Origin of the sequence: Streptococcus lutetiensis, assembly GCF_900475675.1 — a bacterium.
Classification (GTDB): domain Bacteria; phylum Bacillota; class Bacilli; order Lactobacillales; family Streptococcaceae; genus Streptococcus; species Streptococcus lutetiensis.
On record NZ_LS483403.1, the window covers coordinates 749730 to 865072 of the forward strand.

Annotated in this window: 108 protein-coding genes, 14 pseudogenes and 1 riboswitch (2 of these 123 cut by a window edge); of the genes and pseudogenes, 75 read left to right on the top strand and 47 right to left on the bottom strand. The window is 37.3% G+C overall.

What is annotated here, in order from left to right; translation table 11 throughout:
- Positions 1-592 carry the 5' portion of an ABC transporter ATP-binding protein gene (locus tag DQN23_RS03895; protein ID WP_111712771.1) on the bottom strand. 107 nt of this gene lie to the left of the window's left edge, so the window shows 592 of its 699 coding nt (coding positions 1-592); the start codon lies at positions 590-592; its stop codon lies beyond the left edge, outside the window.
- Between the two features lies 1 nt (position 593).
- Positions 594-962, bottom strand: a complete 369-nt coding sequence (locus DQN23_RS03900; protein WP_006532025.1) for a GntR family transcriptional regulator — start codon at positions 960-962, stop codon at positions 594-596.
- 215 nt (positions 963-1177) lie between these two features.
- Here DQN23_RS03900 and DQN23_RS03905 point away from each other — a divergent pair, with 215 nt between their 5' ends.
- The 9 genes from DQN23_RS03905 (at position 1178) to DQN23_RS03945 (ending at position 12561) form a co-directional block, all read left to right on the top strand.
- The gene (locus DQN23_RS03905; protein ID WP_111712772.1) at positions 1178-4285 is read left to right on the top strand and encodes a DNA polymerase III subunit alpha; all 3108 of its coding nucleotides are present in this window, start codon (positions 1178-1180) and stop codon (positions 4283-4285) included.
- A 90-nt stretch (positions 4286-4375) separates the two neighbouring features.
- Positions 4376-5392 (top strand): 6-phosphofructokinase, encoded by a 1017-nt coding sequence (gene pfkA, locus DQN23_RS03910; RefSeq protein ID WP_020916607.1) that lies wholly within the window; start codon positions 4376-4378, stop codon positions 5390-5392.
- Positions 5393-5473: 81 nt separating this feature from the next.
- The gene (pyk, locus tag DQN23_RS03915; RefSeq protein ID WP_020916608.1) at positions 5474-6976 is read left to right on the top strand and encodes a pyruvate kinase; all 1503 of its coding nucleotides are present in this window, start codon (positions 5474-5476) and stop codon (positions 6974-6976) included.
- Between the two features lie 225 nt (positions 6977-7201).
- Positions 7202-7759 carry a signal peptidase I gene (lepB, locus tag DQN23_RS03920; RefSeq protein ID WP_043895016.1) on the top strand — a complete coding sequence of 186 codons (558 nt, stop codon included), beginning with the start codon at positions 7202-7204 and terminating at the stop codon, positions 7757-7759.
- A 208-nt stretch (positions 7760-7967) separates the two neighbouring features.
- On the top strand, positions 7968-9782 hold the full coding sequence (glmS, locus tag DQN23_RS03925) for a glutamine--fructose-6-phosphate transaminase (isomerizing) (RefSeq protein ID WP_020916610.1): 1815 nt from the start codon (positions 7968-7970) through the stop codon (positions 9780-9782).
- Positions 9783-9880: 98 nt separating this feature from the next.
- Positions 9881-10213 (top strand): zinc ribbon domain-containing protein YjdM, encoded by a 333-nt coding sequence (locus DQN23_RS03930; protein ID WP_058813865.1) that lies wholly within the window; start codon positions 9881-9883, stop codon positions 10211-10213.
- 198 nt (positions 10214-10411) lie between these two features.
- On the top strand, positions 10412-11053 hold the full coding sequence (locus DQN23_RS03935) for an amino acid ABC transporter permease (RefSeq protein WP_020916612.1): 642 nt from the start codon (positions 10412-10414) through the stop codon (positions 11051-11053).
- Positions 11054-11064: 11 nt separating this feature from the next.
- Positions 11065-11694: an amino acid ABC transporter ATP-binding protein gene (locus tag DQN23_RS03940; protein ID WP_020916613.1), complete on the top strand. Its 630-nt coding sequence runs from the start codon at positions 11065-11067 to the stop codon at positions 11692-11694.
- A gap of 24 nt (positions 11695-11718) precedes the next feature.
- On the top strand, positions 11719-12561 hold the full coding sequence (locus DQN23_RS03945) for an amino acid ABC transporter substrate-binding protein (RefSeq protein WP_058813866.1): 843 nt from the start codon (positions 11719-11721) through the stop codon (positions 12559-12561).
- A 168-nt stretch (positions 12562-12729) separates the two neighbouring features.
- Here DQN23_RS03945 and DQN23_RS03950 read toward each other — a convergent pair whose 3' ends face one another.
- The gene (locus tag DQN23_RS03950; protein ID WP_111712773.1) at positions 12730-13935 is read right to left on the bottom strand and encodes a cation diffusion facilitator family transporter; all 1206 of its coding nucleotides are present in this window, start codon (positions 13933-13935) and stop codon (positions 12730-12732) included.
- 175 nt (positions 13936-14110) lie between these two features.
- The gene (locus DQN23_RS03955; RefSeq protein ID WP_020916616.1) at positions 14111-15439 is read right to left on the bottom strand and encodes an alanine/glycine:cation symporter family protein; all 1329 of its coding nucleotides are present in this window, start codon (positions 15437-15439) and stop codon (positions 14111-14113) included.
- A 373-nt stretch (positions 15440-15812) separates the two neighbouring features.
- Here DQN23_RS03955 and DQN23_RS03960 point away from each other — a divergent pair.
- The 4 genes and pseudogenes from DQN23_RS03960 to radC all read left to right on the top strand — a co-directional run bounded on the left by DQN23_RS03960 (position 15813) and on the right by radC (position 19900).
- A pseudogene (locus DQN23_RS03960) lies at positions 15813-17275 on the top strand (glycoside hydrolase family 1 protein).
- 66 nt (positions 17276-17341) lie between these two features.
- Positions 17342-17956: pseudogene (locus DQN23_RS03965) on the top strand (histidine phosphatase family protein).
- Positions 17957-18048: 92 nt separating this feature from the next.
- Complete coding sequence (locus DQN23_RS03970; protein WP_111712774.1) at positions 18049-19164, top strand: AI-2E family transporter; 1116 nt, start codon at positions 18049-18051, stop codon at positions 19162-19164.
- Positions 19165-19219: 55 nt separating this feature from the next.
- Positions 19220-19900 carry a RadC family protein gene (radC, locus tag DQN23_RS03975; protein ID WP_061407639.1) on the top strand — a complete coding sequence of 227 codons (681 nt, stop codon included), beginning with the start codon at positions 19220-19222 and terminating at the stop codon, positions 19898-19900.
- 96 nt (positions 19901-19996) lie between these two features.
- Here radC and DQN23_RS03980 read toward each other — a convergent pair whose 3' ends face one another.
- The 5 genes from DQN23_RS03980 to DQN23_RS04000 all read right to left on the bottom strand — a co-directional run bounded on the left by DQN23_RS03980 (position 19997) and on the right by DQN23_RS04000 (position 23871).
- Positions 19997-20638, bottom strand: a complete 642-nt coding sequence (locus DQN23_RS03980) for a redox-sensing transcriptional repressor Rex (RefSeq protein ID WP_020916620.1) — start codon at positions 20636-20638, stop codon at positions 19997-19999.
- A 126-nt stretch (positions 20639-20764) separates the two neighbouring features.
- A complete protein-coding gene (locus tag DQN23_RS03985; RefSeq protein ID WP_020916621.1) occupies positions 20765-21118 on the bottom strand; it encodes a DUF1831 domain-containing protein in 354 nt (117 codons plus the stop codon).
- A 1-nt stretch (position 21119) separates the two neighbouring features.
- Positions 21120-22235: a cysteine desulfurase family protein gene (locus DQN23_RS03990; RefSeq protein ID WP_111712775.1), complete on the bottom strand. Its 1116-nt coding sequence runs from the start codon at positions 22233-22235 to the stop codon at positions 21120-21122.
- A gap of 8 nt (positions 22236-22243) precedes the next feature.
- Positions 22244-23215, bottom strand: coding sequence for a ribose-phosphate diphosphokinase (locus DQN23_RS03995; RefSeq protein ID WP_020916623.1), 972 nt, complete (start codon positions 23213-23215; stop codon positions 22244-22246).
- Between the two features lie 86 nt (positions 23216-23301).
- Positions 23302-23871, bottom strand: coding sequence for a CYTH domain-containing protein (locus DQN23_RS04000; RefSeq protein WP_014334666.1), 570 nt, complete (start codon positions 23869-23871; stop codon positions 23302-23304).
- Positions 23872-24008: 137 nt separating this feature from the next.
- Here DQN23_RS04000 and DQN23_RS04005 point away from each other — a divergent pair, with 137 nt between their 5' ends.
- The 5 genes from DQN23_RS04005 to DQN23_RS04025 all read left to right on the top strand — a co-directional run bounded on the left by DQN23_RS04005 (position 24009) and on the right by DQN23_RS04025 (position 28214).
- Positions 24009-24674 (top strand): GTP pyrophosphokinase, encoded by a 666-nt coding sequence (locus DQN23_RS04005; RefSeq protein WP_020916624.1) that lies wholly within the window; start codon positions 24009-24011, stop codon positions 24672-24674.
- Positions 24649-25485 carry an NAD kinase gene (locus DQN23_RS04010; RefSeq protein ID WP_043895019.1) on the top strand — a complete coding sequence of 279 codons (837 nt, stop codon included), beginning with the start codon at positions 24649-24651 and terminating at the stop codon, positions 25483-25485. The genes DQN23_RS04005 and DQN23_RS04010 overlap by 26 nt, the downstream gene beginning before the upstream one ends.
- Positions 25482-26372, top strand: coding sequence for an RluA family pseudouridine synthase (locus DQN23_RS04015; RefSeq protein WP_111712776.1), 891 nt, complete (start codon positions 25482-25484; stop codon positions 26370-26372). The genes DQN23_RS04010 and DQN23_RS04015 overlap by 4 nt, the downstream gene beginning before the upstream one ends.
- Before the next feature lie 17 nt (positions 26373-26389).
- Positions 26390-27388, top strand: coding sequence for a phosphate acetyltransferase (gene pta / locus DQN23_RS04020; RefSeq protein ID WP_111712777.1), 999 nt, complete (start codon positions 26390-26392; stop codon positions 27386-27388).
- 70 nt (positions 27389-27458) lie between these two features.
- Positions 27459-28214 carry an SDR family oxidoreductase gene (locus tag DQN23_RS04025; RefSeq protein ID WP_061407650.1) on the top strand — a complete coding sequence of 252 codons (756 nt, stop codon included), beginning with the start codon at positions 27459-27461 and terminating at the stop codon, positions 28212-28214.
- Positions 28215-28245: 31 nt separating this feature from the next.
- Here the strand turns inward: DQN23_RS04025 and DQN23_RS04030 are convergent, their stop codons facing one another.
- Positions 28246-28641 carry a sodium transporter gene (locus DQN23_RS04030; protein WP_043895223.1) on the bottom strand — a complete coding sequence of 132 codons (396 nt, stop codon included), beginning with the start codon at positions 28639-28641 and terminating at the stop codon, positions 28246-28248.
- A gap of 174 nt (positions 28642-28815) precedes the next feature.
- Between DQN23_RS04030 and DQN23_RS04035 the strand changes: the two genes are divergently transcribed.
- Positions 28816-29658: a Cof-type HAD-IIB family hydrolase gene (locus DQN23_RS04035; RefSeq protein ID WP_043895020.1), complete on the top strand. Its 843-nt coding sequence runs from the start codon at positions 28816-28818 to the stop codon at positions 29656-29658.
- 168 nt (positions 29659-29826) lie between these two features.
- Positions 29827-31245 (top strand): glycoside hydrolase family 1 protein, encoded by a 1419-nt coding sequence (locus DQN23_RS04040; RefSeq protein WP_111712778.1) that lies wholly within the window; start codon positions 29827-29829, stop codon positions 31243-31245.
- A 49-nt stretch (positions 31246-31294) separates the two neighbouring features.
- On the opposite strand, the gene DQN23_RS04045 is transcribed toward DQN23_RS04040, so the two are convergent.
- Both DQN23_RS04045 and DQN23_RS04050 read right to left on the bottom strand, forming a co-directional pair.
- On the bottom strand, positions 31295-31951 hold the full coding sequence (locus DQN23_RS04045; RefSeq protein ID WP_058813877.1) for an ABC transporter ATP-binding protein: 657 nt from the start codon (positions 31949-31951) through the stop codon (positions 31295-31297).
- Between the two features lie 13 nt (positions 31952-31964).
- A pseudogene (locus tag DQN23_RS04050) lies at positions 31965-33476 on the bottom strand (ABC transporter permease).
- A gap of 384 nt (positions 33477-33860) precedes the next feature.
- Here DQN23_RS04050 and guaC point away from each other — a divergent pair.
- From guaC to DQN23_RS04065, 3 genes are all read left to right on the top strand, one after another.
- Positions 33861-34844 carry a GMP reductase gene (guaC, locus tag DQN23_RS04055; protein WP_058813878.1) on the top strand — a complete coding sequence of 328 codons (984 nt, stop codon included), beginning with the start codon at positions 33861-33863 and terminating at the stop codon, positions 34842-34844.
- Positions 34845-34952: 108 nt separating this feature from the next.
- A riboswitch (purine riboswitch) is annotated at positions 34953-35048 on the top strand.
- A 179-nt stretch (positions 35049-35227) separates the two neighbouring features.
- Positions 35228-35809, top strand: a complete 582-nt coding sequence (locus DQN23_RS04060) for a xanthine phosphoribosyltransferase (protein WP_058813879.1) — start codon at positions 35228-35230, stop codon at positions 35807-35809.
- A complete protein-coding gene (locus DQN23_RS04065; RefSeq protein ID WP_058813880.1) occupies positions 35802-37079 on the top strand; it encodes a nucleobase:cation symporter-2 family protein in 1278 nt (425 codons plus the stop codon). Before DQN23_RS04060 ends, DQN23_RS04065 begins: the two co-directional genes overlap by 8 nt.
- A gap of 53 nt (positions 37080-37132) precedes the next feature.
- Here DQN23_RS04065 and DQN23_RS04070 read toward each other — a convergent pair whose 3' ends face one another.
- The 3 genes from DQN23_RS04070 to DQN23_RS04080 all read right to left on the bottom strand — a co-directional run bounded on the left by DQN23_RS04070 (position 37133) and on the right by DQN23_RS04080 (position 38711).
- Complete coding sequence (locus tag DQN23_RS04070; protein WP_058813881.1) at positions 37133-38068, bottom strand: FAD:protein FMN transferase; 936 nt, start codon at positions 38066-38068, stop codon at positions 37133-37135.
- A gap of 116 nt (positions 38069-38184) precedes the next feature.
- Positions 38185-38370 (bottom strand): 4-oxalocrotonate tautomerase, encoded by a 186-nt coding sequence (locus tag DQN23_RS04075; protein ID WP_002888803.1) that lies wholly within the window; start codon positions 38368-38370, stop codon positions 38185-38187.
- Between the two features lie 131 nt (positions 38371-38501).
- The gene (locus DQN23_RS04080) at positions 38502-38711 is read right to left on the bottom strand and encodes a hypothetical protein (protein ID WP_058813882.1); all 210 of its coding nucleotides are present in this window, start codon (positions 38709-38711) and stop codon (positions 38502-38504) included.
- Between the two features lie 458 nt (positions 38712-39169).
- Here DQN23_RS04080 and DQN23_RS04085 point away from each other — a divergent pair, with 458 nt between their 5' ends.
- The 9 genes from DQN23_RS04085 to DQN23_RS04125 all read left to right on the top strand — a co-directional run bounded on the left by DQN23_RS04085 (position 39170) and on the right by DQN23_RS04125 (position 48756).
- Entirely contained in the window at positions 39170-39751 is a 582-nt protein-coding gene (locus tag DQN23_RS04085) for a thymidine kinase (RefSeq protein WP_043895232.1), read from the top strand.
- 36 nt (positions 39752-39787) lie between these two features.
- Positions 39788-40867: a peptide chain release factor 1 gene (gene prfA, locus DQN23_RS04090; protein ID WP_020916673.1), complete on the top strand. Its 1080-nt coding sequence runs from the start codon at positions 39788-39790 to the stop codon at positions 40865-40867.
- Positions 40867-41697, top strand: coding sequence for a peptide chain release factor N(5)-glutamine methyltransferase (gene prmC, locus DQN23_RS04095; RefSeq protein WP_058813883.1), 831 nt, complete (start codon positions 40867-40869; stop codon positions 41695-41697). The genes prfA and prmC overlap by 1 nt, the downstream gene beginning before the upstream one ends.
- Positions 41690-42289: an L-threonylcarbamoyladenylate synthase gene (locus DQN23_RS04100; RefSeq protein WP_058813884.1), complete on the top strand. Its 600-nt coding sequence runs from the start codon at positions 41690-41692 to the stop codon at positions 42287-42289. The genes prmC and DQN23_RS04100 overlap by 8 nt, the downstream gene beginning before the upstream one ends.
- 83 nt (positions 42290-42372) lie before the next feature.
- A complete protein-coding gene (gene glyA, locus DQN23_RS04105; protein WP_058813885.1) occupies positions 42373-43623 on the top strand; it encodes a serine hydroxymethyltransferase in 1251 nt (416 codons plus the stop codon).
- Positions 43624-43666: 43 nt separating this feature from the next.
- On the top strand, positions 43667-44644 hold the full coding sequence (locus tag DQN23_RS04110; protein ID WP_058813886.1) for a nucleoid-associated protein: 978 nt from the start codon (positions 43667-43669) through the stop codon (positions 44642-44644).
- Positions 44644-45246 (top strand): lysozyme family protein, encoded by a 603-nt coding sequence (locus DQN23_RS04115; RefSeq protein WP_020916677.1) that lies wholly within the window; start codon positions 44644-44646, stop codon positions 45244-45246. Before DQN23_RS04110 ends, DQN23_RS04115 begins: the two co-directional genes overlap by 1 nt.
- Positions 45247-45291: 45 nt before the next feature.
- Positions 45292-47016 (top strand): ABC transporter ATP-binding protein, encoded by a 1725-nt coding sequence (locus tag DQN23_RS04120; protein WP_058813888.1) that lies wholly within the window; start codon positions 45292-45294, stop codon positions 47014-47016.
- Between the two features lie 3 nt (positions 47017-47019).
- A complete protein-coding gene (locus DQN23_RS04125; RefSeq protein WP_111712780.1) occupies positions 47020-48756 on the top strand; it encodes an ABC transporter ATP-binding protein in 1737 nt (578 codons plus the stop codon).
- Between the two features lie 76 nt (positions 48757-48832).
- Here the strand turns inward: DQN23_RS04125 and DQN23_RS04130 are convergent, their stop codons facing one another.
- Positions 48833-50290 (bottom strand): alpha-amylase, encoded by a 1458-nt coding sequence (locus tag DQN23_RS04130; protein ID WP_058813890.1) that lies wholly within the window; start codon positions 50288-50290, stop codon positions 48833-48835.
- Between the two features lie 115 nt (positions 50291-50405).
- On the bottom strand, positions 50406-51005 hold the full coding sequence (locus DQN23_RS04135; protein WP_233422900.1) for a TVP38/TMEM64 family protein: 600 nt from the start codon (positions 51003-51005) through the stop codon (positions 50406-50408).
- Positions 51006-51374: 369 nt separating this feature from the next.
- Here DQN23_RS04135 and DQN23_RS04140 point away from each other — a divergent pair, with 369 nt between their 5' ends.
- The 5 genes and pseudogenes from DQN23_RS04140 to lpdA all read left to right on the top strand — a co-directional run bounded on the left by DQN23_RS04140 (position 51375) and on the right by lpdA (position 56501).
- Positions 51375-52340 carry a thiamine pyrophosphate-dependent dehydrogenase E1 component subunit alpha gene (locus DQN23_RS04140; protein ID WP_111712782.1) on the top strand — a complete coding sequence of 322 codons (966 nt, stop codon included), beginning with the start codon at positions 51375-51377 and terminating at the stop codon, positions 52338-52340.
- A 30-nt stretch (positions 52341-52370) separates the two neighbouring features.
- Positions 52371-53375 carry an alpha-ketoacid dehydrogenase subunit beta gene (locus DQN23_RS04145; protein WP_058813893.1) on the top strand — a complete coding sequence of 335 codons (1005 nt, stop codon included), beginning with the start codon at positions 52371-52373 and terminating at the stop codon, positions 53373-53375.
- A 54-nt stretch (positions 53376-53429) separates the two neighbouring features.
- A pseudogene (locus tag DQN23_RS09650) lies at positions 53430-53558 on the top strand (biotin/lipoyl-containing protein); the annotation flags it as partial.
- A gap of 189 nt (positions 53559-53747) precedes the next feature.
- A pseudogene (locus DQN23_RS04150) lies at positions 53748-54734 on the top strand (2-oxo acid dehydrogenase subunit E2); the annotation flags it as partial.
- A gap of 27 nt (positions 54735-54761) precedes the next feature.
- Complete coding sequence (gene lpdA, locus DQN23_RS04155) at positions 54762-56501, top strand: dihydrolipoyl dehydrogenase (protein ID WP_058813895.1); 1740 nt, start codon at positions 54762-54764, stop codon at positions 56499-56501.
- A 561-nt stretch (positions 56502-57062) separates the two neighbouring features.
- On the opposite strand, the gene DQN23_RS04160 is transcribed toward lpdA, so the two are convergent.
- The gene (locus DQN23_RS04160) at positions 57063-57956 is read right to left on the bottom strand and encodes a DMT family transporter (protein ID WP_111712784.1); all 894 of its coding nucleotides are present in this window, start codon (positions 57954-57956) and stop codon (positions 57063-57065) included.
- Positions 57957-57977: 21 nt separating this feature from the next.
- On the opposite strand from DQN23_RS04160, the pseudogene DQN23_RS09655 reads away from it, so the two are divergent.
- Positions 57978-58920: pseudogene (locus DQN23_RS09655) on the top strand (aminotransferase-like domain-containing protein); the annotation flags it as partial.
- Positions 58921-58990: 70 nt separating this feature from the next.
- The gene (locus DQN23_RS04170; protein ID WP_020916688.1) at positions 58991-59980 is read left to right on the top strand and encodes a lipoate--protein ligase; all 990 of its coding nucleotides are present in this window, start codon (positions 58991-58993) and stop codon (positions 59978-59980) included.
- A gap of 50 nt (positions 59981-60030) precedes the next feature.
- Here the strand turns inward: DQN23_RS04170 and DQN23_RS09660 are convergent.
- Positions 60031-60231 (bottom strand): annotated as a pseudogene (locus DQN23_RS09660) (FxLYD domain-containing protein); the annotation flags it as partial.
- A 617-nt stretch (positions 60232-60848) separates the two neighbouring features.
- Positions 60849-61148 carry a DUF898 family protein gene (locus DQN23_RS04175; RefSeq protein WP_058813897.1) on the bottom strand — a complete coding sequence of 100 codons (300 nt, stop codon included), beginning with the start codon at positions 61146-61148 and terminating at the stop codon, positions 60849-60851.
- Positions 61149-61321: 173 nt separating this feature from the next.
- Here DQN23_RS04175 and DQN23_RS09665 point away from each other — a divergent pair, with 173 nt between their 5' ends.
- The 3 genes from DQN23_RS09665 (at position 61322) to DQN23_RS04185 (ending at position 63315) form a co-directional block, all read left to right on the top strand.
- Entirely contained in the window at positions 61322-61531 is a 210-nt protein-coding gene (locus tag DQN23_RS09665) for a hypothetical protein (RefSeq protein WP_348634461.1), read from the top strand.
- Entirely contained in the window at positions 61528-61689 is a 162-nt protein-coding gene (locus tag DQN23_RS09670) for a hypothetical protein (protein ID WP_348634462.1), read from the top strand. Before DQN23_RS09665 ends, DQN23_RS09670 begins: the two co-directional genes overlap by 4 nt.
- Before the next feature lie 261 nt (positions 61690-61950).
- Positions 61951-63315 (top strand): MATE family efflux transporter, encoded by a 1365-nt coding sequence (locus tag DQN23_RS04185; RefSeq protein ID WP_020916692.1) that lies wholly within the window; start codon positions 61951-61953, stop codon positions 63313-63315.
- Positions 63316-63360: 45 nt separating this feature from the next.
- On the opposite strand, the gene DQN23_RS04190 is transcribed toward DQN23_RS04185, so the two are convergent.
- A complete protein-coding gene (locus DQN23_RS04190; RefSeq protein ID WP_058813898.1) occupies positions 63361-64143 on the bottom strand; it encodes a protein-ADP-ribose hydrolase in 783 nt (260 codons plus the stop codon).
- Positions 64144-64274: 131 nt separating this feature from the next.
- A pseudogene (locus DQN23_RS09255) lies at positions 64275-64409 on the bottom strand (metal-sensitive transcriptional regulator); the annotation flags it as partial.
- Here DQN23_RS09255 and DQN23_RS04195 point away from each other — a divergent pair.
- From DQN23_RS04195 to DQN23_RS04315, 28 genes and pseudogenes are all read left to right on the top strand, one after another.
- A pseudogene (locus DQN23_RS04195) lies at positions 64403-64825 on the top strand (rhodanese-like domain-containing protein); the annotation flags it as partial. The pseudogenes DQN23_RS09255 and DQN23_RS04195 overlap by 7 nt on opposite strands.
- Complete coding sequence (locus tag DQN23_RS04200) at positions 64818-65117, top strand: rhodanese-like domain-containing protein (RefSeq protein ID WP_020916695.1); 300 nt, start codon at positions 64818-64820, stop codon at positions 65115-65117. The pseudogene DQN23_RS04195 and the gene DQN23_RS04200, both read left to right, overlap by 8 nt.
- 63 nt (positions 65118-65180) lie before the next feature.
- Complete coding sequence (locus DQN23_RS04205; RefSeq protein WP_020916696.1) at positions 65181-65831, top strand: HD domain-containing protein; 651 nt, start codon at positions 65181-65183, stop codon at positions 65829-65831.
- Between the two features lie 15 nt (positions 65832-65846).
- Positions 65847-66314: pseudogene (locus tag DQN23_RS04210) on the top strand (N-acetyltransferase family protein).
- 216 nt (positions 66315-66530) lie between these two features.
- On the top strand, positions 66531-68093 hold the full coding sequence (gene guaA / locus DQN23_RS04215; protein WP_020916698.1) for a glutamine-hydrolyzing GMP synthase: 1563 nt from the start codon (positions 66531-66533) through the stop codon (positions 68091-68093).
- A gap of 563 nt (positions 68094-68656) precedes the next feature.
- Positions 68657-69043, top strand: a complete 387-nt coding sequence (locus DQN23_RS09260; RefSeq protein WP_222846647.1) for an NUDIX domain-containing protein — start codon at positions 68657-68659, stop codon at positions 69041-69043.
- A 229-nt stretch (positions 69044-69272) separates the two neighbouring features.
- The gene (locus tag DQN23_RS04225; RefSeq protein ID WP_058813900.1) at positions 69273-69497 is read left to right on the top strand and encodes a hypothetical protein; all 225 of its coding nucleotides are present in this window, start codon (positions 69273-69275) and stop codon (positions 69495-69497) included.
- Positions 69497-69934, top strand: coding sequence for a CPBP family intramembrane glutamic endopeptidase (locus DQN23_RS04230; RefSeq protein WP_058833027.1), 438 nt, complete (start codon positions 69497-69499; stop codon positions 69932-69934). The genes DQN23_RS04225 and DQN23_RS04230 overlap by 1 nt, the downstream gene beginning before the upstream one ends.
- Positions 69935-70082: 148 nt before the next feature.
- The gene (locus DQN23_RS04235) at positions 70083-71408 is read left to right on the top strand and encodes an MATE family efflux transporter (RefSeq protein WP_111712785.1); all 1326 of its coding nucleotides are present in this window, start codon (positions 70083-70085) and stop codon (positions 71406-71408) included.
- 279 nt (positions 71409-71687) lie between these two features.
- Complete coding sequence (locus tag DQN23_RS09560) at positions 71688-71885, top strand: hypothetical protein (RefSeq protein WP_325051269.1); 198 nt, start codon at positions 71688-71690, stop codon at positions 71883-71885.
- 129 nt (positions 71886-72014) lie between these two features.
- The gene (locus DQN23_RS09565; protein ID WP_325051270.1) at positions 72015-72818 is read left to right on the top strand and encodes a hypothetical protein; all 804 of its coding nucleotides are present in this window, start codon (positions 72015-72017) and stop codon (positions 72816-72818) included.
- Positions 72815-73045 carry a hypothetical protein gene (locus DQN23_RS09570; protein WP_310437760.1) on the top strand — a complete coding sequence of 77 codons (231 nt, stop codon included), beginning with the start codon at positions 72815-72817 and terminating at the stop codon, positions 73043-73045. Before DQN23_RS09565 ends, DQN23_RS09570 begins: the two co-directional genes overlap by 4 nt.
- A gap of 183 nt (positions 73046-73228) precedes the next feature.
- Positions 73229-73669 (top strand): TipC family immunity protein, encoded by a 441-nt coding sequence (locus DQN23_RS04245; protein ID WP_233422907.1) that lies wholly within the window; start codon positions 73229-73231, stop codon positions 73667-73669.
- A 99-nt stretch (positions 73670-73768) separates the two neighbouring features.
- Positions 73769-74455 (top strand): LexA family transcriptional regulator, encoded by a 687-nt coding sequence (locus DQN23_RS04250; RefSeq protein ID WP_111712786.1) that lies wholly within the window; start codon positions 73769-73771, stop codon positions 74453-74455.
- 1 nt (position 74456) lies between these two features.
- Positions 74457-74660, top strand: coding sequence for a hypothetical protein (locus DQN23_RS04255; protein ID WP_058833021.1), 204 nt, complete (start codon positions 74457-74459; stop codon positions 74658-74660).
- Positions 74661-76076, top strand: a complete 1416-nt coding sequence (locus DQN23_RS04260; RefSeq protein ID WP_111712787.1) for a Y-family DNA polymerase — start codon at positions 74661-74663, stop codon at positions 76074-76076. It abuts the gene before it with no gap.
- 1 nt (position 76077) lies between these two features.
- A complete protein-coding gene (locus DQN23_RS04265; protein ID WP_111712788.1) occupies positions 76078-76437 on the top strand; it encodes a hypothetical protein in 360 nt (119 codons plus the stop codon).
- A 20-nt stretch (positions 76438-76457) separates the two neighbouring features.
- A complete protein-coding gene (locus DQN23_RS04270) occupies positions 76458-76652 on the top strand; it encodes a hypothetical protein (protein ID WP_111712789.1) in 195 nt (64 codons plus the stop codon).
- A gap of 119 nt (positions 76653-76771) precedes the next feature.
- Positions 76772-77449, top strand: coding sequence for a DNA methyltransferase family protein (locus DQN23_RS04275; RefSeq protein WP_111712790.1), 678 nt, complete (start codon positions 76772-76774; stop codon positions 77447-77449).
- 4 nt (positions 77450-77453) lie between these two features.
- Positions 77454-81824 (top strand): Eco57I restriction-modification methylase domain-containing protein, encoded by a 4371-nt coding sequence (locus tag DQN23_RS04280; protein WP_111712791.1) that lies wholly within the window; start codon positions 77454-77456, stop codon positions 81822-81824.
- Positions 81825-81835: 11 nt separating this feature from the next.
- On the top strand, positions 81836-82606 hold the full coding sequence (locus DQN23_RS04285; RefSeq protein ID WP_111712792.1) for a DUF4393 domain-containing protein: 771 nt from the start codon (positions 81836-81838) through the stop codon (positions 82604-82606).
- 393 nt (positions 82607-82999) lie between these two features.
- Positions 83000-83698, top strand: coding sequence for a GntR family transcriptional regulator (locus tag DQN23_RS04290; RefSeq protein ID WP_111712793.1), 699 nt, complete (start codon positions 83000-83002; stop codon positions 83696-83698).
- A 300-nt stretch (positions 83699-83998) separates the two neighbouring features.
- A complete protein-coding gene (locus tag DQN23_RS04295; protein ID WP_004231629.1) occupies positions 83999-84331 on the top strand; it encodes a putative DNA-binding protein in 333 nt (110 codons plus the stop codon).
- 46 nt (positions 84332-84377) lie between these two features.
- Entirely contained in the window at positions 84378-85943 is a 1566-nt protein-coding gene (ffh, locus tag DQN23_RS04300) for a signal recognition particle protein (protein ID WP_061407748.1), read from the top strand.
- 9 nt (positions 85944-85952) lie between these two features.
- A pseudogene (locus DQN23_RS09720) lies at positions 85953-86096 on the top strand (DUF3307 domain-containing protein); the annotation flags it as partial.
- 123 nt (positions 86097-86219) lie between these two features.
- Positions 86220-86441: pseudogene (locus DQN23_RS09725) on the top strand (DUF3307 domain-containing protein); the annotation flags it as partial.
- 251 nt (positions 86442-86692) lie between these two features.
- Positions 86693-87235: a YqeG family HAD IIIA-type phosphatase gene (locus DQN23_RS04310; protein ID WP_020916716.1), complete on the top strand. Its 543-nt coding sequence runs from the start codon at positions 86693-86695 to the stop codon at positions 87233-87235.
- A gap of 4 nt (positions 87236-87239) precedes the next feature.
- Positions 87240-88076 carry a VanW family protein gene (locus DQN23_RS04315; protein WP_020916717.1) on the top strand — a complete coding sequence of 279 codons (837 nt, stop codon included), beginning with the start codon at positions 87240-87242 and terminating at the stop codon, positions 88074-88076.
- Between the two features lie 113 nt (positions 88077-88189).
- Here DQN23_RS04315 and DQN23_RS04320 read toward each other — a convergent pair whose 3' ends face one another.
- Together DQN23_RS04320 and DQN23_RS04325 are read right to left on the bottom strand one after the other, a co-directional pair.
- On the bottom strand, positions 88190-88855 hold the full coding sequence (locus DQN23_RS04320; protein ID WP_111712795.1) for a beta/alpha barrel domain-containing protein: 666 nt from the start codon (positions 88853-88855) through the stop codon (positions 88190-88192).
- Positions 88856-89191: 336 nt separating this feature from the next.
- Entirely contained in the window at positions 89192-89317 is a 126-nt protein-coding gene (locus DQN23_RS04325; protein WP_020916719.1) for a helix-turn-helix domain-containing protein, read from the bottom strand.
- Between the two features lie 32 nt (positions 89318-89349).
- On the opposite strand from DQN23_RS04325, the gene DQN23_RS09265 reads away from it, so the two are divergent.
- The 4 genes from DQN23_RS09265 to xerS all read left to right on the top strand — a co-directional run bounded on the left by DQN23_RS09265 (position 89350) and on the right by xerS (position 91771).
- Complete coding sequence (locus DQN23_RS09265) at positions 89350-89526, top strand: energy-coupling factor transporter transmembrane protein EcfT (protein ID WP_233422901.1); 177 nt, start codon at positions 89350-89352, stop codon at positions 89524-89526.
- A 142-nt stretch (positions 89527-89668) separates the two neighbouring features.
- On the top strand, positions 89669-89842 hold the full coding sequence (locus DQN23_RS09270; RefSeq protein WP_004231642.1) for a hypothetical protein: 174 nt from the start codon (positions 89669-89671) through the stop codon (positions 89840-89842).
- Between the two features lie 22 nt (positions 89843-89864).
- Positions 89865-90173 carry an ATP-binding cassette domain-containing protein gene (locus tag DQN23_RS04335; RefSeq protein ID WP_061407755.1) on the top strand — a complete coding sequence of 103 codons (309 nt, stop codon included), beginning with the start codon at positions 89865-89867 and terminating at the stop codon, positions 90171-90173.
- A 527-nt stretch (positions 90174-90700) separates the two neighbouring features.
- A complete protein-coding gene (gene xerS / locus DQN23_RS04340) occupies positions 90701-91771 on the top strand; it encodes a tyrosine recombinase XerS (RefSeq protein WP_111712796.1) in 1071 nt (356 codons plus the stop codon).
- 107 nt (positions 91772-91878) lie between these two features.
- Here the strand turns inward: xerS and DQN23_RS04345 are convergent, their stop codons facing one another.
- The 14 genes and pseudogenes from DQN23_RS04345 to ylqF all read right to left on the bottom strand — a co-directional run bounded on the left by DQN23_RS04345 (position 91879) and on the right by ylqF (position 106766).
- Positions 91879-92559: an XRE family transcriptional regulator gene (locus DQN23_RS04345; protein ID WP_111712797.1), complete on the bottom strand. Its 681-nt coding sequence runs from the start codon at positions 92557-92559 to the stop codon at positions 91879-91881.
- Between the two features lie 77 nt (positions 92560-92636).
- Positions 92637-93584, bottom strand: a complete 948-nt coding sequence (locus tag DQN23_RS04350) for a sensor histidine kinase (RefSeq protein WP_020916723.1) — start codon at positions 93582-93584, stop codon at positions 92637-92639.
- A complete protein-coding gene (locus tag DQN23_RS04355; RefSeq protein WP_020916724.1) occupies positions 93581-94243 on the bottom strand; it encodes a DNA-binding response regulator in 663 nt (220 codons plus the stop codon). The genes DQN23_RS04350 and DQN23_RS04355 overlap by 4 nt, the downstream gene beginning before the upstream one ends.
- A gap of 103 nt (positions 94244-94346) precedes the next feature.
- Entirely contained in the window at positions 94347-96326 is a 1980-nt protein-coding gene (locus DQN23_RS04360; RefSeq protein ID WP_111712798.1) for an FtsX-like permease family protein, read from the bottom strand.
- 1 nt (position 96327) lies between these two features.
- The gene (locus DQN23_RS04365; protein ID WP_020916726.1) at positions 96328-97080 is read right to left on the bottom strand and encodes an ABC transporter ATP-binding protein; all 753 of its coding nucleotides are present in this window, start codon (positions 97078-97080) and stop codon (positions 96328-96330) included.
- Positions 97081-97531: 451 nt separating this feature from the next.
- Positions 97532-98353: a sugar phosphate isomerase/epimerase family protein gene (locus tag DQN23_RS04370; protein WP_020916727.1), complete on the bottom strand. Its 822-nt coding sequence runs from the start codon at positions 98351-98353 to the stop codon at positions 97532-97534.
- Positions 98354-98381: 28 nt separating this feature from the next.
- Complete coding sequence (trmFO, locus tag DQN23_RS04375) at positions 98382-99719, bottom strand: methylenetetrahydrofolate--tRNA-(uracil(54)-C(5))-methyltransferase (FADH(2)-oxidizing) TrmFO (RefSeq protein ID WP_111712799.1); 1338 nt, start codon at positions 99717-99719, stop codon at positions 98382-98384.
- A gap of 198 nt (positions 99720-99917) precedes the next feature.
- Positions 99918-100640, bottom strand: a pseudogene (locus DQN23_RS04380) (DUF3307 domain-containing protein).
- A pseudogene (locus DQN23_RS04385) lies at positions 100640-101304 on the bottom strand (SatD family protein). The pseudogenes DQN23_RS04380 and DQN23_RS04385 overlap by 1 nt, the downstream one beginning before the upstream one ends.
- Positions 101305-101447: 143 nt before the next feature.
- Positions 101448-103586 (bottom strand): type I DNA topoisomerase, encoded by a 2139-nt coding sequence (gene topA / locus DQN23_RS04390; protein WP_111712800.1) that lies wholly within the window; start codon positions 103584-103586, stop codon positions 101448-101450.
- A gap of 94 nt (positions 103587-103680) precedes the next feature.
- Positions 103681-104523, bottom strand: coding sequence for a DNA-processing protein DprA (dprA, locus tag DQN23_RS04395; RefSeq protein WP_111712801.1), 843 nt, complete (start codon positions 104521-104523; stop codon positions 103681-103683).
- 70 nt (positions 104524-104593) lie between these two features.
- Positions 104594-105145, bottom strand: coding sequence for a sugar O-acetyltransferase (locus tag DQN23_RS04400; protein WP_020916781.1), 552 nt, complete (start codon positions 105143-105145; stop codon positions 104594-104596).
- Complete coding sequence (locus DQN23_RS04405) at positions 105146-105925, bottom strand: ribonuclease HII (protein ID WP_058813926.1); 780 nt, start codon at positions 105923-105925, stop codon at positions 105146-105148.
- Positions 105912-106766 (bottom strand): ribosome biogenesis GTPase YlqF, encoded by an 855-nt coding sequence (gene ylqF, locus DQN23_RS04410; RefSeq protein WP_058813928.1) that lies wholly within the window; start codon positions 106764-106766, stop codon positions 105912-105914. Before ylqF ends, DQN23_RS04405 begins: the two co-directional genes overlap by 14 nt.
- A 189-nt stretch (positions 106767-106955) precedes the next feature.
- Here ylqF and DQN23_RS04415 point away from each other — a divergent pair, with 189 nt between their 5' ends.
- The gene (locus tag DQN23_RS04415; protein WP_111712802.1) at positions 106956-107363 is read left to right on the top strand and encodes a DUF4231 domain-containing protein; all 408 of its coding nucleotides are present in this window, start codon (positions 106956-106958) and stop codon (positions 107361-107363) included.
- Between the two features lie 218 nt (positions 107364-107581).
- Here the strand turns inward: DQN23_RS04415 and DQN23_RS04420 are convergent, their stop codons facing one another.
- The 9 genes from DQN23_RS04420 to DQN23_RS04460 form a co-directional block, all read right to left on the bottom strand.
- Complete coding sequence (locus DQN23_RS04420) at positions 107582-107899, bottom strand: hypothetical protein (RefSeq protein WP_020916786.1); 318 nt, start codon at positions 107897-107899, stop codon at positions 107582-107584.
- 293 nt (positions 107900-108192) lie between these two features.
- Positions 108193-109530, bottom strand: a complete 1338-nt coding sequence (locus tag DQN23_RS04425; protein ID WP_111712803.1) for a sensor histidine kinase — start codon at positions 109528-109530, stop codon at positions 108193-108195.
- On the bottom strand, positions 109523-110209 hold the full coding sequence (locus DQN23_RS04430) for a response regulator transcription factor (protein WP_058813934.1): 687 nt from the start codon (positions 110207-110209) through the stop codon (positions 109523-109525). The genes DQN23_RS04425 and DQN23_RS04430 overlap by 8 nt, the downstream gene beginning before the upstream one ends.
- Before the next feature lie 51 nt (positions 110210-110260).
- Positions 110261-110929 carry an ABC-2 family transporter permease gene (locus tag DQN23_RS04435; protein ID WP_058813936.1) on the bottom strand — a complete coding sequence of 223 codons (669 nt, stop codon included), beginning with the start codon at positions 110927-110929 and terminating at the stop codon, positions 110261-110263.
- Complete coding sequence (locus DQN23_RS04440; RefSeq protein WP_111712804.1) at positions 110922-111641, bottom strand: ABC-2 family transporter permease; 720 nt, start codon at positions 111639-111641, stop codon at positions 110922-110924. The genes DQN23_RS04435 and DQN23_RS04440 overlap by 8 nt, the downstream gene beginning before the upstream one ends.
- Positions 111638-112333, bottom strand: a complete 696-nt coding sequence (locus tag DQN23_RS04445; RefSeq protein WP_058813940.1) for an ABC transporter ATP-binding protein — start codon at positions 112331-112333, stop codon at positions 111638-111640. Before DQN23_RS04445 ends, DQN23_RS04440 begins: the two co-directional genes overlap by 4 nt.
- Positions 112334-112426: 93 nt before the next feature.
- Positions 112427-113965, bottom strand: a complete 1539-nt coding sequence (locus DQN23_RS04450; protein WP_111712805.1) for an ABC-F family ATP-binding cassette domain-containing protein — start codon at positions 113963-113965, stop codon at positions 112427-112429.
- 158 nt (positions 113966-114123) lie between these two features.
- A complete protein-coding gene (locus tag DQN23_RS04455; protein WP_020916794.1) occupies positions 114124-114681 on the bottom strand; it encodes an ECF transporter S component in 558 nt (185 codons plus the stop codon).
- On the bottom strand, positions 114678-115343 hold the 3' portion of the coding sequence (locus tag DQN23_RS04460; RefSeq protein WP_020916795.1) for a pyridoxamine kinase. The gene runs 195 nt beyond the window's last position; 666 of the gene's 861 nt are visible here — the last part of the coding sequence; its start codon lies off the right edge, out of view; it ends in the stop codon at positions 114678-114680. Before DQN23_RS04460 ends, DQN23_RS04455 begins: the two co-directional genes overlap by 4 nt.

The window sequence follows — 115343 nt, forward strand, 5'->3', positions numbered from 1 at the left end:
TGATTTCATCAAGGATTGGTTCGATTTCTGAAATTAAGTGCGTTGAGATAACAACAGAAGCCTCTTCACAGTAATTATTGATGATAGTGCGTAAAATGTAGTCACGCGCGGCTGGGTCAACACCCCCGATTGGTTCATCAAGAATATAAAGTTTCGCTTGTCGGCTCATGACCAAGATTAGCTGCACTTTTTCTTTATTCCCTTTTGATAGATTTTTGAGGATGTCATTTGGATTAAGCTCTAAATCTTCTAAAAGGTGTTCAGCTTTTTCACGAGAGAAGTCTTCGTAAAAATCTTCGAAGAAAGCAAGGGCATCCTTGATTTTCATATCTTCTCTGAGGTAAGAAGTATCTGGAAGATATGAAATGATTTTTTTAGTGTCAACTGAAGGACGGTAACCATCAATGACGATTTCTCCAGTTGTTGGGTGAAGAAGTCCATTGATTAGTTTAATTAGTGTCGTTTTTCCGCTTCCATTTGGGCCTAGTAAGCCAATAATCTTACCGGCAGGTAAACTAAGTGTCACATCGTCAACAGCTACATGTTTTTTGTATTTTTTGGTAACGTGATGTAGTTGGAGTAATTGACTCATCCTATTTTTTCTCCTTAATATACGATTCTAGTGTAGTCACAATATCGTCGATTTCAAATCCTATTTTTTGCATGTTATTAACAAATGATTGCAATTCTGCCTCAGCAACTTCGCGACGTTTTTGCATGATGAGGTCAGTGTCATCTGTAACAAAGCGGCCAGAAGTTCGTTGAGAGTAAACCATGCCTTCGCGTTCTAGTTCTGAAAAAGCGCGTTGCATTGTGTTGGGATTGACACCAGCTTCTTCAGCTAATTCGCGAACGGTTGGGAGTTGATCACCGCTTTTGATTTCTTGACTGATGATTTGCATCTTAATATGTTGTGCAATTTGGACATAAATAGGTGATTTTTCATCAAATTTCCAGGACATACGATAACCCCTTTCTATTAAAATTTAAAGAAGTCTTAATTGTCTTAATTAGAAGAAGTCTTGAAAGAAGTCTTGTACTAAATAAATGGTACAAAAATAAGTTTGAAATGTCAAGAAATCAATCATTGAGACATCTAATTTCGGGTTAAAGTCAAATGACCACCATTTTTAGTGTATAATAGATACAGAAATCAATCGGAGAAAGGAGTGCTTTTATGTTTGCCCAATTAGATACCAAGACTGTTTATTCTTTTATGGATAGCTTAATTGACTTAGAGGGCTATGTCAAAGAAGCAAAAGTATTAGGCTACCAAACCATTGGGATTATGGACAAAGATAATCTCTATGCCGCCTTTCATTTTATTACAAAAGCTAAAAGCGAAGGCTTACGCCCTGTTTTAGGTCTTGAGTTGACGCTTATTTTACAGGGAAATCTTTCCTTAAGTGTGTACCTAATTGCGCGTGATACGACAGGTTACAAAAACTTGATGAAAGTGTCTAGCTGTCAGATGACCTCTGGGATTCAGCTAGAGGATTTAAAGGATTACTTGTCAGGCTTAGTGGTTATTATCCCGTATTTTGATGGTTTAGAGAGCCTGTTGCTTCCTTTTGAGTATTATATCGGAGTAAATGTCCACTCAGAAGAAAAGGATTATGCCAAGCCTTTAATCCCACTCCATACAGTACGGTATTTTAATACTAACGAAGTCGAAACGCTTCACATGCTTCATGCTATTCGAGATAATATTAGCTTGAAGGATGCGCCGGCTGCACCGCAAGGACAGCAGTTGATGGCTTGTGATATCTTAACACAAGCTTTTGAGCAAAAATTTCCACAAGCTCTAGAAAACTTAGAAAAATTAGTCGCTGATATTCACTATGACTTTAATAGCGAACTAAAATTACCACGCTTTAATCGTCAAAAACCTGCGCAGGAGGAATTGATAGAATTAACTGAAGCAGGGCTTAAGGCTAAAAATCTTTGGTTGCCAGAGTACCAAGAACGATTAAGAAAAGAACTTTCAGTCATTCACAAGATGGAATTTGATGATTACTTCCTTATCGTTTGGGATTTGTTGCGTTTTGGTCGCAGTCGAGGCTATTACATGGGAATGGGACGCGGTTCTGCTGCGGGAAGTTTAGTTTCCTATGCTCTTGATATTACTGGTATTGACCCAGTGAAGAACAATCTGCTCTTTGAACGTTTTCTAAATGAAGAACGGTATAGCATGCCTGATATTGATATTGACCTACCAGATGTTTATCGTAGTGAGTTTCTTCATTATGTTCGTAATCGTTACGGTAGTCTTCATTCGGCTCAAATTGTGACTTTTTCAACTTTTGGTGCTAAACAAGCTATTCGTGATGTTTTTAAACGATTCGGTGCACCAGAGCATGAATTGACTAATATCACTAAAAAAATCAGTTTTAGAGATAATTTGACTACAGTTTATGAAAAGAACTTATCTTTCCGTCAAATTATTAATTCTAAAATCGAGTATCAAAAAGCCTTTGCGATTGCCAAACGTATCGAAGGAAATCCTCGGCAGACTTCAATTCACGCCGCTGGTGTCGTTATGAGCGATGACAATCTGACCGAGCATATTCCATTAAAAGCTGGCGAAGATATGATGATTACACAATATGATGCGGCTGCGGTTGAGGCTAATGGTCTTCTTAAAATGGACTTTCTTGGGCTTCGTAACCTTACTTTTGTGCAACGCATGCAAGAAAAGGTTGCTAAAGAATGTGGTATCACAATTGACATCAAATCGATTGATTTAGAAGATCAGCAAACCCTAGCTTTATTTGCTGCAGGAAAGACAAAAGGAATTTTTCAATTTGAACAAGCTGGCGCCATTAATCTGTTAAAACGTATTAAACCACAAAAATTTGAAGATATTGTGGCAACAACGAGTTTGAACCGTCCAGGGGCTAGTGATTACACCGAAAACTTTATTAGACGTCGTTTTGGACAAGAAGCGATTGACTTGATTGACCCTCTGGTGGCAAAAATATTGGAACCAACCTATGGCATCATGCTTTATCAAGAGCAAGTGATGCAGATTGCACAGGTCTATGCAGGATTCACTCTGGGGAAAGCGGATTTGTTGCGTCGTGCCATGTCTAAGAAAAAGGCAGAAGACATGCAAAAAATGGAAAGCGAGTTCTTAAAAGGTGCACAGGCTCTTGATCGACCGCTTAAAACGGCTAAAGATTTATTTTCTCGCATGGCTAAATTTGCTGGCTACGGTTTTAATAGAAGTCACGCCTTTGCTTACTCAGCATTAGCTTTTCAACTAGCTTACTTTAAGGCACACTATCCTGCAGTTTTTTATGATATCATGCTGAATTATTCAAGTGTTGATTATATTACGGATGCTATGGAATCAGAGTTTCGCATCAAGAAAATCGACATCAATACAGTGCCTTATAACGATAAGATAGCTGATGGTCAAATTTATCTTGGCTTGAAAAATCTACGCGCACTTCCACGTGATTTATGTTACTGGATTATTGATCATCGACCATTTTCAAGTATTGAGGACTTCTTGACCAAGTTGCCTGAAAATTACCAGAAGAAGGAACTTATCACACCATTGGTTGAAGTCGGTGCTTTTGATAATTTTGAAAAAAATCGCCGCAAGATTATTGAAAATCTGGAACCTCTTTTCATATTCGTTAATGAACTAGGTAGCCTTTTTGCCGAAAATTCTTATAATTGGATTGAAGTAGAAGACTTTCCAAATACTGAAAAATATCGTCAGGAACAGGGATTACTTGGAGTAGGAATCAGTCCACACCCACTTCTTGAAATTGCCAAGAACTCATCTGTTGCTTTTACGGCTTTAGCCGATTTGCATGAAAATACTGAAGCGACTATTCTTGTTGAATTAAGTAAGATTCGTGTGATTCGAACAAAAACCAAGGGTGAGCAGATGGCTTTTCTGAATGTGACAGACACACAGAAAAAATTTGACGTCACTCTCTTTCCAGAAGTCTTCACACGTTATAAAGACGAATTGCAAGAAGGGAGATTTTATTATTTAACTGGTAAGATTCAGAATCGCAACAATCGTTTGCAGATGGTGTTAAATCATGTTCAAGAAACAAGTAGTGAACGCTTGTGGTTATTACTTCCAAATCATTTACATGATAGAGAAGTTTCAAAAATCTTGGCACAATATCCAGGAAATATTCCCGTGATTTTGCATTATCAAGATAGTAAGCAAACCTTGCAAAGTCAGAGACATTTGGTTAAAAAGGACGAAGAGCTTTTACAAGCTTTAACTCCATATACAGTGAAAGCGATTTATCAATAAAAATTTAGTAAAAATAAAATAAAGTAAAGCTTTTTACAAAGTAATGTGCTATAATAAGACCGTTAGATTAATAAAAGGAGTATTAGCAAAATGAAACGTATTGCTGTTTTGACTAGTGGCGGCGACGCTCCTGGTATGAATGCTGCTGTTCGTGCGGTTGTTCGTAAAGCAATTAAAGAAGGAATGGAAGTCTTCGGAATCAACCGTGGTTATGCTGGTATGGTCGATGGCGACATTTTCCCATTGGATGCTCAAAGTGTTTCAAACATTTTGTCACATGGTGGTACTTTCCTTCAATCAGCTCGTTACCCTGAGTTTGCAACTCTTGAAGGACAACTTGCTGGTATCGAACAACTTAAAAAACACGATATCGAAGGTGTCGTTGTTATCGGTGGTGACGGTTCTTATCACGGTGCTATGCGCTTGACAGAACACGGATTCCCAGCAGTTGGTATCCCAGGTACAATCGATAACGATATCGCTGGTACAGATTACACTATTGGGTTTGATACAGCTGTAAACACAGCTATGGAAGCTCTTGACAAAATCCGTGATACATCTTACAGTCACAAACGTACATTTGTTGTTGAAGTAATGGGACGTAACGCTGGTGATATCGCTCTTTGGGCAGGTATTGCTGCAGGTGCTGACCAAATCATTATTCCTGAAGAAGAATATGACATCAACGAAGTTGTTGCAAAAGTTAAAGATGGTTACGAAAACAAAGGTAAAGAACGTCACCTTATCGTTCTTGCTGAAGGTGTAATGCATGCTGAAAAATTTGCAGAGTTGATGAAAGAAGCTGGTGATACTAGCGACCTTCGTGCAACTAACCTTGGTCACATCCTTCGTGGTGGTGCCCCATCACCTCGTGATCGTGTTCTTGCTTCTTGGATGGGTGCTCACGCTGTTGAATTGCTTCAACAAGGTCGTGGTGGACTTGCCATTGGTATCCACAACGAAGAATTAGTAGAAAGCCCAATTCTTGGTACTAAAGAAGAAGGTGCTCTATTCTCATTGGCAGAAGATGGTAGCATTATCGTCAACATGCCACACAAAGCACGTCTTGACTTTGCTCAATTAAATCGAGACATTGCTCATTTGTAATATAGTATATTATTAGATTAAAAATTATTGTTATTAATAGTCGTTCATTCGGCTTAAAAATAAAGGGAGTTTCATATTATCATGAATAAACGCGTAAAAATCGTTGCAACACTTGGTCCTGCGGTTGAAATCCGTGGCGGTAAAAAATTCGGTGAAGATGGATATTGGGGTGAAAGCCTTGATGTTGAAGCATCAGCACAAAAAATCGCTCAATTAATTAAAGAAGGTGCAAACGTCTTCCGTTTCAACTTCTCACACGGTGACCATGCAGAACAAGGTGAACGTATGGCAACTGTACGTCGTGCCGAAGAAATTGCTGGACAAAAAGTTGGTTTCCTTCTTGACACTAAAGGTCCTGAAATCCGTACTGAACTTTTTGAAGGCGAAGCTAAAGAATATTCATACAAAACTGGTGAACAAATCCGTGTTGCTACTAAACAAGGTATCAAATCAACTCGCGAAGTTATCGCTTTGAACGTTGCCGGTTCCCTTGACATCTACGATGACGTTGAAGTTGGTAAACAAGTTCTTGTTGACGATGGTAAACTTGGTCTTCGTGTTGTCGCTAAAGACGATGCAACTCGTGAATTTGTTGTTGAAGTTGAAAACGATGGTATTATCGCTAAACAAAAAGGTGTAAACATTCCTTACACTAAAATCCCATTCCCAGCTCTTGCTGAACGTGATAACGCTGATATTCGTTTTGGTCTTGAACAAGGTCTTAACTTCATCGCTATTTCATTCGTACGTACTGCAAAAGACGTTGAAGAAGTTCGTACAATCTGTGAAGAAACTGGTAACGGGCACGTTCGTTTGTTCGCTAAAATCGAAAACCAACAAGGTATCGAAAACATCGACGAAATCATCGAAGCTGCTGATGGTATCATGATCGCTCGTGGTGACATGGGTATCGAAGTTCCATTTGAAATGGTTCCAGTTTACCAAAAAATGATCATCACTAAAGTTAACGCAGCTGGTAAAGCAGTTATCACAGCAACAAACATGCTTGAATCTATGACTGAAAAACCACGTGCAACTCGTTCAGAAGTATCTGACGTGTTCAACGCTGTTATTGATGGTACTGACGCAACAATGCTTTCAGGTGAATCTGCAAACGGTAAATACCCAGTTGAAGCAGTTCGTGCAATGGCTACAATCGATAAAAACGCTCAAGCTCTTCTTAACGAATACGGACGTCTTGATTCATCATCATTCGCTCGTACTTCTAAAACAGAAGTTGTTGCTTCTGCAGTTAAAGATGCAACAAGCTCAATGGATATCAAACTTGTAGTTGCTCTTACTGAATCTGGTAACACTGCTCGTCTTATCTCTAAATACCGTCCAGATGCTGACATTTTGGCTGTAACATTCGACGAAAAAACTCAAAAATCATTGATGATTAACTGGGGTGTTATTCCAGTCGTAACTGAAAAACCTGCATCAACTGATGACATGTTTGAAGTTGCTGAAAAAGCTGCTCTTGAATCAGGATTGGTTCAATCAGGTGATAACATCGTTATCGTCGCTGGTGTTCCTGTCGGTTCAGGTGGTACAAACACAATGCGTATCCGCACTGTAAAATAACCTAAATAATAAAAAGCCTATCATATCAAGCTTTACAGCCTGTGTGATAGGGCTTTTTTTATGTCAAAATGGTGGCGAGGGGCACAGAAGGGGCAAATATTATCATTTTTTATTCTTTTATCTAGATAAAACAAGGCTAATTTACTTACTTTGTGTCAAAAGTCACACGCCTACTTTTTTTATGTTCAGAAACATGATATAATAGAACAAAGAATAGGAGAAATTATGGTTAAGCGCGATTTTATTCGAAACATTATTTTAGTCTTAATTGCTATTTTAGCGATATTCTTGTTGAGGATTTTTGTCTTTTCAACATTTAAAGTGCATGAGGATGCCGCTAATTCATACCTATCAAATGGTGATGTCGTAGTTGTTAATCGAAATCGAGAACCACGCTATAAAGATTTCATCGTTTACAAGAAAGATGGTATTTTTTACATTAGTCGTGTTGTCGCAACAGCTGGACAAAGTGTGACTGTAATGGATGATATTCTTTATGTTAACAACAAAGTAAAAAAAGAACCGTACATTAGCAAGATAAAATCCGAATATTTGTCAACTTCGGATACCCAACAGCCATTTACTTCTGATTTTTCTGTTAATACTGTTTCTAATGGTAAATACAACGAAGTGCCAAAAGGGTATTATCTAGTCTTAAATGATGATCGTCAGAATACTAATGACAGTCGTAGTTTTGGACTAATCAAGGAAAGTCAAATTCGTGGTGTTGTTACTTTCAAAGTTTTACCACTTAATCAATTTGGATTTATTACAGCAGAGTAGTTTAGCTACTCTGTTTTTTGTTGGTTTCATTTTTCTTTTATACTAAAAAAGAATTGGTATAGTATATTTTATACCAATCTTTCTGTTGACAAGGTAAAATTAAAGTTATATACTGTTGCTGTAGGGTTTTGGTAGGTCTTTATTAGACTATACCAATTCAAAAAATAAGAAAGAGATAATAGGTTTTTCCTATTAAAGGTAAAAAAATATGTGTGGTATTGTTGGTGTTGTTGGAAACAAAAACGCAACAGACATCTTAATGCAAGGTCTTGAAAAATTGGAGTACCGTGGTTACGATTCTGCAGGAATTTACGTTACTAATGGTGTTAATCAAGGTCGCTTGATTAAATCAGTTGGACGTATTGCTGATCTTCGTGCGAAAATCGGAATTGATATGGCTGGTTACACTGGTATTGGTCACACCCGTTGGGCAACTCACGGTCAACCAACTGAATTGAATGCTCACCCACATACATCTGAAACTGGACGTTTCGTCTTGGTTCACAATGGTGTTATTGAAAACTATCTACAAATTAAAGAAACATATCTTTCAAATCACCATCTTAAAGGTGAAACTGATACTGAAATCGCTGTTCATTTAGTTGGTGAATTTGTTGAACAAGGTTTGTCAGTTCTTGAAGCTTTTAAAAAAGCTTTGAAGATCATTGAAGGTTCATATGCGTTTGCTTTGGTTGATGTTGAAGATCCTGATACTATTTATGTGGCTAAAAATAAATCACCTCTTTTGATTGGCTTGGGTGACGGATACAACATGGTATGTTCAGATGCTATGGCTATGATTTGCGAAACTAGCGAATTTATGGAAATCCATGACAAGGAATTGGTTGTTTTGACAAAAGATTCTATTTCAGTTATGGATTATGATGGCAATGCTATCGAACGCGCTTCTTACACAGCTGAACTTGACTTATCTGATATTGGTAAAGGAACTTATCCTTACTATATGTTAAAAGAAATTGATGAACAACCAACAGTTATGCGCAAGTTAATCACTGCTTACACAGATGACAATAATCAAGTCACTGTTGATCCTGAAATTATCAAAGCTATTCAAGAAGCAGACCGTATTTACATTTTGGCTGCCGGAACATCTTACCATGCTGGTTTTGCTTCAAAATCATTCCTTGAACAAATGACTGACACACCAGTTGAACTTGGTATTGCATCTGAATGGGGCTATAACATGCCTTTATTGAGCAAAAAACCACTTTTCATCATGATTTCACAATCAGGTGAAACTGCTGATAGTCGTCAAGTTTTGGTTAAAGCAAATCAAATGGGCATTCCTAGCTTGACTATTACAAACGTTCCAGGTTCAACATTGTCACGTGAAGCAACATACACTATGCTTTTGCATGCAGGACCTGAAATTGCAGTTGCTTCAACAAAAGCTTACACAGCTCAAGTTGCTACATTGGCAATTCTTGCTAAAGCAGTTGGTGATGCTAATGGCAACAAAGTAGCAGCTGATTTTGATGTTGTTCACGAATTGGCTATTGTTGCACAATCTATCGAAGCAACACTTTCTGAAAAAGATACGATTGCTGAAAAAGCAGAAGTACTTCTTAAAGAAACTCGCAATGCCTTTTACATCGGTCGTGGTTCAGACTACTATGTTGCCATGGAAGCTAGCTTGAAATTAAAAGAAATTTCATACATTCAATGTGAAGGCTTTGCAGCTGGAGAATTGAAACACGGTACAATTTCATTGATTGAAGAAGGTGTGCCTGTTATTGCACTTATCTCAAGCAACCCTGTTCTTGCATCACATACACGTGGTAATATCCAAGAAGTTGAAGCACGTGGAGCAAGCGTTCTTACAATTGTTGATGAAAGCCAAGCTCGTGAAGGAGACGATATCATCGTAACAACTGTACACCCATTCTTGTCAGCTATTGCAATGGTCGTACCAGCACAATTGATTGCTTACTACGCAACACTTCAACGTGGTTTGGACGTTGATAAACCTCGTAACCTTGCGAAATCGGTTACTGTGGAATAATACTTGCCAAAATTTACTTTTTAAGGTAGAATGGATAATGTAACTTTTAACTTTATGATAGTAATAATGTTATAGCTATTTTTTGATAAGGAGAAATGATGTCTTTACCAAATTGTCCAAAATGTAACTCTGAGTATGTTTACGAAGATGGATTAATGTTAGTTTGCCCAGAGTGCGCTTATGAATGGAACCCAGCTGATTCAGTTGAAGAAGATGGCTTGGTTGTTCTTGATAGCAACGGAACTTGTCTTGCTGACGGTGACAGTGTTACTATCGTTAAAAACTTGAAAGTAAAAGGTGCACCAAAAGATCTTAAACAAGGAACTCGTGTTAAAAACATTCGTCTTGTTGAAGGTGACCACAATATTGATTGTAAAATTGATGGTTTCGGTGCTATGAAATTAAAATCAGAGTTTGTTAAAAAATTATAATGACATTAACGCTATGAGCTTTGCTCGTAGCTTTTTTTATATTTAAAGATAAAGTTTACATAAATATAGTTATGTCGTATCATATCATATCGTCTTATTTTTATAAGATCAAATGATAAAATATTCTTCTTTGCTCCCCAATTGTTTGAAAATTTGATATAATACTATAATAGTAACAAATTCTTTTTAGGAGATAACATGTCATATATTTCACAAGTTCTGCCTAGCTTGTTAGATGGCGCTGCGGTAACTTTGCAAGTTTTCTGTATTGTTATTGTGCTTTCCATTCCGATTGGCGCTATCCTTGCTTTTTTGATGCAGATTAAATTTAAACCTTTGCAATGGTTGTTGACATTATATGTATGGATTATGCGTGGAACACCATTGCTATTGCAACTTATTTTCTTCTACTATGTTTTACCAAGTGTAGGAGTGGTTATGGACCGTATGCCAGCAGCTATTTTGGCATTTACCTTGAATTATGCAGCTTATTTTGCTGAAATTTTCCGTGGTGGGATTGCTGCTATTCCTAAAGGTCAATACGAAGCTGCAAAAGTCTTAAAATTAAATCAGTTGCAAACTATTCATTATATTATTTTGCCACAGGTTTTCAAGATTGTTTTACCAAGTGTTTTCAATGAAATTATCAACCTTGTCAAAGATTCTTCACTCGTTTATGTTCTTGGGGTTGGTGATTTGTTGCTTGCAAGTAAGACAGCTGCTAACCGTGATGCGACACTTACACCGATGTTTGTGGCAGGGGCTATTTACTTGCTTATGATTGGTATTGTTACCTTGATTTCTAAACAAACTGAGAAAAAATTTGATTATTATAAATAAGAGGTGACCAGATGTTAGAATTAAAAAATATTTCCAAACAATTTGGTCAAAAGAAGATTTTTGATCATTTTAATTTAACAATTGAAGATGGTAAAATTTTGTCTCTTGTAGGGCCTTCAGGTGGTGGTAAAACCACTTTGCTACGTATGCTTGCTGGTCTTGAAAAAATTGATTCGGGTGAAATCATCTATAATGGTGAAGTTGTTCCAATCGATCACTTAGAGACACTTAACTTGCTTGGTTTTGTTTTCCAAGATTTTCAATTGTTCCCACATTTGTCTGTTTTAGATAATTTGATTTTGTCACCTGTTAAAACAATGGGAATGACAAAAGAAGCGGCAAAAGAAAAAGCACTTGGTCTTCTTAAACGTCTTGGTTTGGGAGAACATGCGGATGCTTATCCTTACTCATTATCAGGTGGGCAAAAGCAACGTGTCGCTCTTGCTCGTGCGATGATGATTGACCCTCAAATTATTGGTTATGATGAACCAACTTCAGCGCTTGACCCTGAATTGCGTCAAGAAGTTGAAAAATTGATTTTACAAAACCGTGAAGCTGGAATGACTCAGATTGTGGTTACCCATGATTTACAATTTGCAGAAACGATTTCAGATTACATTTTAAAAATTAATCCAAAATAACAGAAAGTCTCATTAGGTGTCTTTATGAAATTGAAAAAACTTCTTTTAAGTGCTATGGCGCTTGTTGCGACAGTTAGTTTAGCTGCTTGTGGGTCATCGTCATCAAAAAAAGTTGCTAAGACAGACCAATGGAAAACTTATCAAAAAGATGGTAAGATTACGATTGGTTTTGATAACACTTTTGTACCAATGGGGTACGAAGATGAAGATGGCAAAAATGTTGGTTTTGACATCGATCTTGCCAATGCCGTCTTTGAACAGTATGGTATTAAAGTGAAATGGCAATCAATCAACTGGGATATGAAAGAAACTGAATTGAATAACGGTACGATTGATTTGATTTGGAATGGTTATTCTATTAGTGATGAGCGTGCCGAAAAAGTTCTCTTTACAAATCCTTACATGGTTAATGAACAAGTGCTAGTCACTAAAAAATCTTCAGGAATTACAAGCTTTGCAGGGATGAAAGATAAAGTTCTTGGTGCACAATCTGGCTCATCTGGTTATGATGCTTTCAATGCAAAACCAAAAGTCCTGAAAGATATTGTATCTGGTGATGATGCGACACAGTATGAAACTTTCACACAAGCCCTTATTGACCTTAAAAACGATCGTATCGATGGTCTCTTGATCGATAAAGTTTACGCTAATTATTACCTTGAACAAGAAGGTGAATTAGATAACTACAATATCATTGCTAGTGAGTTTGACGGTGAAGATTTTGCTGTAGGGGCTAGAAAAGCTGATAAAACACTGGTTAAGAAAATCAATCAGGCTTTCCAAAAGCTTTATCAAGAAGGTAAGTTCCAAGAAATTTCAAACAAATGGTTTGGTGATGATGTAGCAACTGATGCTGTTAAAAAATAAATTAAAAGAGTTCTAAGTAGTGATACTTAGAACTCTTTTTAGTTTTCATCTTTTTTCTTGATTATCAATATAATCGTGCTATATTATAAAATAATTAACCAGTTAATTAAAATAACTGATTAATTCTAAGCATCTAAAAAGCCAGGAGTATTAATCCTTGTTTTGCGGTTAATCTTGAGAATTTGTTGCTTGTGGAGTGATCTGGTGGAAGACAAGGAACCAGTTTTCCTTGTGGCGCCAGATACTTGTATGAGTCATATTATCGAGCTTGTAAGTGATAAGCTTTGTTTTTTGACTGATAGATGTCATTTCAAAATCTTCGATCTTACTCATGTAGTGTCTTTTTCGAGCAGTCATTTCAGATTTGTTATAGGAATGACCGTCAACATCGATAAGGTAGAAGTCATCTGAGATAAGGTTTTCGTAATCTGGAATCTTAGCGAGAATGGTTTTTTCGGCTTTATAAAGCTTTTTATAGACATTATCCCAAATCTCATCTTCAGGGATTGCTCCTGGTTCAACGTGAACATCAGTATCGTAAACAGAGAATTCTTTACGAAGGATTTCTTCGATTTGTTCAGTGACCTCGTGGCTTTCGTAAACTGAGAGGCCAGGATTCATCTCAACAACGATATCAAGGTAAATATTGCTTCCATACGAGCGACCACGTTGTGATTTGACATTTGAAACTTTTGGTAATTTGAGGATAGCTTCTTTGTATTTTTGGAGTTCTTTTTGATCAAAGCCATCTGAAAGGCTAAAGGCACTCTCGATAAAGATATCGTAGGCTGTTTTCAAAATGAAGTAAGTAATAACGATGGCAGCCAATCTATCAATGATGACTAAGTTAAATGAAGCTGCGAGGATGGCTACAGAAGTACCGATAGAAGTGACAGCATCAGAAAGGTTATCTTTTGATGCAGCTAAGAGTGCGCTTGATTTGACACGTTGTGAAAGGCGTTTATTGTGAAGGTAAACACCGTACATTATCGCTGCAGAGATGACTCCGACAACGGCGCCTTCAGGATCAAGAGGTGTCATGCTACCTGAGATGATTTTTTCAATGGTTTGAAAGAGAACTTTAAAGCCAATGTAGAACATGATGAAAGAAGTAATCAAGCTTGATAAATCTTCCATTTTCCAGTGACCAAAGCGGTGATCTTCATCAGCTGGTTTGCTCGCCAAATGCAGTCCGATTAAAAGCACAACATTTCCGAGAATATCAGACAAGTTGTTAAAACCATCAGCGATTAATGACGATGAATTCAAAAAATAACCAGTGATTAGCTTTAATAAGGTGATGACCATGTAGGCAACAATACTAACAATTGGCCCTCGTTTTGCTAAGCGTAGGTTTTCTTCTGGTGTTGACATAAGAAATGCCTCCTTTGTTCAAATGAGGTTATAAATGTATCAGTAGATTATGTTAAATTTGAGCTACCTTTTATTATATCACTAAAATGCCTTGTTTGGCACAGAAATCCCGTTAATAAGCGATTTCTTTAAGGGTAAAAACAAGAGATTAGGATAATCCCTAATCTCTTGTTTTTTAATGTGTATCGAAATAGCGTTTTGTTTCTTTGATAATAATTGGTGAAAGGGCTAGTAAGGCAATCAAGTTTGGAATTGCCATCAAACCGTTAACAATATCAGCGATAACCCAGATAGTTTCAAGGCTAATGTAACCGCCAAGAGCGACCATAGCGATAAAAATGATACGGTAAACTGGAATAGCTTTGACACCAAATAGGAATTCAAAACAACGTTCTCCGTAATATCCCCAACCAAGAATTGTGGTAAAGGCAAAGAGAATTAAACTGAATGTCAAGGCATAGACACCAAAGTTTCCAAAGACAGTTGAGAATGCTGATTGTGTCAGAGTTGCACCGTTAAGATTGCTTGACCAACCACCAGTAACAATAATTGAAAGTCCTGTTAGGGTACAAATAATGATGGTATCGATGAACGTACCGGTCATAGAAACAAGACCTTGTTCAACAGGTTCATCAGTTTTCGCAGCAGCAGCAGCGATTGGTGCAGAACCAAGCCCAGATTCATTTGAGAAGATACCACGTGCAACACCAGCTTGGATAGCTGTGATAACAGTTGCTCCAGCAAAACCACCAGTTGCTGCTTTTCCAGTAAAGGCTGATTTAATAACCAAAGCAATACTTGGAAGAATTTGGTTACAGTGGAAAGCAAGAATTGCAATTGTTGCTAGAATGTAAATGATTGCCATAAATGGAACAATTTTTTCAGCAACTTTTGAAATTGATTGAATACCACCGAAGATGATAATGCTGACAAGGACAGCCAAGACAATACTGATGATTTTTGGTGACCAGCCAACAGTGTTGCTAAGTGAATCAGTGATTGAGTTAACTTGTGTGAAAGTCCCCGAACCAAACAAGGCAACCGTTACCCCAAAAATTGAGAAGGCAACGGCCAAAGGTTTCCAACGTTTTCCCATCCCATTAACAATGTAGTGCATTGGACCACCAGAAATTTCACCATTTGCATCTGTTGTACGGTATTTGATGGCTAAAACACCTTCAGCATATTTTGTAGCCATTCCAAAGAATGCGGCCATCCACATCCAAAGAAGTGCCCCTGGACCACCAAGTTTGATGGCAGTTGCGACACCGACAATATTACCAGTACCAACAGTTGCTGCAAGAGCAGTAGCTAGTGCAGCAAAACTTGAAATATCCCCTTTACCTTTTGCTTCAGATTTAAAGATTAGTTTTAAGGCCTTTGGGAGGCGAAAAACTTGCAATAATCCTAAGCGAGAAGACAAATAAATTCCTGTTCCAACAAGAAGAACAAGAAGAGGTGGTCCCCAGACTAGACTGTCTAAAGACGATAGAAAATTATACATAATTAAACTCCTAAATCAGTCATAGTACTGTAATCATTGGTTAAAGGGTAAATCATCAAGCGACTCTTTATCTTTTAGCCATTAAATCAGTACTACTTATTAAAATATATTTCCCATTTTCAGAAAAAATAGAATAATTTCAACTAATTAATTATATAGAGAGAAAGGGCTTTTGTCAAATTTTCTTCTATAGAATGAATGAAAAATGAGTAGTTTTCATAGTTGATTTCATTTTTTTGAAAAGATTTTTCCTCTAAGGTGAGGAAACAGTTTTATTATCTTGTGATAGTACTATTTTAAGATGATAGCAATAGAAAACACTTACATTTCAAGATATAATACAAGAGCAAACTAAAGTATGAGGTGAGAAAATATGACAAAACATTTTCCAAAAGATTTTTTATGGGGTGGTGCAACAGCTGCCAATCAATTTGAAGGGGCGTGAAATGTTGATGGATGCGGACCTGCTACCTCAGATACGTCACGTGCAGTAGCACTAGAAGAGAGAAAATCAATGGGAAGGAATTTAATAGCCCCAATGACTCGTGCTAAATTGGATGCCGCTTTAAATGACACAGAAGGTTTATATCCGAAACGTTGGGGATCAGATTTTTATCACTGTTACAAAGAAAATATTGCTCTTTATGCGGAAATGGGCTTTAAGACTTTCCGTATGTCAATTGCCTGGTCACGTATTTTTTCAAATGGTGATGATGCCACTCCAAATGAAGCAGGGCTAGTCTTTTATGACAAAGTTTTTGATGAGCTTAATAAATATGGCATCAAACCACTTGTGACATTGTCACATTGTGAATTTCCAATTCATTTAATCACAAAATATGGTGGCTGGAAAAATTGCAAAGTGATTGATTGCTTTGTGCGTTATGCTGAAACAGTCTTTAATCGCTACAAAGATAAAGTCAAATACTGGTTGACTTTTACGAAATCAATATCATTGGTATGACAGGCTATTTGTCTGGTGGACTCTTATTTGAAGATGGAAAATTGAATTTGCAAGAGATGTATCAAGCAGTGCACTACCAATTTGTGGCATCAAGCTTAGCCACAAAAGTTAGCCATGAAATCAATCCTGACTTTAAAATTAGTTGTATGTTAGCGCGTATGCAAGCTTATCCATCTACATATAATCCAGATGATGTCATGGAAGAGATTAAAAAAGACCATGAAAATCTTTTTTTCTCTGATGTCCAAGTGTGTGGTAAATACCCTTCATACGCGAAACGCTTCTTCAAAGAAAACAACATTGAGTTAGAAATTGCTGATGGCGATCTTGAAATTCTTGAAAAATACCCTGTTGATTTCATGTCATTCTCATATTACATGAGCTCTATTGCACATAAGCAAAAATCTGGTGAAGAGACAGCTGGGAACCTTATTCTAAGCGAACCTAATCCATATCTGGAAGCATCTGACTGGGGCAGGCAAATTGACCCTGTTGGACTTCGTATCACTTTAAATAAGCTTTATGACCGTTACCAAGTACCGATTATGGTTGTTGAAAATGGTCATGGCGCTCTTGATAAGGTGGAAGAAGATGGTTCTATCCATGACCAATACCATATTGATTATCTGGAATCTCATGTCAAACAAATGTATGAAGCCATTGAAGATGGTGTTGACTTGAAGGGATATACTTGGTGGGGTCGTACTGACCTTGTGTCAGCTTCAACGTCTGAGATGTCTAAACGCTACGGTTTTGTTTACGTTGATACCGATGGCCAAGGCAATGATAGCTTTGACCGCTCACGTAAGGATTCATTCTTCTACTACAAAGATTTGATTGCAACACGTGGTGCTAATATTTTAAACGATTAATGAGCTAAACTCGGTTGATAGTTTTGAACTGAGTTGCTTTGCTTCTATAAGATGGTGGAGGAGAAAATGATTAAAACTTTTTATCTAATGCGACATGGGCAAACTCGCTTTAATGTTCAAGGGAGAATTCAAGGAATGTGTGATTCTCCATTGACAGAGGAAAGGATTGAACAAGCTAAGGCAGCAAGACGGTATTTTGAGCAAGAAGGGATTACTTTCACGCGTGTCTATTCGTCAACGCAAGAGAGAGCTTGTGACACTGCTGAACTAGCGACTGGGCGAGTTGACTACATTCGCTTAAAAGGAATCAAGGAAATGGATTTTGGGGCTTATGAAGCGCATCAAGAGTATTTGAATCCGCCAGTTCATCATGAAGATGGTTCTGATTACCGTGATTTCTTTGTGCGTTATGGTGGTGAATCTACCGCTCAGGTTTATGAGCGCATGGAGCAGACTATTCGTGAAGTTTTAGAAGACAGCAAAGAAGATGAGACTTTGTTATTTGTTAGTCACGGTGGAGCTATTATGCGGTTTTATTTGCATGCTACAAAAAATCCGCCAATTCCTAAAAAACGTCCAGCTAACTGTGCGATTTTCAAAATAACTTATGATTGAAAAGAAATGTGTGTTCAATCGATTTATAATTCAAGCGCGCAAGAATATATCTTTGAGCGGGATTGAAATGATAAAAGTAGGCAAAACAGCAGACTTTTCGACATTTTAATAAAATTTGCTATAATGGGAATAACTTTATTAAGGAGAATTTATTTCCCATGAAATTTGAGAAAAAACAGGTCTATTATATAGTTCTTGCATTTGTGATATGTTACGCGATTAAGGCATATTGGGATACGGGAACATCACTTGTGGCGACGGTGATTAAAGCTAGTCAGCCATTTCTGATTGGAGCTGGTATTGCTTATATCGTAAATATTGTTATGAGTCTTTATGAGATGATTTTCACACGACTGATTAAAAATAAATATCTTTTGAAGGTAAAACGGGCTGTCTCAATGATTTTAGCTTATTTAACCTTTATCTTGTTGATTAGTTGGCTCTTTTCAATTGTTCTACCAGATTTGATTGCTAGTATCAATTCACTGTTGAAGATTGATACAAGTGGTATTGCAAACTTTATCAAAGAAGTTAATGACAATAAAGTTGTCAAAGATATTTTGGCATACTTTGGGACATCATCAGATGTGACGACGACATTATCAGACTACAGTCAACAGATTTTGAATCAAGTGTTATCAGTTTTGACAAGCATTTTAACGTCAGTAAGTACCATTGCCTCAACACTTCTGAATGTCTTTATTAGTTTGATCTTTTCAATTTACGTGCTAGCTAGTAAAGAACAACTAGCTCGTCAATTTAATCTGTTAATTGATTCTTATCTTGGAAAATATGCTAAGACGGTCCACTATGTTTTAGATATTTTACATCAGAGATTCCATGGTTTCTTTGTCGGACAAACCTTGGAAGCAATGATTCTTGGGAGTTTAACAGCTGGAGGTATGCTTTTGTTGCATTTGCCTTATGCAGCAACAATCGGGATTCTGGTGGCCTTCACAGCTTTAATCCCAGTGGTGGGAGCTTACATTGGTTTGACGATTGGATTTATTCTGATCACAACTCAGTCAGTCTCTCAAGCTATTTTCTTTGTAATTTACCTTGTCGTTCTTCAGCAATTTGAAGGAAATCTTATCTACCCGCGCGTGGTTGGTGGTTCAATCGGCTTACCTGGTATGTGGGTATTGATGGCTATTACCATTGGCGCAGCGCTTTGGGGCATTTTAGGAATGCTAGTAGCTGTACCTTTAGCAGCTAGTCTTTATCAGATTATCAAGGATAGTGTCGCTAAACGCCAAGAAAATCGTTTAGAATAGTGAAATAAAGAAAAAAATACCTCTAACTTACGAATAAATAAGTGGAGGTATTTTTATGTATGCAATAGAAATGAAAGCAGATGCTATGTTGCCACGCGAACGTTTGAGAGATTTAGGTGCCGAGCAATTAAGCAATCAAGAATTATTGTCCATTTTATTACGAACAGGTACCAAGACAAGACCAGTTTTAGAAGTAGCTAATGATATTTTAAAACACATCGATACACTTGCTGACTTTCAGCATTTATCCTTACAAGAATTGCAAAAAATTAAAGGAGTTGGCTATGTCAAATCTATTGAAATTAAAGCAATGATTGAACTGGCAAAGCGCATTAGCAAAGCAGAATATGTCCAAAAAGAACGCATCATGAGTAGTGAACGCTTGGCTAGAAAGATGATGTTAGAGTTGAGCGACCAAAAGCAGGAGCATTTGGTGGCAATTTATTTGGATACTCAAAATCGAATTATCGAACAACGGACGATTTTTATTGGTTCGGTTCGTCGGTCAATCGCAGAGCCTCGTGAGATTTTGTATTATGCTTGTAAAACTATGGCAACTTCATTGATTATTGTTCACAATCACCCGTCAGGTTTACCAGCCCCAAGTGAAAATGATTTTCTTTTTACCGAGAAAATGAAACGAGCTTGTGATGATATTGGCATCGTTTGTCTCGATCATATCATAGTAGGCAAATACCAATATTATAGTTTTAGGGAAGAAACAGATGTACTGTAAAACTAAAAAAGCCTGAAAGGAAGACTTTCAGGCAAGAAAAAGTATTCTAATACTAAATAAACTCAGCTAAGCAAAAAACAGTTGGATTTTAATTGATTATTGGTTTGATTGACTCATGAAATAAAGAAGTGTCTGTAATTCACTCGTTAAGTCAACGTATTGGACAATGACACCTTTTGGAACATTTAAATGAACGGGAGAGAAACTTAAAATACCACGGATACCAGCTTCAACCAAGATATCAGCAACTTCTTGAGCTTTTGTACTTGGAACCGTTAAGATAGCAGTTTCAATACCAGCTTCTTGTGCGTGCTCCTTAAGTGATGAGATACCATAAACTGGAATACCATCTGATGTTTGATATCCAACAATTTCATTATCGTCTGTATCAAAAGCCATAGCAATTTGCATTTTGTTACGATCATGGAAACGGTAGTGAAGTAATGCTCGACCGATATTACCACATCCGACCAATAAAACATTTGTTGTTGAATGGTCATTTAGAATATCAGCAAAGAAATTCATTAATTTTTTGACGTCATAGCCGATACCACGTCTTCCTAGCTCACCAAAATAGGAAAAATCTCGGCGAACAGTTGCAGAATCGATTCCTATAGCATCTGCAATTTGTTTTGAACTTGCTTTTTCGACATTATCTGTATTAAAACGTTTAAAAATGCGATAATACAGCGAAAGTCGCTTAGCCGTTGCTTTAGGAATAGATTTCTCAGTAGTCACAATACCATCTCCCTTTTACTTGTTACATCTATTGTAACAAAAACTTTGTGAAAACAAAAACAAATTTTACAAAATAGAGTAAAAAAACAACTCCAAAGCTAATAAGAAGTAGCTTTGGAGTTGTTTTTATTGATTAAGCTTTTTTTTAGTGAAAATATCACGTTCAACGAGGCTGTCCATCAAGAAATAGAATTTTTCTTGGAGGATTTTATTATCTTCAGATTTGAAGATATTAACGAAACGAAGCCCTGATCTGTCAGTGATACTTAATTTGAAACCTGTCAAATCTTTGTTGATAGTGATTTTTAGTGGGAATCCATCACCTGAATTAGGGACGTTTTCCAATAAACGCGTTAATTCGTAATTACCGATACGGTTTTGCGTAAAGGTTGTGTCACGAAGTGTATATTTTTTAATATTATCGCTAATAGCATAGCTGTAAAGACAGTCTTTTAAAGTGATTTCTTTTTCAAATGCCATCCTATTTTCCTACAATTTCTATTAATTTTTTAGCGAGTTCTTGAACTTCTTCGATAGTGTTAAGTTCTGAGAAGCTAACGCGGATTGATTCTGCCAAACGTGGTGAATCTTCACCATATAGACTTGCCAAGACGTGACTTGGATCAACAGTACCGGCGGTACATGCAGAACCAGTTGAAACAGCGATACCAGCTAAATCAAGATGAGTTAGGAGAATACCGTTATTTTGATTTGGAAAACCAATGTTGAGCACGTGAGGCATTTTGTTTTGGCTACCGTTGATGTAATAGTCTAAGCCAGAAATAGCATCAAGGAAGGATTGACGTAATTCTTTGACGTGTTTGTAATTAACATCTTTGTTAGTAACAGTGTCTGATAAGGCTTTTGCCATACCAGCAATACCAATCATATTTTCAGTGCTAGCTCTGCGTTTTTCTTCTTGTTCCCCACCATGGAGCAAATTGTCAAAGTGTTGTGGTGTTGAGTAAAGGATACCAACACCTTTTGGTCCATGGAATTTATGAGCAGAAGCTGAAAGAAAGTCAGCTTTAATCTCTTCAGGATAAACATCAATTTTTCCGATTGCTTGAACAGCATCAACGTGGAAAGCAGCTTGATGGTTTGAAAGAAGTTCGCCAATTTCTTTAACAGGAAGAAGGTCACCTGTTTCGTTGTTTGCAAACATTGTGCTGACTAAAATCGTATCATCACGAAGAGCGTCAGCTACTTGTTTAGCAGAAATATGACCATCTTCAGGTTTTAGGTAAGTGACTTCAAAACCAAAACGTTTTTCCAAATACTCCATTGTATGAAGAACAGAGTGGTGTTCGATAGAAGTGGTAATGATGTGTTTACCTTTTTCTTGGTTAGCAAGAGCATAGCCTTTGATGGCAGTGTTGTTGCTTTCAGTAGCACCAGATGTAAAGATAATGCGGCGTGGGTCAGTTTTTAAAGCTGAGGCAATGGTCTGGCGGTAAGAACGCAAACGCTGGTTAGCGTGACGTCCAATCCCATGAATACTTGATGGGTTACCAAAATCGTTAACCATGATTTCTGTCATTGCATCAATAACAGATGGTGTGAGAGGGGTAGTTGCAGCATTATCAAGATAGATCATATAGTAAATTAATCCTTTTTAGCGTTATATGAGAATAATGGGCTGAGCGGAGTTTTTTCGTGGATACGAATAATCGCGTCAGCAATCAATTTGCTTGCTGAAAGGTATTTGATATTCTTAGGCAAGCGTTCATGAGTAGCAACTGAGTCTGTTACTAAGATTTCTTTAATAGGAGCAGCATCAAGGCTTTCTGCAGCAGCTCCAGCAAATAGACCGTGGCTAGCAACGGCATAAATTTCAGTAGCACCATCGCGCTCAACGATTTTAGCTGCTTCAGCAAATGTTTTACCAGTGTTCAAAATGTCATCGATAAGGATTGCTTTTTTACCAGCAACATCACCGATAATGTAGCCTTCTTCACGTTGTGCATCATCTTCAGCGTAGTCGATGATAGCGATTGGTGAATCAAGAGTTTGAGCCAAGCTACGAGCACGTTTGATACCAGAGTTTTTAGGGCTGACAACAACAACGTCTTCACCTTTCAAACCAAGGTCGCAGTAGTATTTAGCAAACAATGGAACAGTAAAGAGGTTATCAACTGGTACATCAAAGAAACCTTGTACTTGAACAGCGTGAAGGTCAAGAGTCAAAAGACGGTCAACTCCAGCTTTAACAAGCATGTTTGCTACAAGTTTAGCTGTGATTGGTTCACGTGATGCAGCGATACGGTCTTGACGTGAGTATCCGAAGTAAGGGATAACGACATTGACAGTATTGGCGCTGGCACGTTTACAAGCGTCTACCATAATCAAGAGTTCCCAAAGGTTGTCATTAACAGGGTAGCTAGTTGATTGGATGATGTAGATATCATTACCACGAACTGTTTCTTCGATGTTAATCATGATTTCGCCGTCTGAAAACTTGCGTGTTGACACTTTTCCAAGAGGGACTCCAACTTCGTCCGCAATTTTTTGTGCAATCTCTACGTTAGAAGAAAGAGAAAAAAGCTTGAATTGTTTGTCGGCGTAATGTTCTGCCATGATATAAATAAACTCCTTTAAAATTAATACTTATATTTTACCAAAAAAACTGAAATAATTCAGCATTTTCTAAGGAAAAAGCGTCTTTAATTTCGCTTAAGGGTTGCGCTAAAGCGAGCAACTTTGCTTTTAGCATACTTGAAGTCAATGTCATGCTGAGCTAAGAAGTTGTCAAAATCTTTTTTGCCTTTTTCAGCATTTTCAACTTCTAATTCAAGTTCATAGTCTTTAATATCAGCATATTGATTGCTATCAAGAGCCATAAGACCGATATCAGTCATCGTTTCGCGTCGTGTTGTTGTCAGACTACCAAAATTTTTAAGGCTTGATAGTTTAACACCATTTTCTTCGATAAGTTTCAAAAAATCAACTTCTGGAAATTGACCTGATTTGATGATTTCTTTGGCATCAGCCACACTCAAATCATAGTTGTATTCCAAATTACCAACTTCTTTTGGAATTTTTAATGTGATTTCTGCGCGATTTGGCAATGTCCGAATGCGAAGAGACATGCGATGCGCTTTCATGTCAAAATTATCTGAATCAAAGTAGTAATTCGTTTGCGTTACTGGTGTAACGTGTGAAAGTTGACTGTTAAGACGATTGAATTCGTCTTTAGTGAGTAATGTTTTGTACTCAATTTCAAGGTGTGTCATAAAATAATTTTCCTTTTTTCCTCAATTAGAAATATGGTATAATAGGTTTGTTATATTAATTCTATACAAAAGTCAATTTTTTGACAAGGATTGGTTATGTCTGCGTGACAGGCCCATCCTATTAGGAAGGAAATGTGATGGACTGGGAGAAATTTTTAGATCCTTACATACAAACTGTTGGTGAATTGAAGATTAAATTGCGCGGAATCCGCAAGCAATTTCGTAAACAAAATCGACATTCACCGATTGAGTTTGTGACTGGTCGTGTAAAATCGGTCGAAAGTATCAAGGAAAAAATGGTGCTACGTGGGATTAAACCAGAGAACATTGGACAAGATTTGCAAGATATTGCTGGTCTTCGTATTATGGTTCAATTTGTTGATGACGTTGATGAAGTTTTGGCACTTTTGCGTAGTCGACATGATATGAAAATCGTGCAGGAACGTGATTACATCACGCATATGAAAGCCAGTGGTTATCGTTCATACCATGTTATTGTGGAATATCCTGTTGATACCATTGATGGTCAAAAAACAGTTCTAGCTGAAATTCAAATTAGGACTTTAGCAATGAACTTCTGGGCAACGATTGAACATTCATTGAACTATAAATATAAAGGCGAGTTTCCTGATGAAATTAAAAAACGTTTGGAAACAACAGCAAAAATTGCCCTTGAATTGGATGAGGAGATGCGAAAAATTCGCGAGGATATTAGGGAAGCACAGCTTTTATTTGATCTCGCAAGTCGGAAATTAAGTGATGGTGTAGGAAATAGTGATGACACAGACGAATATTACAGATAAAGTAACACGTGTTGCTATCGTAGCAAACGGGAAATATCAGAGTAGACGAGTTGCCTCAAAGCTTTTTGCGGCATTCAAGGAAGATAAAGGATTCTATTTGTCTAAAAAAGATCCAGATATTGTCATTTCCATTGGTGGTGATGGCATGCTGTTGTCTGCTTTTCACACGTATGAAAAGATTCTTGATAAAGTCCGCTTTGTGGGAATTCATACCGGTCATCTGGGGTTTTACACCGATTACCGAGATTTTGAAGTAGAAAAGTTAATTGAGAATTTGCGAGCTGATAGGGGGCGTAAGGCATCTTATCCAGTTTTGCGAGTTAAAATCACTTTAGAAGATGGTCGTGTGGTAAAAGCGCGTGCCCTTAACGAAGTAGCCATCAAACGTATTGAGAAAACAATGGTTGCTGATGTTGTCATTGATAAGGTGAAGTTAGAACGTTTCCGTGGTGACGGTATTTCGGTATCGACACCGACAGGAAGCACTGCTTACAATAAATCTTTAGGCGGAGCTATTTTGCACCCGACGATGGAAGCGATGCAGTTGACAGAGATTTCTAGTCTTAACAACCGTGTTTATCGCACCCTTGGGTCATCTGTGATTGTGCCGAAAAAAGATAAAATTGAAATCATTCCTAAACGCCAAGGCGTTTATACAGTGTCAATCGATAACAAAACCATGCATTATAAAAATGTGTCTAAAATTGAATATTGTATTGACGATAAAAAAATTAGCTTTGTGGCAACACCCTTCCATACAAGTTTCTGGGAGCGCGTGAGAGATGCCTTTATAGGAGAAGTAGATTCGTGAAATTTGAATTTATTGCGGACCGACGAACAAAAGTAAAAACCTTTTTAAAGGGACATGATGTCTCAAAATGCTTATTAGCCAAAGTGAAATTTAAAGGTGGAAATATTTGGGTAAATGGCGTTGAGCAAAATGCCATTTATTTATTGGATGTGGGAGATGTGGTGACGATTGAAATTCCTGATGAACAGGAACATGAAACCCTTATTCCAGTCGAACATGACCTTGATATTGCCTATGAAGATGATCATTTTTTGATTATCAATAAACCCCATGGTTATGCTAGTATTCCAAGTGTTTTGCACTCAAATACCATCGCTAATTTTGTCAAATATTACTACATGGAGCAAAATTATCCTAACAAGCAAGTTCACATCGTAACTCGACTTGATAAGGATACCAGTGGTTTGATGCTTTTTGCCAAACACGGTTATGCCCATGCTAGACTTGATAAACAACTACAAAGTAAGACCATTGAAAAACGTTATTATGCCTTGGTTTCTGGTCAAGGTGAACTAGAAGATGAGGGTGAAATCATTGCGCCGATTGCTCGAGATGAAGATAGTATTATCACACGTCGCGTGCATCTGTCTGGAAAATATGCTCACACAAGTTATCGCGTTGTGGAACGTTTTGGAGATGTGGCTTTGGTAGATATTCGACTTCACACAGGACGAACTCACCAAATTCGTGTGCATTTTGCTCACATTGGTTTCCCACTTTTGGGAGATGATTTGTATGGTGGTCGCATGGATCTTGGTATTACGCGACAAGCGCTGCATTGCCATTATTTACGTTTTGTAGACCCTTACACAAATAAAGAGATTATTCAAAGTGCAAACTTGACAGATGACTTTGATAGCGTTATCATGAAGCCACAACAAAAATAGATGGAAGGTTAATTTTTATGGGGATTCGATCTTTATTTGGTAGCTTAAGGGAAAAAATTGTTGGTAAAAACCTCAAAATTGTTTTTCCTGAAGGAAATGATGAACGTGTTCTTCGTGCAGCCGCTCGTTTAAAATTTGAAGGTTTGATTGAACCAATTATTTTAGGAGAAGCTACGGAAGTTCGAGAGTCATTGGCTAAATTCGGTTTTGCTGATCAAAACTATGTGATTATTAATCCGCAAACTTATGATAATTTTGATGAGATGAAGAAAGCCTTTCTTGAAATCCGAAAAAGTAAAGCAACTCCTAAAGATGCTGATCGTCTATTGAAAGACGTTAATTATTTTGGTGTTATGTTGGTCAAACTTGATTTGGCTGATGGTATGGTTTCTGGTGCGATTCATTCAACAGCAGATACTGTTCGTCCAGCTCTTCAAATCATCAAAACAAAACCAGGTATTTCCAGAACATCAGGTGTTTTCTTGATGAACCGTGAAAGCACTGATCAACGTTTTATGTTCGCAGATTGTGCTATCAATATTGATCCAAATGCTCAAGAATTATCTGAAATTGCTTTAAACACTGCTGATACGGCAAGAATTTTTGACATTGATCCAAAGATTGCCATGCTTAGCTTTTCAACAAAAGGAAGTGCCAAAGCGCCTCAAGCTGAAAAAGTTCGTGAAGCCACTCAGCTGGCTAAAGGACGTCAGCCTGAATTGGCTATCGATGGTGAATTGCAATTTGATGCCGCTTTTGTTCCAAGTACAGCAGAAGTAAAAGCACCAGATAGTGACGTCGCTGGACAAGCAAACGTCTTTATTTTCCCAGACCTTCAATCAGGAAACATTGGCTACAAGATTGCTCAACGTCTTGGTATGTTTGAAGCGATTGGTCCAATTCTTCAAGGATTGAATAAACCAGTTAATGATTTATCTCGTGGTTCAAGTGCAGAAGATATTTATAAATTAGCTATTATCACAGCAGCTCAGGCTGTTGATGACATGAACGAATAATAAGAAAGAATCAGTTGACTGATAACCAACTGACTTTCTTATATTCAGAAGAGTATAGAAAGAGAATGACATGACAAAAATTGCATTAGTAACAGGTGCTTCGGCAGGATTTGGAAAAGCTATTGTTAAGAAATTAGTAGCAGATGGTTACCAAGTTATTGTCAGTGCTCGTCGTTTGGAAAAATTGCAGAGCTTACAAGCAGAACTAGGTAGTGACAAGGTTTATCCTTTGCAAATGGATGTTTCTGAGCCAAAACTCATCGACCAAGCTTTAGCAAGTTTACCAGAAGATTGGCAACACATTGACCTTTTAGTCAATAATGCTGGTTTGGCACTTGGCTTAGACAAGACATATGAGGCGGATTTTACTGACTGGATGACCATGATTAATACCAATATCGTAGGTCTTGTTTATCTGACACGTCAAGTTTTGCCAAGCATGGTTAAGCGTGATTCAGGGATGATTATTAATCTTGGGTCAACAGCAGGAACTATTCCATACCCAGGTGCCAATGTTTACGGTGCATCCAAAGCCTTCGTCAAACAATTCTCGCTAAATTTGCGTGCTGATCTTGCTGGTACAAAGATTCGCGTGACGAATATCGAACCAGGGCTTTGCGAAGGAACAGAGTTCTCAAATGTCCGCTTCAAAGGTGACGATGAACGCGCTGAGAAACTTTACGAAGGAGCGCACGCCATTATGCCAGAAGATATCGCAAATACCGTTTCTTGGGTGGCTAGTCAGCCAGAACATGTGAATTTCAATCGTATTGAAATGATGCCAGTGTCTCAAACATACGGTGTACAGCCTGTTTATCGTGATTAAGAATAAACAAAAAGAGCCTTTTGGCTCTTTTTTAATCATCGAAAATAGGATTGCTACTAGAAGGTCCAGAAGTGACATCAGACCAGCCAACGATTGCTTGACCAGACTCATTTAGGTAACTTGCCAGAACAGGCTTTAAATCTTGAATAAAAGTGGTAACACCCAAAAGTTCACCAGAATCATCTTTAACTGCTTGATATGTTTGAAATAAGATGTGGTCAAATGATTCGGTAGGAATTTGAAAATGAAGGGCATTTTCGGGTGATTGTTCAAGGCTGGTCCAAACCCATTGTGGTAATTCATTTTCTTCGGGTTCAGAGAAAAAAGAGCCGTCTGAACGATTATTGCTGTAAATCAGTTTTAAATTTTTATCATAAAAACTAGCTCGGTAAGGAAGATGAGCCAGTAGGTCTTTTACATTTTTCATGGTTTTAGGATAGCGATTTTGTATCAGAAATGCAAGCAAGCTGTCTGAAAGCTTCCAGCTTGATTTGAAATTGTAAAAAAGCAGAGGAAAGTATCAGTTTTTCGTAAGATATAACTATCGTTTTACTTGATTTCTTAGTAAAATAGAGGCATTAAAAACGAAGAGGGCAGTGCTGTGAGTAAAATTATTTTTTTAGATGTTGATGGAACTTTGGTGGATTATCACAATCGTATTCCAGAATCTGCTGTATTGGCAATTCGACAAGCGCGTGCTAATGAGCATAAAGTCTTTGTCTGTACGGGACGTAGTCGTGCAGAAATGCAACCTGAATTATGGGAAATTGGGCTTGATGGCATGATTGGTGGTAATGGCTCATATGTCGAATACAATGAAGAAGTTATCATGCATCAGATGATTTCAAAAGAAGATTCGAGAGCGATTGTTGACTGGTTACATGAGCGAGGATTAGAATTTTATTTGGAATCTAATAATGGCTTGTTTGCTTCGGAAAATTTTAAAGAAGCTGCGTGTCCTGTCATGCGCAGGTATGTTATGCAAAAAGGAAAAACGGCTGCAGAAGTAGAACACATGGAAGCTGAAGATGCTCTTCATGGCTTGGTTTATGGTGGGGAATTGTACCGTGATGACCTAAATAAAGTCAGCTTTATTTTGAATTCCTACCAAGATCATCTGGATTCTGCTAAGGCTTTTCCAAACTTAAAAGCTGGCACTTGGGGTGGTCGAGGGGAAACAGCTTTATTTGGCGACCTCGGCGTTAAAGACATTACCAAAGCGCATGCCATTGACGTTATTTTAGAGCATTTACAGGCTAGTCGTGAGGATACCATTGCTTTTGGTGATGCCAAAGTGGACATTCCTATGCTTGAGTGTTGTAAGATTGGTGTTTCTATGGGAAATGGTGGCCCAGAAATTCTAGCAATGGCTGATATGGTGACTGACGATGTCGAAGAAGATGGCCTTTATAATGCCTTTGCCAAATTAGGTTTGATGGAATAAAAATGACTTGAGATAGATAATTGTTAGATTGTTTATATTTTGTTTCGATATCTGATATTTGTCATCATTTTTTCGTATGATAGTACAAGGATAGCATTTGATAGCATTAGTTTTTTAGAAATGATAGCGCTATAATTGTAGTCAATGAAAAGTTAAAAGGAGATTGACATGTTACACAAAACGCTAAAACCATTTCCAGATTATTTCTTGTGGGGAGCTTCAACCTCTGCTTACCAAGTAGAAGGTGCCTCTTTAGAAGATGGCAAAGGACCTTCTTGTCAAGATGTGAAAGAATTGCCAGCAGGAACTGCAGATTTGACGGTTTCAGTTGACCATTATCATCACTACAAAGAAGATATTGCCTTGATGGCAGAAATGGGCTTTAAATCTTATCGTTTTTCAATTTCTTGGTCACGTGTTTTGCCAAACGGGACTGGCGAAGTGAATCCAAAAGGAATTGAGTTTTATAACAACTTGATTGATGAATGTTTGAAATATAATATCGAACCAATTGTGACAATGTTCCACTTTGATATGCCAGCAGCTCTTGATGAACGTGGCTCATGGTCAACACACGAATCAGTAGATTGGTTTGCTGAATATGCGCGTGTCTTGTTTGAAAACTTTGGTGACCGTGTGAAATACTGGTTAACAATCAATGAACAAAATATGCTTACTTTGGTTGGTCCTGTTATCGGTACTCTTCACGTGCCAGAAGGAACAACAAACCTTACAAAAGAAATTTACCAACAAGACCACCATCAATTGGTAGCGCAAGCTAAAGCTATGCAACTTTGCCACGAAATACTTCCAGAAGCTAAAATTGGTCCAGCACCAAATATTTCATTGGTTTATGCGGCTTCATCAAAACCAGAAGATGTCCTAGCTGCTCAAAACTTCAATGCTATTCGTAACTGGCTTTACCTTGATGCTTATATCCTAGGTGAATACAATAATCTGGTCTGGGCATATCTTGAAGAACAAGATGCTACACCAGTGATTACTGATGAAGATCGTGCCATCATGAAAGCGGCAAAACCAGACTTTATCGGATTTAACTACTATAATACAGCAACGGTAGCTGCATCAGATGGTACAGAAAGCTTGAACCCATCAGCTGACCAACAAACAGCGCGTGGAGAAGCAGGTTTCTACCGTGGCGTTGACAATCCAAACCTTCCAAAAACTGAATTTGGTTGGGAAATTGACCCAGTCGGCTTCCGTGCAACTGTCCGTGAAATGTATAGCCGTTACCGTTTGCCACTTTTGGTTACTGAAAACGGTCTTGGGGCTTACGATACTTTGACAGAAGATGGTAAAGTTCACGACCAATATCGTATCGATTATCTTCGTGCTCACATTGAACAAATTCAATTAGCAATTACAGATGGTGTTGACATGCTTGGCTACAATCCATGGTCAGCAATCGACCTTATTTCAACACACGAAGGCATTCGTAAACGTTACGGTTTCATTTACGTTGATCGTACAGATGAAGAAGTTGGTAGTCTTGAACGTTACCGCAAAGATTCATTCTTCTGGTATAAAAAAGTTATCGCAAGCAACGGACAAGATTTGTCAGATTAAAATAAGAAAAAAGTACTCAGCAATATTGCTGGGTGCTTTTCGTTTATAGTTATAGTTGGGTAAAATGTTTTTTCTTGAGTTCAAAAACAACATCTGTTTCTTTAGCGACAGCCGTTTCATGTGTCACAATTATCACGGTTTTATTTTGCTGATGGGCGATGTCTTTGAAGATATTGACAATGTCTTGAGTAGTTTCTTCATCCAAGTTTCCCGTTGATTCATCAGCAATAATGATATCATGATTGGTAGCTAGAGCTCTGACGATGGCAACACGTTGTTGCTGACCACCGGAAAGTTGAAGAACTGGTTTATCAATCATTTCTTTAGGAATGCCAACCAGATCAAAAAGCTCTTCGATTTTAGCATTATCAACGGTAGTATTTGTGATTTCGAGGGCTGTTTGGACATTTTGACGTGCGGTCATATAAGTCATCAGATTATAAGCTTGAAAGATGGTTGAAACAGCATTTTTTCGGTAATTGGATAAGCCTAATTTATTAATATCTTTGTAATCTAAGTAAACCTTGCCTGCTTTGGGGCTATCTAAGCCAGCCAGCAAGGAAAGAAAGGTGGTCTTTCGACTTCCTGATTGACCAAGAATGACATAAATTTTCCCTTTTTCGAGGCTTAAATTAATATCTTTGAACAGGTAATCATCTGGATTATTAGTGTACCAATAGCCAATATTTTTAGTGTGTAAGGTTATATGAGTATCCTTTCTAATTTGATGATAAGATATCTTTTGGTTTCATGCGAATGATACCAATACTTGCTAAGATAGTTGAGATAAATAAGATGAGAAGGGTGATTCCACCGAGTTTTGCGACATCAGTTCCTGTTAGTTTGATATCGAGATTATCGATTTCTTTTGGTGAAGTTGTTGCCATTGACATCGTGTTGCCAAAACCACCGCCGGATAGTTTGTCATTTTGGGGTTTTAAGTCATTTTGCTTATTGTCATCATTAGAAAAGTTTGTCTCTTGACCAGGACCACCGCCATTAGGTCCTTGGTTTGTAGTTTGTTGTGTCTGAGTCGAAGATGACAACAGTTGGTTACCAAGGGCATTTCCGACAAAATTTCCTGCAAATGATGCAGTCACAAGAGAAACGATAGTGACCATGAATAACTCTGTGAAGAATTGTCTGATGATTTTAAGGCGATTTTCACCCAAGCTCATGAGAACTCCAATTTCGTAACGGCGCTCACGAATGCTGAAAATAACAATCAAGGCTAGGATAACTGCATCAGCAATAGCTACCAAAATAACGATATTTTATGCAATTGATGAAATGTTATTAAGTGGTGAGAGCATTTGTTCGTAGATTTCATCGCTTGATGTCACAAAGTAAGTGTCAGTGTCGATTTCTGATTTGACTTCTTTAACGAAATTGTCTATTTTTTCAGGATTTAAAAGGGCATAAACAGCTGAATCGAGTTTATCTGTTTCGCCTTTTATGGTGTTAGTTGTCGTCAGCGTTGTGTAAATGTTGTTTTGTGGGTTTGAAGCATTTGACATCATTTGTGCTGTTGTGGCAGTAGATGAATTGTCATAAATGCCGATGACGGTCAGTATATAGCTTGTTTCAGTGCTATCTACTGTAGTTGTCACTGTGAAGGTATCCCCACACTTAAACTGTTTTCGCTAGCCAAATCTGAAGAGATAAGTGCGCAGTTGTCGGCAGTTTCTGAAGTAATGCCATCTCCTTTAGAAATCGTACTTTTTCCTGAAGTGAAGTCACTGACATTGTCAGTTGTGTTAACACCAGTAATGGTAAAATCACCCGATGTCATCATGCCACCGTGGTTCTCAGGTTGGTTTCCATTTTGTGAAGCATTATCGCTTGAATCATCAGAAGATGAAGAAGTAGAGATAGCAGAAATACCGTCCCTCGCATTAGCCGTTCTAGTTGTTGTGAAAAGGTATGATGAGACACCACTTTTTTCTACAATAGATTTTGCTGTTGCAAGGTCAACAGAAGTAGTAGCTGTCGTGTTGCTACTTGATTTCGCTGTCAGGTTTGAAAGCTTTCATCATGGCTTCGCGGTTAACAGATAAAGTCACTATTGCACCTGCTTGTTTTTTAGCTGATGTGACGGTAGAATCTGCCGCATTTTTAATGGTTAACCCAGCTAGAACAAAAATCAAAATCGCGCTGGTTACCAAAACGAGTAATCCCGTGCATCCTTTTTTGGCTTTTGTCACAAGCCAGGCTCGCTTAATAAAATTCATGTCAATAACTCCTTCGCAAATGTATTATGAAAAAAGTTTAGGGGATGAGACTTAGGTCAAATTGAAACAAAACTTAAACAAAACTTAAAAATTATGAAAATGTTACCAGTAAATATAGTTCGCAAAAAACGAACGATGTAAAAATATAAAATAAAAATATTTGACATAAAACGAATGAAGTTGTAAAATGATAATGGAAGGGTAAGGTTTTACCTAGCGATGCTTTATTAAGTTAATACTTAGTAGAGTTATAGGAAGGTCATTTTTTAATGAAAGAGTCGATGTGTTTTTGGGCTACTCTGACAAAGAAAAAAGTGACCTTTTTAGATTGTCCTTTGACCTTGTCTGAGTATTCACTGACACAAAGACCACGGAGAAATTGATATGTATAACGAAATGCCTGTCTTTGATTATGAAGATATTCAACTCATTCCTAACAAATGTATCATTAAAAGCCGTTCAGAAGCTGATACGCATGTGAGACTTGGTGATTATACCTTTAAATTGCCAGTTGTCCCTGCTAATATGCAGACGATTATCGATGAAGATATTGCTGAAAAACTTGCTAAAAATGGTTACTTTTACATTATGCATCGTTTTGATGAGGCTTCTCGAAAACCTTTTGTCAAACGCATGCATGACCAAGACTTGATTGCTTCAATCTCAGTAGGTGTTAAAGATTATGAGTACGACTTTGTCTCAAGCTTAAAAGATGATGCGCCAGAATTTATTACCATTGATATTGCTCATGGACATTCTGATAGTGTCATTGAGATGATTAAGCACATTAAAAAAGAATTGCCAGATACTTTTGTTATCGCTGGTAATGTTGGAACGCCTGAGGCTGTTCGTGAGTTGGAAAATGCAGGTGCTGATGCCACAAAAGTTGGGATTGGTCCTGGTAAAGTTTGTATCACAAAAGTGAAAACTGGTTTTGGAACAGGCGGCTGGCAATTAGCAGCACTACGTTGGTGCGCAAAAGCAGCTCGCAAACCAATTATCGCTGATGGTGGTATTCGTACTCACGGTGACATTGCCAAGTCTATTCGTTTTGGTGCGACAATGGTTATGATTGGTTCTCTCTTTGCTGGACACTTAGAAAGCCCAGGAAAATTGGTAGAAGTAGACGGAAAACAATATAAAGAATATTACGGTTCCGCTTCTGAGTATCAAAAGGGAGAGCACAAAAATGTTGAAGGTAAGAAAATCTTACTCCCTGTTAAAGGACATTTAAAAGATACACTTATTGAAATGCAAGAAGATCTTCAAAGCTCTATTTCGTATGCTGGTGGTCGTGATTTGCATGCCTTGACACGTGTCGATTATGTTATCGTTAAAAATTCAATCTGGAATGGTGATTCAATTTAGAATAGGAAAGTTGTCATTATTTTCAGAATATTACTTCTTTAATAATAGGACCAATGTCATCTTGAAATCCAAGTTTAAAATGATACAATAGTTCTATCATTAATGTGATGGTTAAAATTCAATATTACTTATTTATGCTACGAATAGGCGTAGCGTTTCTACAAGACACCGTAATGTCTAACAATAAGTCAGTTCTCAGTTGTTGTCTGAGAAAACATTTTTGCATACCTGTAAAAATGTGACCGAGTTTTGCAAGAGATGTTTACAATTTGTAAACACCTCTTTTTATACAATCTGTCTTTGTTTAATGACGCTTGAAAAGTTTCATAGTAAGTTGTTTGTTTTAACAATCCGATTTTAAAAATTTTTCAAAAGGAGAATCCATGAAATTATTGGAAGACCGCATCTTAAAAGATGGTAATGTTTTGGGTGAGGATATCTTGAAAGTAGATAGTTTCCTTACTCATCAAGTTGACTATGAACTCATGCAAGAAATGGGTAAAGTTCTTGCGGAAGCTTATAAAGACGCTGGTGTCACTAAAGTTGTTACAATTGAAGCATCTGGTATTGCACCAGCTTTATATACGGCACAAGCTATGAATGTTCCAATGATTTTCGCTAAAAAAGCTAAAAATATCACAATGACAGAAGGTATTTTAACAGCAGAAGTTTATTCATTTACTAAGCGCGTGACAAGCACAGTATCAATCGCAAGTAAATTCTTGTCAGAAGATGACACTGTACTTATCGTTGATGATTTCTTGGCAAATGGACAAGCTGCTAAAGGGCTTCTTGAAATTATTGGTCAAGCAGGTGCTAAAGTTGCTGGTATCGGTATTGTCATTGAAAAATCTTTCCAAACAGGTCGTAAATTACTTGAAGAAACAGGTGTACCTGTAACATCTCTAGCTCGAATCAAAGAATTTAAAGATGGCCAAGTTGTCTTTACGGAGGCAGATGCATAAGATGGAAATGAATGAACAAAAACACTCACAAGCTGCTATCCTAGGTTTGCAACATTTACTTGCCATGTATGCAGGGTCAATCTTGGTTCCTATCATGATTGCCAGTGCCCTTAACTATTCAGCTGAACAATTAACTTACCTCATTTCAACTGATATTTTCATGTGTGGGGTTGCTACATTCTTGCAATTGCAGTTACGTGAGCACTTTGGTGTCGGACTTCCAGTTGTTCTTGGTTGTGCCTTCCAATCTGTTGCACCGTTATCAATCATCGGAGCTAAACAAGGTTCTGGTTACATGTTTGGTGCCTTGATTGTCTCTGGTATTTATGTGATTTTGATTTCTGGCATTTTCTCAAAAATTGCAGATTTCTTCCCACCGGTTGTTACTGGTTCAGTTATCACAACTATTGGTTTGACTTTGATTCCAGTTGCTATTGGTAACATGGGTGACAACTCTGACAAACCAACAGCTCAATCATTAATCTTGGCTCTCGTAACCATTGCGATTGTTCTTGTGGTTAATATTTTTGCTAAAGGTTTCATTAAATCAATTGCTATTTTAATTGGTTTGATTGGTGGAACGATTGTGGCTGCCTTTATGGGCTTAGTTGATACATCAGTAGTCGCTAACGCACCGCTTGTTCACATTCCACAACCATTCTACTTTGGCGCACCAAAATTTGAAATCACATCAATCATTATGATGTGTATCATTGCAACAGTTTCAATGGTTGAATCAACTGGTGTTTACCTTGCTTTGTCAGATTTGACTGGTGAAAAATTAGACAGCAAACGTCTTCGTAACGGATACCGCGCAGAAGGTGCAGCTGTACTTCTTGGTGGTATTTTCAATACTTTCCCATATACTGGATTCTCACAAAACGTTGGTTTGGTTCGTATTTCAGGAATCAAAACACGTCGTCCAATTTACTATACAGCTTTATTCCTTGTGATTCTTGGACTTCTTCCAAAATTCGGTGCAATGGCACAAATGATTCCAAGCCCAGTTCTTGGTGGTGCTATGATTGTACTTTTCGGTATGGTTGCTCTGCAAGGGATTCAAATGCTCAATCAAGTTGATTTCCAAAATAACGAATACAACTTTATCATTGCGGCGGTTTCAATCGCTTGTGGAGTTGGTTTTAACGGAACAAATCTTTTTGTTAGCCTTCCAAATACAGTTCAAATGTTCTTAACAAATGGTATTGTTATTGCTGCATTATTTGCTGTTGTTCTTAATTTGATTTTAAACGGAAAACTAAAAAAATAAGCGTTTAGACATAAATAAACACATCTAGGATTGTTCCTAGATGTGTTTTTCTTTTATCTTAGGGGTTGAAAGTGGGAGCGCAAGCCGTTTGTCAAAGCTAAGCGATTATCTTTAGTGATGAGAATGCCTTCTATGTGTGGAGTGGTTTGAATAGTTGCTAGAGCTTGCATGACAGGCAAGCCAAAGAGTCGTGTGGTCCAGATTTCACAATCAACAGACAGGTCAGAAACGATGGTAAGACTAGCCATTTCAGTTTCGATAGGATAGCCAGTTTCTTGATCAAAAATATGGTGGTATTCTTTATTTCCAACTTTTAGGCGACGTTCGTAAATACCTGAAGTGACAACAGATTGATTTTTAAGAGTTAAAATTCCAATATGATTTCCTCGTGATTTTTGAGGATTTTGAATGCCAATTCGCCAGATGCCGTTATCGTTTCTTGGATTATCACCGTAAACAAGGACATTTCCACCAAGGTTAATCATGGCAGAAGTGCCCTTTTCTGATTTTAAATAATCCATGATTTTATCAGCAATATAACCTTTAGCAAGAGCACCAAGGTCGATTTTCATGCCTTTTTGGCTTAGAAAGACACTTTGTTTAGTCGCATCTAAAATGATATTTTCTGGTTTAGATAAGGCTAGCGCTTTTTGGATTTTTTGAGGACTAGGTACGTTAGCATCATCAAAGCCAATGCGCCAGCTTTGTACCAAAGGACCAATAGCAATGTTGAGGTTGCTAGGAGTTGCTAAGCTATGTTTTTTTCCAATCGCAATTAGATTAAATAAATCCTGGTGAACAGTGACGGGAGCGATGCTAGAGTTATCATTGATGACCATGAGCTCTGAGTCAGCATCGTTAGCACTGAAGCGATTCTTGTATAGTTCAAGCAGATGACAAACTTCGGCGATGTGCTCTTTTGGGGTGTCAGAATCGATTAAGATATCAATAGTAGTTCCCATCATCTGGATACTATGACTAAGTTGCATGCTTTTCCTCCTGAACGTTTCTTAGTTTTAGCATAATGTTTTCTGGTTAAAAAAGCAATTTTTAAGCCAGTAAAAAAGCTTAAGACAATCGCCTCAAGCTTAGTTGCTATGAAAAATTAGTTTTTCTTTTTCATTTCGCCGTGTGGGTAGTAAGTACCTTCTGGCATGTCATTGATGAAAACGTGGATTGCTTCTTTTGGAGCTTTAGCAATACGTGAAACAACTTCAGTTACTTCGCGAGCAAGCTCAACTTTTTGTTCTTGAGTACGACCTTCAAACAAATCGATTTTTACGAATGGCATATGAGTCTCCTTTTTAATCATTTAACAGTAACATTGTAGCATATTTTGCAGGAAAATTCAGGAAATTTTTAGAAAACTTCCAATCAAGACTGAATTCTCTTTTGTGCTAACGCACTGCGTTTTAAACAAGCTTACTTGAAAAGTTTTAAAATGTCTGACAAGCCAAAAGTTGTTTTGTGATAGACTTTATTGTAAGCAGCTTTTTTAGGATTTTTAATCCAACCTGAGCCTTTCTTCCCATATCCTGAAATAATTGCTTTTTTAGCTTGTCTTTTCCATTTGGCAGTAGTACGAGCTTTCAAACTCTTCTTTAAACTTGGTTTTCTAAATCCAACTTTCATAGTTTAACCTCTTGGTATTAAAAAAATATCATTTTCTGCTATAAGATACTTTAATCTGCTTACTTCGTCAATAAGGTTTTGGGCTGTTTGATTGGAGATTTTTTCGGACAATACATTTCTGTAACATAATCGTGATTCTTTTAATAAAGCGTCATCAAATTTACATGACCTGCTGTGTTATAATTCTTAGTAAGCATTAACAACTTAATAGTACAAGGAGTGGCATTTGGGTGGCTATTTAGTGCTTTGATTTGTTATTCAATAGTGTTGGTTTCCGATATCACATTTTGTGATAAAAGCTAAAGCAAAATTTGCTTTAGCTTTTTTTGTTGCTCAAATACTTAGTCTGGTGGGATGAAGACGCGTTTGTCTGGCTAATTTGCTTATTCTACTTGTTTATCCATGAGCGATTTTATGATAGAATAGTAGAATATTAGTAGAAGGTAGGATTGTCACTTTTGGCTCAACTCTATTATAAATATGGAACCATGAATTCTGGTAAGACTATTGAAATTTTAAAAGTAGCCCATAACTATGAAGAACAAGGAAAACCTGTTATCATCATGACTTCAGCACTTGATACTCGTGATGGTTATGGTATTGTTTCTAGTCGTATCGGTATGCGCCGTGAAGCTATTGCAATTACTAATGAGATGGATGTTTTTGCTTACGTCAAAGCTCTTCCAGAAAAACCTTATTGTGTTCTTATTGATGAATGTCAGTTTTTAACGAAAAAGCATGTCTACGAATTAGCTCGTGTGGTTGATGAACTAGAAGTCCCTGTGATGGCTTTTGGGTTAAAAAATGATTTTCAGAATGAATTATTCGAAGGTTCAAAATACCTACTGCTTTTAGCAGATAAAATTGATGAAATTAAAACTATTTGCCAGTTTTGCTCGAAAAAAGCCACAATGGTTTTGCGAACTGAAAATGGAAAACCGGTTTACGAGGGGGACCAAATTCAAATTGGTGGAAATGAAACTTACATCCCCGTTTGTCGTAAACACTATTTTAATCCCATGATTTCAACTGAAAAATAAGAAATGAATTTGTAAGAGAGAGGATAATAAACACACATGAACATTTATGATCAGCTACAAGCGCTCGAAGACCGTTATGAAGAATTAGGAGAATTACTAAGTGACCCAGATATCGTTAGTGATACAACACGTTTCATGGATTTGTCAAAAGAAGAAGCAAGCACACGTGAAACAGTAGCTGTTTACCGTGAATACAAAAAAGTTCTTCAAAACATCGAAGATGCCGAAGAAATGCTCAAAGATGCTGGTGGTGATCCAGAACTTGAAGAAATGGCAAAAGAAGAACTTAAAGAATCAAAAGCAGCAAAAGAAGATTACGAAGAAAAACTTAAAATTCTTCTTTTACCAAAAGACCCTAACGATGATAAAAACATCATCTTGGAAATCCGCGGTGCCGCTGGAGGTGATGAAGCAGCCCTCTTTGCAGGCGACCTTCTTCAAATGTACCAAAAATACGCTGAAAGCCAAGGTTGGAAGTTTGAGGTTATGGAAGCTTCTTACAACGGTGTTGGTGGTATCAAAGAAGTTGTTGTCATGGTCTCAGGTCAATCAGTTTATTCTAAATTGAAATACGAATCAGGTGCTCACCGTGTACAACGTGTCCCTGTTACAGAAAGCCAAGGTCGTGTCCACACATCAACAGCGACAGTTCTTGTTATGCCTGAAGTTGAAGAAGTAGAATACGAAATCGATCCAAAAGATTTGCGTGTGGACATTTATCATGCATCAGGTGCTGGTGGACAAAACGTCAATAAAGTTGCGACAGCTGTTCGTATGGTTCACATTCCAACTGGTATCAAAGTTGAAATGCAAGAAGAACGTACACAACAAAAGAACCGTGATAAAGCCATGAAAGTCATTCGTGCGCGTGTTGCGGACCACTTTGCTCAAATCGCTCAAGACGAACAAGATGCTGAACGTAAATCAACAGTTGGTACTGGTGATCGTTCAGAACGTATCCGTACATATAACTTCCCACAAAACCGTGTGACAGACCACCGTATTGGTTTGACATTGCAAAAACTTGATAGCATTTTGTCAGGTAAATTGGATGAAGTGATTGATGCGCTTATTCTTTTTGATCAAACAAAGAAACTAGAAGAGTTAAATAAATAATGAACTACGTTGAAACAATCAGCCAACTAGAAAAACAATTACAAGAAATTGGGGAGGACCCAGAAAACCTCACTTACGTTTTTCGTGAGTTAAAGGGCTGGAGTCTTCTTGATTTCATCTTACATCAAAATAAAGAAGTGACTGAATCAGATCAGAAGATCCTTGAGTCAATCATGGCTCAGCTAGAAGATCATCGCTCACCACAGTACATCACTGGAAAAGCTTATTTTCGTGATTTAGAGCTTGCGGTTGATGAGCGTGTCTTGATTCCGAGACCTGAAACGGAAGAATTGGTTGATTTGGTTTTAAAGGAAAATAGCAAAGCTGATTTACGTGTTTTAGATATTGGAACAGGCAGCGGAGCTATTGCCATTTCACTCAAGTCTGCGCGACCTGACTGGCAAGTTACAGCCTCAGATATCTCGCAAGGTGCTCTGCAATTGGCAGAAGAAAACAGTAAGCTCAACCAAGTGTCGCTTGATTTTGTGGAATCAGATGTTTTCGGTCAGATTACAGGGACTTTTGATGTGATTATCTCAAACCCGCCTTACATTGCTTATGGTGATAAGGATGAAGTTGGGATGAATGTTCTTGCTTCTGAACCTCACTTGGCACTTTTTGCGGATGAGGATGGCTTTGCCATTTACCGTCAAATTATCGAAGGTGCTGGTGAGCATTTATCAGAAAATGGTAAACTTTATTTTGAAATTGGCTATAAGCAAGGAGATGGTTTGCGTGCTTTGCTTAGCAAACATTTCCCACAAAAACGTGTCCGTGTCTTAGAAGACATATTTGGTAAAGATAGAAAGGTCGTGATGGATAATGGCTAATTTGGAAGAAATACTTCAAACGGGTGGTGCGGTGATCTTGCCGACAGAAACAGTTTATGGACTTTTTGCACAAGCCATGAATGAAGAAGCAGTTGAACATGTTTATCGCTTAAAATGTCGTCCTAAAGACAAAGCCATGAATCTTAATGTGGCAGATTACGAGACGATTTTAGCTTTTTCAAAAAATCAGCCAACTTATCTAAAAAAACTCTACGATGCTTTTTTACCTGGACCGTTAACAATTATTTTACAGGCAAATGACCGCGTGCCAGCTTGGATCAATTCTGGCCTATCAACAATTGGTTTTAGAATTCCAAAACACCCGCAGACTTTGGCTCTTATTAAAGAGACTGGTCCTCTCATTGGACCATCAGCTAATATTTCTGGTCAAGAAAGTGGCAAAGTTTTTGCGCAAATCCAGAAGCAGTTTGACAATTCAGTCGAAGGGTTTGCCGATGATTCTTCCATCACTGGTGTTGACTCGACAATTTTGGATTTGTCTGGTGAATTTGCACGTATTTTACGTCAGGGAGCTATTACAAAAGAAGATTTGTTAGCGCAAATCCCTGAGTTGACGTTTGCAAAAGATTAGATTTGGAATTTATTTGATACTGTTTCGGCTTTTACAATCAAGAGAAGATTGTGATTTGATCTTATCAAAAGGGAGATAAGGATATGATTTTTGACAATGAAAACTACGAAGCATTTGACACTGAACTTTGGCAAGCTATCCATGCGGAAGAAGTTCGTCAACAAAATAACATTGAACTCATTGCCTCTGAAAATGTGGTTTCTAAAGCTGTTATGTCAGCTCAAGGAACAGTACTGACAAATAAATACGCCGAAGGTTATCCTGGAAAACGTTATTATGGCGGTACTGATTGTGTGGATGTGGTTGAAAATTTGGCTATCGAACGTGCCAAAGAATTGTTTGGTGCTAAGTTTGCCAATGTTCAACCGCACTCAGGAAGTCAAGCTAATGCCGCAGCTTATATGGCTTTAATCCAACCAGGCGATACTGTCCTTGGAATGGATTTAGCTGCCGGTGGTCACTTGACCCACGGGGCATCAGTCAGCTTTTCAGGAAAAACTTATCACTTTGTCTCTTATTCAGTTGACCCAATCACAGAACGCATCGATTATGATAAATTAGCAGATTTGGCTAAAGAAATCAAACCTAAATTAATCGTTGCTGGGGCGTCAGCTTATTCACGTATTATTGATTTTCCGAGATTTCGCGAGATTGCAGACAGCGTTGATGCCTACCTAATGGTTGATATGGCCCATATTGCAGGTCTTGTGGCATCTGGTCATCACCCAAGTCCGGTTCCATATGCTCATGTGACAACGACAACCACTCACAAAACCCTTCGTGGCCCTCGCGGCGGACTCATTTTGACAAATGATGAAGCTATCGCTAAGAAAATTAATTCTGCGATCTTCCCAGGTCTTCAAGGTGGTCCATTGATGCATGTGATTGCTGGAAAAGCTGTCGCTTTAAAAGAAGCCTTGGACCCAGCTTTTAAAGAATACGGTGAACAGGTGATTAAAAATGCGGCTGCTATGGCTGAAGTCTTTAATCAACATTCTGATTTTCGAGTTATTTCAGGCGGTACAGACAACCACGTCTTTTTGGTCGACGTGACTAAAGTGGTTGAAAATGGAAAATTGGCACAAAATATTCTTGAGTCTGTTAACATTACGCTCAATAAGAATTCTATTCCATTTGAAACCTTGTCACCGTTTAAGACATCTGGTATTCGCATAGGTTCCCCTGCCATTACTAGCCGTGGCATGGGCGAAAATGAATCACGCCTTATTACTGAATTGATTGTAAAAACTCTTGAAAATTATCAAAACGAAACTATTTTAGAGGAGGTTCGTCGTGAGGTTAAAGCATTGACAGATGCTTTCCCACTTTATTAACGAACAGATGAACTCTTTTTGAAGTGTTCAGACAGACTTAACCATGATTGATTTGTATATTAAGCGCATTGTTATTCATCAATTTACGCCAAATGATACGGAATTGATTTTGTCAGATCAGTTATTGACGATTACGCCGCGTATTGATGAGTATTTTCGTAAAAAATTAAGCAAAGTTTTCTCAGATGAAGCCAAACGTGGAACGTTCTCAGAAGACAATGTCTTTCTTAGTTATTTGAGTGATGATTTGATGAAATCATCTGTTCAAATCGCACAGCTCTGGAAAGAAGAATTTGTTATTTATGATAATCAAAAGACAAATGATTTGGTTTTCATACAATTTGACAAAGACGGTGTTGAGCATTTTGCTTTTCTTCGTGTGGCGTTAAGAGAAAATTTCACACACATTTCAAGTGACAGTGAAAGTCCGATTAAAATCACACAAAATAATTACCCATCTGCAGCTCAAACACCAGATGAAGCCTTGGTGATTAATCGTGTTAACCATCATTATTATTTGATTGAAAAACGCATTAAGCACAATGGTAGCTTTGCTAACTATTTCTCAGAGAATCTATTGCAAGTTCAGCCTGAACAGTCGGTCAAAAAATCGATCAAAATGGTGGAACAAGCAGCCCAAAAAATTGCTGAAAACTTCCAACAAGATGATTTTGCTTTCCAATCAAAAATGAAAGCAGCCATTCACAAAAATTTGGAAGAAGAGCAAGAATTATCACCTGAAAAGCTGGCGGACCAACTCTTTGACAATAATTTAACAGCTCGTTTGACCTTTGTTGATGAGTTGAAAGAAAGCATTCCAGAGCCAATTCAGGTCTCAGATATTGACCATTCGCGCCAAACGAAAAAATTAGAGAATCAAAAATTGTCACTGTCAAATGGTATCCAATTAATTGTTCCTAATAATGTTTATGAGGATGCTGAGTCGGTTGAATTTATTCAAAATCCAAATGGAACCTATTCCATCTTGATTAAAAATATAGAGGATATTCAAAATAAATAATGTTTAAGTTCTTAAAACGCCTAATTGTACTGGTATTTGTCATTTTCTGTGGCTACCAAGTTTACGTCACTCATGAAAATGTTCATAATGTATTGCAGTATAAAAGCATGGTCAAAGAGATTTTAGACGATAATGACACCACAGCCAACGTTGAGTTGGTCTTGGCAATGATTTACACAGAAACAAAGGGAAATGATGGCGACGTTATGCAATCTAGCGAAAGTTCAGACGGTGTTGCTAATTCCATCACTGATAGTAAAACGAGTATTCGCCAAGGGGTCACAGTCCTTTCAGAAAATCTTTCTTTAGCCCATGAGGCAGGAGTAGATGTTTGGACAGCTGTTCAAGCTTATAACTTTGGAACATCTTATATTGATTATATTGCAAAGCATGGTAGTAAAAATACAATTACTTTAGCTAAAACTTATTCACGCGACGTAGTAGCTCCAAGTCTTGGTAACACGACTGGTGAATCTTATTTTTACTATCATCCTCTGGCTTTGATTTCAGGTGGACAGCTATATCGAAATGGTGGTAATATTTACTACTCGCGTGAAGTTCATTTCAATTTGTATTTGATTGAATTGATGAGCTTATTTTAAAATAGTAAAGTTTAGAGTTTAGTATCTCTATTAAAAAAGAGAAATATGAAATATTTAAGTCGTTATTTCAAAGGGTACCTTAAAGAGACTGTCTTAGGTCCCCTTTTCAAATTGTTTGAAGCATCTTTTGAATTATTAGTTCCTATTATCATTGCGCGAATCGTTGATACGATTATTCCAAGCAATAACGAGGTGAATCTTGTTTTGATGATTGGACTTTTGTTCTTATTTGCTGTTGTCGGTGTCATTGTGGCGATTACCGCACAATACTTTTCTTCAAAAGCCGCGGTTGGTTATACGCGTCAGCTGACTAAGGATTTGTTTGAAAAAATCATGGGTTTGAGTAAGGAAGATCGTGATAAACTGACGACTTCAAGTTTGGTGACACGCTTAACCAGTGATACTTACCAAATTCAAACAGGAATTAACCAATTCTTGCGTCTTTTCCTACGTGCACCGATTATTGTCTTTGGTGCCATCATCATGGCTTTTAATATCAGCTCTAAGATGACTATCGACTTTTTAGTCATGGTTGCCATTTTATTTGTAATCGTCTTTACCATGTCACATCTTTTGAATCCAATTTATGCTAGCATTCGTCGTGCAACAGATAAGATTGTTAACATGACACGTCAGCAGTTGGAAGGGGTTCGTGTCATTCGAGCTTTTGGTCAAGTAGACAAGGAAGAAAGAGAATTTGCGGCTGCGAACCAAAACTACACTGACTTACAATTAAAAGCAGGGCGCTTATCAAGTTTAGTAACACCTTTGACTTACCTTGTGGTAAACAGTACTTTGATTCTTGTCATATGGCAAGGAAATATCCAAATTGGTAAAGGTCTTCTTTCTCAAGGGATGTTGATTGCCTTGGTTAACTATCTTTTGCAAATTTTGACTGAATTGCTTAAGATGACAATGCTTGTAACTTCACTTAACCAATCCTTTATCAGTGCTAAACGTATCACAGAAGTTTTTGAAAAAGAGTCTGAAGACTTGGCGACTGAACTTGAAGAAATGACATCTGATTTTGCGGTTAGTGTGAACGATATGAGCTTCACTTATCCAACAGCAGCAGAACCATCACTATCACACATTGATTTTCAACTAAATCCAGGTGACTTTTTAGGAGTTATTGGGGGAACTGGTTCAGGGAAATCAACCTTAGTTGAACTCCTTACACATCTCTACACACCTCAGGAAGGTCGCTTAGCTATTTTCCAAAATCAAAAATCGCCTAAAACCTTAGGTGAGTGGCGTTCATGGGTCAGTGTGGTGCCGCAAAAAGCTGAGCTTTTCCAAGGAACTATTCGTTCTAACTTAACTCTAGGAATGAGGGGTGACGTGAGTGACGAGACGCTTTGGAAAGCTTTGGATATTGCACAGGCTAGTGACTTTGTTTCTGAAAAAGAAGGACAGCTAGATGCGACAGTTGAAGCCTTTGGCCGTAATTTCTCTGGAGGACAACGTCAACGTTTGACGATTGCGCGTGCTATTGTTCAAAAAGCTCCGCTTCTTATTTTGGATGATTCAACATCAGCCCTTGATTACTTGACAGAATCAAAATTATTGACTGCTATTCATGAGCAATTGAGTGATACAACTTTGATTTTGATTTCACAACGTACTAATAGTTTGAAGGCTGCTGATAAGATTTTGCTTTTGGATAAGGGACATCAACTAGGATTTGCAAGTCACGATGAATTGCTTGCAAGTAATGAGCTTTACCGAGATATCCATTACTCACAACATCAAAAAGGAAAGGAGGACTAGAAGATGAAAGCAAGAAAACAATCTGATACAATCTGTCGTTTGTTTAAAGAGCTTCTTTCTCAAAAAGGACTTGTGATTGGAGCGACTCTTGGAACAATTGCCCAAGTTGCTCTAACGGTTTACCTTCCTGTCCTTATTGGTAATGCTGTTGATGTGGTGTTATCACCAAAATCATTGACCTTGATTATTCCGATTATCACGAAAATGGTGATTGTCATTGCTCTAAATACCTTGGTTCAATGGTTAAATCCTTTGATTTACAATCGTTTGATCTTTTGTTATATTTATGATTTACGTCAAAGAGTTATGGCAAAATTGAACCAAATGCCGATTTCTTATCTGGATAAGAAAAGCTCTGGTGATTTGGTTAGTCGTGTCACAACTGATGCTGAGCAGCTAAGTAATGGTCTTTTGATGGTCTTCAACCAATTTTTCATTGGGGTTTTGACAATTATCATTACTATTGTGACAATGGCTGACATTGATTTGTTGATGCTTGGTTTGGTGCTTATTTTGACACCTTTATCTCTTTTCCTAGCACGCTTTATTGCTAATAAGAGTTATCATTTGTATCAAAAACAAACCAAATCTCGTGGTCGCAAAACGCAGTACATAGAAGAGATGATTCGTCAAGAAAGTCTTTTGCATGTCTTTAATGCACAAGAAGCAGCGATTGATACTTTCACAGAAATCAATGATACTTATGCGGATTATTCGCAAGGTGCCATCTTCTATTCATCAACGGTTAACCCATCAACGCGCTTTATCAATAGTTTGATTTACGCTTTGCTTGCAGGTGTCGGGGCTCTTCGTATCATGTCAGGTGCCTTTACCGTTGGTCAATTGACAACTTTCTTGAATTACGTTACTCAATATACCAAACCATTTAATGATATTTCATCAGTCTTGTCTGAATTGCAAGGTGCCATTGCCTGTGTGGAACGTCTTTACGATATTTTAGATGAAGAATACGAGCCGCTTCCAGTAAAAGCGCAGCTTGATGCTGATAAGATTCAAGGACAAATTGAATTTAAAGATGTGTCATTTGGTTACACACCACAGAAAACTTTGATTAATCATTTGAATCTTTCGATTACAGCCGCTTCAAAAGTTGCCATCGTCGGGCCAACTGGTGCTGGTAAATCAACCTTGATTAATCTTTTGATGCGCTTCTACGAAGTTGATAAGGGTGCGATTTACCTTGATGGCGTGTCAATGGCTGATTACTCGGTTGAAGAGCTACGCCAACAAATCGGTATGGTTCTGCAAGAGACTTGGTTAAAAGTCGGAACAATCCACGATAACATTGCTTATGGGAATCCAGAGGCTACTCGTGAGGAAGTTATTGCAGCAGCAAAAGCAGCTAACGCAGATTTCTTCATTCGTCAGTTGCCAAATGGTTATGACACTTACTTGTCTGATGCGGGAGCGTCATTATCACAAGGACAACGTCAGCTTTTGACTATCGCTCGTATTTTTGTGAAATTACCAAAAATCTTGATTTTGGACGAAGCGACATCATCTATTGATACTCGTACAGAAATCCTTGTTCAAGAAGCCTTTGAAAAGTTGATGAAAGATCGTACAAGCTTTATCATCGCTCACCGTTTGTCAACGATTCAATCAGCCGACTGTATCTTAGTAATGGTTGATGGTGATATCGTAGAATACGGTACACATGATGAGTTAATGACAAAACAAGGTGTTTATTACCAAATGCAAACAGCACAAGCTGGATAGAGTGTTTGTTTTGTTGCATAAATATAAATATGTAAAAAGCGATTAGAAACATTTTCTAATCGCTTTTTTTAGATCATTATTTTGCTAGTGGTATCCAAGTACTGATTGATTTTTCACCAACTAGGAAATCACCATAGCCTTGCTCATCAATTTGGACATGCGCAGTTTGGTTGCCAAGAGCATCAGTGAACAATTTACCAGCCCATTTTTCTCCAACAAACATGCGCTTTGATGTAGCTTTGCTATTGTTGATGAGAACAGCAAGAGCAGTTGGGCGTTCGTCATCAACAAGGTAAGTCCAACCGATACAGTTAGCTTGGTCAAAATAATCTAGTTCTTGACCATAAACGGCGGTTTTTCTAAGTTTAAGCAATTTATCAATATTATCTTGAAAACTTTTCTGGGCAAATTGTCCCGAAATGCCGTAATAATCTCCGTAGAAAATGCAAGGAAGCCCGGTTTGACGAAGCAAAATGAGGGCGTAAGCTGCTGGTTTAAACCATTCTTCAATAGTTGATTCCAGTGCTTGACCACGTTGGGTATCATGATTATCAACAAAAGTAACAGCAGAGTCTGGATGATTTTTCACCAAGGTTTGCTCAAAAATCTGACGTAAATCATAAGTTTCCTTGGCTTTACTTGCTTCAAAGAGATTTTGGTGCAGACGAACATCGACCAAATCAAATCGATAATCAGTACTTGTGAGGTAATCTTTATTTGACTTTTCATCACCGTTCCAAAATTCACCAAAAACGTAAAAATCATTGCCGTACTTAGCTTTCATATCACGAATAAAGTTTCCCATGAAGAAAGAATCGATGTGCTTAATGGCGTCTAAACGAAATCCCTTAACCCCAGTTGTTTCAACAAACCAATCTGCCCAATCGTAAATGTTTTTAAGGACTTCTGGATGTTTGAAATCTAGGTCGGAATACATGAGATAGTCGTAGTTCCCATTTTCACCATCAACCAAATCTTGGTTTGCCCAGCCTTTATTGTCTCCTTGAATTTGGAAAATGCCAGTTTTGCCAGTTCTAACATCATAGTCTGTGCCAGTAAAGTGATACCAATGCCATTCAAAATCGTTATAGGCATGGTGGCGACCATCAAAGGTAAAATTTGTCCACCCTTCAATTTCAAAAGGCTGACTGATGACCTTTGTCCGATCTTCTGGTGCTACCTCGACAACCTTAAAAGTTTCAGTGTGGTCAGCTGCAGCTTTGTGATTTAAAATAACATCAGCCAATGGCTCAATACCATTACTTTTAAGAGCTGAAATAGCTTCAAGGTAGTCAGCTTTTGTTCCGTATTTTGTTCGAATGCTTCCTTTTTGGTTAAATTCACCTAGGTCAAAAAGGTCATAGACGCCATAGCCCACATCACCATCATGCGTCGCTTTAAAAGCAGGGGGCATCCAAATTTTGGTGATACCTTTTTGGGCAAGATGAGAAGCATCAGCTGCCAAACGTTTCCAGTGTTTGCCGTCATTTGGTAAATACCATTCAAAGTATTGCATCAAAGTTTCATTTGTCATGATTGAGTACCTCAAAGAGAAAGACTTTTTCTTTTATTTTAGCAGAAAGTTCAAATAACGCAAGCGTTTGCGCTATAAAAAATAACTAAAAAGTTCTAAGAAAAATTCCCAGAACTTAGATGATATGAATGACCCATTCACCACCATAAAAAAGCAGTAAAATGTGACCAATAATTGAGATGGGTTTGCAGCAGATGATGATTCTAGCGAAGGTTTTAAACGGCATGTTACTGAGAGCTGCTAACATAACCAGTAAGTCTGCAGGGGCAAAAGGTAGAAGCATGCAGATGATGAAAATCACGGTAAAAGATTTGTGTCCAGCAATCAAGGATTCGTACTTTTTCAGTGTGGCTTCTTTGATGAAAAGAAGGCAAAATCGCTTACCGTACCAACGTGTTAGCAAAAATAAAATCATTGTTCCAATAATGATTCCGATACAACTTGTCAAAACACCAGCAAAAGGATGAAAAGTCATAACAGCAAGCATCATGGTCAGACTTGCTGGAACGATTGGCACGACAACTTGCATCATCTGGAAGATAGTGAATATGATTGCTCCCCAGACTTTATCTTGACCGATGAGTGCTTGAATTTTTTCCTGATTGGTCAGATAACCGTGCTGATATAGCCAGAAAATACAGGCACACGAAACGATAAGGACACGAGCTGACAGGATATGAATGAAGCGTTGAATAATTTTATAATGTTGAAACAAAAACAAATCCCCCATCTGATTCTTTCTTTGCTGCTATCATTGTAAAACTTTTTGGAGATAAGTCAATACATTTAAAGAAATACCTAAAAAATGAAAATAGGTCCTAAGACGGATGCAGTATAAAAGTGAAAATCATATAATATAATCATCCTAAAAACTTTTCATATAACTCCGAAGCAAGTGGTTTTCCCGGCCACTTGCCTCTTTTATTGGCCGACTAATTTTAGAAATCTTGTTAATCCAAGGCGTAGCAAGCGTCTTTTTAATTTACCTCGAAGCGTTTGCAAAAAAGCGGTTAAATAATTTGTGATTTGCTGGATATTATCATATGATGAAAGGACTACGAAAAAGATAATTGGAGGGCAAAAGATGACTTTGTCTCTAGAACTATATATGGAAATGTATCTGAAGATGCAGCGTATTCGCGAATTTGATATGCGAATTAATAAACTCGTTCGACGTGGTTTTGTCCAAGGAATGACGCATTTTTCTGTAGGGGAAGAAGCGGCAAGTGTTGGGGCGATGGCTCATTTATCTTACGATGATATTATTTTTTCAAACCACCGTGGGCACGGACAAAGTATTGCCAAAGATATGGATTTGAACAAAATGATGGCTGAGCTTGCTGGAAAAGCAACGGGTGTGTCAAAAGGTCGTGGTGGATCGATGCATTTAGCTGATTTTGAAAAAGGTAATTACGGCACGAATGGGATTGTTGGTGGTGGTTATGCCCTTGCTGTTGGCGCAGCGATTACTCAAGATTATCAAAAAACTGGCAATATCGTTGTGGCTTTTTCTGGCGACGGGGCAACCAATGAAGGCTCTTTTCATGAATCGGTCAACTTAGCAGCTACTTGGAAACTCCCAGTGATTTTCTATATTATCAATAATCGCTATGGTATTTCGATGAATATCAAGCATGCGACAAATACACCTCACCTTTATACACGCGCAGAAGCTTATGGCATTCCTGGATTTTATTGTGAAGATGGCAATGATGTTTTAGCGGTTTACGAGACAATGGGCAAGGCAGTTGAGCATGTGCGTTCTGGAAACGGCCCAGCGATTGTTGAGGTAGAATCTTACCGTTGGTTCGGGCATTCAACAGCTGACGCTGGAAAATATCGCAGTAAAGAAGAGGTTAATGAGTGGAAGAAAAAAGACCCACTTGTCAAATTTCGTACTTATTTGACAGAACATGATCTAGTAAGTGCTGCCGAGTTTGATGCCATTGATGCTCAAGTGGTGAAAGAAGTCGATGAGGCTTATGAATTTGCTAAAAATAGTCCTACACCAGATTTGTCAGTCGCTTTTGAAGATGTCTGGGTAGACTAAGCAGCCTTTCATTAACAGAGGAGAAAAATAATGACTGAAACAAAACAAATGGCCTTGCGTGAGGCGATCAATCTTGCCATGACAGAAGAGATGCGAAAAGATGAGACCATATTTCTCATGGGAGAGGATGTCGGAATTTACGGCGGAGATTTTGGCACGTCTGTAGGAATGTTTGAAGAATTTGGTCCGAAACGTGTTAGAGATACTCCAATTTCAGAAGCGGCTATTGCTGGAAGTGCTATTGGAGCTGCTATTACAGGTCTTCGTCCGATTGTTGACGTAACTTTTATGGATTTTATCACGATTATGATGGATGCCATTGTCAATAATGGTGCTAAGAACAACTATATGTTTGGTGGTGGGTTAAAAACGCCAGTCACTTTTCGGGTAGCGTCAGGCTCTGGAATCGGATCGGCTGCTCAGCACTCGCAATCCTTGGAGGCTTGGCTGACACATATTCCAGGTATCAAAGTGGTAGCACCTGGAACTGCAAATGACGCCAAAGGACTTTTAAAATCAGCCATTCGAGATAATAATATTGTCATTTTCATGGAGCCGAAAGCTTTGTATGGCAAGAAAGAAGAGGTTTCGCTTGATAGTGGTGAGTACATTCCTCTTGGTAAGGGAGACATTAAGCGTGAAGGAACCGATTTGACGATTGTGACTTATGGTCGCATGTTAGAGCGTGTTCTTAAGGCTGCTGATGAAGTGGCTGCTGACGGCATTAGCGTTGAAGTGGTTGACCCTCGCACCCTCATTCCGCTTGATAAGGATTTGATTATCAATTCGGTTAAGAAAACGGGCAAGTTGATGTTAGTCAATGATGCTTATAAAACGGGTGGATTTATTGGAGAAATAGCTGTTCAGGTTACAGAAAGCGAAGCTTTTGATTATCTTGATTATCCAATTGTGCGTTTGGCGAGTGAAGATGTACCCGTGCCTTATGCCAGTGTTTTGGAACAAGCTATCCTACCTGATGTCGAAAAGATTAAAGCGGCTATTTATAAGATGGCTCGAAACGGGCACGTAGATTAAAAGGGGGTGTTTTCTGTGGCAAATGAGATTATCATGCCAAAACTTGGTGTAGACATGCAAGAAGGAGAAATTCTCGAGTGGAAATTCTCTGAAGGCGATGTAGTGAACGAAGGTGATATTCTTCTTGAAATCATGTCTGACAAGACTAATATGGAAATCGAAGCTGACGACTCTGGTGTACTTTTGAAAATCGTTCACCCAGCTGGTGATGTGGTGCCAGTGACTGAAGTGATTGGCTATATCGGAGCAGCAGGGGAAAACGTTGATGATTTGGTGAGAGAAGAACAGGCGGAACAGTTAGAATCAGTTCAGGAAGCGTCAGCTGATTTCTCTCAACCGTCTGATGCGCTAGCCATTTTCCAAAAAAGTAAGATACGTGCGACACCAGCGGCTAGAAAGCTAGCCGCAGAGCGTGGAATCGCGCTTGATAGCATCAGCGGGACTGGTGAAAATGGGCGTATTCATAAAGATGACGTGGTGAGGTTTGCTAAGCTGCGCGTGACGCCGCTTGCTCGTAGGATTGCGGAAGATATGGGCCTTGAGCTTTCTGGTATCGCTGGAACTGGTATTAGTGGCAAGATTACTAAGGATGATGTCTTTGCTAAAGCAGGTACCGATAAGAACAAGGGTAGTGAAGAGATTCAAAGTGTGCCAGATGGTATCGAAGTGATTAAAATGTCTGCTATGCGCAAGGCAATCTCAAAAGGCATGTCGAGGTCTTACTTTACAGCTCCAACTTTCACGCTTGATTATGACATAGATATGACGAATCTTTTCGCGCTTCGTAAGCAGTTGATTGAGCCAATCATGGCAAAAACGGGCTACAAGGTGACTGTAACTGATTTGATTGGACTTGCGGTTGCGAAGATCTTGATAAAAGAGGAGCATCGTTATTTAAATGCCTCTTTGATTAATGACGCAAAAGCTATTGAGTTGCATCATTTTGTTAATCTGGGTATTGCCGTGGGCTTGCCAGATGGTTTGGTGGTTCCAGTTGTTCATGGAGCTGATAAGATGACCTTGTCTGATTTTGTGGTTGCCTCAAAAGATGTGATTCAGAAAGCGCAAGCTGGCAAATTAAAGGCAGCTGATATGTCTGGGTCAACTTTCTCTATCACGAACCTAGGAATGTTTGGGGTTAAGTCCTTTAACCCGATTATCAACCAGCCAAACTCTGCTATTTTAGGAATTTCAGCGACCGTTGACACGCCAGTTGCTATTGATGGACAGGTAGTGATTCGTCCAATTATGGGACTTAGCTTGACCATTGATCATCGTTTGGTCGACGGGATGAATGGTGCTAAATTTATGTTGGATTTAAAAGCGTTGCTAGAAAATCCTTTGGAACTATTGATTTGAGATTAAAAAGATTAAGAAAGGAAATTTATGGCAGTAGAAATTATCATGCCAAAGCTCGGTGTGGACATGCAAGAAGGAGAAATTCTTAAGTGGAAAAAAGCTGAAGGCGATGTAGTGAACGAAGGTGATATTCTTCTTGAAATCATGTCTGACAAGACTAATATGGAAATCGAAGCTGACGACTCTGGTGTACTTTTGAAAATCGTTCACCCAGCTGGTGATGTGGTGCCAGTGACTGAAGTGATTGGCTATATCGGAGCAGAAGGGGAAGTGATTGCTGAAGATCTCAGTCTCAAGGAAGCCGCTAGTCAACTTGAGTCTGCAGGTCTTGAAGTACCAAATGCTGTTTCTACTAAAGCTGGAGTTTTTAGTGCAGCTGATTTAGCGGCAGATGAATATGATTTGATTGTCGTCGGTGGTGGACCTGCGGGTTATTATGCCGCCATTCGTGGAGCACAGTTAGGGGCTAAAGTTGCTATCGTTGAAAAATCAGAATTTGGCGGTACTTGCTTGAATGTCGGTTGCATTCCAACCAAGACTTATCTCAAGAATGCTGAAATTTTAGACGGCCTTAAAATCGCTGCAAATCGAGGCATTAATCTTGCCTCAACAGATTACAGTATTGACATGGATAAGACCGTTGATTTTAAAAATACGGTTGTAAAAACGCTAACTGGCGGTGTCCGTTCACTTCTAAAAGCCAATAAAGTAACCATTTTTAATGGACTTGCCAAAGTCAATCCCGATAAAACAGTCCATATTGGTTCTGAAATCATCAAAGGGTGCAAGATTATTCTTGCTACAGGTTCCAAAGTGTCACGTATTAATATCCCTGGCATTGATTCGCCACGTGTTTTGACATCTGATGAGATTCTTGATTTACGTGAGATACCGAAATCTCTTGTTGTTATGGGTGGTGGCGTTGTTGGTATCGAGCTTGGTTTGGTCTGGGCATCTTACGGCGTTGAGGTGACTGTTATCGAAATGGCTGACCGCATTATTCCAGCAATGGACAAAGAAATCTCACAAGAGTTGCAAAAAATTTTGACGAAAAAAGGCATGACCATTAAGACAAATGTTGGGGTGAGCGAAATCATTGATGAGACAAGTCACTTAAGCTTGAAATTAACAAATGGTGAGACTATCCAAGCTGATAAAGCTCTGCTATCTATCGGACGCGTGCCACAGATGAAAGGTCTTGAAAATCTTGGCTTAGAGATGGACGGCAATCGTATCAAAGTTAACGATTATCAAGAAACGTCAATTCCAGGTATCTATGCCCCAGGCGACGTCAACGGTCAGAAAATGCTGGCGCACGCTGCTTACCGCATGGGAGAAGTGGCTGCTGAGAATGCTCTTTCTGGTAATCATCGCAAAGCAAAACTCAAGTACACTCCCGCTGCAGTTTATACGCATCCAGAAGTTGCCATGGTTGGATTGACCGAAGAAGCTGCGCGCGAGCAATACGGCGATATTTTGATTGGTAAATCAAGTTTTTTTGGCAATGGACGTGCTATCGCTTCAAATGAGGCTCGAGGGTTTGTCAAAGTCATCGCAGATAGCAAGTACCATGAAATCTTGGGTGTTCATATCATTGGACCAGCAGCGGCGGAACTCATCAACGAAGCAGCAACCATCATGGAAAATGAATTGACCGTTGATGACGTGGCTCAAGCTATCCATGGGCACCCGACTTTCTCAGAAAACATGTACGAAGCCTTCTTAGACACCATCGGACAAGCCATCCATAACATGCCGAAAAAATAGTTTGACAGACGCTGTGATTCAACAAGTTAGCATAAATCAATGTTAACACTAATAAATTTTCTTTATATGTTAGGTTGCTGTATTTTGTAGTATTTGTCTTTATAACGGTTCTATTTTTATTCTCACCTAGGATAATTGTGGTGCATTTTATTAATGGGATACCCGATGGGTATGACAATAGAATACTTCTTTCTGTATTCTTTGTTATTTCTGTATTTATCGGTGAAGTTAGTATCTTTTTTCAAAATATTATCGAAAAAAAGAGAATACACAAGACTTCCCGTTACTTTTCCCAGGTGAAATTAGATTTCTTCAGGTTTATTTACTGATAAATTTGGCATTTATTTGTGCCATGATTCAACAAGTTCTCACCAGTTAATATAGATTAAAAGGAGTATGAGATAGGATTCTCATGCTCTTTATGTATGAATTTTTTCTAAATCAAAAAAGGACTGCAGTCACAATTAAGTGATTTACTGCAATCCTTTTTAGTTGAGCATGAAAATTGAAGTGTGAATTAAGTTTTGAGGATGCTTCTGTTTTGAATGTAATATTAAAAAGCTAGGCTTTTTCTTGTGCGATGTTAGTTGATGTTTGTGTTTTAGCAAAGTAAACACCTGTCAAAGTGATTAAAATAGCGATGATAGTTTGGAGATTAAAGCTCTCGTTGAAAATTACCCAAGCGTATAACGCGGCAACAACTGGCTGAGATAGGGTAATTAAGGATGATAGGCAAGCATTCGCTTTTCCCAAACAATAAGCTAATAAGCCTTGCTCTAAAATTTGAGAGACGAGAGCCAGTGCCAAAAGTGGCCAAAGTTCACCAAAATTTTGTGGCACATAAAAGCCTTCGGTAAAGAAAATCACGGTAGCTAGTACTAGTAAAGTGCCAAAAGCACTGATAAACATAATGATGGTTGATGTTACCGAATCGCGCAATTTGTAAACTGTAATCATGAACATGGCGTAAAAGATAGATGAGCCAAGACTTAGTGAATCTCCAAGTAAACGGTCTGGAGACATACTCACTTTATTTGCCATGAGAACCAGCACACCAATAAGCGTAATGAGACCGCCAAACAAAAATTTAGACATCATTTTTTCTTTGAATAGGAAATAACTGACTGGAATAACGGTGAATGGGTTAAGATTCACCAAAAGATTGGCATTGGCCACACTAGTGTATGAAAAAGAGCTATTCCATAAAGTTAAATCACGCGCTAAAAATGCTCCCGCTAGAATAATTGTTGCTATTTGTTTGCGGATTAAAGCCTGTAACTCAGACTTCTTGAGAAAAGGCGTTAACATGGGAATGGAAAATAAAACACAGTAAAATCCAGTGTTGATTGGTGGTAAGGGACTGAGTTTGACAAAGATGCCACCAGTTGCTAAAAAATAGATAGCTAGAAAAATTAAGAAAATATATTTGTTATTATTTGTACGATTTTGCTTCATTTTTTCGCCTCAGTCTAAAATGAAATCAGTCGTCATCTGGAGCGTATTCGTGGGGTAAAATGTCACCCAGACCAAATCATTATCACCAGTGGGCTTCAACAATCGCTGGATTATATTTGTCAGTTTTTGGGGAATACGAAAAGAAGTGTTCTGATGGAAGACCCGATTTATCCCAAGGTGCGTAAAATCTTTAGGAAAAATCACTATCCTATCATAACTGCTGATATTGATGACAAGGGCTTAGAATTGACGTAGGTAGATAGAAATGCTGAGATTGAAATGATTTACACCACACCCTCTCACCAATTTCCGCTTGGCATGATTATGCCGATTTCTAGACGCCGTGAACTCTTGAGTTTTGCTGAGGCGCATAATTCTTTTATTTTTGAGGATGACTATGACAGTGAGCTCCGTTATTATCAACGTCCCATTCTGGCCTTGAAATCAATTGACTATCTGGATCGTGTGATTTATCTGGGGACTTTTTCAAAAATCCTTTCACCCTTTTTTCGTATGGGCTATATGGTTTTGCCAGAACAAGTCCACTGAGAGTTTTCTAGAAAAATTCAAGTTTTACAACAGTATGGTCAATCTCTTAAATCAGATTGCTCTAGCCAATATCCTATCAAGTGGTGATTACGACCGCTTAGTTCGCAAGATGAATCATGTTTTCAAAAAGTGCTATGATGCCTTTAAAAAAGAATTTGAGCAGTTTAATACGCCTATCAAATTGTCTTCAAACGTCAGTGGACAGTATTTTTTGGTGACTTTTCTTGATAAAATCAACCAATGTGATGCCATCAAACGCGCAGAAAAAGAAGGGGTTCAGCTTTATGACACCATGCAATTTTGGCAAGAAAAAGCCGATTGCTTGCAGGAAAGTCTATTTCTTGGATTTAGTAAGATTGATTTGGAAGATATTCCAGATTGTATCAGACGGTTTAGAAAAGCTTGGGAGAATTAGCGAGCAAATTAAAAGACGGTGGATTGAGATTCTGATATACTAAACCTAATGAAAATGAAGGAGCTTTCAGATGAAGTACATCGTTAACAAGTCCCACAATCCCGCTTACAATATTGCCTTGGAAACTTATGCTTTTCGTGAATTGCGAGACGAAGACGAGCTTTTTATTCTTTGGATAAATGAGCCAACTATTGTGATTGGAAAACACCAGAATGCAATCGAAGAGATTAATAAGGCTTACACTGATAAATATGGGATTCATGTCGTTCGTCGTTTGTCAGGTGGTGGTGCTGTTTATCACGACCTTAACAATCTGAATTACACAATTATTTCCAACAAAGCAGAAGAAGGGGCGTTTGATTTCAAGACGTTTTCGCAACCAGTCATTGAAACTTTAGCTGATTTAGGAGTCACAGCGACTTTCACCGGACGAAATGACCTTGAGATTAATGGCAAGAAATTCTGTGGGAATGCACAAGCTTATTACAAAGGACGCATGATGCACCATGGGTGCCTGCTTTTTGACGTGGACATGACCGTTCTTGGTAATGCCCTGCAAGTTTCAAAAGATAAAATCGAGTCAAAAGGTGTTAAATCGGTGCGTGCGCGTGTGACCAATATTTTAGATGAATTACCAGATAAAATCACAGTTCAAGAGTTTTCAGACAGATTATTAGGCAAAATGAAAGCATCTTATCCAGATATGACCGAGTACGTCCTTTCTGATGAGGAATTAACTGAGATTAAGAAACTTGCTGATGAGCAATTTGGCACTTGGGACTGGACTTACGGCAAATCACCCGACTACACCATCAAACGCTCAGTCCGCTACCCAGCAGGTAAGCTGACAAGTTATGTGAAAGTCGAAAAATCTATGATTACAGGACTGAAAATTTACGGTGATTTTTTTGGCATCAAAGACATTTCAGATATTGAAGAAGAACTCATCGGCCTTCGCTACGAATACCAAGACATTTTAGCCAAACTTCAAACAATCGACACCACACCATACTTCACCAACATCACCCCACAAGAAATCGCTAAAGCAATCGCGGAGTGAGGAAAGAAATAACCCCAGCTAGAAAATACTAGCTGGGGTTTTGGATGATTTTAATTATCTTTTATTTCGATATAATCAATGTTATATTCAATTGTTGAGAACATTTTATCAGTCCCAAATTCAACTTGATGCGTTTCGCTAGGTGTCCAGTTGTTAAGAGATAAATATTCTTCATCAACAACTACGCCTTGATCATTTTTTAATTTTGCTACTATGCTTAAGTCTTCAATTGTAAATTCTGTGTTGTTAGTTACAGTAGCATTATATTATGCATACTCTTCGAAAGAATCTTCTTCGTTTTTAGCAAATGACAAAGAGTTAATTGGATTTAGAACTTGTTCTTTTGCATTATTATTGTTTTGAACTTCTTTACCAGAAGCTAAGAGTTCATCTAAATTCTTTTGATTAGCTTTTGAAGTTTTTATCTTTTTGATTTTGTTAATTTTATTTAAAACTTCAGTTCTGTTATCGTAAGCATTAGACCATTTTTCATAGAATGAATCTACTCCGAATGCTTGAGCAACTTTATTACATTCTTTTAATGAATTGATATAAGCAATAGCTTCTTCTTGTAATTTACTATCTTTGAATGAGAGATTGCTATATTTACCGATTTGATAGCAGTAGTGTAGAATTCTTTTGATTCATCGTCGTAGCTATCTATGTAAGCTCATCTTGACTCTAAACCTTTTGCAAGAGATGACATAAATTTATCATCATAATACGTTTTTTCATCAGTCTTTTTAGAACATCCAACTAAAACTACATAAATAATGGCAATGAAACCTAAAAACCATTTGTTCATGCTTTTAATTCTTCTATCAGCGTTTTACGTGGTTCAGTTTTTGCACGTGTATTCTTTATTAATCTAAATGATGTGTGTGGTAATCCATTGTTCTAGCTTGATGTTAAGCCAGAATGAATAAATACCTATTGTAATAATTGTTAGAATGAGCCATTTAATCCAGTTTCCAAAGAGTTGCGTGGCTGTGCCGTCAAAGTACAAACGATGACCGTCAATGACAGTGTGTTTGACTTTCCAATTAATCATGATACAAATCCCCCAAGGCGCACAAATGCCTAGGGTACAAATAGTAATCAGACTAGCGATGATACGGTGGCCAACATAACTTAGCAAACCACCATCAAAATAACTTTCTTGTTTCATAAAAACTCCTATATGTGAAATTTTAAACGTTTTAATGTGATTAAAACGATATTAGTTTAACATATTAAAAATAGCTATGCAATACAGATTAAAAAATAATGAAAATCATATTTAACTACAGAAAAAAATTACATTTTTGTTATAATGTTTAAAAAAGGATTGGTGGTAGATTTATGCCAGAGATGAGACGCTGTGACCGAGAAGTGACTGATTTAGCAGAAATTCAGGCAATCATTGAGAAAAATATGATTTTACATTTAGGACTTTTTGATGAAGAGTTTCCTTATGTGGTCCTCTTCATTATGGCTGTGAATACGATGAAGAAAAGAATCAATTTATCTTTTACATGCATGGAGCAAGGCAAGGACATAAACTTGATTTGATTGCTCAAAATCCAAAAGTATGTATTCAAATTGAAGGTGAAGTGATACTTGATTACAACCATGAAATTCCATGTAAATACGGTGCCTTCTTTACGTCATTTATCGGTCGTGGAAAAGCAGAGCTCTTGGATAAATATGATGAAAAGCACACGCTTTAGATCAATTAATGCAACATCAGACTGGAAAAAGATTTGAATTCACCGAGAAAATGACCATGTCAGTAGCTGTGATAAAAGTCGTGGTAACAGATTATTCAGCCAAAGCTAAGAAAATGATACCTAAAAAATAACACAAAGCAACTAAACACTTTAGTTTGGTTGTTTTTATCATTAAAATTCCAGAAAAATTAAAAAAGTTCTTGACTTTGAGCAGACTCCAAGGTGTAATATTATTAGTAGTTATCGGAATAGGAGGAAAGAATGGACAGTTTTTCGGATAGGGCTATGAAAAAGGATTACTTTTTCAGTAATCGTGATTTAGCTAAATTATTTATTCCATTAATTATCGAGCAGGGCTTGGAATTTTTGGTCGGGTTAATTGCTTCCATCATGGTTTCAAGGGTGGGTGAAGCAGCGGTTTCAGGTGTATCCTTGGTTGAATTCTTGATGGCACTCTTTATCAGTATTTTTGCGGCTTTTGCGACTGGTGGTGGGATTGTTGCTGGGCAATATCTCGGTGATCGCGATAGCAAAAATGCCAATAAAGCAGTCAATCAGTTGGTGAAATTCACTTCGTACTTTAGTTTAGCGATTACGCTTTTGATTTTTGCGATTAAACCCTTTATTTTAAGTCACTTGTTTGGGGCAATCACGCCTGAAGTTCACGCGCAAGCCGATCGTTATTTTAATATTGTCGCACTCTCAACACCGTTTATTGCTCTTTACAATTCGGGCGCAGCGATTTTCAGAACCTTAAATAAATCACGCTTGCCGATGAATATCATGCTGGTGATGAATGGCTTGAATATTGTCATGGGCGTCAGCTTGATTTATGGTTGCGGTTGGGGCGTTGAAGGAGTGGCTGTTCCAATTCTATTTTCTCGTGTAGGAGCCATGTTTTTAATTTTGTGGTTTGCCCATCATATTAAGTCAGATTTGACTTTAGGAAACTTCTTGAAAGAAAAAGTTGATTGGCAAATGATTAAAAAAGTTCTTGGTATTGGACTACCATTTGGTTTTGAAAATGGCATGTTTTTCCTTGGACGCTTGATTGTCTTATCTGTTGTTTCTTTGTTTGGAACAGCAGCCATCGCAGCTAACTCAGTTGGTGGAACGATTATCATGTTTCAAGGTTTGCCAGGTATTTCAATTGTCCTTGGTTTAGCTGTTATCATTTCAAAATGTGTTGGTGCTGGTGACTATGAGCAGGCTGAGTTTTACAAGCGAAAAGTTAGCCGAATCATTCATGCTGCAAATACTTTGTTTTCAGTTATTGTTGTTGCCTTAATGCCCTTTTTGATGATGATTTATGATTTGTCAGATCAAGCGACACATTATGTTTGGATTATTGTGCTTGCTCATGGAATTTTAGTAAGTATTTTCTGGAATTCAGGTTATGTCTTGCCGGTTGTCTTTCGTAGTGCGGGAGATGCTAATTTCCCAATGGTTATCGGTATTGCCTCAATGCTTTTAGTTCGCGTGGTATGCGCCTACTTTTTATCGGTCAATTTTGGTATGGGAATGCTCGGAACTTGGGTAGCTATGTTCTTAGACTGGATTGTTAAAGGTATCATTTATGAAATCCGCTACCGCAAAGGCACTTGGAAAAATTACAAATTAGTATGATAAAACTAAAAAAGGAACTGGATTATCCAATTCCTTTTGGTTTGTTTAATGCAACAATTCGTGATAAATAGCTGCTTCGTCATCTTGGTCAACGTTGAAAATGATTTTTTTGACATACTGACTTTGATCTAGAAATGCTTTAACAGTGTTTACAGCGATTCTAGCAGCATCTTCGTTGATAAAGCGTTTGTCGTGATTAGTTGCTAGGGATGATAGGGCAACAGATTCCAGTTTATTTTTTTCTGCTAGGGTTAAGCAAGAAAGGTAGCTTTGAGTAAGCAAATCAGCGTCAGACTCTGTTAAGTGCTCATTGATAGCAGGGCCAACGGTGTGAAGAATAAATTTGGCTGGAAGGTTGTAACCAGGAGTGATTTTTGCACTACCTTCTGGTTCATCGTGCCCTTGGTCTTTCATAAGATTATAGCATTCCAGACGTAGTTGAACACCGGCATAAGTATGAATAGTATTGTCAGTGCATTCGTGAAGCGGTTGGAAGCAACCTAGCATTTGGCGATTAGCCGTATTGACGATAGCATCGACTTGAAGTCGTGAAATATCACCCTTCCAGACATACAAGCGGTCGTCAGTCGCAAGTGGTTGTAAGTGATTTAAAAAAACGACCACCCGTTCAGCTTTTTTTAGTTGAAGGTAATCATTTTGCATGATTAAAAAACGCGTTGAGACAGCCATTGGCGGTCTGACATTAAGAAGAGCACGCAAGAGAGTTTCTTGTCCAGGTGAGTCATCTGGAACATTGATGGCTTTAAATTGCGTATTCTCCATAATAAGGTAATCTAATAGGAAGTTTACCATTTCTTTCTTAGTCATATGGACTCCTTACTAATTTTAAAATCGCTTTCTCAAATGTTAGTATATCACCTTTTTAAGGAATTCGCATCAAGAAAAAGAAGTTTGAAAGTTAAAATTAAAAAAGTAGAGATTGCTTTTTCAGTCAATCTCTACTTTTTAATAATCAAATCAATAGCTTTAGCAAGTTTCTCTTCTTGCTGCTTAGGGTCAGCTACTGGTTCTTCGATGACTTGATTGATTTTATTGCCGATGACAATACCAATAGTACGATTAATACTTGACCTTGGCAGATCTCCCAGAATTGGAATTTACTTATGCACCACCATTTGGAGCAGCAAAAGACCCAGTTAATATAGCAGGATATGCTGCGCTTAATATCATTGAAGGTGTTAGTGAAAATATTCAATGGTATGATTTGGCTAACGAATTAGCCAAAGGTAAACTCTTACTTGATGTGCGTACAAAAGCAGAAGTGCTTAATGGACATTTTGAAAATAGTATTAACATACCACTTGACGAATTACGTGAGCGTCTATCTGAATTAGATTCTAGCAAAGAATATATCATCAGTTGTCACAGTGGTCTTCGTTCTTACATTGGAGAACGCATTTTGAAACAAAACGGCTTTAAAGTGAAGAATCTTGATGGGGCTTACCACCTTTATAGTACTGTAAAACCAGAGGAGATTAAACGTGATTAAATACATTTTAGCTAGTCAACTACAAGAGGCTTTAAAGGAACAGCCATTAAACATTATCGATGTTAGTGAGAGAATGGAGTTTGCCCTGGGACATGTTCCAACAGTGGTTAACCCTCCTTTAAGTGAATTTGGATCAGGCTACCAAGCACTTGATAAAGATAAAACATATCATATCATTTGCCAAAGTGGTGCCCGTTCAGAACAAGCCTGCTTTTTTCTAGATGGCCAAGGCTATAAAGTGGTAAATGTTGATGGTGGCACATCAGCGTGGCCAGGAGTATTAGAATACTAATTTAAACATCTTTCTATTTTTTTGCAGGGCAAATTTGTCCTGCTTTTATGATATAATCATCTTATGATTGATAAAAATGATATTTTACAAAAGGCTGAAAAGCTTGTTTATGATAAATTACACGCAGAAGCTAGTGGCCATGACTGGTGGCATGTGGTTCGTGTGAGAAATACTGCGCGTGAATTGGCTGAAAAAGAAGGAGCAGATAGTTTTATCTGCCAGTTGACAACTTTGGTGCATGACATGGCTGATGAGAAGTTAAATGATGATCCTAAGCAAGCTTTAGCTGATTTAAAGGCTTGGCTTATTGACCAACGACTCTCTCAAACAGACGTTGACCACATCATTCAAATCATCAATACCATGTCTTTTAAGGGAGATGGTAGCAGTGTTCCAGTAACTTTAGAAGGAAAAATTGTGCAAGATGCTGACCGTTTGGATGCTATTGGTGCAATTGGTATTGCCAGATGCATGGCTTATTCAGGTAGCAAGGGGCGTCCGGTTCATGACCCCAACATGACTGCCCGTGAACATTTGACTGCTGAGGAGTATCGTAATGGTAAGGACACCGCAATCCTGCATTTTTACGAGAAACTGCTTAAACTCAAAGATTTGATGAACACAAGCCACGCTAGAAAAATGGCAGAGCACCGCCACGCGGTTTTGGAAGAATTTCTAAAAGAATTCTACGCAGAATGGGATGGCAAGTTGTAAGAAGGAGAGACTGATATGACGATTAGACGAGCAAAAGAAAGTGATATATCAAAACTGATTGATTTACTAGAGCAAGTTCTTTTGGTTCATCACAAGGTTAGACCTGATTTGTTCCAAGAAAAGGGCGTTAAATACACGGAAGCCCAATTAGCTGAGCTGATTGCTGATGATAATCGTCCGATTTTTGTCTATGAAGACGAAGAGGGAGAAGTTCTTGGACATATGTTTACCATTATCGAGCATTCGTCAGCGCCAAAAGTACCGCAAAAGACACTTTTTATTGATGACTTGTGTGTGGATGAAGCTGCGCGTGGGTAAAAAATCGGTGAGCAGTTATATCAGTTTGCTTTGCAGTATGCCAAAGAGATTGGTTGTTACAACTTAACGTTGAATGTCTGGAGTGCTAATAAATCTGCTGTGCGCTTCTATGAACGCCAAGGCATGACACCACAAGAAACACGCATGGAACAGATGATTGATTAAAAAATAGAAGTCACGAGCAATCGTGGCTTTTTAGTAACTAAATTTCCCAAAATCAAACGTAGAAAACGTTTTAGTTAATTATATAATTATGGGAATAGTTGTTAAATTTCTAATTTTAATAAGATACCTAAAATCTACTGCCAAATGTATAAATTTATGCTACAATTAAAGTGAATACTGTTAGCCAAAGGGCTGACGTTAATAGAAAGGGTAATAATGACTGACAAATCTACTTTGAACGATGTTCAAAAAATCATTGTTCTTGACTATGGTAGCCAGTACAACCAATTGATTGCTCGTCGTATCCGTGAATTTGGTGTCTTCTCTGAACTACGAAGCCACAAAATCACAGCTGATGAAGTTCGCGCAATTAACCCAATTGGTATCGTACTTTCAGGTGGTCCAAATTCAGTTTATGCTGACAATGCCTTTGGTATTGATGAAGAAATTTTTGAATTGGGTATTCCAATTCTTGGTATCTGCTATGGTATGCAATTGTTGACTGATAAACTTGGTGGTAAAGTTGTTCCAGCCGGACAAACTGGTCACAGCGAATACGGTCAATCAACACTTCATCTAAAAGCTAAATCAGAACTTTTTGCTGACACACCAGATGAACAAACCGTTTTAATGAGCCACGGTGATGCAGTTACCGAAATTCCAGCAGGTTTCCACCTTGTTGGCGATTCTGCTGATTGCCCTTACGCAGCCATTGAAAATACTGAGAAAAACATTTATGGTATTCAATTCCACCCAGAAGTTCGTCACTCAGTATATGGTAATGATATTTTACGTAACTTTGCTTTCGGAATCTGTGGTGCTAAAGGCGATTGGTCAATGGATAACTTCATTGACTTGCAAATCAATGAAATCCGTCAAAAAGTTGGTGACCGTAAAGTTCTTTTGGGACTTTCAGGTGGTGTTGACTCATCAGTAGTAGGTGTCCTTCTTCAACGTGCTATCGGTGACCAATTGACATGTATCTTCGTTGATCACGGTCTTCTTCGTAAAGGAGAAGGTGACCAAGTTATGAACATGCTTGGTGGTAAATTCGGATTGAACATCATTCGTGTTGATGCTTCAAAACGTTTCTTAGACCTTCTTGCTGGCGTTGATGACCCAGAGAAAAAACGTAAAATCATCGGTAATGAATTTGTCAGTGTATTTGACGACGAAGCAAGTAAACTTAAAGGTGTTGACTTCTTAGCACAAGGTACTCTTTACACAGACGTTATCGAATCTGGTACAGATACAGCTCAAACAATCAAATCACACCACAACGTTGGTGGTCTTCCAGAAGACATGCAATTTGAATTGATTGAACCACTTAACACACTTTTCAAAGACGAAGTTCGTGCGCTTGGTACAGCTCTTGATATGCCTGACGAAATCGTTTGGCGTCAACCATTCCCAGGACCAGGACTTGCTATCCGTGTGATGGGGGAAATCACAGCAGAACGTCTTGAAACAGTTCGAGAATCTGATGCTATCCTTCGTGAAGAAATTGCTAAAGCTGGTCTTGATCGTGATATCTGGCAATACTTCACAGTTAACACAGGTGTGCGCTCAGTTGGTGTTATGGGTGACGGACGTACTTATGATTACACAATCGCAATCCGTGCAATCACATCAATCGACGGTATGACAGCAGACTTTGCACGTATCCCATGGGATGTTCTTCAAAAAATCTCTGTTCGTATCGTAAATGAAGTTGATCACGTTAACCGCATCGTCTACGATATTACAAGTAAACCACCTGCAACAGTTGAGTGGGAATAAAAAATTAGCCAAATGGCTAATTTTTTTATGTTTGACACAACGATTGATAAGCGAAGCGTCATCAGAGTTGATGTCAACCCCTCTGCATGTGAAAGTTAACTTTGCGATTGAAGTGAGTCAAGGTTAACATGAATCGCTGAGTGGGAGTAGTACTAGATTTTTAGCGACGAAGTCGCAATAAAAATCTTTAGTAATTAACCCTGCGATAGCTGTCTCAGAGCAAGGAGCGAAAGCCACAATATGATTAGTTAGCCACGAACTGCTGGGAGTTTAAACGATATAACCACTTAGAGGAAAATCTTCTAGGTGGTTTTTTGTTGAATTTATCAAATCAAGTGGTATAACATCAAAGCTTATTAACGGTATTTGTTTGGAATAAAGGAGGTTTGAAATGGAACTTTGGGATGCTTAAGATGCGCATTTGAATGTTATTGCTGGTCGAGTTTTGGTTCGTGGGGAAAAGATTCCAAAAGGTGTTTATCATTTGGTGAGTGAAGTTATCGTGAGGCATCAAGACGGGACTTATTTGTTGACACAAAGAAATTCAAAAAAATCTTGGTGGGATGTGGGAAGCGACTGCTGGTGGTTCAGCTTTGCAAGGCGAAAATCCCTTAGAGTGTGTCAAACGTGAATTGCGTGAAGAGACAGGAATTTTGATAGATGATTTTATCGAAGTGGGGCGCGTGTTGCATCAGAAACATCAGACCTATTATGTCAATTATCTCTGTCACACAGATGTCGATAAGGATAGTATCGTTTGGTATTACTTTGACGAAAATGGTCGAGTCGTAACTGGTGACCAAGAAATCAACGTTCAAGAATTGCATTTTGATGAAAATGGTGTTCAAACTAAAGGCGGATTTGCTACAGACGCTGAAGGTCACAAACACTCTTACGATGCAAAAACTGGTGACTTGGAAGATGAAGATGGCGCTCCTGTAGAAGCTTAATCAGTCATCAAAAAGTATGTTAGTATTTCAATACTAAACGAATTTAAACAAGCAATAACTCCATAATAAAAAGCTATCAAATCTAGTGATGTGCGTGCTAGTATTCGGTAGCTTTTTTAAGTTTAAAACTTTAAGCTTAGCTAGTATTGGTGTACAATTTGGGTGAAGAAAGATGTTTTAGTATTTTAATACTAAATTAAATTCACATCTAAAAAGGAGGTTTCAGGATATGATGAGCGAACAGAAAAAGGCTAGTTTTAGAGATTATATTGCTTCAAATGCTATTCCTATTATGGTTGAAGCGGTCTTTGCCTTGTCATGTTTAATTGTCCCATCAAGCTATCTTATCTACACCAATGCTTTATTTTACTTTTTGCTCTTGGTTTGTTTTCTCATCTCCAAAGACCTTAACTTAAAAGAATGGTTTAGGAGTTTTAAAAGTGGAAGAAAGTAATGGATTCAGGTTTTACTGACGCTGTTAGGATTCATGCTTACCTTTTCTTTAACCATATTGTTAGAAGGATTTTTCCCAATTTTGATACTGGGAGTATCGGACTTAGAAGAGATAGCTGGCTGACTTTAACCGTATTTGCTATTTCGACTATTCTTTTGCCAGCTGTAATAAAAGAAACGTTTTACCGCAAGAACATGATTCTGTTTGATAGCAAGAAGGCAATTATCCTCACGACCTTTTTTAGTATGCTACTCTATGCTTTGGAGCATTCGCTTTCCTTTTGGGTAATTTTCTTGACCATGATTTGGGTGCTGCCGTTGAGCTTATCTTATATCAGAACTAGAAATATTTACGTTGTCATGACGGTGCATTTTATTGGCAATCTTATCGGCAATGGCAGCGATGTGATAGCTACCTTGATTCATTGGTTATCTTAACTGAAACCTTACAATAGGCATCCTTAGCTGAATTTGGCTGGGGTGCTTTTTTAGGTTTAAATGACCAAAAAGATTGTGCAGATAGACCACTAGTGATATGCAAACGTTTGCGATATAATGCACTTAGTAATAATGATGGAGAAAAATTATGGCAAAAAGAGAACATTTTTTGAGAGAAGCAATGACGATTGCAATCCCTGTAGCTTTGCAAGCCATGCTACAGTCATCTTTTTCAATGATAGACCAATTAATGGTTGGGCAGCTTGGAAAGACTGCCATTGCAGCGGTGGAAGTTGGCGGAAAGCCACAATTTGTCTTTGCCTTTGTTAGCGGAGCAATTGCGACAGTAACAGGTATCATGGTTTCTCAGTATATGGGAAAAAATGATCAGAAAAAGATTAATACCAGCATGTCAGTCAATCTCTTAGTTATGCTGTGCTTGGCTCTATTTACCATGGGCTTGTGTTTAATCTTGCCTGATGTGCTGGCAGGAATCTTCACTAAGGATACCGAAGTTGTGGGGACGGCTAAGCCCTATATTGAGCTCTTAGCTTGGGTCTATCCTTTATCTGGGGTCGCAACGCTTTTAGCGGTTCAACTGCGTTGTCGAAATTACGCTAAGTATCCGCTCTACATCAGTGCAGTCGCTGCGGTGGTCAATACCTGCTTAAACTATCTCTTGATTTTTGGGCATTTTGGCTTTCCTGCCATGGGAATCAAGGGGGCTGCACTAGCTAGTTTAATGTCTCAAGTAGTGAATCTGGCTTTGATGGTTTATTTTTACCATAGAACTTGTCAATTTAGCTTTGATTTGCGGATGAAGGCTTCAGAGATTAGTCAGTACCTCATCATGCTAACACCTATTGTGGTTAATGAGCTGCTTTGGACTTTGGGGCAAAATGTCAATACCTACATTTATGGGCACATGGGAACGAGTGAGCTTGCGGGGATGTCTCTAACTAGTCCTATTCAAGGGCTCTTTATTGGGGCTTTGTTTGGGTTGTCACAAGCTGCGGGGATTTTAATTGGACGTAGGCTCGGTGAGCGTGATTACGAGCGAGCTTATCAGGATTCGAAACGTTTGTGCTTTTATGGTTTTGTAGGGTCACTCATCTTATCAATCTTCTTGGTTCTGGGTGAAAATCTCTACATTGACCTATATAATGTTGGTGCTGATGTTAGACAAGTCGGGTCACAACTCTTGTTGATTTTTGCGATTTTAGCACCGGTTAAAGTTCAAAATATGATTTTGGGTGGTGGTGTTATTCGAAGTGGTGGGAGAACCAAGTACATCATGATTATCGATATTTTAGGAACGTGGTGCATCGGAGTACCTTTGGGGCTATTTACAGGATTGGTTCTTAAACTTCCGATTGTCTGGGTTTACTTCATTTTGTCACAAGAAGAACTCTTTAGATTGATCGTTTCGGTTTTTATGTTCCGTAGCAGAAAATGGATGAACACTATTAAATAAGCTTATTTTTGCTTTAATTGACAACTTGTCAAAAAAATGGTTATTTTACAACTTTAACTGAGAACTTTTGTTCAAAAAGGCTTCTCTGATACCGCTTTCTTTTAGCAGTGTTTAGGATGATAAAAGGAGTATTTGTATGAAGTTAGAAACTGCAAGTAGATAATTTCATGCATTATAGAGATGATTTAAAACGTGAGGAAAATCATCTTGAAATGAAAATTGAAGCTATTCGAGTTCAGAGACGTCAGGAAAAGTAAAGGGTATAAGGAGACTGCGAAAATGGGACTTAATATGACTTTGGAGCAAGCACAAGCCCAGTCTGCAAGTATTAGTAGTGTTTGTCAAGCTCAAGTTCAGGGATATCAAGCTTTGCAACGAGCTATCCAAATCTTTGCAGAAGATACTGAAAATTTGCAAGGAAAAGCTTATGATTCTGCCAGAAATTATTATCAGCTAGTTTTGTTGCCGCTGGCTTAAGGTGCACAACTGTACGCGGAAACTTTAAAAAAAGCTAGTGCCGATTTTCCAACTGGCTATGAAGAAAAAGTAGATACGAAGAGTTGGAGCGAGGAACAGCTTCAAGGGTATATTCGCAAAGAAGAAGAGATGATTGCCAAGTTTAATGATTATGCAAAATCACTGGCACGTTCTAGCATGCCTTCAGAGCTTAAGTATCAACTTGAAATCAATAACACAGAATTACTGCGTGGGTACCATATGACAAAACATGTTTATGAGACAATGTTGGCTCGTTTATGGGCTTATAGTACGGATCCTGTCCACTTATTTGATGAACTCAATGATATTGATGCCCAGTTAACGATAGGTATCTCACAGACAAAAACATGTTGGGGTGCTTCATCAGGTGCTTTTACTATTCCAAGCGATTTAGGTTGGGCGAATTATTTGTTAGCCTACTCAGCAACAAAAGATTTAAATCTTAGTCAATCTGACTGCACTTTTGTTAATACCATGATGGCTGAATACGGCTTTGATGTAACAACAGCCAAGCAATTATTGACTATTAAGAAAGGAATTGATAAGAAATTTTCCATCTTTCCTCAAAATACGAGGGACTATATCTTTTTAAGGGTAGTCGGCACAGCTAATTATGATGGTTTTCAGTGGGATGAAACAGCTGGTTATTTAACACCGTACTTCTACATCGAAGTTCCCAGTAGCCCCATCACAGATAAAAAAGCTAGAGTTGTTAAACCATTGCTTAGCATTTATCAAGATTTAGGACTTAGCGACCAAGAAGCTAAACAATTAAATTATAACCTTAGATTGCAGCATGCTCTGGCAAATGGCGGTAAAACTATAAAAGAAATGTATAATGAGGATTCTGTTAAAGGAACTAGTTCTTATAATAATGCAAAAGAAAATTATAAAAAACTTATGAAACGGTGACCAGTGCTTCTTATTATCGTGATGTTAACAAAGACAGCACTACTCGTGAAAAAGAATTCGTCAAAAATAAGGATTGGGATGAAGTGAAAAAAACAATTTATGACAGTTTAGTTCCAAAGGAAGCACAAAAGGCGTTTGGTGAAGACGGTACAAGAAAATATATTTCTGAAAGTTATAAAGACGTTTCAATTTTTTTGAATCGCATAGAGTCCGCGACAGGCAAATAAAGAAGAATTTATGATTAAAAAACTAATCGGTATTCGGGTATTGCTAGTTATAGCACTAGCATTTGGCTTCATCATTTTAGTCAACCCAAAAATATTTTGATGGAATGTATTTAGAAATGAAAAAAACTATTTAGGGAGAATAATTTCTATAAAATAAAGGATATTGATATTAAAAACTATAAAATCTTTGACAAAGACATGAATGAAACTAATAAGTTTGAGCCGATTATTAGTTATCCAAATTATTATCTTAATGATTATAATCCAAATTTACATCTGTCTTTTGATTTGTATCAAAAGAATAAAGGAATTCGTATGACTTTTGAAAAGCGCATCAATTCAAAGGTAACCGTTGTCTTTAATGTTTATTATTCAAAAAGAGAGAAAATATTAGATAAAACGCTTCGGCTTAATCTAGCTAACGCAGATAAATACATTGAAGGCCAATCTAAAGTCAAAACTTATCTCACAAAATATGGTATAACGGCATCTGATTTAGCTAAACATTACAATGAAATCGTAAACCAGAAAGTGTTAAAAGATTGGTGTTCTATCTATGATAGTAAGTTTTCATCTAAAGATTATGGTGATGTGACTGTCAAGACTGAGTGGGAGAATTGGTAATTTTTGAGTGGACACTTGTCCACTTTTTTAATATAATAAAGTCAGTTATATAACTGACTAAAAATCTGTGAGAGTTTAGAGATAAAAGAGGTAAGTGTAATGTATTATCCTGAAAAGTTAAAAAATCGTCGTTTGGAGCTTGGTTTGAAGCAGACCGAGTTGGCAAAGGAGCTTGGCATTTCTAAGCAGTCTTATTTCACATGGGAGAAGGGAACAACTCAGCCCACGAAGGCTAATTTGGCTAAGTTAGAAGAACTTTTGCAGGTGCCACATGGTTATTTTAGTGAGCTTGAAATTGCCACTTTGTACAAGCAATTAACTGACCAGAATCAAGAAAAAGCTTTGACTTATGTTCAAGATTTACTCGAGGAGCGAAGCAAAGTCGTCTCAATCGTTCAAGAGCCGCGCTTTGCTTATAAGGTTTACGAGCGTTTGTCAGCTGGTGTCGGAGCTAATATCTATGACGACATGGATTACGACACGGTTTATTTTGATAAAGACTTGGCGCATGATTTTGCGTCGTGGATTGATGGGGATTCTATGGAGCCTACTTATCACAATGGCTCTGTGGCTCTCATTCGTGAGACTGGTTTTGACTACGACGGTGCGGTTTATGCAGTCGTTTGGAACTCACAGACTTACATCAAAAAGGTCTATCGTGAGGAAAATGGGCTGCGCTTAGTGTCAATCAATAAAGATTACGATGATAAGTTTGCGCCATATGATGAAAATCCACGTATTGTTGGAAAAATTGTCGGCAACTTCATGCCAATCATAGGAGGATAAGATGCATTTAAAAGATATTTTAGATTTGGATTCATATGATTTAGCACCAGATAGCAAGGTCGAAATTTTTGATATGGATGATTTTGCAGATTCTGTCATGCATCAGCGTTTTACTAGGGTTTATTTACCAGAGGATAAAGAGAGCGAACTCTCACCTTATGCTTTCTTGGTTAATGATTCGATTTTAATCACTATGGAGACTTAGATGGGCTATTTTGATTATTCACGAGAGCCGCGTTCTGATATCGCCTTTGTGGATATGAAGTCCTTTTATGCTAGTGTGGAGTGCGTGGACCGTGGCTTGCATCCTTTGAAAACTTCGCTTTGCGTTATGAGCCGAGCTGAAAATGCCAGTGGCTTGATTTTAGCGTCTTCACCGACATTTAAGAAAGTTTTTGGAACGTCAAATGTCAGCCGAGCTTATGATTTGCCGTTTGATGTTCACACGCACAAGTTTTCTTATTACAATGCCAAACGTCAAGGTTTGCCTACGACGCCTGAATATGTCGCTTACATCGAAAATTGGGCAAAGGCGACTTGGATTGTGCCACCACGAATGGACCGCTACATTGAGAAAAATCTAGAAATTCAGCATATCTTTCAAAACTATGGCAGCATCGAAGACATCTTGCCTTACTCGATTGACGAAGGTTTTATTGATTTGACCTCATCGCTGAACTATTTTATCCCAGATAAGACCCTAGGTAAGAAAGAAAAGCTGGATAAGGTTTCTGCTATGATTCAGCGAGAAATTTGGCAAAAGACAGGCATCTACTCAACGGTTGGCATGTCAAATGCTAATCCATTGCTTGCAAAGCTTGCTCTTGATAACGAAGCCAAGCACAATCAGAACATGCGTGCCAATTGGTCTTACGAGGATGTTGAGACTAAGGTTTGGGCGATTCCTAAGATGACTGACTTCTGGGGGATTGGCAGCCGTATGGAAAAACGTCTTAATAAGCTTGGCATTTTTACCATCAAAAAACTCGCTAATTTCAATCCTGATATTCTCAAGAAAGAGCTTGGTATCGTGGGGGTTGACCTCTTCTTTCATGCTAACGGCATTGATGAAAGCAACGTTCACCAACCCTACAAGCCTAAATCTAAGAGCATTGGCAATTCTCAGGTTTTGCCACGCGATTATCGCAAGAAAGCCGATATCGAGTTAGTTTTTAGGGAAATGGCAGAGCAGGTTGCTATTCGCCTGAGAAGAGCTCACAAGAAGGCGACAAATGTGTCGATTTATGTCGGCTTTTCAAAGCAAGAGAAAAAGCACCGTATTCAGGCGCAAATGAAAATCGAGCCTAGCAATAACACCAAGCAACTGACTGAGCACGTTTTAACTCTGCTGCGCAAAAAATATGATTCGGGTGCAGTTAGACATATCGCGGTATCTTATTCAGGCTTAGTCGATGAATCGTACAGTACGTTTTCTTTATTTGATGACATTGAAAAAATAGAAAAAGAAGAAAGGCTCCAATCAGCTATTGATGCTATTCGTGATCAGTTTGGCTTTACGACTATTCAAAAAGCTAATGCTCTGCAGGAAGCCTCACGCAGTTTAGAGCGCAGCAAATTGGTCGGAGGGCATTCAGCAGGAGGATTGGATGGATTAAGTTAAGATGATTGACCGCAGTTATTTACCATTTCAAGCGGCGCGTGAGCACTACGACAGAGGCATGGAAAAATGGATGGGCTTTTTCTTATCAGAACACACCAGCTCACTAAAAGCTGACAAAACCAAAGAACCCCTACACACCAACCTTACTAAAGACCAAAAAGCTCTTCTCCTAAGCCAACTCTACACCAGCCACCTCACTGGTGTTTTTACAACCGCAAAAGACAAAGACCACAGCCAACAACTCAGAGGCAAAATCACCGAAATCACCCCACAAGAAATCACCATCAAAATGAAATCCCACTACCACCTCATCAAAACCAAGGACATCCTAGCAATCGGCGTCGAAGTCGAGGGAGTGTGAGGAGAGATAAGGAGACTACAATGACCACAAAGGAAGAAGTAAAAAGAATAGTTGATAAATATAACGAAAGCTTTTCAGAGTTATCTAACAATGGCACCGCAAAAGAATTTAAAACCGTTATGAAATATATCGCAGACCAAGCTAACAAACGCCAGCGACAGTTAGTGGGGTGGAAGAGGAAGAGGATGAAGAATGTGAAGACTAACCAAGAATAACTTACCTAGTTTTATAAAGAGCTAGGTAAGTTTTTTATTTGGATGGTTAAGATTTTTTTATTTTAAGTGATATATAAGTGATATAATAGAAAGCAACGAAACGTTTTCAGGAGGAAACTTTGGAAGAGAAGCTAATTAAATCAAAACATAGAGTTCAAAAACATGGTGAAGTCTTCACACCTTCTTGGATGGTGCAAAAAATGTTAGACACTCCAGGGGTGAAAGAAGCTTGTGAAAATGTTTCAACAACTTTTTTAGAGCCTGCAGCTGGTGACGGGAATTTTTTGCTTGCTATTCTTGAGAGAAAATTACAAGCAGTTGCCGACCAATATGATGAAAGGAATTGGAAAACCAAATCACTAATTGCCTTATCTTCGATTTACGGTATAGAATTTTTAGAGGATAATCTAGAAGTTGCTCGCTCAAGGATGTTTTTATATTATCTTGACTGGTATGAAAAGCATTTTGGAGAGAGACTTAGTAGCAAAAGTGACATCTACCAATCTGCTCACTATTTGATTCATAAAAATATTATTAGAGGTAATACTCTTACGAAAGAACACCCGGTGACAGGTGAACCACTAATGTTTAATGAATGGCAGGTTGTAAAGGGGCATCCGAGTACGGTGAAAAAAATTCCTTTTGTATTTGCAGAACTGTTTGGCGAAGAGGTTGAACACGATACTAGTGTCGTTGAAGGTCAGCTAAGTTTATTTGATTTTGATGATGAAGATGATGAACCTAAAGAAGAGATTAAAGAAATAAACATTCAAAAAGTTTATAAGTTAGGAGATTAGTTTTATGAATGTTGAGTCAAGTTTTGACTTTTTAACAATAGATTTAGATACAGCAGAGCTATTCAGCACTATAAACATGGCAGAAAACAACTATGTTCAAGGTGATTATGAGGGTACTTTGACCAAGGTTAGAAAAGTAGCTGAAAATGCAGCTCGCATAATTGCAGATAGACAATACTGTGAGATTCCAGAACGTGCAACCTTTAATGATGTCTTAAGAGAAATTAAAAGAAAAATTGAATATAAAAGGATTGTAGATTATTTCTATGATATTAAAGGAAAAGGAAATAATTCTTCACATCAACTCAATCCTGAAGATGCTACAAAAGAGAATGCTTTAAAAGCATTGAAAGAAGTTTTTGATATTCTAGCATGGATGACATTAACTTATATTGACCCTGATATTAAGCGAGAAGCTATTGGTCAATTCTTAGAACCACGCGCTCTAGAAATGTATAGTACTGCTACTCGTAAATTCATTTATATCCAAACTGTCAAAAATGAAAATGGTTTGTTTAATGCTTACGATGGTAGCCATAAAATTGGCGAAGGTTCTATTTCAGAAGATGACTTAGAGGCAGACTGGTCACCAAATAGTGATTTTTTACGAGAAGCGGCTCCAAAGCGTATTAAGCAGTATATGACAACTTCTGGTCTTCCTTATACACTTGGTTGGGTAGAGCTTGCTTACAAGAAATCAACCAAAACTTGGTTCCACGATAAAGATGTCCATAAAGTTTTAACTCGTTCTGGTATTAATCATTCTAAATACCTTGAAGGAAATGAGTGGTTTGAAACAGACTTAGAAACAGCTAAACAAGCTATTAAGGCAGTTAAAGAAGGACGTGAATATCTTCAAAATATTATCGAAGAAACACCACAAGCTGAAACAAGAATTGAACTTCGCCCTGAGCAAAAAGAAGCCGTTGCTAAAACTCAAAAAGTCTTTAAGAAAAAAGACAAAATGCTTTGGAATGCCAAAATGCGTTTTGGTAAAACAATGACTTCTTTACAATTAATCAAAGAAGAGAAATTTCAAAAAGTTCTTATCATGACTCACCGCCCTGTTGTGTCAGATTCTTGGTTTGAAGACTATCGTAAGTTAAAAATGGATGAAACAGGCTATGAGTATGGTTCGGTTAACAAAGGTGCCCATATTACTTCATTGAAAAAAGGCGATAAACCTTTTATCTATTTTGCTTCGATTCAATTATTGCGTTATAACAATGGTGAAACAAACTTAAAAGACTTTGCTGATGTTGATTGGGATTTAATCATTATTGATGAAGCACATGAAGGTACGCAAACAGAACTTAGCGACATTGTCCTTAAACAGCTTATTAAGGAAAATACTAAAGTTCTAGAGCTTTCTGGTACTCCGTTTAATCTTCTAGATCAATTTGATGAAGATCAAGTGTATACATGGGACTATACCATGGAACAACAGGCCAAGACAAAATGGAAGTATGAACATCCTGATGAACCTAATCCATATGATTCTTTGCCAAAAGTGCTCATGTATACTTTTGAAATGAAGAATAAAGCGAAGTTTATGGATGAAAGCAAATCCTTTAACTTTAGAGAGTTCTTCAGAACAGATGAAAATGAGCAGCTCGTCTATAAAAAAGAAGTCAATGCTTTTCTAGATAACATTACAAATAAAGATAGCAAAACAAACTATCCATTTTCAACTCCTGAATATCGTAATGAACTTCGTCATACCCTCTGGATTATGCCAGGTGTTAAGGAAGCTAATGCTTTTGAAGATTTATTGAATGAGCACCCTATCTTTGGTAAAGAATATAAAATTGTAAATGTCGTTCGCGGAAGTTATACAGATAACGGCGTGACAAATGAAGCTGATATCGAAAAAGTTAGAAATGCTATTACAGACGATCCAACAGCAACTAAAACTATTACACTAACTGTTCGTAAATTAACAACAGGTGTTAACGTCCCTCAATGGACAGCTGTTATGTTCTTGTCTAATACTAATAGTGCTATGAACTATCTGCAAGCAGCCTTCCGTGCACAAACACCTTACTCACATGAAAAACTAGGTAAAAAAGAACGCTGTTATATCTTTGACTTTGCTCCAGATCGTGCTTTGACTGTTATGACAGAAAGTGCCCAAATCAATACAGGAGTTGGTAAGAAAAATACTGAAGGACAAAAACAAGCCATGACAAGTCTTTTGAACTTTTTGCCAATTCTTGGTAGTTCAGAGACTGGAATGAAGACTTATAATGTAGACAATATGCTAACGCAGCTTAAGAGGGTTTATGCTGAAAAAGCGGTACGTTCAGGTTTTGAAGATGATAGCCTTTATAACGATAGATTACTTACATTAACAGCCGAAGATGCTAGCATGTTTAATAAACTAAACGCTATTGTTGGTAAGACACAAAAAACAAAGGCATCAAACAAGGTGACTGTCAATGAAAACGGCTTGACTGATGAAGAGTATAAAACTGGTGAACAAGGTCAGAAAAAGCCGGCTCGCAAGCGTACCGAAGAAGAAAAAGCTGCTATTGAAAAAATCAAAGAAGCTAAGAAAGACCGAAAAAAACTTATTTCTATTCTTCGTGGGGTATCAATCCGTATTCCAATGATGATTTACGGAATGAAAGTTGATTTTGATAAAGATATCACCATTAAAGACTTTATCAATAAAGTCGATGATGAATCTTGGAAAGAATTTATGCCAAAAGGCTTCACTAAAGGAATGTTTAGTGAAATCACTAAGTACTACGATGCTGAAGTCTTTATCGAGGCAGGGCGTATCATTCGTCAGCGCGCCAAATCCTTTGACTCACTAGACTTTATCGAACGTGCTGAAAGGGTTGCAGAGCTATTTGGGTCATTTAAAAATCCAGATAAAGAAACAGTTTTGACACCGTGGCGCGTGGTCAATATGCAGACAGCAAAAAGTGTTGGTGGTCTTAATTTCTACGATGATGACTTTACATCAACAACCAACGGAGCTACTTCTAACCTTCATTGGGTAGAAAAAGATATCACAAGTGAGATTTATCATCCAGAAACTAAAATCTTAGATATTAATTCAAAAACAGGACTCTATCCGCTCCATGCAGCTATTAGTCTTTATTATCAAAAAGTCGTGGCAAACGATGATAGTCATTTTGAAGCAGATAAAGTCTATCAAGATATCTTAGCTAATAATGTTTATGCTGTTGCAAAAACACCAATGGCAAAAACAATTACCGAACGCACATTGACAGGATATCGTGATTATAAAACTAACGTAAAATACATCGAAGACCTTACAGATACCCTTAAAAACGATATCGAAGAAGGTAAACAAAAAGTAGAGGAGGCATTCAACCAAGTGAAATTTGACGTCGTAATCGGAAACCCTCCGTATCAGAATGAAGGAATCGGAGTGGTGGCACGTGATGAACCGATTTACCATAAATTTATGGATTTATCGTATTCAGTTGCGGATAAAGCAGTATTGATTACTCCAGCACGTTTCTTATTTAATGCAGGTCAAACACCGAAAGCATGGAATAAACAAATGCTTGAAGATAAGCATTTAAAAGTTTTGTATTATGAACAGGATTCATCTAAGGTGTTCCCTAATACCGATATAAAAGGGGGAATTGCTGTAACGTATCGTGATGAAAAATCTGATTTTGGTGCTATTGAAACTTTCACTAGCTTTGAAGAACTAAACTCTATTTTACATAAAGTTACTTTATCTAATTTCGAATCATTAGCAAGGATTCATTTTGGACGTAGTAGTTATAAACTTACTAGTTTACTTTATGAGGAAAATCCTAGTTTAAAGGGAAGGGTGAAAACTAGTGAAGAAAAATCAGTCGGTTCAAATATTTTTGACAAATTACCAGAGATATTTTTGGATAGTCCTTTAAATGGAAATTATATCAGAATATATGGTCGCCAAAATAACGCTCGTGTTTATAAATGGATAAAAAGCAAGTATGTTGAACAACATCCAAACTTGAATAAGTATAAAATTTTGATACCTAAATCTAATGGAAGCGGCGCCATAGGCGAAGTGCTCTCTACACCCCTAATCGGGGAACCCCTAATCGGGTATACCCAAACGTTTATTTCTTTTGGTGCTTTTGACAATAAAGAAGAGGCAGAAAATCTTTTAAAATATATAAAAACCAAATTTGCAAGAACTATGCTTGGAACTATGAAAATTACTCAAGATAATGCAACAAAAGAAGTTTGGAAAAATGTACCAATGCAAAACTTTACGTCAACCTCTGATATTGACTGGACAAAATCAATAGCTGAGATTGACCAGCAACTATACAAAAAATATGGACTTTCAGAAGAAGAAATCCAATTTATCGAAAGTAAAGTGAAAGAGATGAAGTAGGAGGATATTGAATGGATCCAATGTTAGAATTAGCTAAAGGAGTAGCTTCAGAGGTTTATAAAGATGGGTTGAAGCCGAGTGTTCAAGAAGCTGGAAAGCTTTTAGTAAGACCTCTTAAAATTATTAACACTTGTTTTCAAGGTATTGATATTTGGTTAGAAAAAAGAGATTATAATTTAGAGAAAACGAAGGTTATTTTAGCGGAAAAAATAAAAAATATTCCTGAAGATAAATTAACTACTCCAGAGCCATATATCGCAGTTCCGGCTTTAGAAGCAATATCATATTCAATGGATAATGAGCAATTGAAGAATATGTATGCCAATCTATTAGCTAGAGCTATGTTAAAGTCAGAACAAAGTAAAGTTCATCCATCATTTGTAGAAATAATCAAACAATTAAGCCCAAATGATGCCCTTCTATTTAAAGAAATCATGGAACGTGAATATTCTCCTATAATTCATTTGTCTGTTGTTCAAGATATAGGTAATAACGACTATCATTACAATCTTAATTGGAAAAACAATTATAATGAGTCTAATGTTTCACTATCAAATCTTCAAAGACTAGGATTGATTGAAATCCCTAATAAAAAGGCTTATTCTCTTGGTGATGTATATAATATTGTTCGTGAGTCAAAGGGATATAAAAAAGTTTGTCAAGAATTAAAAGAAAAATATCCACAAAATGAACTTCATGAAGATAAAAGTTTTGTAAATACCAATGCATTATCACGGTCATTTTATGAAGTCTGTTTGGATGATGATATAAGGTACTATTAAAAATATACTAACGGAGGTTCTAATTTAATATGAATGAAATTACTCCAAATTATAATTTATACTCGTAAACGATGTAATCAACTATATAGAAAAGTACTAACTTGGTAGTTAGTACTTTTTCTTTTATAGTCATCATATGGTATATTATAAAAGAGGTACTTATTATGGGTTTAAATATTAACACTGAAAAACTCACCATTCTCTCGCCCCAATTTTTCCAGCGCTAGCTAATTTTCTCCAAACTCACAAAAAAATTCAAACAAGCATTATTCTCTCAAAATCTTCTTTACAGCCCCGCTATTTTCCAAAAGAAATCATACCGTGACTAAAAACTTCCTTGATTTTATGCTAAAATAGAGCTAAGTTATTTAGAACAGAACGGGAGTAGAGGTTATGATTCCAGCGTATATTAGAATTCATGATGCGTTAAAGAAAAAGATTGACGATGGTTTTTGGGAGATTAGTCAGCGTTTGCCGAGTGAGCGTGATTTGGCAGATGACTACGAGGTGAGTCGTATGACACTTCGTCAGGCGATTACGCTTTTGGTGGAAGAAGGGATTCTTGAGCGCCGTGTGGGTAGCGGGACTTATGTGGCGAGTCATCGTGTGCAAGAGAAGATGCGCGGGACAACGAGTTTCACAGAGATTGTGCGTTCGCAAGGCAAGACCCCGTCATCTCAGGTGGTTTCTTATCAGCGTAAGCCTGCCAATGAGACTGAGATTCAGCAGTTGCAACTGAAAACTAGTGATTATGTGGTTCGTATGGAGCGCGTGCGTTATGCGGATAATATGCCACTTGTTTTTGAGGTGGCGTCAATCCCAGAGAAGTTGATTCGTGAGTTTAAGCGTGAGGATATCGCGGAGCATTTCTTCCAGACTTTGACGGATAACGGTTATGAGATTGGTAAGAGTCAGCAAACCATTTATGCCAAAAATGCGAGTGAGCGCGTGGCTAACTACCTTAAGGTTCCGAAAAATCATGCCGTGCTGGCTTTGACACAGGTCTCATATTTCACAGACGGCCGACCATTTGAGTACGTACACAGTCAGTATGTCGGCGACCGCTTCGAATTTTATTTGGAGAATAATTAAAATAAGAGAGCAAGTTTTCTTGCTCTCTTTTGTCATCAAATATAAAAAGGTTGAGAACCCTCGGGGATTTTCCTTGAAAAAATCGAGGCGGCAGCACCTCTACCTAGTGCAAATGCACTCTTTGGATAAATCGTCACCGATTTAAACTCAGTCTCAACCTTGCTTTATTGTATCATTTTAAAGAAAGTTACACTAATTTTTGCTTCTAAACTGATATCACTTACGACTTTTATGACTTATTGGATGTGATTAACCAATTCTGACTATTAAAATTAGGCAAAATATGGTAAAATAAAGGCTATGGAAATTGAAAAAACCAATCGTATGAATGCTCTTTTTGAGTTTTATGCTGCGCTTTTGACAGATAAGCAGATGAATTATATCGAACTGTATTATGCGGATGACTATAGCTTGGCTGAGATTGCTGAGGAATTCGGTGTTAGCCGTCAGGCAGTTTATGATAATATCAAACGTACTGAAAAGATTTTAGAAGCTTATGAGATGAAGCTGCACATGTATTCGGATTATATTGTTCGCAGTCAGATTTTTGATGAGATTTTGGATAAATACCCATCAGATGATTTCTTGAAAGAAAAGATTGCCATTTTGAGCAGTATTGATAACCGAGATTAATTTACAGATAATTGATAATTTATAGATTTAGGTAGGAGAATTTATTATGGCTTTTGAAAGTTTGACAGAACGCCTGCAAGGGGTTTTTAAAAATATTCGCGGAAAGAAAAAGCTATCTGAAAAAGATGTTCAAGAAGTAACCAAGGAGATTCGCTTAGCTTTGCTTGAAGCTGACGTTGCTCTTCCGGTCGTTAAGACATTTATCAAACGTGTTCGTGAACGTGCTGTTGGTCATGAAATCATTGATACGCTCGACCCAACACAACAAATCGTTAAAATCGTTAACGAAGAATTAACAGAAATCCTTGGTTCTGAAACAGCTGAGCTTGAAAAATCACCTAAAATTCCTACAATCATTATGATGGTCGGTCTTCAAGGTGCTGGTAAAACGACATTTGCTGGTAAATTGGCTAACAAGCTGATTAAAGAAGAAAATGCACGTCCAATGATGATTGCGGCTGATATCTATCGTCCAGCAGCCATCGACCAATTGAAGACTCTTGGTAGCCAAATTAATGTTCCAGTCTTTGATATGGGAACTGACCACTCAGCCGTTGAAATCGTAACAAACGGTCTTGCACAAGCCAAAGAAAACCACAACGACTACGTTATCATCGATACAGCTGGTCGTCTGCAAATCGATGAAGCTTTGATGCAAGAACTTCGTGATGTTAAAGCTCTTGCTAAACCAAATGAAATTCTTTTGGTTGTTGATAGCATGATTGGTCAAGAAGCTGCTAATGTCGCTGACGAATTCAACAAACAATTGGATATCACTGGGGTTGTCTTGACTAAGATTGATGGTGATACACGTGGTGGTGCGGCACTTTCTATCCGCGAAATCACTGGTAAACCAATCAAATTCACTGGTACTGGTGAAAAAATCACTGATATCGAAACCTTCCACCCAGACCGTATGTCAAGCCGTATCCTTGGCATGGGTGATTTGCTCACATTGATCGAAAAAGCAAGTCAAGAATACGATGAAAAACGTTCAATGGAACTCGCTGAAAAAATGCGTGAAAACACCTTTGACTTTAACGATTTCATCGAACAACTTGACCAAGTGCAAAATATGGGACCAATGGAAGATCTTCTTAAGATGGTTCCTGGTATGGCTAATAACCCTGCACTTAAAAACTTTAAAGTCGATGAAAAAGCTGTCGCTCGTAAACGTGCTATCGTGTCATCAATGACACCTGAAGAACGTGAAAATCCTGATTTGCTAACACCTAGCCGTCGTCGTCGTATTGCAGCTGGTTCAGGTAACAGCTTTGTTGATGTCAACAAATTCATCAAAGATTTCAACCAAGCAAAACAAATGATGCAAGGTGTTATGTCTGGTGACATGGAAAAAATGATGAAAAAAATGGGAATCAATCCAAATAACCTTCCTAAAAACATGCCAAATGGTATGGATATGTCATCGCTTGAAGGCATGATGGGTGGAAATGGTATGCCAGACCTATCAGCGCTTGGTGGAGACATGGATCTTAGCCAAATGATGGGTGGCGGATTCAAAGGTAAAATTGGTGAATTTGCTATGAAACAATCAATGAAACGCATGGCAAACAAAATGAAAAAAGCTAAGAAAAAACGCGGGAAGAAGTAAGAACTTCATATGCTAATCGACTATGCTAAATTTTTCTTAGCCCCCAAATTTACAAACGGTAGGTGGCCAGCTTACCTCTTTACGGTCGATCAATTCTGTCATTACCTAGCCATTATCGGAATCTATCTAGCTATCTCACCTCAGCAAACCCAGCTGATCCTCAATCCCAATTGGCTTATTCTAGCTTTATTTTTCTTAATCATTACAAAGCCTATCAATATCATTTTCAAGCTCTATTTTGAACGCTACCAAGTAGAGCTTGAAGATACCAGCAGCATCTCAGGTGCTGGCGCCATGGTGGGAAATTTAGAAAGGCTCATCATCGGAATCTTTCTCATTCTCGGGCAGTATGCGGCTATAGCTCTCGTTTTTACCGCAAAATCCATTGCCCGTTACGATATGATTTCCAAAAATCAAGGCTTTGCAGAATATTACCTCATCGGATCCTTATTTAGCATGATCAGTGTCTTGGTAACCTACGCTTTATTAATCTTTTAATATTCAAAATGAGGTCGGTCTTTAAAGGTATTCCAACCTCGTTTTTCATATTTATACAAGCTCCCAATAATAGTGGCTATTCTTTCTGAATCGGTTTATCTAAAAATCGAGAAAACGGAATCCTAAGCATAACAAATGGATGGTAAACATCCTTTTCTTTACTTTAAACGGCATCTAAATAATATAGACAATTCTAATATTATCTGATAGACTATTAGAGTAATATTCCTATTTAGAAAGAATTTATCCAAATGCTGAAAGCATTATTTCCTTACAATTATGTTGAAGATGTCTTTGTGATCGATTATCAGAAATTATACGATAAAGGCTTTAGGGCAATCATCTTCGATATTGATCAAACACTCGTTCAACATGGTGAAGAAGCAACACCAGAGGTAGAAGACCTATTCAAAACACTCCAGACTATTGGCTTTAAGACCTTCATCTTATCAAATAATAGTCCAGAGCGGATTGAAGCATTTTTGACCAATATCAATGATACTGGATTTATCGGACTGGCAGACAAGCCCAGACCTGACCAGTACCTAAGCGCTATTAAACAACTTAGCTTGCCTAAGGAATGCATTATCTTTATCGGTGATCAAATTTTTACGGATGTCTTAGGAGCTAATCGTGTTGGTATAGCAAGCATCCTAGTGAAATTTTTGCGACACCCTCACGAAATCAATATCGGAAAAAAGCGCAAGCTAGAATCGCTTTTTCTTAAAGTATATGTTAAGAGCAAGCGTTACTATAATCGCTTAGGCACTATCACCAAGGTAAGGGAGCATTAAAAATATGGTATTTTGGAATAAAGATTTATTGTTTAGTGAAATAAGCCCAACGACGTATAAAATTTCGGTATATAAGGAAATCTTCAAACGCCACCTCAAGAATGCTAGGGAAAAGAAAGTTTTTGCCACAACAAAATCTGATCAATTACTCCCCAATGTTGTCTCAGTTCACCAATCCAATCTTATCAAAAAAGGACCTGGTATTGACCCAGAACTACAATATAATAAAGCCCATAATATCGATATTGCTTCACGAACCATGGATAAAATTATTATGGAACCTGGAGAGGAGTTCTCTTTTTGGCATCTTGTCGGCAAGATCAATGAGAAAAAAGGCTATATGGATGGTCGTGTCATCATTGGCGATAGTGTAGAAGCTGAAACAGGTGGGGGACTTTGTAACTTAGCAAATACGCTCAATTTACTGATTTTACATAGCCCTCTTGAAATTACAGAACTAAATACACACTCAGATGCCTTAGCTGCAGACTTTGATCATCGTGTCCCATTTGCTAATGGGACATCAGTTGCTTATAATTATGTTGATTACCGATTCAAAAACTCAACTGACCAAACAATTCAGATCTGTATGTCTGTCCAAGGTGAGACACTAGAAGCAGAATTACGTAGCGAGAAACCGTTTGATAACCGTTACGAACTGTTAGAAGAAGATCATCATGTTATTCGCAAAAACGATAAATATTATCGTCGCTCACAAATTTATCGTCAAACTATCGATAAAAAATCTGAAGAAGTAACTGCTAAAGAATTAATTTGGGATAATAAATCACAAATTATGTTTGATCCAAAACTTATCCCTGCAGAAATGATTCGATCATAATTCAAAAGAAGACCTAATACCTAAAATCCAAGGTATTAGGTCTTCTTTTTGTCTTTTAAAACTTGGGGAACTCAAGGCATTTTACGGCAGTAACAAAACATAATCAGTTGGCATCAGTTGTCCATATAGTCACAGACGATATCAATTTGCTCAGCAAAATCATCGCCAAATTTCTTCTCAAAGAAGGCACTCCCGATTGTAAAAGCCCAGGGTTTAATCTCTTTGATATGGTCCAATTTTTCAAAACTATCGACGCTACCAGCCAAACAAACTGGTGCATCAACTGATTCTACAACAGTCTTGTTTAGCAATTCTGCATCACCAGTATAGCGATAACCCAATAAATCAAATCCAAATATACCCTTAGCCAAATACTGATTTGCTTCATCAATGAAACTATCGATTGAACCTTCCAAAACAGATGGACGTCCTGTAATATTACCTAAAAATGGCATATACTTCATCTTATTTTCCTGGCAAAATTTGTTTATTTTGTCGCTGAAAATAGTACCCATCAAAATATCACAGCAACATTCATGCGCTAATTTTGCACCCTCTAAGCCTTCCTCCTCACTGTAGGCGACAACCTCTAAAAACGTAGTTTTACCACAAGCTTTCATGTAGCTAAATAGCTTTTTCATTTCCTCTAAGGGAAGTGGCTCCTCTTTAAACCCCCAATATTGAGCTTTTGAGTTTTTACATTGATCAAAAATCTCTGCAGCATTTAAGACCGTTAGGTCGTTATGTGTCAGCATAACAATTAATTCAGAATGTTCCACAATAAATACATACCCTTTCAAAATAAATCATAATCAATTATAATACTATGTAATATTTCTATCAATATAACTCTTGGAAATTTCCTGACAATTTTCAAATTAAAATAATGGGTAGAATTTATTTACAATCAGGAGAAACTTGGGTTAAGGATTAATAAATTTTCTACTAATCTCCAAAGTGGAATTACCCACTACAGAAATTATAGAGCCATTTTCGGTGGCTTTCTTTACGTCACAGAGTTTATTGAGGCAGTTGTGACATGGGCCTTTTTCTTTATTTTTAGGTTGTTTTTTAATATCGTGTGGGTAAACGCCAACATACTTTTAAAATAAGCTTTAAAATCGGCTATGTGAAGTGTAGCCAACGGCAATAGCCACCTCTTTGGTTTCAAGTTGAGTTGTCATTAAGAGCTGCTCTGCTAGTGCCATACGACGTTTTTGAATATATTCGGTTATTGTCATATAGTATTTGGTTTTAAAGGCAGTTTTGAGCTATGAGTGATTTAGTGGCATCTTTAAAGAAAATGAAATTTCTTGATAGTTTAATCATACCTTTGTCAGTCATGTTTCGATTTTTTTATACGCTAAAAGAAGATTATCAGCAGATCAAAGAAGCTATGTATTTACAAGGTTTAGTGACCAATCATTTTTTCATCATCCTTTACGCATGATAGAATACCGGTTTGTTCCGCTCTTGATGTGTTTATCCCGAACAGCAGATGACATGTCTATTTCAGCGATGACCAGAGGAATAGCTGTTGGTCAAGCAAGGTCTAGTATTTCAAGACCTCGTTTGAGTTTACTTGACTATTTTTGGATGCTGTTTATGTTGGTTATCCTAGTTTTGATGATTTGGAGTTAAATGATGCTAAAATTCAAACTTTTTCACTTACTTATGATAATTCCATTTTAGAAGATATCAATCTCAGTTTTAAACCAGGAGAAATTTCTGTTTTAACAGGGCAGTTCAGGTTGCGGGAAAAGTAGTCTTTTAAAGGTTATTAATGGAGTGATTCTTTATTTTCAAACAGCTAAGTTATCTGGTGATATGACTTATGATGGAAAAAGTTTGCTTGACCGTGATATTTTTACTTTATCAGGTGGTGAAAAAAAGCGTTTGCTTTTGTCCATGGCTAAAGTATCTGATAAACCAATCATTATCTTAGATGAACCTAAAAGTGGCTTGTGTCGAGGACAAATGATTAACATGATTGATATTTTACAGCAAATGGTACCAAACGAAAAAATAATAATTATAGTTACTCATGATTACGAGTTAATCAAGAATTGTAAAGGCAAAATCATCGAATTTGTCTAATAAAAAAGAACTCCGCATTTGAAAATATGGAGTTTGTATATTTGTATCCGTTTACAATGTCTAAAAAACAGAAAAGGGATAAAAATAGAAGATGTTTTAGACAGTAATATGACAGTTTTCCTAAAAAGTAATCAAAAAGTCTGTTTATTAGTAAATAATAATGAAAATTTATTGAAAATCACCTAAAAGTAGATAAAATAAGGATTTATGTAAAAAATGATGAATATCAAAATTCAGATTGAGATTTTCCTGTGTAATTTATTTATCACTTAAAAAAGATAAAAAAGAAAAATTTTTCGAAAAAAAAGATTTTTTAAATAAGGGAATTGAAGAACAAGTAGTCCTAAAAAATCTAATTAGTGAAAAAAAGCATAAAATCAAGTGTTTGAGACAAATATAAAAAATCAATATAAAGTACTTATTTCTAAAATTTCTCATTACATCTTTCCGAAAAACTGTAATTTTCTTGAAAAACAAATCGGTCTATGATAAACTACTATTATAAAGACATTTAGGGAGATTTATAGATGAAACGTGAAAAATTACTCGAAAAAATTGATGAACTTAAAACAATCATGCCTTGGTATGTCCTAGACTATTACCAATCAAAACTTTCTGTACCCTACAGTTTTACAACCTTGTACGAATACCTCAAAGAATATAGACGATTTTTCGAATGGATTCTTGAATCTGGTATTTCAAATGCTAAAAAAATTGCTGATGTTGAGTTAACGACTTTAGAGCATTTGTCTAAAAAAGATATGGAATCCTTCGTTCTTTATCTTCGTGAACGTCCTTCGTTAAATACCTATTCAACCAATCAAGGAGTTTCACAAACCACTATCAATCGTACCTTATCAGCACTTTCGAGCTTATTTAAGTACCTGACAGAAGAGGTCGAGGATGAAAATGGTGACCCCTACTTCTATCGAAATGTCATGAAAAAGATATCAACGAAGAAAAAGAAAGAAACCCTGGCAGCTCGCGCTGAAAATATTAAAGGAAAGCTCTTCTTAGGTGATGAAACAATGGCCTTTATCGAGTATATCGATAAAGAGTACCAAAATAAGCTCTCTCACCGTGCCCTCTCCTCCTTCCAGAAGAACAAGGAGCGAGATTTGGCAATTATCGCCCTTCTTCTTGCCTCTGGTGTTCGTCTTTCTGAGGCTGTTAATCTTGATTTGAAGGATTTACATCTGAATATGATGGTTATCGAAGTCACTCGTAAGGGGGGTAAACGCGATTCTGTGAATATTGCTGCTTTTGCCAAACCTTACCTTGAGGAGTATTTAAAAATTCGAGCGCCACGCTATAAAGCAGAAAAACAAGATCAGGCTTTATTTTTAACGGAATACCGTGGTGTTCCAAATCGTATCGATGCATCAAGTATCGAAAAATTAGTAGCCAAATACTCACAAGACTTTAAAGTTCGAGTGACACCCCACAAGCTCCGTCACACTCTAGCAACGCGATTGTATGGCGCTACTAAATCTCAAGTTTTGGTCAGCCACCAATTGGGACATGCTAGCACCCAGGTAACTGACTTATATACCCACATCGTTAACGATGAACAAAAGAATGCCCTTGATAAATTGTAAAAAGTAATCTGGACTGTACTGTAATGAGTCCAGATTTTTATATATAAGCTTTAATTTCAAAGATAGTAAAATCTTTATTTTACATAAATAATATTACGTTTCTAAGATTAAACTTCTAAAGGTTTAAAGTTTCCAATGATTTTTCCAATAATATGTGGATTTTCATCGTATGGAGCGAATTTATCAGCGTAATGATTATTAAGAGAAACCAAACGCAAACCCTCTTCTTCACGGTAAACTTTTTTGATATAGGTTTGCCCATCCCAATCAACCGCATAAATGGCACCATCGTAATCAAATCCTGTTTGTTTGATGACAACGACTTCTTCATTAAGATAAGTTGGTTCCATTGAATCACTAAATACCCAAGAGGCAAAGTTATAATCTAGTTGCTCATCGTAAAAGACGGTATCGTAATTGCCATCCCCAAAATAAGAATAACCAGTACCTGCAGATAATTTTTCGAAGACCTTATAGGCATAAAGTTTTGGTAAAGGTTTGATGATTTCTTGTTCTTTGAGTAGTTCTTCAGCGTAATTTTCTAGTTTAACTTGGTTGTCAGGATTAAGTTTTAAGAAGATATTAACGATATCATGTTCAGAAAGAAAATACGTTGGATCAACTTTAAAAATCTGACTTAGTTGCTTTAAATTTTTTTGGTTGGGTTTTGTTTTTCCGTTCTCCCAATTAAAATACGAAGCTCTTGATAACTGTAATAACTTCGCTAAATCAGCTTGCGAATAACCTTTTTCTTGTCGTATCTTTTTTAATTTTTCTCCAGAAAACATAAGTTCCTTTCTGTTAGTTTATAAACTAACAACACTATAAAAAATAATCAGAAAAAAGCAAGACAAAATCTTCTTGCTTAACGTTTTTTCGGAGTGATTAACACGTGCGTTCCTTGATCAATTTGGCTTTGAATATTGATATCGAGACTAAGGCTATCTAGAACTTGTTTTGTCATGTAAAGTCCCAATCCTGTAGCTTTTTGGTGTTCGTGCCCGTTAAAACCAGTAAAGCCTTCTTCAAAAATCCGTGGCAAATCTTCTTCTAGTATTCCACTACCATCATCTGATATTTCAATACTAGCTTGAGAAATGCGGATGATGATTTTGCCGTTATCTTTCGAATACTTAATGGCATTATCAATTATTTGTGTCAGTGCGAAGGTCACCCATTTTTTATCAGACTTGAGTTCCCAATCACCTGTCACCTCAACAGAGAGGTGTTTTAACAAACAAGGAATGCGGTATTTTTTGATAATTGAGATTGTAATCTCCTTGACGGACAGTCTTTCAAAACGAAAATCATCTTTATTTTGACTGAATTTTAAATAATTTAATAGGGTGTCTAAATAGTTTTGAAGACGATTTAGTTGTTGTTCGACTTCTTTTGATTCAAGTTGATTAGTCTGTGCCATCAATGATAAAGCTGATAGAGGAACTTTCATTTGGTGAGACCACATTTTGATGAGATTCTGAGTATCTTCCATCTGTGTCTGAATAGCTAGAACATCGCTGGCATGCGCTTCTTTTTGTTTACAAATAATAGCTTTAAAAGCTTTTTCTGATGGGAGATTGAAGTCATCTAATTCTTTTACATAAATAAATTGTTGTAAAATTATCTGTTTCTTTTTAAATTTGAAGTACTGCCAAATGCTAATGAAAATTAGTATTGTGATACTAATGCTAAAGCTTATTCTGAAGTAAGTTACGGGCAAGTGGAATAACATAAAGGTCAGTAAAAATGAAATGGTCAATATGGCATAGGTAAGGTACCAAATACCAAATTCTTTAAAAAATTGTCGTATCATTTTAGAAGATAGCCGACTCCTCTCACGGTATGAATGCGATCAAATCCTAATGGTTGTACTTTTTTGCGCAAACGAGTCATGTTGACACTTAAGGTGTTTTGGTCAATAAAACTTTCATTTTCCCACAATTTCTCTAGCAGCTCTTCCTTTGGCACCACTTGATTTTGGTGTTCAAATAAAATGCTAAGGATTTTGTTTTCAGTCGGAGAAAGATTAATTTGCTTACTCCCATTTGATAGAATTCCTTCACGGGATAACGAAAATTCATCGAGTTGATAACTGTCAGAAGTGAATTGATAAGCTCTGCGCAAAAAAGCTGATATCTTAGCATCTAAGATGGCTAATGAGAAGGGTTTAGAAATGAAATCATCTCCTCCCATATTCAATGCCATGACGGTATCCATTTCATCATCACTGGATGAAATAAATATGATTGGCAAGGTCATGGTTTTACGAATCTCAGTCGTCCAATAGAAACCATTAAAATAGGGCAAAGTGATATCCATTAGAATCAAATCCGGGGTGATTTCTTCGATTTCTTGCTTAATCGCACGAAAATTATTAACACTATAGACATCATAAACTTTGCTTAAATGCTGTTTTAATAAGGATACAATGGTATTGTCATCTTCTACGATATAAATTTTTCCTTGTTTCATAGTTTCATTTTAGCAAAAAATGGTCTTTACGACCATTTTCAGCTGAGTTTCTTATCAAAATAATTGTATGTAGTTTTGTCTTGTTAAAGAAAGTAGTTTTTTATTAACGTTCGATAATCTTGTAGTAAGTTCGACTAGTTAATTTGTAGATAAAGAAGTAAATGATAATGATACAAAATATTGTAATACCACTGATAATCAGTGTACCTGATCCTTCTACTCCAAAGAGTAAAAGCATTTGTTTTAACATAGTTAAGGCGACAATAAAGTGGACAATAGCAAAGCCGAGTGGCATAAAGAACATTAGCAATGTTTGTGAGTTAATAGCCTGTTTGACAGCTTCTTTACTCATGCCGACTTCTTGGAGAATCTTATAAGATTTTTTATCTTCAATTCCTTCGGTACGTTGCTTGTAGTAAATAATCAAGGCTGCACCAAGCAAGAAACTAAGCCCAAGCAAGAATCCAGTGAAGAGGAAACCACCTGTAACGGTATATAGGGTATCCATGTATCCTTTTCTCGTCTCAACATCTCCCTGAATAGAGTCATCTTTTGAAGCAGAATCAATTGATTTATTAATTGTTGAGACTTCGTTTGGTGAGAGGTTAACAAAGGCTGAATAAGAATGTTGAGCCATCAACTCATGTTCTTTGAAAAGATTTATAACTTCTTGCATGACTGAATCATTACTGAAGATAATAACTCCAGGATTATAACTATTTTTAATTTCAGGGAAGTTAATGTTCTTAAAGTTTTTTACGTTTTCAAATTTTCTATCAAATAAAGTCAATGTTTCAAGTTGGCTATCACCTTTTTGTTTGTAAAAGGCAACTTGATTATCTTCTAAGTCAGGCATATCATTATCAAAAGATTTGATAACATCTTGTGTTGTAAGATAGATAGAGCCAAATTTATTAATTTCTGGATGTTTGACTAAATCATCGGTCAATGTCAGTGATTTACCAGTTGGAATGGAAAACATTGATGATACAGTTTGATAAATGATGTATTCATCGTCAGGCTTGTTGAGTTTGTCTGTAACTTGCTCTTGGAATTTTTCCTTAAGCTCCCCTTCTGAGACTACTTTGGCATTTGGATCAGTATAGCCATAATCAGCAAATGTAATTTTTGTATTTTTTGGAAACATTTCATTTGCTTGTTTCTGACTACTAAAATACAAACTTGATGTTGTGGCAATGGTTACAAAAGACATTGTAGCTAGCAAAGTGATGTTAGCAAGCCCGATAGCATTTTCTTTCATTCTGAAAATCATCTGCGATGTTGTCACAAAGTGTTTTGGTTTGTAAAAATAGTTTTTATTTTTACGACGTCGTTTAAGATACCAAGTCATAAAGCTAACGTAAAAGAGGTAAGTACCAATAATTACCAAAACAACTGCGATAAAGAAACGATAGACAACAACTAGTACAGTAACTGTTTGAGAGGAAATAGATAGATAATAACCTGAGCCAAGACTGATAAGACTTAGTAGGGCAAAAAGAATATTACCACGAGGTTCTTTTTCACCTTTCTCTTGGCGTTTAAACAAAGCAAGAGGTGATGAACGATAAATGATAACAATATTAATGACTTCTAGCAAAGCAAAGATAGCGGCGAAGGCTACTGATGCCAAAATAAATGCTAGCGGCGATAATCCAATAATGAATTTATTATAGTGCAAAAGATTCACAAAGATAAGGTAAAAAACTTGTGAAAAGACTGCGGAAAGCACACTACCAAGTAAGATAACACCTATAAAAATAATTGCTAATTCGATAGATGATACCAGACCAACTTGACTTCGGTTCATTCCAAGGATATTGTAAAGACCAAACTCTTTACTTCTTTGCTTGAGCAAGAAATTATAACTATAGATTTCCATGATGACGGTAAAAATCATCAGAACAACGATTGCAAGTCCTAAAACAGTATTACTGTACTGCATCTCCATTGATACTGGACTATAAATAAGCAATAACGTTGAACAGTCAAGGACGAAAAGTACCACACTGGCAAGTAAAAATGGTCCAAAAATATCAAGTGACTTTTTCAAATTTGACCAAGCTAATTTAGCATAGAACATCTTACTCACCTCCTAGAAGGGCTGTCATCGCAAGTGAAATGTCTTTACTGAATTCTTGATTGGTTTTATTGCCACGGTAAATTTGGTGGAAAATACGACCGTCTTTGATGAACAACACACGTTTGGCATGACTTGCTGCATTTGCTGAGTGAGTTACCATAAGAAGTGTTTGACCATAGCTGTTAATGTCTTCGAAAAGATTTAAGATATCTTCAGAATTGCGATAATCTAGTGCTGCTGTTGGTTCATCAGCTAAAAGCAATTGCGGATTTGTTATCAAACTACGAGCAATCGCAACACGTTGTTTTTGACCACCAGAAAGTTCAAATGGACGTTTTTCTAGCAACTCTTCAATGTGTAATTTTGGCGCTAGCCTTGTAATACGTTTTTCCATTTCTTGATAAGGAAGGCGCCCAAGTACTAGTGGCAAGAAAATATTATCCTTGACTGATAGGGTGTCCAATAAGTTAAAATCTTGAAAGACAAAGCCGAGATTTTTCAAACGGAATTCAGCAAGTTTACTTTCTTTGATTTTAGTGATTTCTTCCCCGTTTAAAATAACTGATCCATTGGTTGGCTTTTCTAGTGTTGCTAAGATATTTAGCAAGGTTGTTTTACCTGATCCTGATTCTCCCATAATGGCGATGAACTCATTTTCATCAACCTTAAAGTCGACATCTTGCAAAGCTCGTGTCACTTCTTTTGAAAAGCGTGTGCGAAAAACTTTCTCGAGGTGATTGATTTCCAGTAACATAATTTCTCCTTTTTTTCATTATACCCTTTCAAGCTCAGAAATGCTTAGTTAATTTTTTGCTTTTGAAAACTTTTTAGCGCTTTTTTAGCAGTCTTCTACCGCTCCAGTACCAAAAAGCTAAGCTTGCTACTCCTACTATGATGATAAATAGAATGCTTATCAGACTATATAATTCAACCATTTTAAGCACCTCCTTTTACTTTGTTATACGAAAGGCATATGAGATGATATAAACAATAGATCCCAGAAATAGCAATACAATCCAAATGAAAAAATGAATCCATAGGCTAAGATAGTGTTTAATTTCTTCTTTCATATACTGCTACTCCTTTCTTATTGATATCTTTAGTTTATCGGAAATCAGCTCTTTCTTTCTTACAGTTTTGGGGATGAAACCTTACAAAAATGTAAGAAAAACACAGAAGCTACTGCTTCTGTGTTTTATATTATCTTACAAGTTTTGTGCAATCTGTTTTAGGTAAGCATGACTTTCGAGCTGTTCAACTGGATTAGTTAGGTCTTTTAAGTTAATTTCGTAGATGCTACTTGCTGTCTCATTAAAGAGTGGCAAAGCTTTCGCCCAATCAATTTTTCCGTGACCAAGTGTCAGGCTATCATGGGTTTCTCCCAGAGAATCCACTAAATGGTAATGAACGATATGATCCTTCAAAGTCTTTAGAGACTGTTGAAGGGCCTCGTTATCACCGTGAAGATAAATAAAAGCATGTGAAATATCGTAAGCTAGAGGATAACCTTTTTCAGCAAGCAAGTGATCAAAATCAGGATTTCCATATGAATAGAGTTTTGAAATACCATTTTCAAACATGATATAGTCTTTGCCAATATGACAAAAGTGATCCATGCGAGAGAAAAGATACTGACGAGCATCCTCGATTGAAGCAAAAGGTTCTAATAGTTCAGCTTCTTCTAACTCGTAAGAGCCGTGAACCAGCACTTTACAGTCGTATTTTTTTGCTAAATCAAGTAATTTTTGTGTTGAAAAATCGATAAAGTTAACCAATTCAGCATTATTTTTTGGATGAGCTACTAATTCCAAACGCTTTCCTTGGTACTTCATAGGGTGATGAAGAACAATAGTCTTTACACTACTTGATTTGACTTTTTGAATGGCTTCTTCAAGTTTTTCTAAACTATCAGCTGTATAATCAACTTCGCTTGTAAAAAATTCAAAAACATCTGGATGATATTTTAGACGACTAGCTACTTGCTCTGGAGCAGAGCTAGCTTTTAATCCTAATTGAATTGGAAACATGATGTCACCTCTTCTTTGATTAGTAGGTTTAAACGTTAAGGTATTCTTCTAAGTCTTTCAAAGCACGTTCAGCAACTTTTTCGTAACGTTCTTTTTTATCACGGATACGTGGTCCTTCGAGTTCTTTAACGATACCAAAGTTAACGTTCATTGGTTGGAAATGTTTGCTTTCAGCGTGAGTGACGTAGTGTGGTAAAGCTCCAATAGCTGTTGTTTGTGGGAAGATAACAGGTTCTTCGCCTTTGAAACGACGCACAGCATTGATACCAGCTACAAGACCTGATGCAGCAGATTCAACATAACCTTCAACACCAGTCATTTGACCAGCGAAGAAAAGATTTGGATTTTGACGTGTAGCAAATGTTTCTGTCAAAAGGTTTGGTGAATCCATGTATGAGTTACGGTGCATAACGCCGTAGCGGACAAATTCAGCATTTTCGAGGCCTGGAATCATACGGAACACACGTTTTTGTTCTCCCCATTTAAGGTGTGTTTGGAAACCAACGATGTTAAATAAGCTACCAGCTGCATTGTCTTGACGCAATTGAACAACGGCATAAGGTGTTTTAAACTCGCCATCACGTGGTCCTTTGTAATCTTCTGGGTATTCTAGTCCGACAGGTTTCATAGGACCATAGAGCAATGTTTTAATGCCTCGTTTTGCCATGACTTCGATTGGCATACAACCTTCGAAGTATTTTTCTTTTTCAAATGAATTTAGTGGTGCTTCTTCAGCATTGACAAGTGCTTCATGGAAAGCCATGAATTCTTCTTTTGTCATTGGACAGTTTAGATAAGCTGCTTCCCCTTTATCGTAACGTGATTTTAGGTAGATTTTGTCCATGTCGATAGAACTTTTATCAACAATCGGTGCTGCTGCATCGTAGAAATAGAAACCGTCACCACCGTTTAATTCGTGGATTTTTGCAGCTAAAGCATCTGAAGTAAGTGGTCCACTAGCGATAACTGTAATGGCATCGTCTGGGATTTCAGTGATTTCTTCGCGAATGACTTCGATAAGTGGGTGGTTTGTGACTTCGTCAGTTACCATTTGTGAGAAACCGTCGCGGTCAACCGCAAGAGCGCCACCAGCAGGGACGCGCGTGCTTTCAGCGGCTTTCATGATAACAGAATCCAAACGGCGCATTTCTTCTTTCAAAAGACCAACAGCGTTTGTTAAACTGTCGCCACGAAGCGAATTTGAGCAGACAAGTTCAGCGAATTTATCTGTTTTATGCTGAGGTGTTGGTTTAACCCCACGCATTTCATAAAGTTTAACTGGAATACCGCGCTTAGCAATCTGATAAGCAGCTTCAGAGCCAGCTAAACCAGCTCCAATAACGTTAATGTATGATGATTGAGACAATATACTAATACCTCCAAAAATGAGCTTAGAGAAGCTTAAAACTCATTTTCCAGATGTGGGAGTTTGCCCATATCTGAATCTTTCTATTTTTGATACCAGACTATCATAACATAAAATCAGTGAAATACAAATAAAATATTAAATCAATAGACATAACTAAAATTATGTAAATAATTTAACGAATTTCTTTTTTTATCGTTAGAAAAGGCAAATCCAAGCAGCTAGTAAAACACTAGATATGCTGAAAAGTGATCCAATTAAGTAGTATTCTGCAAAAGTAGGACTTTCAGATATTTTATTGTAGCGAGCAATCGATTTCGCTGTAAAGACCAGCCCGATTGAGGCAAATTGATTAAAGATGATGCAAATACTCATGATAACACGTTCTAAAAGTCCGATGGTTGCTCCTGCACCTGGAATGGTATCCAATTTTTGATTGTCTTGTGGCTGATATTTTTGAAAGAAAATCTTGAAAACAACATTTGTTGGCTTAGTGATGAGAACAAGAAATAAAATCAGATTTAAAACTTGTGCAGTTACAGCATTGACAGTCAGATAAGGACAAAAAATACTCCCTGTCAATAAAACGATAATCACTAAGTGAAGCATCTGATCTGCTAAAAATGTCCACATAGTACTGAGATGAAGGCAGTTAGCGACACTCGATTTTCCAAAATCAATGATAGCATGGCTAAGTAAGATAAGCAGACTCGTCAACCATAGACTTGGTAAAAAGCAAGTTAGTAAAATCAGAGGAAAAGCTACTCCTAGAAGATGAAGCAAAAGGTACTTTTTATCAGTATTTTTACGGTCAGCCACCTTTTGACTTTACAGTTGGAAATCAGATAAAAAATGACAGATTAACAACAAGGTCAAAACAGGATGCTGTGTCAAATATTGTGAAAGTCCAGTGATAGGCATTAAGCTAACTCCTCTCCATAGTGTTTAAGACAATTTAAAGCTGTTTTTCGTGCACGAAGATATACTTTAATATTGCTGCTTTTAAGACGTTTTGATAAGGCGCTGGTCGTTAATGCTAAGCGTTTAGCAAGCATTTGTTGATCGAACTGCTCATTGTAAATTCCAAGTGCTAATAACTCTTTTAAGATGATTTCTTGACTTGCTCGCCAGTCTGATTTAATAGCTTCGCTGCTTGCAATCAAGGTATTAAGGATATTGACTTGATTCTCATCATCAAAAGAAACCGCAATTTGTGTATTACCGTAGTCATTTTTTTGATGAATATAGTTAATGGCTTTTCTGGCATGCCAGTATGCTGGACCATCAGCGCCAATACTTTGTTCGGGATTGATGTCTGTTAGAATTTTTCCCATTCCAATCCCAAAACGCACCTGGTAAGGCTTCATGGCCAGATTGATACGGTCAATGATTTGAAATAAAGGAGCATCAAGACTCAGTAATCCTTGAAATTCATCGCCTAATGTAATGGATAATTTGGATGCCAAAACTGCTTGAAATTCATTGTTCAAATCAGCTAAGCAAGATTCCAGTGATTTTTGAACTTGGTAGCGATTATCGATTTTTTTGAACCAATAATGTCGCCAATTAATGCAAAAGAATTCATAGGCCACCTCTCTTATAGGTCTATTATAACAGACTTATTCAAAAAGTCTGTTATAACGGAAATTATTTAAAAAGTCTATTATAATGACAATAAAAATTGACCTAAAAAAACCTCGCAAAGAAAATTTGCAAGGTTTGAAGGATTTATTTAACTTTTGCTTCTTCGTAGTCGCATTCTTCATTGCTGCAGACGACTTGTTTACCACCGCCACGAATTTTCTTCTCAACGAGGAATTGACCACATTTTGGACAAGAACGTCCGACTGGTTTGTCCCATGAAGTGAATTCACACTCAGGATATCGGTCACAGCCATAGAAAAGACGATTACGTTTTGTCTTACGTTCAATCACTTGACCTTCGCCACAAATTGGACAAGTCACACCAATTTCTTTTGTGATGGCTTTGGTGTTGTGACATTCTGGGAAATTACTACATGCGTAGAATTTACCGTAGCGTCCTAATTTGATTACCATTGGGTGTCCACAAACGTCACAGTCAAAACCAGCAGGCTCATCTTTGATTTGAATTTTTTCAATTTCAGTTTCTGCTTTTGCTAGTTCTTTTTCAAATGGTTTGTAGAAAGCATCAATGACTTTTTGCCATTGTTCTTTTCCTTCTTCGACTTCATCAAGTTTACCTTCCATATCAGCGGTAAATTTGACATCAACGATATCAGGGAAGAATTCAACAATCAAGTTATTGACGATTTCACCCAATTCAGTTGGTTCGAAGCGTTTTGAAACCAAGCGAACGTAGTAACGTCTTTGGATAACATCAAGTGTTGGTGCATAAGTTGATGGACGTCCAACACCGTTTTCTTCAAGCGTTTTGATTAATGTGGCTTCAGAATAACGTGCTGGTGGTTGAGTGAAGTGTTGTTCAGGGTTTGTTGAAACTTTCTTAACAACATCACCTTCAACCATGTCAGGCAACATTTTATTCTTATCAGAATCATTATAGACAGCTAAGTAACCGTCAAATTTGACTTTACTACCGTTAGCTATGAAGCGAACGCCATTTTGCTCCAAGTTAACTTTCATGGTATCAAACACCGCAGCTGTCATTTGACTTGCGACAAATCGATTCCAAATCAATGTGTAGAGTTTCAATTGGTCTTTGTCTAAGTGTTTTGCGATAGATTCTGGTGTTAGGTTAACGTTTGATGGGCGAATAGCCTCGTGGGCATCTTGAGCACCTGAAGCATTTTTCACACGGCTACCGTGTTTAGAATAATTTTCGCCGAAACGTTCTGTAATGAAACCTGCAGCATCATTTTGCGCAACAGGACTGATACGTGTAGAGTCAGTACGCATATAAGTAATCAAACCTTGAGTACCGCTCTTGCCAAGGTTAATCCCTTCGTATAACTGTTGAGCAACCATCATAGTCTTACGTGTACGGAAGTTAATTTTGTTAGCAGCATCTTGTTGAAGAGATGATGTTGTATATGGAAGTGGTGCGTTACGATGACGCTCTTTCTTTTCAACTTTTGCTACGTTAAACTCATCACTTGTAAGTCGGGTAAGGACTGCTTGCACATCTTCGTTAGTGTTGAGTTTTAATTTTTTACCATCAATGCCATAAAAGGCTGCTTGGAATTTCTTAGTTCCTTTTTTGAAGAATCCATCAATCGTCCAGTATTCTTCAGGTTTAAAGTTTTTAATCTCATTTTCACGGTCGATAATGAGTTTCAATGCGACAGATTGAACACGACCCGCAGAAAGACCTTTTTTAACTTTTTTCCAAAGCAATGGTGAGATAGAATAACCAACAATACGGTCAAGAACTCGACGGGCTTGTTGCGCATCTACCAAATCCATGTCAATCTGACGTGGTTCAACGAAGGCATTTTTAACAGCATCTTTAGTGATTTCATTGAAAACAACACGGTTTTTATCATTTTCGTCAAGTCCCAAAATGTGTGCCAAATGCCATGAAATAGCTTCTCCCTCACGGTCCGGGTCACTTGCAAGATAAACTTTTTTAGATTTTTTAGCCTCTTTTTTCAAATCGTTAATTAGAGGACCTTTACCACGGATATTGATATACTGCGGTTTATAGTTATTTTCAAAATCAATAGACATGCTTGATTTTTTCAAATCACGGATATGACCAACTGAAGCGACAACTTTGTAGTTGCGTCCTAGATATTTTTCAATGGTTTTTGCTTTAGCTGGTGATTCCACAATAACCAAGTTTTTCTTGGCAGCTGTTTTTTTCTTTGTTGTTTTTTTACTTGTCTTTTTAACAGCTGTTTGGGCTTTTGTAGTAGTCGTTGCCATAAGCTCACTTCCTATCAGTAATAAACTTATAACATGATACCCCGCTTTTTCCAAACTGTCAATAAAAAAGTTATATTCAATAGAAAAAACTTGTTTACAATTGGTACTCTGAAAGGACATCTAATCCTGATGTGATGCACTTTGCGCCTTCTTTGATTAAATGATGACATCCGTCAGATTTTCCGTCTAAAATATTACCTGGAATGGCAAAAACGTCTCGTCCTTCTTCTAGGGCTCGTTCACAAGTAATTAAGCTGCCAGATCGCAATTTAGCTTCTGCTACTATGACGCCTTGGGATAATCCTGCGATAATGCGATTGCGTTTTGGAAAATGGTATTTTAGTGGCGCTTCTGATGCTGTGTATTCGCTCAAGATTAAGTGATTTTTTCCAAGATACTCCTGCAACTGCTTATTTTCTTTGGGATAATAGACGTCAAGACCACAACCAATAACTGCTATTGTCGCTCCGCCATTTTTTAGTGCTGAAATATGTGCACTGGTATCTATCCCCCTAGCTAAGCCACTAACAATGACGAATTGATTTCCAAGTTCTTTAATGATTTTTTGAACGGACTTGGTTCCTATCTGTGTGGCTGTGCGTGCTCCTACTACTGCTATTTTCGGACGTTTGAGCAAATCAATATTGCCTTGATAAAAAAGCAAAACAGGCGGATTATAAGAGTGTTTTAATTCCAGCGGATAGTCGTCATCTAGTATTGAAATACTAGGGTATTGATTAAAGACTTTTCGCAAAGTTTTACTATCCAAATCTTTGTATTTTTCCATAAATAAAATAGGATTCTTACATTTGGACACAACTGCCATATCTCGCAAGGAAAGAGATTTCTTTTCTTGCTTTTGATATTCTAAAACGGCTAGAATGTTGAGATTTGTTAGTCCTGCTTGTTTTAATTTAAATAGTTCAAAGTTATTCATTAGTCACCTCACTACTTTTCTATTCGAAAAAAGTCCTATAACCATAGGACTTTGTGAGAGTTTTTTTGAGTTAATCTAATGTTTTGATGATTTTAGCTGGATTTCCAGCGATAACCACATTATCTCCAAATGATTTAGTTACAACAGCGCCAGCACCAACGACGACATTATTACCTAAAGTGATACCTGGTAGAATGGTTACCCCACCACCAAGCCATACATTATCACCAATAGTGATTGGTGCTCCATATTCCAAACCAGAAATACGTTCTTTCGCATCTAGTGGGTGAAGAGGAGTTAAAAACTGACAATTCGGACCAATCATAGCGTTGTCTCCAATGTGAATCTCGCAGACATCTAACATGGTACAGTTATAATTAGCGAAAAAGTTCTCACCAACGTAGATATTTGACCCGTAATCGCAGACAAAACGCTGCTCCATTAGTAAGTTATCGCCTGTAGAACCAAATAATGATTTGATAATTTCTTTACGTTTCTGACGGTCTTCTTCATTATTAAAGAGAGTGATTTGTTTACGGGCGTGTAAACGCATGGCAAGTAGATCACTGTCACCCGCATCATATAGCTGACCAGCTAGCATTTTTTCTTTTTCGCTTGTCATTTAGTTCTCCTTCAACATGGATTTAATCGGTTCAAATGTTTTACGGTGAATTGGTGTAATACCGTGTTCTTTGAGACCTGCAAGATGATCTTTAGTACCATAACCAACATTTTTTTCAAAAGCATAGCCAGGATACTCTTTGGCGTAATCTGCCATCATGCGGTCACGAGTGACTTTAGCAACGATAGAAGCTGCCGCAATTGAGAGAGAATTAGCATCTCCTTTGATGAGTGATTGCTGTGGGATGTCAGTGTCTAAGTGCATGGCATCAATCAAAAGATAATCAGGCTTAGTCACTTGTCCCTTGATTTGGTCAATTGCTTGGAGCATACCAACTTTTGTCGCTTCATAAATGTTGATATCATCGATGATAGTATTATCAATTACACCAATACCAACTCCTAAAGCACGCGCAAGGACTTCTTCATAAATTTCCTCGTGATGCTTTTTAGGGATTTTTTTAGAATCATTAAGATGTTTGATTTTACAATTCTTAGAAAGGATGACGCAAGCAGTCACCACTGGTCCAGCAAGAGGGCCACGGCCAACTTCATCAATTCCTGCGATAGCTTGGTAGTCTGCTTGATAAAGCTCTTTTTCGTAGCGCAGCATATGTTCTAAGCGCAAGTCTTCGTCGATATTGGCTTGAATAGCCTTTTTACGCTGGATGATAGCTTTTTGCACGCCTGCTCGGCTATCTTCCTCGTAGGCTTGCCAGCGTGTATCGTCAAGACTGTCAATGTCAGCTAGCGCTTCTTTGATTTCTTTAACGGTCGCCATTTTCAACCTCTTCTACAATGTCTAATGTATAGCGTCCAAGTTTACCTTCACGAACATCTTTGACAAAAAGAGCGTAAAAACGGTCATAGTCATCACGGAAACCAAGTTTTTGTGTCATGGCTATGATAATTTCTGGTGCCTCTTCTTCCAAGTCAATGCCTTTATAACGTTCAATCAAACGTTCTGGATAATGTTCTTTGAAGAAATTAAGTCCAAAGATAGTTACTTCGTCCATTGGTAAGAGTTGGTCTTTGATGGCTCCGGTAAGAGCAAGTTTTAGACCAACCACTTCGTCTTCAAATTTTGGCCAAAGAATCCCTGGGGTGTCAAGAATTTCCAAATCTTTATTTGATTTAAGCCATTGTTGCCCTTTAGTAACCCCTGGTTTATTTCCGACAACGGCGATTTTCTTACCAGCTAAACGGTTCATAAGAGTTGATTTACCTGCATTTGGAATACCAATAATCATCGTACGAAGGGTTTCTTTTTGAATACCACGTTCACGCAATTTAGTCAATTTGTCAGCCATTAAAGATTTAGCTGCTTCTGTAACTAATTTTACAGTAGCTTGTTCTTTTGAGTTGACAGCAAGAGTTTTAATTCCTTGGCTTTCAAAATAACGACGCCATTCTTTTGTACGATTGCTATCAGCCAAATCAGCTTTATTTAAAATCATAAGTTTTGGTTTATCACCAACGATTTTAGTTAGCATCGGATTTTGACTTGATAGTGGCAAACGCGAATCGACTAAAATAGTCACGAAATCCACGTGTTTAATATTTTCTTGCACTTGTCTACGAGCTTTAGACATGTGACCTGGGAACCATTGAATAGTAACCATTAAGATATTTATCCTTTCATAGTAAGCTTTATTTGCTTGTGTTTGATACTGTATTTATTCTTGTTTTATTAAGATTTTTAAAATCTTAAACCACGTTCTATTATACCATAAAGTCAATTCTTGACTATCTCTTAGTAGAGCGATACAATAAAATCACATAGGAAAAAGCTTTCAATCAAGGAGATTCAAATGGACGATTACAAAGGATTAACAAGTAAAACGTATCTTTCAGAGCGTTTAGAGCAAACAATTAAAAGCTATGATAAGAAAGCTCGTTTTCATCGTGCTTGGTTTATCGTGTTTAAAGTTATTCAAATCATTACCTTAGCTTTAATCCCGATTTTAGCTACTTTACCAATTCCTTGCTTTAAATTGTTGGCAGTAGTTATTGCTTCTTTAGTTCTCGTTCTCGAAGCTCTCATTGCACTTTCAAGTCATAAAGATAAATGGCAACTTTATCAAGAAACTTCAAAAACGCTCGCTTCAGAAAAATTTGCCTTTGAGACTAAAGCTGGTATCTATCAGGAAAAATCAGATGATGAACGTTTTTCACTCTTGGTTGAACGCTGTGAAGTGATTGTTAAGTATCGCAATTAATTAAAAGAACCCTGTGTTTTCAGAAACATGGGGATTATTTTTTCTTTTGTAGTGAAATTAGTATTGGAATACTAGTAAGCGTTAGGTAATATAAAACATAAAACCATTTGTGACTTTGACCAAGCATAACGTAACTCATGATTAAATAAAAAACACAGTATCTTAGCCATAATTTCGCTATCGTTTTAGGGTGATTTCTTATAAACGAATTGACTCTTTTAATCAATAATCTGATATTCCTTTTCAAATGTTTTTTGAGCAACAATACGGCGATTGGTAATGTCGATATAATCGCCTAAGTATGCTAACTCATACATACCGTAGCCAGCAAATCCTCCGCCTAGACTTCCAATCGCTCCTGTTTTAAGGCTTTTAACTGTCGATGGCTTTAAACCAGCCATTAAAACACGAAGGTGATTATCTAACCAACAAAAATATCTTTTTGCAAAAGCTTCTTTTACCCAGTCAGGACTATTTCGATTATCTTTGCTGACTTGCCAAACATCTGCAACTTTTCCCTTATAAGTAGCTTTCATTTTTTCTCTTTTTTTATTTCCCTTTTTATGATTTGCTAAAAGATTACAATAACTATCAGTTTCACTAGGACGATGATACTTAGAGACTTTTGAATATTAGATTTAAGTTTTCTAGGCCACTTCATTAATCGCGTGATAGTTAGACAAATGCTTAAAAAACTTAAATAACTAACTATTGTTATCAATTGTTGCATCTAATTTACCCCAAAGTAATACTTCTATCCTCTATTTTACCAGATTAATCATTAAAAAAACGACCATGTCGTAAACAGTCGTTTTTTCGTCGTGAACGGTTATTTTTTAATGGAGAGAATGACTTCTGCTCCACCCATACTAGGATTTGAAATTCTTAAACCTCCATGATGTTTTTCAGCTATGCCTTTCGCAAAAGATAGTCCAATACCATAGTGTTTTTCGCTTCTGCTATTATGTTCAGTGAAGAAAAATTTTGCGGCATTTTTAAGAGCTTCATCTGAAAATGGTTGACCATCATTCCAAATGGAGAATATGAGATGACTATCATCTTCTGAAATGCTAAGGCGAATTTTTCCTTTTGGGGCATGTTGAGTAGCGTTTACTAGGATATTAATCAGTGCACGTTTAAGATTTAAGCTATTTGCTAAAAAAGAATTGGTAGCACAGGTATTTCTCATCTTGAAATCAATTGCATTTAGTTTTAGAATATCTTCAATTTTTACCGATAAATCAGCTAAAAAAGGCTTTAAGAATAGCTTTTCTTTATGGTCGTTATCGCTTAATCGACGACTATAGTTAAGCATTGCGTTGAAATAGTTTTCAAATACTAAAAGGCTATTATTGATTGATGTTAGAAAACTCGTTTGTTGTTCGTTAAGTGGTGTCATTTCAATCAGTTCGATATTTCCCTTAATGACCGTTAACGGAGTTTTGACATCGTGAGCTAAGGCAGCAATTTGAAAAGATAAATCTTTCTTTTCACTTCTTTCTCTTTCAATCAGTTTAGCTAATTCATCACTTTTTTGTGCTAAAACAGTTAAGGTGTCATCAAATTCCGCAATTCTAGAATACTCTAGGAAATCTGAGTGAGACTTAGTTCCCATATTTTGAGTTGATTTTTGGATAGCATAAAAATTTGAAGTGAATTCTTTGAGCAGTCTTGTGATTGCAAAAATAAGAACCAGCAAAAAGCCGATGATAAAGATGATGTAAGTCAGCGTATTGTACGAAATTGAGCGAAGCGCATGATTTGAAAACTCTGGTATGCTAGATTGTCGGACAACTAAAACGTAGTGCGAATTTTGGGCAAGGTAATAGGTAACCCCATTTTCGTTTAAGTTTTTTCTCTCTTTAAAAGCTTTTTGGTAATACATCAAATCCTCAGTGACATTTGTTCGCTTAATGACCTTCCCAGTCTGGTCATATAAAACGTAGTCATAAGGTACTTTCGTCATTTCTTTGACAATCATATCTTTAGAGATCTTATCTGAAAGACTAATATTTAGCTGATTGCTGAGACTAATTTGTTTAGTATAGGCAAGGACACTTGTTAAGGTTAAAATAAAACAGATAACAAGGACAATTCCGACAATCACTTCAATGACGGTTTGAAAAATGCGTTGTTTTAATGTTTTAATCTTTTTTGCTTTAATCATGCCACTGATATCCCACTCCTCGAACTGTTTTTATAGGATTAATGTCATAGAGAGAAAATTTTTGACGAATTTGATAAACATATTCTGAAATAGATCTAAAAAGAGTATCCGAATCATCGTTATATACGCCTTCGTAGATATTTTCACGTGTAAAAACTTTTTTAGGCTGGCTAGACAAGAGCTCTAGAATATGGTATTCACGACTGGTTAGAGGAACGCGTTCACCATTAATGTAAATGCTTTTTTCTTGCAAGTAAAATGTCATTGTAGAAAATTCACGTTTAAATTCTTGAAAGTCTTTTTTTGCCTGCTTAAGGCGTTCTTCCCTTTTTAAATGTGCTTCCACTTTTGCGACTAGTTGTTTAATACTAAATGGTTTGGTGATGTAGTCATCGCCACCGAGTTTGAGACCAGAAATGATATCTTCTTCGCTATCTTTAGCACTAACAAAGATAATTGGTGTTGCAATACGATGGCGAATTTCTTGGCAAAGAGCCATGCCATCCACATTTGGCATCATAACATCGAGTAAAATTAAGTCAAATCCCATAAAATCATTGATATCAATAGAAGAGTTTACTACTTGATAAGTTGTTACAGCATAATTTTGCATTTCAAAAATATTAGTCATTAGTTTTAAAATTTCAAAATCGTCGTCCACAACTAAAATTTTGTACACTTTTGTCACCTCAATTGTATTTGTTTCTATTTTACTATAAGAAACATGATTTCACTCATTTTTATTGCGTTTAAGTGTTAAAACGGCTATAACATCTAACATCAGTATCAAAGCTAACAAGATGAAAATGGTCTTAATCATTAGCTTTTTTTCAGGCATTAAGATAGCATTAACTGGCAAAATGATAGGAATCCAGAAATTGCCCATAAAAGCATGATTTGAAGCAAAAATGATAAAAAGACACTCCACGAATGAGATAATGAGATTAAGACCTTTTCCTGCCCATAAGCTAAGTAAATGATGAAAATGATTGAGAAAGACAAGTAAAAGCCAAGTCAAGCTTCCTGAATAAAAGGTATAAGAGATATCATTGATCACATATCCAATGCTCCCCCATAAAATAAGACAAGGCAGAATGACAATAAGATCACGCGCTAACAACTTAAGCAACCAAATTTTAGCTCTATTGTGACTACTGTTGATATTTTGGCAGTGATTAGCTTGTTCTTCTTGCTCCATTGTTAGCAGCGAGACAATAGCCAGCATTAAACAATAAGCTAGCATGGGTAAAAAGGTCATCGCCTCTAGGGTGTAGGAGGTTTGATGATTTGATAAATAAACTGGTATGGTTAACCATTCTAAAGCAAATAAGCCAATCATCAGGTATAAAATAGCCGAATTTTTTAATTTTAAGAACTCGCTTTTTAAAATCTTAACCACGTTTTTGCTCCTTTAGTGCTTTGATGAAGATAAGAAATAAAAGGACGGATAAACTGATTGCTACAATGCATAGTCCTACAGGATGAGGGTGATTTAGTACTTCTACTTCTCCAGAAGGTTTTAAGTGAAGAAGAGCTTGGGCGATTTTATAATGATATGTGTAGGGAAATAAATTCCAAAAAGACGTTTGTGCTAAAAATGGCGCAACGAGCAAACATAAAAAAGAATTTAGAACGAAGACCAAATAACAATTAATCCATTTTGAAAGGTAAAATAAGAGAGGGACATTCCATGCAGAAGCGATAAGCATCAATAATAGTACCCAAGCGTCACGAAAAAAGTGGACAGTCATCACACCGCAAAAAACAAATGAGACAAGATAAAGAAAAAGTAACAGAACACAATTTGCTAAAAATAGGTTCTTTAATGCCGTCATGACTTTTGCGACTTTAATTTTTCCAGTTAATTTACCTTGAAGTGTGTTTTGAAAATGTCCAGCTCCTTCTTCAGCTTTATAATCATAAACAAATAACAATCCTGCCAAAGTAAATAAAAACAATGCTTCCCACCAATAAATTGAAAAACTCTCTAGAATCGTTGGTCCGCAAAGCAAAAAAGCGATAAAGAGAGAGATAAATGGCAAGACTAAACATAATTTAAAGTAAGCACCATGTTTTTGTTTTAGGCATTCTGATTGAAGTATTTTTCTCATTTTTCATAACCTCCATGGACAATAGAAAAGAAGAGTTTTTCTAAATCTTGTTTGTCTTGATTGGGCTGATTGTAATGAATTTTTCCTTGATGCAGGATAACAATATCATCTGCAATCTTACTAACTTCATGTAATTGGTGACTTGAGATGAGAATCGTTATTCCTTTTTGCTTGAGAGAGTTGATTAAATCTAAAAGTTCTTTGATGCCATCTGGGTCTAAGCCGTTAGTTGGCTCATCTAAAATCAGAAATTCTGGATTGGTAATGATTGCCATACCAAGTCCTAAACGTTGCTTCATTCCTAAAGAAAATTTACCAGCTTTTTTGCGACCAGTATTTGCTAAACCAATTAAGTTCAAGGTTTCTCGTATGGTTTCATCTGGAATATCATAAAGCAGTGCTTTAGTTTTTAAATTATCAAAAGCTGATAAATTCATGTAAATAGCTGGTGACTCAATTAAAGCACCAAATTTTTTATCATCTTTTATCTCTATACTCGTTTTTCCATCAAATAAAATTTCACCAGCACTCTGACTTTCTAAACCATAGAGTATTTTCATTAATGTAGATTTCCCAGCTCCATTGACTCCCAAAAGTCCACAAATCGAACCTGATTCGATGGTAAATGAAATATCATTTAAAACTTCCTTATCCTTGAAGACTTTCTTGATATGTTTAATTTGAATTTGCATAAGCTAACCTCCTTTTTTATCAAGGATACATTAGTTTTTTCAGAATTAGTTCAGAAAACTAAAAAAGCTTGAGAAATTTCTCAAGCTTTTTCATTACATTAATTCATTGAAGTCCCAAACTTCTGTCCAACCTTCATAGAAATCAGGCTCGTGGCAAACCATTAGGACGCTACCCTTGTAGGCTTTAAGAGCACGTTTCAATTCTTCTTTAGCATCAACGTCTAAGTGGTTGGTTGGTTCGTCAAGGACAAGGACGTTATTTTCGCGGTTCATGAGCAGGCAAAAACGCACTTTGGCTTGTTCCCCACCAGAAAGTACTTGAATTTGACTTTCGATATGTTTTGATGTCAAACCGCAACGAGCAAGAGCAGCACGCACTTCTGCTTGGTTCAATGCAGGGAAGGCATCCCAGACAGCTTCAAGTGGTGTTTGACGATTACCAGCAGCGACTTCTTGTTCAAAATAACCAAGTTCAATGTAATCACCACGTTCAACGCTTCCTGAAATTGGCGGAATGATTCCTAGTAAGCTCTTAAGAAGTGTCGTTTTACCAATACCGTTGGCACCAATGATGGCAACTTTCTGATTACGTTCAAAAGTTAGATTAAGTGGTTCTGTCAATGGACGGTCGTAACCAATTTCCAAATCTTGTGTTTGGAAAATAAAACGACTTGGTGTACGTGATTCTTTGAATTCAAAGGATGGTTTTGGTTTTTCAGCCTGAAGCTCAATACGGTCCATCTTATCCAATTTTTTCTGACGTGACATAGCCATATTACGTGTAGCAACACGCGCTTTGTTACGATTAACAAAGTCTTGCAAGTCAGCAATTTCTTTTTGTTGACGTTCGTAAGCAGCTTCAAGCTGTGCTTTTTTTATAGCGTAAACGGCTTGGAAATTATCATAGTCACCAGTGTAACGAACCAAATCGTGATTTTCCACATGATAAACAATATTAATCACGTCATTTAAGAATGGAATATCGTGTGAAATCAAAATGAAGGCATTTTCGTAGTTTTGAAGGTAACGTTTCAACCATTCAATGTGCTCAGCATCAAGGTAGTTTGTTGGTTCGTCAAGAAGCAAAATATCAGGTTTTTCAAGCAAAAGTTTTGCTAACAGAACTTTGGTACGTTGACCACCAGAAAGTTCTGTGACGTCAGACTCCATGCCAAAATCCATAACACCAAGGGCGCGTGCAACTTCATCAATTTTAGTGTCCAAAGTGTAAAAATCGCGTGATTCTAGACGGTCTTGCAACTCTCCTACTTCTTCCATTAGAGCATCCATATCTGCGTCTTCATCAGCCATAGACATGTAAATGTCATTGATACGTGCTTCTGTTGTGAAAAGCTCATCAAAAGCTGTACGTAAGACATCACGTACTGTCATCCCTGCTTCAAGTACAGTATGTTGGTCCAAGTAACCTGCAGTGACATATTTTGACCACTCAACTTTTCCTTCATCAGGTTGCAAATGTCCAGTTACGATACTCATGAAAGTTGATTTTCCTTCACCGTTTGCCCCGACAAGACCGATATGTTCACCTTTCAACAGACGGAAAGACACATCCTCAAAAATCGTACGCTCACCAAAGCCATGACTTAAATGTTTAACTTCTAAAATACTCATCTCTTATATTCTTTCGTTTATTTTCTTTTTGAAAATAGCTGCGCAAACAGCCTATTTATAATAATCTTTTCAATTATAGCATGATTTTGATAGCTAAAGCAATGACTTTATTCGTTGAAAACGCAAACTAAAAAGCCTTTATAAAAGGCTTTTGTGATTTATTCAGAAATCGCTTTAGTATGACTTTTTTCTGGAATGAAGAATTGTTTTAAGATTGGGTATAAAATTGGTACAGAGATGATTGTGACGAGCGCTGAACCAAATGTTCCACCGATTTTAACCAAAGCTGTCAAAAAAGCTACTTGCAAATGAAGACCACCCACAAGACTATTAATCAAAGTATATTTCACAAGATTACTAATGATTTTTGTAATGGCAGCTACGACCCCAACAATGATCACATTGCGTGTTTTGGTATCAGAATGCAAAAGTTTTTCAAAAACAAAATGAAGAACTAAACAAACAATTAATGATTCTAAAATCGTAATCCAAACTTCCGCAGCATAGCCATTAAGCACATCGAACAAGCCTAGCCCGATAGATGCAACAAGTGCTGCAATTCTTGAACCAAATAGTAGAACCGCTATTACAACCAAGGCATTACCAAAATGAACAAACTGAGCACCCAGCGGAATACGTAAAAACTGAACACTGATAAAGATTAATGCTGAATAAAAACTAAGTTCAACCAGTTGACGTGTGGTAAGATTTTTCATGCTTTTTCCTCCATTAATTGTTTGAATTGTAAAGCTAAGTCAGCCAGATAAGGCTCGTACGATAGGCCGAATCGCAAATCTCGATTTAATGACAAAGTCCTTTGTAAGGTCTTATCGATAAAGTTTAGAGCAACTTTGGCAACATCATCTAGACTTAAGTCGTGAAAATAACCAGCCCCAAGAACTGCCGTTACTAAATCCCCTGTTCCAAAGAAATGATATGGATAGGCTTTCGAAAAATGATAAGTGATTTCTCCACTCTTGCTATCATAATGCGCTAATCCAACATTATCATCTTCAAAAGAAACTCCGGTTAAGATAATGTGTTTATTATGAAGATGGGATAAACGCTCACAGAGTTGCTCAATATCAGTTTTATCATAAGTTTCACCAAGATAAGGATAATCAGCCAAAAGGCAAGCTTCTGTTAAATTCGGCATAATCACATCAGACTTTGTACAAAACTCACGCATGGCTTTGACAAAATCTTGCTCGTATCCAGCATACAGACGACCATTATCAGCCATAATAGGATCAACAAAGCGTGGTAAATTATGCTCACTAGCAAATTTAGCTAAATCTTCTAATTGTATTTGATTCTTAAAATATCCTGTAATCAAACCATGACATGGAAAATCAAGCGTCTCCCATTGCTTGATAAA

Coding starts and splice junctions, on each gene's coding strand:
- DQN23_RS04110 (WP_058813886.1), top strand. CDS start 43,667: ATGATTGATTTGTATATTAAGCGCATTGTTATTCATCAATTTACGCCA.
- DQN23_RS04005 (WP_020916624.1), top strand. CDS start 24,009: ATGGACTGGGAGAAATTTTTAGATCCTTACATACAAACTGTTGGTGAA.
- DQN23_RS04450 (WP_111712805.1), bottom strand. CDS start 113,965: ATGAGTATTTTAGAAGTTAAACATTTAAGTCATGGCTTTGGTGAGCGT.
- DQN23_RS04400 (WP_020916781.1), bottom strand. CDS start 105,145: ATGACAAGCGAAAAAGAAAAAATGCTAGCTGGTCAGCTATATGATGCG.
- DQN23_RS04145 (WP_058813893.1), top strand. CDS start 52,371: ATGACTGAAACAAAACAAATGGCCTTGCGTGAGGCGATCAATCTTGCC.
- DQN23_RS04285 (WP_111712792.1), top strand. CDS start 81,836: ATGGATCCAATGTTAGAATTAGCTAAAGGAGTAGCTTCAGAGGTTTAT.
- DQN23_RS04255 (WP_058833021.1), top strand. CDS start 74,457: ATGCATTTAAAAGATATTTTAGATTTGGATTCATATGATTTAGCACCA.
- DQN23_RS04265 (WP_111712788.1), top strand. CDS start 76,078: ATGATTGACCGCAGTTATTTACCATTTCAAGCGGCGCGTGAGCACTAC.
- DQN23_RS04270 (WP_111712789.1), top strand. CDS start 76,458: ATGACCACAAAGGAAGAAGTAAAAAGAATAGTTGATAAATATAACGAA.
- DQN23_RS04060 (WP_058813879.1), top strand. CDS start 35,228: ATGAAATTATTGGAAGACCGCATCTTAAAAGATGGTAATGTTTTGGGT.
- DQN23_RS04425 (WP_111712803.1), bottom strand. CDS start 109,530: ATGATTAAAGCAAAAAAGATTAAAACATTAAAACAACGCATTTTTCAA.
- DQN23_RS04115 (WP_020916677.1), top strand. CDS start 44,644: ATGTTTAAGTTCTTAAAACGCCTAATTGTACTGGTATTTGTCATTTTC.
- lpdA (WP_058813895.1), top strand. CDS start 54,762: ATGGCAGTAGAAATTATCATGCCAAAGCTCGGTGTGGACATGCAAGAA.
- DQN23_RS04290 (WP_111712793.1), top strand. CDS start 83,000: ATGATTCCAGCGTATATTAGAATTCATGATGCGTTAAAGAAAAAGATT.
- DQN23_RS04345 (WP_111712797.1), bottom strand. CDS start 92,559: ATGTTTTCTGGAGAAAAATTAAAAAAGATACGACAAGAAAAAGGTTAT.
- DQN23_RS04455 (WP_020916794.1), bottom strand. CDS start 114,681: ATGAAAAATCTTACCACACGTCAACTGGTTGAACTTAGTTTTTATTCA.
- DQN23_RS04170 (WP_020916688.1), top strand. CDS start 58,991: ATGAAGTACATCGTTAACAAGTCCCACAATCCCGCTTACAATATTGCC.
- DQN23_RS04370 (WP_020916727.1), bottom strand. CDS start 98,353: ATGTTTCCAATTCAATTAGGATTAAAAGCTAGCTCTGCTCCAGAGCAA.
- DQN23_RS04405 (WP_058813926.1), bottom strand. CDS start 105,925: ATGGCGACCGTTAAAGAAATCAAAGAAGCGCTAGCTGACATTGACAGT.
- DQN23_RS04235 (WP_111712785.1), top strand. CDS start 70,083: ATGGCAAAAAGAGAACATTTTTTGAGAGAAGCAATGACGATTGCAATC.
- DQN23_RS04205 (WP_020916696.1), top strand. CDS start 65,181: ATGATTGATAAAAATGATATTTTACAAAAGGCTGAAAAGCTTGTTTAT.
- DQN23_RS03905 (WP_111712772.1), top strand. CDS start 1,178: ATGTTTGCCCAATTAGATACCAAGACTGTTTATTCTTTTATGGATAGC.
- DQN23_RS03995 (WP_020916623.1), bottom strand. CDS start 23,215: ATGGCAGAACATTACGCCGACAAACAATTCAAGCTTTTTTCTCTTTCT.
- DQN23_RS03940 (WP_020916613.1), top strand. CDS start 11,065: ATGTTAGAATTAAAAAATATTTCCAAACAATTTGGTCAAAAGAAGATT.
- DQN23_RS04230 (WP_058833027.1), top strand. CDS start 69,497: ATGGATTCAGGTTTTACTGACGCTGTTAGGATTCATGCTTACCTTTTC.
- DQN23_RS09565 (WP_325051270.1), top strand. CDS start 72,015: ATGATTGCCAAGTTTAATGATTATGCAAAATCACTGGCACGTTCTAGC.
- DQN23_RS03900 (WP_006532025.1), bottom strand. CDS start 962: ATGTCCTGGAAATTTGATGAAAAATCACCTATTTATGTCCAAATTGCA.
- DQN23_RS03955 (WP_020916616.1), bottom strand. CDS start 15,439: ATGTATAATTTTCTATCGTCTTTAGACAGTCTAGTCTGGGGACCACCT.
- DQN23_RS03935 (WP_020916612.1), top strand. CDS start 10,412: ATGTCATATATTTCACAAGTTCTGCCTAGCTTGTTAGATGGCGCTGCG.
- DQN23_RS03950 (WP_111712773.1), bottom strand. CDS start 13,935: ATGTCAACACCAGAAGAAAACCTACGCTTAGCAAAACGAGGGCCAATT.
- DQN23_RS04080 (WP_058813882.1), bottom strand. CDS start 38,711: ATGAAAGTTGGATTTAGAAAACCAAGTTTAAAGAAGAGTTTGAAAGCT.
- DQN23_RS04075 (WP_002888803.1), bottom strand. CDS start 38,370: ATGCCATTCGTAAAAATCGATTTGTTTGAAGGTCGTACTCAAGAACAA.
- DQN23_RS04350 (WP_020916723.1), bottom strand. CDS start 93,584: ATGATACGACAATTTTTTAAAGAATTTGGTATTTGGTACCTTACCTAT.
- DQN23_RS04440 (WP_111712804.1), bottom strand. CDS start 111,641: ATGAGAAAAATACTTCAATCAGAATGCCTAAAACAAAAACATGGTGCT.
- DQN23_RS03985 (WP_020916621.1), bottom strand. CDS start 21,118: ATGGCATTTGAAAAAGAAATCACTTTAAAAGACTGTCTTTACAGCTAT.
- DQN23_RS04365 (WP_020916726.1), bottom strand. CDS start 97,080: ATGTTACTGGAAATCAATCACCTCGAGAAAGTTTTTCGCACACGCTTT.
- DQN23_RS04445 (WP_058813940.1), bottom strand. CDS start 112,333: ATGCAAATTCAAATTAAACATATCAAGAAAGTCTTCAAGGATAAGGAA.
- DQN23_RS04325 (WP_020916719.1), bottom strand. CDS start 89,317: ATGACAATAACCGAATATATTCAAAAACGTCGTATGGCACTAGCAGAG.
- pyk (WP_020916608.1), top strand. CDS start 5,474: ATGAATAAACGCGTAAAAATCGTTGCAACACTTGGTCCTGCGGTTGAA.
- DQN23_RS03990 (WP_111712775.1), bottom strand. CDS start 22,235: ATGATCTATCTTGATAATGCTGCAACTACCCCTCTCACACCATCTGTT.
- DQN23_RS09260 (WP_222846647.1), top strand. CDS start 68,657: ATGTGGGAAGCGACTGCTGGTGGTTCAGCTTTGCAAGGCGAAAATCCC.
- DQN23_RS04040 (WP_111712778.1), top strand. CDS start 29,827: ATGTTACACAAAACGCTAAAACCATTTCCAGATTATTTCTTGTGGGGA.
- DQN23_RS04250 (WP_111712786.1), top strand. CDS start 73,769: ATGTATTATCCTGAAAAGTTAAAAAATCGTCGTTTGGAGCTTGGTTTG.
- lepB (WP_043895016.1), top strand. CDS start 7,202: ATGGTTAAGCGCGATTTTATTCGAAACATTATTTTAGTCTTAATTGCT.
- DQN23_RS04100 (WP_058813884.1), top strand. CDS start 41,690: ATGGCTAATTTGGAAGAAATACTTCAAACGGGTGGTGCGGTGATCTTG.
- dprA (WP_111712801.1), bottom strand. CDS start 104,523: ATGAATAACTTTGAACTATTTAAATTAAAACAAGCAGGACTAACAAAT.
- glmS (WP_020916610.1), top strand. CDS start 7,968: ATGTGTGGTATTGTTGGTGTTGTTGGAAACAAAAACGCAACAGACATC.
- DQN23_RS04415 (WP_111712802.1), top strand. CDS start 106,956: ATGGACGATTACAAAGGATTAACAAGTAAAACGTATCTTTCAGAGCGT.
- DQN23_RS09560 (WP_325051269.1), top strand. CDS start 71,688: ATGGGACTTAATATGACTTTGGAGCAAGCACAAGCCCAGTCTGCAAGT.
- DQN23_RS03930 (WP_058813865.1), top strand. CDS start 9,881: ATGTCTTTACCAAATTGTCCAAAATGTAACTCTGAGTATGTTTACGAA.
- DQN23_RS04140 (WP_111712782.1), top strand. CDS start 51,375: ATGACTTTGTCTCTAGAACTATATATGGAAATGTATCTGAAGATGCAG.
- DQN23_RS04190 (WP_058813898.1), bottom strand. CDS start 64,143: ATGACTAAGAAAGAAATGGTAAACTTCCTATTAGATTACCTTATTATG.
- ffh (WP_061407748.1), top strand. CDS start 84,378: ATGGCTTTTGAAAGTTTGACAGAACGCCTGCAAGGGGTTTTTAAAAAT.
- DQN23_RS09265 (WP_233422901.1), top strand. CDS start 89,350: ATGAGTGATTTAGTGGCATCTTTAAAGAAAATGAAATTTCTTGATAGT.
- DQN23_RS04130 (WP_058813890.1), bottom strand. CDS start 50,290: ATGACAAATGAAACTTTGATGCAATACTTTGAATGGTATTTACCAAAT.
- DQN23_RS04000 (WP_014334666.1), bottom strand. CDS start 23,871: ATGACACACCTTGAAATTGAGTACAAAACATTACTCACTAAAGACGAA.
- pta (WP_111712777.1), top strand. CDS start 26,390: ATGGGGATTCGATCTTTATTTGGTAGCTTAAGGGAAAAAATTGTTGGT.
- DQN23_RS04280 (WP_111712791.1), top strand. CDS start 77,454: ATGAATGTTGAGTCAAGTTTTGACTTTTTAACAATAGATTTAGATACA.
- glyA (WP_058813885.1), top strand. CDS start 42,373: ATGATTTTTGACAATGAAAACTACGAAGCATTTGACACTGAACTTTGG.
- DQN23_RS04030 (WP_043895223.1), bottom strand. CDS start 28,641: ATGAAAAATGTAAAAGACCTACTGGCTCATCTTCCTTACCGAGCTAGT.
- DQN23_RS04260 (WP_111712787.1), top strand. CDS start 74,661: ATGGGCTATTTTGATTATTCACGAGAGCCGCGTTCTGATATCGCCTTT.
- DQN23_RS03945 (WP_058813866.1), top strand. CDS start 11,719: ATGAAATTGAAAAAACTTCTTTTAAGTGCTATGGCGCTTGTTGCGACA.
- radC (WP_061407639.1), top strand. CDS start 19,220: ATGTATGCAATAGAAATGAAAGCAGATGCTATGTTGCCACGCGAACGT.
- DQN23_RS04225 (WP_058813900.1), top strand. CDS start 69,273: ATGATGAGCGAACAGAAAAAGGCTAGTTTTAGAGATTATATTGCTTCA.
- DQN23_RS04315 (WP_020916717.1), top strand. CDS start 87,240: ATGGTATTTTGGAATAAAGATTTATTGTTTAGTGAAATAAGCCCAACG.
- DQN23_RS04160 (WP_111712784.1), bottom strand. CDS start 57,956: ATGAAGCAAAATCGTACAAATAATAACAAATATATTTTCTTAATTTTT.
- DQN23_RS04070 (WP_058813881.1), bottom strand. CDS start 38,068: ATGCAACTTAGTCATAGTATCCAGATGATGGGAACTACTATTGATATC.
- topA (WP_111712800.1), bottom strand. CDS start 103,586: ATGGCAACGACTACTACAAAAGCCCAAACAGCTGTTAAAAAGACAAGT.
- DQN23_RS04175 (WP_058813897.1), bottom strand. CDS start 61,148: ATGAAACAAGAAAGTTATTTTGATGGTGGTTTGCTAAGTTATGTTGGC.
- DQN23_RS03970 (WP_111712774.1), top strand. CDS start 18,049: ATGAAATTTGAGAAAAAACAGGTCTATTATATAGTTCTTGCATTTGTG.
- DQN23_RS04355 (WP_020916724.1), bottom strand. CDS start 94,243: ATGAAACAAGGAAAAATTTATATCGTAGAAGATGACAATACCATTGTA.
- DQN23_RS04010 (WP_043895019.1), top strand. CDS start 24,649: ATGACACAGACGAATATTACAGATAAAGTAACACGTGTTGCTATCGTA.
- DQN23_RS04420 (WP_020916786.1), bottom strand. CDS start 107,899: ATGAAAGCTACTTATAAGGGAAAAGTTGCAGATGTTTGGCAAGTCAGC.
- DQN23_RS04125 (WP_111712780.1), top strand. CDS start 47,020: ATGAAAGCAAGAAAACAATCTGATACAATCTGTCGTTTGTTTAAAGAG.
- DQN23_RS04295 (WP_004231629.1), top strand. CDS start 83,999: ATGGAAATTGAAAAAACCAATCGTATGAATGCTCTTTTTGAGTTTTAT.
- prmC (WP_058813883.1), top strand. CDS start 40,867: ATGAACTACGTTGAAACAATCAGCCAACTAGAAAAACAATTACAAGAA.
- prfA (WP_020916673.1), top strand. CDS start 39,788: ATGAACATTTATGATCAGCTACAAGCGCTCGAAGACCGTTATGAAGAA.
- pfkA (WP_020916607.1), top strand. CDS start 4,376: ATGAAACGTATTGCTGTTTTGACTAGTGGCGGCGACGCTCCTGGTATG.
- DQN23_RS04065 (WP_058813880.1), top strand. CDS start 35,802: ATGCATAAGATGGAAATGAATGAACAAAAACACTCACAAGCTGCTATC.
- xerS (WP_111712796.1), top strand. CDS start 90,701: ATGAAACGTGAAAAATTACTCGAAAAAATTGATGAACTTAAAACAATC.
- DQN23_RS04120 (WP_058813888.1), top strand. CDS start 45,292: ATGAAATATTTAAGTCGTTATTTCAAAGGGTACCTTAAAGAGACTGTC.
- DQN23_RS09665 (WP_348634461.1), top strand. CDS start 61,322: ATGCCAGAGATGAGACGCTGTGACCGAGAAGTGACTGATTTAGCAGAA.
- guaC (WP_058813878.1), top strand. CDS start 33,861: ATGTATAACGAAATGCCTGTCTTTGATTATGAAGATATTCAACTCATT.
- DQN23_RS04185 (WP_020916692.1), top strand. CDS start 61,951: ATGGACAGTTTTTCGGATAGGGCTATGAAAAAGGATTACTTTTTCAGT.
- ylqF (WP_058813928.1), bottom strand. CDS start 106,766: ATGGTTACTATTCAATGGTTCCCAGGTCACATGTCTAAAGCTCGTAGA.
- DQN23_RS04310 (WP_020916716.1), top strand. CDS start 86,693: ATGCTGAAAGCATTATTTCCTTACAATTATGTTGAAGATGTCTTTGTG.
- DQN23_RS04360 (WP_111712798.1), bottom strand. CDS start 96,326: ATGTTCTATGCTAAATTAGCTTGGTCAAATTTGAAAAAGTCACTTGAT.
- guaA (WP_020916698.1), top strand. CDS start 66,531: ATGACTGACAAATCTACTTTGAACGATGTTCAAAAAATCATTGTTCTT.
- DQN23_RS04025 (WP_061407650.1), top strand. CDS start 27,459: ATGACAAAAATTGCATTAGTAACAGGTGCTTCGGCAGGATTTGGAAAA.